We start from the raw sequence: 89,728 nt of genomic DNA on the forward strand, positions 1-89,728 counted from the left end.
AGCCCCGCTCAATTTTTCACTGTCCTGACATTCTCTTAACGCCCTTTGGCCACGTTGTACATTAGGTTACACGCCGATACCAATCACTCACGGAAAGCCAACACGCCATCCCTTATAGTCTTCTCACCGGCCCCGCAGTGGGCTGACATATGAACTAAACACTTGAGGGTTTTGCGATGAAAAAATTATTTGCTCTGGTTGTAGCCGCTGCAATGGGTATCTCTTCAGTTGCTTTCGCTGCTGAAACCACCGCCGCGCCGGCCACCACCACTCCGGCTGCTGCCACTACCGCTGCTCCGGCCGCTGCTCCAGCGAAAGCAGCCGTTAAGCACCATAAAGCCCACAAGAAAACCGCGGTACAGAAAGCCCAGGCCGCTAAAAAGCATCACAAAGCCAAGAAAGTCGCCGCACAGAAAGCGCAGGCTGCTAAGAAGCACCACAAAGCCGCGGCTAAACCAGCGCAGAAAGCGCAGGCTGCTAAAAAACACCACAAAGCGGTAAAACCTGCTCAGAAAGCGCAGGCGGCTAAGAAGCACCACAAAGCCGCGGCTAAGCCAGCACAGAAAGCCCAGGCCGCTAAAAAACACCACAAAGCAGTAAAACCTGCTCAGAAAGCGCAGGCGGCTAAGAAGCACCACAAAGCCGCGGCTAAACCAGCTCAGAAAGCCCAGGCTGCTAAAAAACACCACAAAGCGAAAAAATCTGCTCCAAAAGCGTAAGTCTGACTGAGGGGTGAATCGCTCACCCCGGCTGAATGTCTCACTCAAACACCCGGATTTTCCGGGTGTTTTTTTAAGGAGTTTCGAATGATGGGCCGACGCTACTTGTTCGAAATTATTCTGGGGTTGATGATCCTGTGCGGAATTATTGCTGCCAGCTTCTACCTGTAATCCCCGTAGCACGCTGATATATCAAAATAATCTCCCCTTTTTAACGCGTTGCGTCTATAGTTATTACACCCGCGTTATCACTTGTTGAATCCCTTCCAGCCTGAGAACAATATGCGCCTGACCGCTGTGCTATTAATGGGTTGCTTCGCTGTTTCATTTACCACCCATGCCGATGACGATGCCCGCAGTAACAATGAAACCAAAACGCTGTTTTTTGGCCATGACGATCGTCAGGAAGTGAGCAATCCGGGCGCTGCGCCCTGGGATGCGATTGGCCAGCTGGAGACCGAAAGCGGCAACCTGTGCAGCGCGACGCTGATCGCCCCGCACCTGGCGCTGACCGCCGGCCACTGTCTGCTGGCCCCGCCGGGCAAGCCCGATCCCGCCGTGGCGCTGCGCTTTATCACCGGCGGCAAGCGCGGCTGGCGCTATGAGATCCACGATATCGAAGGCCGCGTCGATCCGGCGCTGGGCAAAAAGCTGAAGGCCGACGGTGACGGGTGGATCGTGCCGGCCTCCGCCGCGCCCTACGATTTCGGCCTGATCGTGCTGCGCAATCCCCCTTCCGGCATTACGCCGGTGCCGCTGTTTAGCGGCACGCGCAGCGAGTTAACCGCCGCGCTTAAGGCCAGCAGCCGTAAAGTCACCCAGGCGGGCTACCCGGAAGATCATCTGGACAACCTCTATTCGCACAGCGACTGCCTGGTCACCGGCTGGGCGCAGAAAAACGTGCTGTCGCACCAGTGCGACACCCTGCCCGGCGACAGCGGATCGCCGCTGCTGTTAAAGGTTAACGGTGAATGGCAGCTGATCGCGGTACAGAGTTCGGCCCCGGCGGCGAAAGACCGCTACCTGGCGGATAACCGCGCGATTGCGGTGACGGCGTTTCGGGATAGTCTGGAGGCGCTGGCGCAGCAGTGAATTCTGCATGCCCGGCCCGACAGGGCCCTCTTCCAGCATGCATCCCGCCTGACATTATGTTGCACCCAGCCGTAAAAAACTTACCCGCAGGCCATAATAAAAAAGGCTCTCCGTTTTATCGGAGAGCCTTCAAAAAGCGCTTGTGGTGCCTGACTCCATCAGAGCCCTGAAAAGGCGGGTTTCCCCGCCTCCAGGTTGCTACTTACCGGATTTGCAGGCCATTGACGCTGCCACCTCCCTGATCCCGTCCTTGTAGCGTACCTCGCATAGCGATTTTCGCGTCAGACCGGTGAATATCAATAGTGTTACGCACACAATTAACAGGCACCAGATCAAGGTACTGCGTGGCAGTTTCATGGCCGTCTTCTCCTTGCCTTGCGGCTGGTAAGAGGCTATCCTGATGTTGTTCATGCATACAGGGGCCTCGGGGTTAATGAAAATTAACTTCGGGGCTTTTCTGCTTTCTGCCTCACAACAAATCAGCACTGCTACCAACGGCTATGAGGCAAAAGCCTCAAGCGCCGCAACTATTATACCTCGTTCAGTTCTGCGCTTAATGAAGTGGCGGTTAGTAAAAAATCCAAAAATCGAATGACATCATTTAGCCACCAGTCAGATTAATCAGCCTTTACTGCCCGGCAAAACCAGGTTGCCGGACGATATTTTTCGACGTATAAACTGGCTAAAAAATGGCCCAGCACAGATGCAGAGCCGATTCGGGGCCGTTGCGCGTTATGCTTCTACCTGCTCCATCGCCTGCAGAATACGCTTCTCCGAAATCGGGTACGGCGTGCCCAGCTGCTGGGCGAAGAAGCTGACGCGCAGCTCTTCAATCATCCAGCGGATCTCCTGCACGTCAGCATCGTCGCGGCGCTGCTGCGGCAGCTTGTTAAACCACTGGCTCCACGCTTTCTGTACAGAATCGACCTTGAGCATGCGCGCGCGGTCGCTGTGCGGGTCGACCGCCAGCTTCTCCATCCGGCGTTCAATGGCCTGCAGATAGCGCAGCGTATCCGGCAGGCGCTTCCAGCCGTTGCCGGTGACAAAACCGCGATAGACCAGCCCGGACATCTGCGCTTTGATGTCGGAGAGCGCCAGCGCCATCGACATATCCACCCGCCCCTTCAGCCGCTTGTTGATGTTGAACACCGCAGTGAGGATCTGCTCAACCAGTTTAGCGATGTCGACCACGGTGTCGTTCAGTTCGGCGCGCACCTTGTCGTGCAGCCGCGTGTGGCCCGCTTCCTGCCAGCTCGGGCCGCCGTTTTCAGCGATCAGCTTGTCGACGCCGCAGGCAATGCAGTCGTCGATCAGGTCCAGCACCTTGCCGTATGGGTTAAAGTAGAGGCCGAGCTTGGCCTTGTTCGGCAGTTTCTCGTGCAGATATTTGATCGGCGACGGGATGTTGAGCAGCAGCAGTCGCCGCTGGCCGCGCCACATTGCCTTCTGCTGTTCGTGCTGCGAGTCAAACAGGCGGATCGCCACGCTGTCATTTTCGTCCACCAGCGCCGGCCACGCCTTCACGCTGTAGCTGCCGCGCTTCTGCTCAAAGTGATCCGGCAGATTGCCAAAGCTCCAGATATGCAGCCCGCTCTGCTCCAGCCCGTCGTCGGCAACCTTCGACAGCGTCTCCTGTACTTTGCCCTTCAGGCTGGCCTTCAGCGCCGGCAGATCTTTGCCTTCCGCCAGCTTGCGGTTGTTTTCGTCCACCACGCGGAAGGTGATTTTCAGGTGATCGGGCACCTGATCCCACTGCCAGGCCTCGCGGTCGAGGGTGACGCCGGACATGCGGCGGAACTCGCGCTCCAGCGACTCCAGCAGCGGCAGCGCCAGCGGCGTGGCGCGGCCGAGGAAGGCGTCGGCGTAGTTAGGGGCCGGCACAAAGTTACGGCGTAACGGCTTCGGCAGCGATTTAATCAGCGCAATCACCAGCTCGCGGCGGATGCCGGGGATCTGCCACTCAAAGCCCTTTTCCTCCACCTGGTTGAGCAGCGGCAGCGGCACGTGCACGGTGACGCCGTCGGCGTCGGCCCCCGGTTCAAACTGGTAGCTGAGGCGCAGCTTAAGATTGCCCTGCTGCCAGAAGTTCGGGTAATCGAGCTTGCTGACGTTTTCCGCACCGTCGCGGATCAGCATCTCGCGGGCAAAGCTCAGCTGTTCCGGGTCCTCACGGCCGGCGATTTTCCACCACTGGTCAAAGTGGCGGGCGGAGACCACCTCATGGCCGATGCGCTGGTCGTAAAAGCCAAACAGCGTCTCATCGTCGACGAGGATATCGCGGCGGCGCGACTTGTGCTCCAGCTCTTCCACCTCCTCGCGCAGCTTAAGGTTGGCCTTAAAGAAGGCGTGGCGGGTCTGCCAGTCGCCCTCCACCAGCGCGTGGCGGATAAACAGCTCGCGTGACAACACCGGGTCAATCTGACCGTAGTTGACCTTACGCGCCGCGACGATCGGCAGGCCGTACAGCGTTACCTTCTCTGTCGCCATCACCGCGCCCTGCGCTTTTTCCCAGTGCGGTTCGCTGTAGCTGCGCTTGATCAGGTGCTGTGCCAGCGGCTCAATCCACTCCGGCTCGATGCGTGCGGCAATGCGCCCCCACAGGCGGCTGGTCTCCACCAGTTCGGCGACCATCGTCCACTTCGGCGGCTTTTTAAACAGGCCGGAGCCGGGGAACAGCGCAAAACGGGCGTTGCGCGCGCCGGTAAACTCCTGCTTCTCCGCGTCCTTCTGGCCGATATGCGACAGCAGGCCGGTCAGCAGCGCGCAGTGTACCTCGCGGAACGGCGCCGGTTCGCTGTTGACCGGCATCCCCAGCTCCCGCACCACCTGGCGCAGCTGGGTGTAGATATCCTGCCATTCGCGCACGCGCAGGTAGTTGAGGAAGTCCAGCTTGCACTGGCGGCGGAACTGGCTTGAAGAGAGTTCGGCCTGCTGCTCCTTAAGGTAGTTCCACAGGTTAACGTAAGCGGTAAAGTCCGAGTCTTTATCGGCAAAGCGGCGGTGCTTCTCGTCCGAGGCCTGCTGGCGGTCGGACGGGCGTTCGCGCGGGTCCTGAATTGACAGCGCGGCGGTAATAATCATCACCTCGCGCACGCAGCCAAAGCGCTGCGCTTCCAGCACCATTTTTGCCAGCCGCGGATCCACCGGCAGTTGCGCCAGCGAACGCCCGGAGGCGGTCAGCTTATAGTGACCGACGTCGTTGACGGTCAGCGCCCCCAGCTCTTCGAGCAGCCGCACGCCGTCCTGGATATTGCGTTTATCCGGCGCTTCGACAAACGGAAACGCGGCGATGTCACCGAGGCCAAGCGCGGTCATCTGCAGGATCACCGACGCAAGGTTGGTGCGCAGGATCTCCGGGTCGGTAAACGCCGGGCGGCTGAGGAAGTCGTCCTCGGCGTAGAGACGAATACAGATCCCTTCCGACACGCGGCCGCAGCGGCCCTTACGCTGGTTGGCCGAGGCCTGCGACACCGGCTCGATCGGCAGGCGCTGCACCTTGGTGCGGAAGCTGTAGCGGCTGATGCGCGCGGTGCCGGGGTCGATGACGTACTTAATGCCCGGCACGGTCAGCGAGGTTTCCGCCACGTTGGTCGCCAGCACGATGCGCCGCCCGCTGTGCGACTGGAACACGCGGTTCTGTTCGGCGTTAGAGAGGCGCGCGTAGAGCGGCAGGATCTCGGTATTGCGCAGGTTGCGTTTGGTCAGCGCGTCGGCGGTGTCGCGGATTTCCCGTTCGCCGCTCATAAAGATCAGAATATCGCCGGGGCTCTCGTCGCCCAGCTCATCCACCGCGTCGAAGATCGCCTGCAGCTGGTCGCGCTCGCTGTCGTCGGCGTCATCCACCACCGGGCGGTAGCGTACTTCCACCGGATAGGTGCGTCCGGAGACTTCAATCACCGGCGCGTTATTAAAGTGGCGCGAGAAGCGCTGCGGATCGATGGTCGCCGAGGTGATAATCACCTTCAGATCCGGACGGCGCGGCAGCAGTTCACGCAGGTAGCCGAGCAGGAAGTCGATGTTCAGGCTGCGTTCGTGCGCCTCATCGATAATGATGGTGTCGTACTGCATCAGCAGGCGATCCTGCTGGATCTCCGCCAGCAGGATGCCGTCGGTCATCAGCTTGACCTGGCTGGTCTCGCCGACCTGATCGTTAAAACGCACCTTATAGCCAACGCAGCCGCCGAGACTGGTTTCCAGCTCGCTGGCAATACGGTCGGCGACGGTGCGCGCCGCCAGCCGGCGCGGCTGGGTGTGACCGATCAGGCCGCGCAGGCCGCGGCCCAGTTCGAGGCAGATTTTCGGCAGCTGGGTGGTTTTACCCGAGCCGGTTTCACCGGCGACGATCACCACCTGGTGGTCGCGGATCGCTTCGGCAATCGCCTGCTTCTTCTGGCTGACCGGCAGGTTTTCGGGATAGCGGATGGTCGGGGTGGCGGCGCGGCGCGTGGCGATACGCTGCTCGGCGCTGGCGATCTCACCCTCCAGTTCGCCCAGCAGCGCCTGCAGCGCGGCCGGATTGCTGATTTTTTTCGCACCGTGCAGGCGCTTTTGCAGCCGCTGGCCGTCGCGCAGCATCAGCGCCGGCAGGCGGTCAAACAGCGGGGTCAGAACAGATTGTGGTTTCTCAGACATAGGGTTTCTAACTCACGCGGTGCCGCCGGGCGGCAGCCGGATTGATCCTGGCAATAAAAAATTTTTCGTATGGTAGCACAGACAACCACTTAGCGCAGAAGCGGCGCTGATACTCTTATTCAGATTTTTCGAATATAGACATCGAAAACTCGCACTTACACATTTCGCCAACAGGCAGTAAAGTGTCTGACATTCGGCGGCAGGCAGTCGCTTCTAATAACAGGAAAACAGTCCCATGAGCAAAGTACTCGTTCTGAAATCAAGCATCCTCGCCGGTTACTCTCAGTCTGGCCAGCTGGCCGACCATCTGGTTTCAGAGTGGCAGTCTGCTCATCCGGGCGACGACGTAACCGTGCGTGACCTGGCCGCGAACCCGATCCCGGTGCTGGACGGTGAACTGGTCGGCGCGCTGCGTCCGTCCGACGTGGCCCTGACCCCGCGTCAGCAGGAAGCGCTGGCGCTCTCTGACGCGCTGATCGAAGAGCTGCAGGCGCACGACACCATCGTGATCGCCGCGCCAATGTACAACTTCAACATCCCTACCCAGCTGAAAAACTATTTCGATCTGGTTGCCCGTGCGGGTGTCACCTTCCGTTACACCGAAAACGGTCCGGAAGGCCTGGTGAAAAATAAGAAAGTGGTGGTGCTGACCAGCCGTGGCGGTATTCATAAAGATACCCCTAACGACCTGCTGACCCCGTACCTGACCATCTTCCTCGGCTTCCTCGGCATGACCGACGTGCAGTTCGTGTTTGCTGAAGGCATCGGTTACGGCCCGGAAGTCGCTGCTAAAGCCGCCAGCGATGCGAAAGACGCGATCTCCCAGCTGGTGACCGCGTAACGACTCCCTCGCCTGACCTGCTCAGGCGAATCACGGCGGTGCTGACAAGTGCCGCCGTCTGCCTGTTCTGCCCGATCTCACTTTTGCAGCCACTGACCGTTAATTCCACGCACGTACTCACCGGCCTTAGCCCGTGATACCAGCTTCTGCCCGGCGATACTCGCCACGTCCCGCGTGGTCAGATTATTCTGCTCTGCCAGCCGCGCATACTCGCGCTGCCGTCCGTCGTTTATCCGCGCCACCAGCGCCTGGGTCTCCGCATCGTTTGCTATCGCCGCCAGATAGCCGCCCAGCGTTTCACCGACTAAACCCTGCGACCGCGCCTGGTCGAGGGTTAAGGCGGCCAGCGCCGGAGCCGCGGCCAGCAGCAGCGCCGCCAGCAGTACGCTTTTCACGCCACATCGCGCCGCCATCAGAACAGCCCGCTCTGATTTTTCAGCAGCGCCTCCACGTCTTTATCCACGCGAATGTGGATCTCATGTTCGATCTTCACGTTCATATTGATGGTGATCGGTTCTTTCGGCGCCGCCACCTCAATGCGCGGCACGCAGCCGCTTAGCAGCAGCCCGGCGCAGGCCAGCAGCAGGTTAGTTTGCATTGTCATTACGTTTTTCCTTCTGCGTCGGCAGCGTGGCGTTGTCTTCCACCCAGGACTGCAGATTATCGCCAAAGCGCAGACTGCGCCAGAGCTGGAACAGGTTTTCCTGCTGAGTGTAGTTCAGCGCAACCCGCTGATCTTTATCACTGAAGCGGCTGGTGCCATCAACCTTAGCGGTCAGCGTCATCAGGCCAAGGTTATCGATATCGAGCGTGGCCCACGAGCGGGTCACCTGCATATAGCGCAGCCAGTCAATCGCCGCCCCGGCGGCCATATTGTTGCTGCTGATGGCATCCGCGATCTGTTTATCCATGCGCACGGTGATTTCGCCGCTGTTGGCCACCCAGCCCTCCTTCACCAGCCACCGCGAGTTATTCAGCCACAGCGGCAGCGCGGCGTTGATCCGACCGGAAAGCGCAATCTGCTTCAGCTTAATGGCGCTGACCAGCTCGGAAAGGCTGAGCTGGCGCAGCCGGACCGTGGCGGCTTCGGTTTGCGGCAGTTGCAGCCTGGCGAGGCTGAGCTGGCCGCCGAGCAGATCGAGGCTGACGTTACTCAGGCGCAGCGGGCGCGCCGTGCTCCACGGATACCAGCCCTGCAGGTCGGCGGTGACGTTTTCCAGCATAAACTGGTTGGCAATCTGCTTAATGCGCAGCGCCACCGGGCCATGGGTGCCAAAGTACCAGCGGTGCGACGCCAGGCGGAACGGCAGCGAGAAATCGACGCCGTGAAATTCATTGTCCGGCAGGCGCAGTTCGCCGTTGCCCACCAGCAGATGACCACCGGCCTCCAGCCCCTGATCGGCGGCGGCCGAAAAGGCCACCTGCGCCTTGAGCGTGCCGCTCTGGATCGCCAGCTTGAGGTCCGGTGCCAGCAGCGGCTGGAACACCCGCAGCGACTGCTCCGGCCACCACATCTGGCCGCGCAGGCGCGCGCCGTCCCAGCGGCCACGTACCTGCAGTGGGCCGATCTGCTGTGCCTGCAGCGCTCCCTGATAAAGGAAATCAGCCGGATCGCGCCCCTTCACCGTCAGGGTTAACGTTGACGGCGGCAGGAAGCCGCCGGCGCTGAAGCGTGTCTCACCCGATTTGAGGCTCAGCGCGCCGCCAAACGCCGCGCGGTGTTCGTCGCGTTGCCAGAGGATCGGTTGCGTGAGGGTCAGGCGCGGCGCAGCCATGCTGACGCTGCCGTAGCTCAGCCGGTCAAAACCGGTGGAGAGCGAATCAAGCGCGATCAGGGTATCCTGCCAGCGCCCGCGTCCGCTGACGTCCCATTTCGCCGCCAGCGGCGTCAGCCGCCCTTCGCCCCAGTAGCCCCAGCCCCATTCGCCCTTATCCGGCCAGAAGTCTCGGGCGCGGCCGTCCAGATGCAGCCGGAAGCGCCCCAGCTCGCCGTTGTGCGCGCTGAGGATCGCCTGCAGGCGGCCGCTGATGCCGCTGGCGGCAAGGGTCACCCCGGCTAACGGCCAGCGCGCTTCGTCCACCTCCAGCGTATCCAGCAGCCGCCCTTTCATGCGCAGCAGCGCCCCCGGCTGCAGTTGCAGAACCGGATTGAGGAGCGGACCGCGCAGCTCGCCCGGCAGGCGGGCAAAGAACTGCAGCTGCGCCAGTTTACTGTCGCCGGTCAGCCGCAGCGGCAGCCGGCTGTCGGTGACGTCAAGACGGCCCGGGCCGACGTTGAGCACCACGTTGCCCTTACCGCCGCGCCCGGCGGTCAGCAGGTTGAGCCGCCCGGCAATCTGCGTGGCGGCCAGCCCCTGTTGCCAGCCGTCAGCGGTCAGCGTGATGCCGCCGGAGAGCGGCTGAGCGGCGTACGGCCACTGCCACTGCCCCTGCTTCAGCGTAAGGGTTTGCGGTGAAATCTGCCACGGCAGCGTCAGCAGCGGCGCAGGCTGATTTTCCGCCACCACCCGCAACGTGCCCTGCTGCTGCTGCCAGTTCAGCTCGAGCCGCAGCGGGTCGGGGATGGCGTCGAGCCGCAGCGCTCCGTGCAACGCGCCGGCCTGTGGCAGGTCGCCCGGCAGGCGCGGCAGCGTCAGCTCGCCGCTTACCGCCACCGGCCGGGCAACGCCGGGTGCCTGCAGGCTCAGGCTGCGCAGCGTCAGCTGCTGCTGGTTCAGCTCGGCCTCTAGCGCGATATTTTTTCCCTGGTAGTGCAGACGCTGGCGTTGCGGGTCGAGATCCAGCGCCAGCTCACCGGCCCAGTCGGCCCACGGCAGCAGGGTTAAGCGGCCAAGGGTGACGCGGGCGGCGGGCAGCATCTGCTGCCATTCGGCCAGCGTGCGCGGGGCATCTGACGCGGGGCCGGACTCAAGGCGCGAGGCGCAGGCGCTGTCAATCTGCAGCCGGTCCGCAGACGCCTGCCAGCGGCCCGCTGCGTAACGCAGGGCGACGTTGCTGACCACCGCCAGCTCACAGTCGCCGGCGTAATAGTGCACGCCGGGCAACACCAGCGCGCCGTGATGCAGGCGCGGGTTGCCGTCAAGGGCGATAGCGGTATCGGCGGGCAGCCAGACGCCGGCCAGCCGCGGCAGCCACTGGGTGACGCTGAGCAGCAGGCCGACGATCAGCAGAACGACGGCCATTAGCGCGGCCAGCGCTCTTTTCCATCGGCGGGTCATGGCAAAAAACATCCTGTTAATCCCTGAAATAATGCTAAATGATGGCACGGAAAAGCGCCCAGGGTGAAATTATTCCCGGCAGAAATGCCGCAGCAGATCCTTTTTACCGGCTCCGGCGTCACGCCGCTCTCGCTGTCAGCGCATTAATTGTTACACTGAAGCCATTCACTTCGCGCAGTCAGGGAAAGAAAAAATGAAACTTGCGGTATACAGCACCAAGCAATATGACCGGAAATACCTGGAGCAGGTCAACGCCGGTTACGGTTTTGAACTGGAGTTTTTCGACTTCCTGCTCAGCGAACGCACGGCGAAAAACGCCGCCGGCTGCACGGCGGTCTGTATTTTTGTTAACGACGACGGCAGCCGTAAGGTGCTGGAGGAGCTGGCCGCGCTGGGGGTGAAGTTTATCGCCCTGCGCTGCGCCGGTTTCAACAACGTCGACCTGGACGCCGCCCGCGAGCTCGGCCTGCAGGTGGTGCGCGTGCCGGCCTACTCGCCGGAGGCGGTGGCGGAACACGCGGTGGGGCTGATGATGACCCTGAACCGCCGCATTCATCGCGCCTACCAGCGCACCCGCGACGCCAACTTCTCGCTGGACGGGCTGATCGGCTTTAACATGCACGGCCGCACCGCCGGGGTGATCGGCACCGGCAAGATCGGCATTGCCACCCTGCGCATCCTGAAAGGTTTTGGCATGCGCCTGCTGGTCAGCGACCCGTATCCGAGCCCGCAGGCGCTGGACCTGGGCGCGGAGTACGTTGATATCAACACCCTGCTGACCGAGTCCGACGTGGTCAGCCTGCACTGCCCGCTGACGCCGGAAAACTACCACCTGCTCAACGCCGAAGCCTTCGCGCGGATGAAGGACGGCGTGATGGTGATCAACACCAGCCGCGGTGGCTTAATCGACTCGCAGGCGGCGATTGACGCGCTGAAACAGGGCAAGATTGGCGCGCTGGGGATGGACGTGTATGAGAATGAACGCGATCTGTTCTTTGAAGATAAGTCGAACGACGTGATTCAGGATGATATCTTCCGCCGCCTGTCCGCCTGCCACAACGTGCTGTTTACCGGCCATCAGGCGTTTCTTACCGCCGAAGCGCTGACCAGCATCTCACAGACCACGCTACAGAATCTGAGCCAGCTGGATCAAGGCGAGACCTGCGCCAATCAGCTCTGAAAGGGGGAACATCACTGACGGCTTAACGCCGTCTCTGAATCAACCTGCGCTCACTGCGACCTGCCGTACTTAAACGGTCCAGGTTCGCAGGTTGCGCCGGTCAACGTTGAATCAAAGAGAGCATCTGAGACGGCCCGCACGCGTCCGTGGAACTAAGCGTGCGCAGGAGCCGTCAGTGAAACTCAACGCACAGGTGCCGTGAGGGGAGCTTAGCGTGCGCAGGTGCCGTTAAGCAGCGCGCTTTCACCGCAGCGGCGGCCGTTGGTCAGCTGACACATGCCCACCGAACTGCCGTCGAGCTGGCGTGACAGCGCCAGGGTGCCGCCGGCGTTCTCGCAGTTACTGGCGGCCAGATCGGCCATCGCCACCCGAGCCGGAACGTGAGCTGCCGTGGCCTGCTGCGGCGGTTCGTTATCGCTGCTGCTGCAGGCGGACAACAGCAGGACGGCCGTTGTCAGAAGAAGTTTCGCGGCTTTCATGGTCGATCTCCGGTTCGGAAGGCGGTAAGGGCTCAACGAGAATAGGCTACCTTCCGCAGCAGGTCGATAGCTGTCACGTTTTTTTACAAAATCAAAAGTGGGCAATTGGCAATAGGCAGCGCTCTCAATTTCAGAGGCGTTGGACAACGACGTCAGCGGGTCGGATTAAAAACGGCAAATTTCGTAAAAATACGATAGCCTGAAATGCTTGTGGCGCTGCCAGGCTGCTGTGCCAGACTGGCTGGCGAAAAAACGCGGCGATGGTCAGCCCATCGCTTATCTGAAGAGAAAAGGAACCGTTATGACCGATAAGCAGGTATTAATTATTGCCACCCTGACTGCCAAAGCTGGTAAAGGTGACGAACTGGCGAAAGTGCTGCAGGCCTGCGTAGGGCCAAGCCACGCCGAGGCAGGCAACGTGCATTACGATCTCTACCGCAGCGAAGCCAACCCGGACGCGTTCCTGTTCCATGAGACCTGGAAGAGCGCGGCGGCCGTGGCCGAACACGAGCAGCAGCCGCACTACCTGGCGCTGCAGCAGGGCGCGGCACCGCTGCTGGCGGCAGCACCGGTGGTCAGCAAGATTTCTGTTTAAGCATCTGGTTGATCCCAATATTACCGCACGCTGTTAACGCGGGCGGTAATATTTCGGGTCAAATGGCGAACGCTGATGCCAGCGTCAGGCTCCCTGCCCGACCGCCGGCTTACTTCATCAGCATCGCGCGGCAGGATTTGCCTTTGATCTTCACCTGCTGCAGCTGTTTCATCACCTGGCGGGCCAGCGACTGGCGCACCGCCACATAGGCGTGATTCGGCGCAATCTCGATTTTACCCACCTGATCGCCCTTCAGCCCGCCGTCGCCGGTCAGCGCCCCGAGAATATCGCCAGGGCGGATCTTGGCCTTACGGCCGCCGTCGATGCACAGGGTAACCATTTCCGCCGGCAGCGCCACCGTCGCCACCGACTTCAGCTCGCTGACGCTGCGCCACTGCAGTTTTTGCTGCAGCAGATCTTCCAGCGCGTGGGCGCGGGCCATCTCGTCCGGCGCCACCAGGCTGGCGGCAAAGCCCTCCTGCCCGGCGCGGGCGGTACGGCCGATGCGGTGCACGTGAACTTCGGGATCGAAGGAGAGCTGGTAGTTAACCACCATCTCCAGCGATTTGATATCGAGGCCGCGCGCGGCGACGTCGGTAGCCACCAGCACCCGGCAGCTGGCATTGGAGAAGCGTACCAGCACGCGATCGCGGTCGCGCTGTTCGAGGTCGCCGTGCAGCGCCAGCGCGCTGATCTGCGCTTTTTCCAGCGCGGCGGCGATGTCGTCGCACTCGCGGCGGGTGTTACAGAACACCACGCAGGAGGCCGGCTTACGCTCGCTCAGCAGGCCGGTCAGCGCCTGCAGTTTCTCGCGCGAGCCGGCCTCATAGAATACCTGCTCGATGGCCGGCAGATCGGAGACGTCGCCGGTTTCCACGGTCAGCGGGTCGCGCTGGATGCGCTGGCTGATCTGCGCGATATCCTGCGGCCAGGTGGCGGAGAACAGCAGCGTCTGCCGCTGCGGCGGGCAGTAGCTGACGATCTCGTTGATATCGTCCCGGAAGCCCATCTCCAGCATGCGGTCGGCTTCATCCAGCACCAGCGTTTTGACGCCGTCGAGCCTGAGGGTTTCGCGCTTCAGGTGATCGAGGATGCGCCCCGGCGTGCCGACCACGATATGCGGCGCGTGCACCAGCGAGTCGCGCTGCGCGCTGACCGGCTGGCCGCCGCACAGCGTCAGGATCTTGATATTGGCGGTGAAACGCGCCAGCCGGCGCAGCTCTTTGCTGACCTGATCGGCCAGTTCACGCGTCGGGCACAGCACCAGCGCCTGGGTGACGTACTGGCTGGCGTCAATCACGTGCATCACGCCGAGGCCGAAGGCGGCGGTTTTGCCGCTGCCGGTTTTGGCCTGGGCACGCACGTCACGCCCGGCGAGGATCGCCGGCAGCGCTTCGGCCTGCACCGGGGTCATCACGGTGTAGCCCAGCTCGTTAAGGTTGTCGATCTGGCTGGCGGGCAGTTGGGTCAGGGTGGAAAAAGCAGTCACGGGATGATTCTCAAAACAGCAAAGGAAGATGGCGCGGATTGTAGCAGATAACCCGTCCGCAGGGCGACTTTCCGCGCGGTGGCCCCGCCCGGCTGCCCGCTGCGGGTGCGCATCCTGCCCGGCCGCCGCTCGGGTGCGGTTAATGCACCACAAATCGTGCTGGAATTCCCCCGCGGAATCCGTACCATACACGCCATCAGGGCTTACCCACCGTTACCGTGGAATAAACCCGCCACTAATTCCGAGTTGAGAACGTCAGAAAATGCTATCGAATCCAGAGACCGCCAAAAAAGATCAATACAATCTGAACAAGCTGCAGAAGCGCCTGCGCCGTAACGTCGGCCAGGCGATTGCCGACTTCAATATGATCGAAGAGGGTGACCGTATCATGGTCTGCCTGTCAGGCGGTAAAGACAGCTACACCATGCTGGAGATCCTGCGCAGCCTGCAGCAGAGCGCGCCGATTTCGTTCTCGCTGGTGGCGGTCAATCTCGATCAGAAGCAGCCGGGCTTCCCGGGCCATATTCTGCCGGAGTATCTGGAGCAGCAGGGCGTGGAGTATAAGATTGTTGAAGAGAACACCTACGCCATCGTGAAAGAGAAGATCCCGGAAGGCAAAACCACCTGTTCACTCTGCTCGCGCCTGCGCCGCGGCATTCTCTATCGCACCGCTACCGAGCTGGGCTGTACTAAGATCGCCCTTGGCCACCACCGCGACGATATCCTGCAGACGCTGTTCCTGAATATGTTCTACGGCGGCAAGATGAAAGGCATGCCGCCGAAGCTGATGAGCGACGACGGTAAGCATATCGTGATCCGCCCGCTGGCCTACTGCCGCGAGAAGGATATCGAACGCTTCGCCATCGCCCGCGAATACCCGATTATCCCGTGCAACCTTTGCGGTTCGCAGCCCAACCTGCAGCGTCAGGTGGTAGGCGAGATGCTGCGCGACTGGGATAAGCGCTATCCTGGGCGCATTGAAACCATGTTCAGCGCCATGCAGAACGTGGTGCCGTCCCACCTTGCCGACCACCAGCTGTTCGACTTCAAGGGCATTCAGCACGGCAGCGAGGTGGTTGACGGCGGCGATCTGGCCTTTGACCGCGAAACGCTGCCGGTGCAGCCTGCCGGCTGGCAGCCGGAAGAGCAGGATGACGCGCCGGTGCGTCTCGACGTGCTGGAAATTCGCTAAGCCAATCCTGCCCTGCCTGCACGCTGTCTTAACGGTGCGCCGGCGGGTCAATAATCGGGTGTGGATCGATCGGCGGCGGATCGGGCAGTGACGGGTCCGGCGGCGGCGTCGGCTGCGGTCCGGGGATCGGCAGCGGGTCGCTGAGCGGTTCTGAGCTGCGAATATGCGGGTGGATGGCTGAAAACATGGCGTCCTCCTCGGTAAGGTCGAACCTTAAGCGTAGAAGATCTGGCCCGGCTGGCAAACCGGCAAAAAAAAACCGGCCAGCGGCCGGCGTCGTGCGAATTAAATGCGCTGAGCATTAATTCTGAAAGGAAGTCAGACAATATGGAGCGTAACGCCCATCGCTTGACGTTACATTCACCTGCGAAATGAAGTTTGCCGCGAAGCCGTCGCGGCGTTATTGATTTCGATCAGGTTCCGCACGCTTTCCGCGATTTTATCTGCTGCCTTTGTTTTTTTTCACAGCCATTTACGTCGCCGTAACCACCATGCAACGCCCGAAACCAGCACCGCTAACAGCAGGCAGAACAGGCCAAAGCCAAAGCGCCACTCGCCCCCCGGAATGCCGCCGAGGTTAACGCCGAACAGGCCGGTGAGGAAGGTGGTCGGCAGGAAGATCATCGCCATCAGCGACATGGTGTAGGTCCGGCGGTTCATCGCCTCGGCCATTACCGTGCTGATCTCATCGGACAGCACGCCGGTCCGCGCCACGCTGGCGTCCAGGTCGTCCAGCCCGCGTCCCAGCCGGTCGGCGATATCCTGCATGCGGCGGCGGTCGTCGTCGCTCATCCACGGCAGGCGCTCGCTGGCCAGCCGCGAAAACACGTCGCGCTGCGGCGCCATATACCGGCGCATAATAATCAGCTGCTTGCGAATTAAAGCCAGCTCGCCGCGCGGCGGCACGCGCTGGTCGACCACCGCGTCCTCCAGCTCGATGATTTTGTCGTGCAGGTCCTCGATAAACTCGCTGGTGTGGTCGGTCAGCGCATCACAGACGTCCACCAGCCAGCTGCCGCCGTCGGTAGGTCCGTTGCCGTTGTTCAGGTCGGTCAGCACTTCATCAATAGCGAACACCTTGCGGCGGCGCGTCGAGACGATCAGCTTTTCGTTGATAAACACCCGGATCACCACCAGCTGGTCGGGGCGCGACTCGCTGTTGAGGTTCACGCTACGCAGGGTGATCATCGTGCCGTCGCCCAGCCGGCTGACCCGCGGCCGCATGCTGTCGCCGCCCAGCGCATCCCTGACCGCATCCGGCAGCAGCGGCGTCGACATCAGCCAGTCAGCGCTGGCGCGGTGGGTGTAGTTCAGATGCAGCCAGCACGGACGGTCGCAATGGACCACTTCGCTGTTCTCAATCGGGATCAGCCCGCCCTTCCCGTCCAGCTGGCAGGAGATAATGGCGTCTGATACCTGTAACGCATTGCCTGAAATTGACTCCATTGTGTCTCCGGATTCAGCATAATCAATGCGATACAGTTTAGCCTGTCCGCCCAGGCTTGCATAATCGCACGCGCGGCAACAGCGGTGAGAAAGCGTATCAAACTGCTACCAAAAGCGGATCGCGGTCACGAAAATCAGTTTTGATCTGCCACACCTCTTGCTAATTATCCGCCGCTGGGGAACTATCGCTGCACTAAAAACAGGATTGCTACTGAGCTTCAGGCAAAACCTAAATCGCTTTTCTTGCGCCCGTCGGGCCCTGCAGAGGCGATTTAGGTTTTTTTTTGGCCTGAATTCGGTAACGGCCGCATGACAAGATGTCTGAACCAGGAGCGTACAATGAAGTATCAGGGGTTATCAGAAGAGATTCTGCAGGGCGTTGGCGGGAAAGAGAACATCACCTCGGTGATGCACTGTGCCACCCGCCTGCGTTTCAAACTTAAAGACAGCAAAAAAGCCGACACCGCCGGGCTGAAAGACAACGCCGGGGTAATCATGGTGGTAGAGAGCGGCGGCCAGTATCAGGTGGTGATTGGCAACCACGTCAGTGACGTCTATCAGGCGCTGCTGAAGATCGCAGGCCTGGGAGACGGTGCCGACAGCAGCGACGACGGCCAGCAGAAAGGGTCGCTGTTTGCCCGCTTTATCGATATCGTCTCCGGCATCTTTACCCCGTTTGTCGGCGTAATGGCGGCGGCCGGTATTCTGAAAGGCCTGCTGGCGCTGGCGCTGGCCTTTAGCCTGACCACCGAAGCCTCCGGCACCTATATCACTCTGTTCGCCGCCAGCGACGCGGTGTTCTACTTCCTGCCGGTGATCCTCGGCTACAGCGCCGGTAAAAAGTTTGGCGGCAACCCGTTTATCACCATGATTATCGGCGCTGCGCTGATCCATCCGTCGATGATGGCCGCCTTTTCCGCCGCTCAGGCCGGCAGCGCCCCGCTGCACTTCTTCGGCGTGCCGATGATCCTGATTAACTACAGTTCGTCGGTGATCCCGATTATCTTCGCCGCGTGGTTCTCCTGCGTGATCGAGCGCCTGATCCATCAGCGCCTGCCGTCGGCGATCCGTAACTTTACCACCCCGCTGATCTGCCTGGCTGTCGTGGTGCCGGTGACCTTCCTGGTGATCGGCCCGGCCGCCACCTGGGTTAGCGAGCTGCTGGCGGCGGGCTATCTGCACGCCTACACCTTCAGCCCAACCTTTGCCGGCGCGTTTATGGGTGCCTTCTGGCAGGTGTGCGTGATCTTCGGTCTGCACTGGGGCCTGGTGCCGATTATGCTTAACAACCTGGCGGTACACGGTGCCGATACCCTGCTGCCGCTGCTGATGCCGGCGGTGCTCGGCCAGGCCGGTGCCACGCTGGGCGTACTGCTGCGTACCCGTGACCTGAAGCTGAAAGGGATTGCCGCCTCGGCGTTCAGCGCCAGCCTGTTCGGTATTACCGAACCGGCGGTGTACGGCGTCACTTTACCGAAGCGTCGTCCGTTTATCTTTGGCTGCATCGGCGGTGCGATGGGTGCCGCGGTGCTCGGCTTCTGGCACACCACCAGCTACTCCTTTGGCCTGCCGTCGGTGTTTACCTTCAGTCAGGTGGTGCCAAAAACCGGTTTTGACGCCAGCGTGATGGCGGCGATTGCCGGCGCGCTGATCGCCTTTGGCTTTGCCGCAGTAACCACCGCGCTGTTTGGTTTACCGAATGAGGCCGTTGCGGCTGCACAGACCGCGGCGCCTGCTGCTGCCGAATCCGCCCCGGTTAACCCGGATCTGCTGAATAAGGCGTCGCTGGCCAGCCCAATGACCGGCGCGGTGGTTGCTCTGGAACAGGTGGCCGACGAAACCTTTGCCAGCGGCCTGCTGGGCAAAGGCATCGCTATCAAACCCACCGAAGGCCGGGTTTATTCGCCGGTGAACGGCACGGTCGCTTCGCTGTTCCGCACCCGCCATGCGATTGGCCTGGAAGCGGAAAACGGCGCGGAGGTGCTGATCCACGTCGGCATCGATACGGTGAAGCTGGATGGTCAGCACTTTATTGCCCACGTTAAGCAGGACGACAGCGTGCGCGTCGGCGACCTGCTGATCGAATTCGATATCCCGGCGATTACCGCCGCAGGCTATGACCTGACCACCCCGGTGCTGGTCAGCAACAGCGATGACTATATTGACGTGCTGGCCGCCAGCCCGCAGCCCGACGTGGCCGCCGGTGAGCCGCTGCTGACGCTGATTAAATAAATTTTCATAAGGAGAATCATCATGACTCAACGTTTCCCACAACACTTCCTCTGGGGCGGTGCGGTTGCCGCTAACCAGGTTGAAGGCGCATGGCAGGCCGATGGCAAGGGCATCTCCACCTCCGATCTGCAGCCGCACGGCATTTTCGGTGAACGCGTGGAGCGTCAGGCTGGCGATTTCGGTATTAAAGACGAGGCGATCGACTTCTACCACCGCTACACGGAGGACATCAGGCTGTTCGCCGAGATGGGCTTCACCGTGCTGCGCACCTCCATCGCCTGGACGCGCATCTTCCCGGAAGGTGACGAAGCGCAGCCGAACGAGGCGGGCCTGGCCTTCTACGATCGCCTGTTCGATGAGATGGCGAAGTACAACATCAAGCCGCTGGTGACCCTCTCCCACTACGAGATGCCGTACGGGCTGATTAAAAAGTACGGCGGCTGGGGCAGCCGTACCACCATCGACTGTTTCGTGAATTATGCAGAGACCGTGTTTACGCGTTACAAAGACAAGGTGAAGCACTGGCTGACCTTTAACGAGATCAACATGTCGCTGCACGCGCCGTTCACCGGCGTCGGTCTGCCGGAAGAGAGCAATAAGCAGGCGGTGTATCAGGCGATTCACCACCAGCTGGTGGCCAGCGCCCGCGCGGTGAAAGCCTGTCATACCCTGATCCCGGACGCTAAAATCGGCAATATGCTGCTGGGTGCGATGCTCTATCCGCTGACCTGCAAACCGGCCGACGTGCTGGAAACGCTGGCGCAGAACCGCGACTGGCTGTTCTTCGGCGACGTGCAGACGCGCGGCTACTACCCGTCCTACATGAACCGCTACTTTAGAGAGCAGGGTATCACCCTGGAAATCAGCGAGCAGGACAAGGCCGACCTGCGCGAGCCGATCGATTTTATCTCTTTCAGCTACTATATGACCGGCTGCGTAACCACCGACGAAGAGCACAACCAGAAAGCGCGCGCCAATATCCTGAATATGGTGCCGAATCCGCACCTGGCCAGTTCAGAGTGGGGCTGGCAGATTGACCCGGAAGGGCTGCGCTATCTGATGAACGTGCTGTATGACCGCTACCAGAAGCCGCTGTTTATCGTCGAAAACGGCCTGGGCGCGCGCGATACGGTGGAACCCGACGGCTCGATCAACGATGACTACCGCATCGCTTACCTGAACGATCACTTGGTGCAGGTGCGTGAAGCGATTGAAGACGGTGTTGAAGTGCTGGGCTACACCTGCTGGGGGCCGATCGACCTGGTCAGCGCCTCGAAAGCGGAGTTCTCCAAGCGTTACGGCTTTATCTACGTCGATCGCGACGACCAGGGCAACGGCACCCTCGCCCGCAGCCGCAAGAAAAGCTTCTTCTGGTATCAGGACGTGATTAAAACCCACGGTGAATCACTGAAGTAAAAAACATAAGGGCAGCGATTCGCTGCCCTGTTTGTTTGCGTGCCCGGTTAATGACGTTGCCTGTACCAGCCCTCTGCGGCCTCCCTGCCGCCACCATCATGCGCTAGCGTTACGCTTCGTCCGCACTCTCATCCAGCGCCAGCGTCTCCTTACGCACCCGTTCAATATGGATGGTGAGGAACATGCGTTCTTCGCTGCCCAGCGCGTAGTCATAGTTTTTCATCACGTGGCGGTCGATCTTCTCCACGCACTTATAGGCGGCGGGATAACGCTCACGTACCACGTCGTGCAGTGAATCATCGTCGCTGTAGACGCCGCGTTTGCCAAGCATGCGCTGCGAAAAGAACTTCAGGTGGGTGACAAAGCGGTTATAGCTCAGCGAGTCGGTCTGATAGTCCAGCTGCAGCTGGTACTTTACGATATGCAGGATCTCCTGCATAAATCTGGTGATATGCATCACCGCCGGCATTTCGCTGCCCAGCTGGGCGTTAACCAGGTGCAGGGCAATAAAACCGGCTTCGTCGTCCGGCAGCCTGACCTTCAGCCGTTTTTCGATGATATCCAGCGCCGCCAGACCAATGCCATACTCTTTCGGATAGAGGCTGCGGATTTCCCACTGCAACACGTTGCGGATCGGCAGGTTTTGCTGGTGGCGCGTCAGGGCAAAGTTAACGTGATCGGTCAGCGCTATCGCCAGGCTGTCGTGCAGCGCGCCGCTGAGCTGCTCGCGCGCCAGCGCGATAATACATTCCGAGGCGATAACCACCTCCAGCGGGATCTCACAGAGCAGCTCGGTTAAGCGCCCGGTCAGTTCATGGCTTTTCAGGGCGAAGGTTTTTTCCACCAGCTGCGGGTCCAGCTCGTCGCCCGCGCGTTTTTTAAACGCCAGACCGCGCCCCATTACCACCTGTTCCTGGCCCTGCTGGTCATGCACGATGACCACATTATTATTAAGTACTTTCGCTATTATCATTTTTTTGGCCTGAAAACAAAAAAACCCGACCGCCGGTGGAGTCCGGAGATCAGGTTTTGCCTGCGTAAATGCAGTAACAATCCAGTAGTGGTAACACGATAATCCTTTATACGACCGTCTCAAGCGGTCAGAGGCTGAAATGTGATTCAGCTCGCGATCTGTTTTCAGCCAGGCTGCGTACACTTTGCCTGGGTTAACGCCTGCAGCTGTTTTTCCCGCTTATCGGCCTGGCTTTGCGCCCGCGCCTTAGCGATACCGTTACCCACCCCAAAGTCCAGCAGCACGCCGACCATCGTCAGACCGTCGAATTCGCCTTTCTTATCAATCTGCTGCTGGACCTGCTGCTGTTCAGCCGTCAGCTTCTGCGCGCCCTGGCAGTCCAGCTGGGTTTGCTGCACGTTGCTCAACGGCGGCGAGTCGGGATAGCTTTTCACTGCGCAGCCGCTGAGCAGCAGGCTGACGGTCAGCAGGCCGGTTATTGTTTTCATGATGAGACCCTGATGGTGTAAGAGTGGCTGATTATGGCAGCGCGGCCCGCGGGCAATAGGTCGAACAGCAGCGTTAAGGGGGGGTATTTCCTGGCGATAAAAAGATGAGTTTTCTTAGCAGTTGGTAAAAAACTTCGGATAAACCTGACCATTCATATCCTGCCAAATAAATAACAGCTAAAAACCATCGGGTTAATAAAAAAAGCGCTCTCCGCATCTGTGAAGAGCGCTTGATAAAAGCGCCTGGGTGCAAAACTCCATCAGTCCTGATAAGGCGGGCTTACCCCCGCCTTAAAACAGACTACTTACCGTCAGATCCGCAAGCCAGTCTGGCTGCCACCTCCCTTTCTCCATCCTTCAGCCTTAACTCACACAGCGAGCGCCGCGTCAGGAGCGTGAATATCAGTAATGTTATACACAGTATCAATACGCACCCGATCAGGGGGTTGTTCGGCAGTTTCATGACCGTCTTCTCCTTGCCTTGAGGCAGGTAAGAGGCTATCCTGATGTTGTGAAGCATAGGGTAGGCCTCGGGGTTAATGAAAATTAACTTCGGGGCTTTTCTACTTTATGCCACAGACAAATCAGCATTTCTGCACGTCGCCCGGGCAAAAAGCCGCAAGCGCCGCGGTTATTATATCGTCAGAGAGCAACATGTTTCCAGGAGCAGTAAGCGCGTAATTAAAAGGCCAGCAGTTTAATATGTCGCATTAATCGCCCGTATTTACCGAGGCAACTCAATAGCATTAACAACAGTTTAACGCCTTCACTCCGCCGCCCCGATCTGCCATTAAAAAAAGGCCAGCGGTTTCTCCGCTGGCCTTTACTTTAATTACCGCTAACCGTTAAATATCCCGTTATCAGTGCTGCACAATATACAGCTGACGGCTGTAAGCCACGTCTTCCGGGTTATTAATTGGATAACCTTTCACGTAAGGCTTAATTAACCGTCCGTTGGTGTACTGATAGATCGGTGCAATCGGCGCCTGGTCGGCAATTAACTGTTCGGCACGGTTGTAGGCGGCGTTGCGCGCCTGCGCATCGGTCAGCTGGCTGGCTTGGGCGAGAATAGCGTCGTACTCTTTGCTGTTAAAGCGCGAGATATTGCCGCTGTGGGTTGAACCCAGCAGGCTGAGGAAGGTGGACGGCTCGTTGTAATCACCGACCCAGGAGGCGCGGATCACGTCAAAGTTACCGCTGCTGCGGCTGTCGATGTAGGTTTTCCACTCCTGGTTCTGCAGCTTAACGTTAACCCCGAGGTTCTTCTTCCACATTGAGGCCACGGCGATGGCGATCTTCTGGTTATTCTCAGAGGAGTTATACAGCAGGGTCAGATCGAGCGGCTTCGACGGCCCGTAGCCCGCCGCCGCCAGCAGCGCCTTAGCCTGCAGATTCAGTTCCGCCTGGCTGTGCTGCTGAATAAAGCTGGCCTTCGGGCTGAAGCCGGCGGTAACGTCCGGGGTAAAGTGCCAGGCGGGCTTTTCACCGCTGCCGACCACTTTGCCGGCGATAATCTGCCGGTCGATGCTCCAGGAGAGCGCCTGGCGCACGCGGGCGTCGGCGGTGGGCCCTTTCCGGGTGTTAAACGCGTAGTAGTAGGTGCCCAGCTGGTCCGGGGTGTAGACCTGGCCCGGCAGCTGCTTTTTCAGCATGGCAAACTGCTCTTTCGGGAAGGATTCGGTGATGTCGATCTCGCCGGCCCGGTAGCGTTTCGCCGCACTGGACTCGGAGCTGAGCGGCAGGAAGGTCACTTTAGTCAGCACCGAGTGGGCGTCATCCCAGTAATGGCTATTGCGCACCAGCACCAGCTTCTCATTCACCACCCGGCTTTCCAGCTGATAGGCTCCGTTACCCACCAGGTTGCCCGGCCGCGTCCACTGCTCGCCGAACCCGGCAATCACCTTCTGCGGCACCGGGAACAGGCTGAAGTTGCTGGTCAGGCTGGCGAACCACGGCAGCGGCTTGTCCAGCGTCACCTTAAGGTGGGTGGCATCCACCGCGCTGACGCCGAGTTTATCCGCGCTCATTTCGCCTTTGACGATCGCCGCCGCATTTTCTATCCCCGCCAGCGCGGCGAACCACGCGAAGGTGGAGCTGGTTTTCGGGTCGACCAGCCGCTGCCAGCTGTAAACAAAGTCGGCAGCGGTGACAGGGTCACCGTTTGACCAGCGTGCGTCTTTGCGCAGGGTGAAAATCCAGGTTTTGTTATCGCTGGTCTGCCAGCTGGTCGCGACGCCGGGTACGGTTTTACCGCTGGCGTCCTGGCTGGTCAGCCCCTCAAACAGATCGCGGATCACCGGGATCTCCGGCAGACCGACCGCTTTGGCCGGATCGAGCGAGGCGGGCTCATCTTTAATATGACGGATAACCTCCTGACTGGCGGCCAGCGGGGTGCCCGCCGGCACCTCGGCGGCCAGCGAAGCAAAACTCAGGCACGCCGCCAGCGCGCCCAGCGTAAATCGGGTTTTCTGCATCCTGAACTTCTCCATGCCTGTGCCGGCGGCGGGCGCACTACCGTAGCCGCGCCGCGGGGTAACTGAGGAAAACGACTGCTGGCACTGTAGCGTAAAATGTTGTCAGACCGACAGACTTTTCAACGGGATGTGTTTCGCGCCGCAAATTTATGCCACAGTGAAGGGCCAACATTGAGGAGCCGACTATGTTAAACCACCAGCCGCGCCCGCTGCGCGGGCCACTCGACCTTGCGGTGCAGCAGTACGGTACCTCGGTGCTCGGCGCACCGTTACTGTGGTTTCCGGCGCTGCAGGCAGACGCCGACAGCGGGCTGATCCTTGCCGGCACCCACGGTGACGAAGCCGCCAGTATCGTCACCCTCTCCTGTGCCCTGCGCACGCTGCCGGAGGCGCTGCGCCGCCACCACGTGGTGCTGGCGGTGAACCCGGACGGCTGCCAGCTGGGGCTGCGCGCCAACGCGCGCGGGGTGGACCTGAACCGCAACTTTCCGGCGGCCAACTGGCAGCCGGGTGAGACGGTATATCGCTGGAACAGCGCGGCAGATGAACGTGACGTGCGGCTGTCCAGCGGCGGGCAGGCCGGTTCGGAGCCGGAGACCCAGGCGTTGTGCCAGCTGATCCATCAGCTGCAACCGCGCTGGGTGGTCACCTTCCACGAGCCGCTGGCCTGTATTGAAGATCCGCAGGCCAGCCCGCTCGGCCACTGGCTGGCAGAGCAGACCGCGCTGCCGCTGGTCAGCAGCGTCGGCTACGCCACACCCGGCTCGTTTGGCAGCTGGTGCGCCGACCTCAGCCTGCCGGTGATCACCGCCGAGCTGCCGGCCATCTCGACCGATGAGGCCAGCGAACGCTATCTGGCGGCGATGACCGCACTGCTGCGCTGGCAGGCTTAGAGCTGGATGCGCCCACCGTGAAAATCCAGCGCCGGATCGGCGTCTACCGCCAGCCAGGTGGGGCCGTCAAGATCGGCAAAGCGCACCCTTGGTGCCAGCGGCAGCGCGGCGCGGATCGCCCTTGAGGTGCAGAGCATGCACCCCAGCATCAGCGAAAATCCCTGCGCCTGCGCGGCATCGGCCAGCGCCAGCGCTTCGGTCAGCCCGCCGGTTTTGTCCAGCTTGATATTGACCATCTCATAGCGACCGCGCAGCGCCGGCAGGCTGTCACGGGTGTGGCAGCTCTCATCGGCGCAGATCGGCAGCGGGTGGATAAAGGTCTCTAAGGCAGCGTCTTCGCCGGCGGGCAGCGGCTGTTCGAGCATGGCGATACCGAGATCGGCCAGCAGCTGGCAGCGTTCAGCCAGTCCCTCGCCGTGCCAGGATTCGTTAGCATCAACGATCAGCGTCGCTTCCGGCACCGCCGCCCGGATCGCCACCAGCCGCTCGGCGATCAGGTGGTTGTCGAGCTTAATTTTCAGCAGGCGCGCGCCGTTCTCCCACAGCGCCAGCGCGCTGCTGGCCATCATCTGCGGCAGGTCGATGGTGACGGTTTGCGCGGTCTCCACCCGCGCCGGGGCGCTGGCTGCCGTCAGTTGCCACAGGCTGCGGCCGCTCAGTTGTGACTCCAGCTGCCACAGCGCACTGTCAATGGCGTTGCGGGCAGCCCCGGCCGGCAGCGCCTGTTGCAGTTCTGCGCGGCTCATACCCTGCTGCAGCGCGGCGATCAGCGGGGCAATCTGCGCCAGTACTGAACCTTCGGTTTCGCCGTAGCGCCCGTATGGCGTGGACTCGCCCTGCACCCTGATGCCCTGTTCTTCCAGCTCGACCACCACCACCGCTGCCTCGCTGCGGCTGCCGCGGGCAATGACAAATGGCGTGTGCAGGGGCCAGCTTTCCGGGTAAACCTTGACCGTTCTCATCGTCACCTTCCTGTTCAGGTTTGATACCCGTGATACTTCAGTCCATACACGCATAACGCCGGGCGAACCCTCACTGCTATGCGCCTGTTTTTTTACTGTTTCCCCGCCGCGGCATGACATACACTGGGGGCGCTTAAACACCATTAACATACAAAGGATAGTTTATGTCTCAGACCGTACATTTTCAGGGCAACCCGGTTGCCGTCGATGGCCTGCTGCCGGCCCCGGGCCAGGTCGCTAAACCTTTCACCCTGGTAGCCAAAGACCTTTCCGATGTGGCGCTGTCCAGCTTCGCCGGCAAGCGCAAGGTACTGAATATCTTCCCAAGCATTGATACCGGCGTGTGTGCCGCCTCGGTGCGTAAATTTAACCAGCTGGCCGGCGACGCGGAAAACACCGTGGTGCTGTGCATCTCCGCCGACCTGCCGTTTGCGCAGTCACGCTTCTGCGGCGCGGAAGGCCTGAACAACGTGGTAACCCTCTCCACCCTGCGCGGCGCGAGCTTCATCCAGGACTACGGCGTGGCGATCGCAGCTGGCCCGCTGAGCGGCCTGGCGGCACGTGCGGTAGTGGTGCTGGACGAGCAGGATAACGTGATTTACAGCGAGCTGGTGAATGAAATCACCACCGAGCCGGACTACGATGCGGCCCTGGCGGCGCTGAAGTAATCTCTGCGGGCCGCCCCTCCGGGCGGCCCGTTGTTTTCCCAGCCGGATCGCCGGTTTCCGCGTTACTCCCCGTCGCTTTTCTTCTGGCTCAGGCCATACTCACGCAGCTTATTGGCGATCGCCGTATGCGAGACGCCCAGCCGTTTGGCCAGTTTGCGGGTGCTCGGATAGGAGAGATAGAGCCGGGTCAGCACCGAACGTTCAAAGCGGCTGGTAATGTCATCCAGCGATCCTTCGATCGCCTCATCACCCAGCGGCATCTCCAGCGCATACTCAGGCAACACGATATCCTGCGGCCGCAGTTCGTAGCCTTCCAGCTGGGTGAGCGCCCGGTACAGCGTATTTTTCAGCTGGCGCACGTTGCCCGGCCAGGTGTAACGGGTCAGAAATGCGTTCAGCTGTGGCGACAGCTTTGGCCGCGCCATGCCCTGCTCATCGGCAAAGCGGGCGACGAACAGGTCGGTGAGCGGCAGAATATCCTGCGGACGATCGCGCAGCGGCGGCAGGTTCAGCGTCAGCACGTTCAGCCGATAGAACAGGTCTTCACGGAACTCGCCGCGCTGCACCAGCTCCAGCAGATTTTTCTGCGTGGCGCAGATCACCCGCACGTTGACGTGTACCTCGTGCTCTTCACCCACCCGGCGGAAGGTGCCGTCGTTGAGGAAGCGCAGCAGCTTGGTCTGCATGCGCGGGGACATCTCGCCGATCTCATCCAGCAGCACCGAACCGCCGCTGGCCTGCTCAAAGAAACCCTTTTTACCTTCCAGCGCGTTCGGGTAAGCCCCGGCGGCGTGACCAAACAGCTCGCTTTCTGCCACGTCGTCCGGCAGCGAGGCACAGTTAAGCGCCAGGAACGGGTTTTTACCGCGCGCGCTGCGCAGATGGCAGGCGCGCGCCAGCATATCCTTGCCGGTACCGGTGTCGCCGACGATCAGCAGCGGCGCGTCGAGCATCGCCAGCTTGCGCGCCTGATCGACCACCTGCCGCATCTTACCGCTGACGGCGACGATATGCTGGAATTCGCTGTCGTCGTTGACCGCCAGGTTCTGCAGCTGCTGCCCCATGCGCGCGGTGGACTTGAGCATCACCACCCCGCCGACCGGCATCACCGTTTGCTGCTCATCATCACGGCCGTAAATTGGGGTAATCTCCAGCAGGAAATCGCGCCCCTGCAGCACCACGTGATGCGCCTGAGCGGTAATCTGCTCGCTCTCCAGCCAGCGGGTGAAGTTGAACCCGCCGATCAGCGCGCCTGCGCTGTGGCTGCGGATTTTCTCTTCGTTGAGATCGAACAACGACTGCGCCGCCGGGTTAGCCAGCTCCACTTTGCCTTTCATATCGATAGAGAACACCGGCTCCGGCAGCGCCACCAGCAGCGCGCTCAGCGCCCGGTGCTCGCGCTCTGAGGGCAGAAACGCCACGGTGCGCACGTCGGTTACGCCGGGGATGCGGCGGATTTCCGCCATCAGCTGGCTGAACTGCTCGAAGCCGATGGTGGAGAAGTTGAGGTAGATGCGGCCGATGGCGGCAATTTCGATGCCGCGCAGGTCGATAGCGCGCTCCACCAGCAGGTCCAGCAGTTCGCGGGTCAGACCAATCCGGTCCTTACAAAAGACTTCAAGACGCATATGTTTTAACCTTCGTGAACGGCAGCAGGGTCATTAACGCCAATCATACGCTATCCCCTGTTTGTCCAGAAGTGGTGTGTCAGCATAAGTTGACACGCAACCCCTGCTTTTGTGTTACTTCGCGTTTTTATCGCGCGCCAGCGTCTCTTTTAACTGCCCCAGCAGCTCGCGCCGGAAATCGCCGAGGCGGGGTTTATCCTCCTCAAGCCACGGCAGCGGGCGGCACAGCTCCATCGCTTTAATGCCTAACCGGGCGGTCAGCAGGCCGGCACCAATGCCCTGCGCGGCGCGGGCGGAGAGGCGCGCCGCCAGATCCTGCGACATCCAGTCCATGCCCACTTCGCGCACCAGTTCAGAGGCGCCGGCAAAAGCGATATTGATTAATACCAGGCGAAACAGACGGATACGGCTGAAGTAGCCCAGCTCAATGCCGTACAACGCCGCAATCCGGTTCACCAGACGCAGGTTGCGCCAGGCGATAAACGCCATGTCTACCAGCGCCAGCGGGCTGACGGCGATCATCAGGGTCGACTCGGCGGCACAGCGGCTGATTTCGCGGCGCGCCTGGCGATCCAGCTGCGGCTGCACCAGCCGGGCATAGAGCATCACCACTTCACGATCGTTATGGGTTTCGTGCAGCGCAGCCTGCCAGCGCTGTAACGCCGGGTTGCCAGCGTCCAGCCCGGCCTGGCGCGCCAGCCGTTCACAGAACGCCCGCCCTTCACCGGGGGCCTGGCTGTTGAGCAGCCCGCGCGCCACGTCACGCTCCTCCGCCCGCTCGCGCAGGCGATACAGACGCCGCCACTCGGCGATCAGCGATCCGGCACCGGCGACGACGATCAGTCCCCCGGCCACGCCGCCGGCCAGCGCGATCCACTGCTGCTCAAGCCACGCCTGATGCAGCCACTGTCCGCCCTGCGCCAGAACGCTGACGCCAGACAGCGCCAGCCCGGCCAGCGCAATGCGGCGCCACAGGCTGCGCTTCGGACGCAGCGCCGCTTCAACCGCCTGCTCGCCCGCGCCTTCGGCGGCCAGCACCTCGTCATCCGGCTCAGCCGCTACGACAAAATCCGGCTCCCCGGCGTTAAACGCCTGCGACGGCCGCAGCTGCGGCTCGGGCTTATCCTGCAGCGGGCTGGCAAAATCAACCCGCGGTTTGATCGGTGTGCTCATCGCAGCTTATCTCCCAGTAAAAATTCCAGCGCGGCATCCATGCGGATATGCGGTAGCGGCCGGTCAATGTCCAGCGGCTGCGGCCGGAACTGTTCAAAATGAAACCCCTGCTGCTGCCAGAACGCCTGGCCGGGCAGGCGCGGCGGCACGTCGCCCGGGTAGACGGTCAGCGGCGCGTTATCGTCCAGCCGGTGGCCGCGCAGCGCCGGAACCCGCTCGCCGTTATGCTCAACGTGGCCGCTTTGCGTCGCCTGCACCGCGGCCAGGCCAAGGCACTCCATGCTGATGCCTTCGAACGCGGCATTCTGCCAGGCGTCCTGCACCAGCTGCTGTAGCAGCGACACCAGGTTGGCGTGTTGATCGACGGTAACGTGGTCAGATTTGGTGGCGGCGAACAGCAGCCGGTCGATAACCGGTGAGAACAGGCGGCGGAACAGCGTGCGCTGGCCGTAAGAGAAGCTTTGCATCAGCTGGGTCAGCGCCAGCCGCATATCGTTAAACGCCTGTGGCCCGCTGTTAAGCGGCTGCAGGCAGTCAACCAGCACCACCTGCCGGTCAAAGCGCAGGAAGTGATTTTTATAGAAGCCTTTCACCACGTGCTGACAGTAGTAGTGGTAACGGGCGCGCAGCATGCCGATATTGCTGCCGGCGTCGGCCTGCATCAGCTGGCTTTCGCTGCCCTCACCGATCTGCGGCCACGGGAAGAACTGCAGCGCTGGCGCACCGGCCATCTCCCCCGGCAGCACAAAGCGCCCCGGCTGGATAAAGTGCAGCCCTTCCCGCTTGCAGTGCTGCAGGTATTCGGTCCAGGCGGCGGCGATCTCCGCCAGGCGGTTTTCATCGGCGGGGGCGAATGGATCCAGCCCGGCCACCAGCTGCTGCCAGCGCTGCGCCCACGCCGCGCGGTCGCCGTGCAGCAGGCCGGTCATCTGCCGCGACCAGCTCAGGTAGTCCTGCGCCAGCATCGGCAGGTCGAGCAGCCACTCGCCGGGGTAGTCAACGATCTCAAGGTAGAGCGTCGAGGTATCTTTGAAATGGCGCAACAGCGAGTCACGCGAACGGAAGCGCAGCGCCAGCCGCGTTTCGCTGACGCCACGGGTTGGCACCGGCCAGGCGGGCGGATCGCCGTACAGCTGCGCCAGCCCCTCATCGTAGCTGAAACGGGGGATCCCGAGATCGCGCTGCGGCACGCGCTTAACCCCCAACAGCCGCCCTTCGCGCACGGCGCTGAACATCGGCAGCCGCGCGCCGTTGTTGACCTGCAAAAGTTGATTGACCAGTGAGGTAATAAAAGCGGTTTTGCCGCTGCGGCTTAAACCGGTAACGGCCAGCCGTAAATGGCGATCCACGCCGCGGTTGACCAGAGACAGTAGTTCAGTTTGCAGTCGTTTCATCTGTGCCCGGGCACCTCCGTTTAAATTTTCCTTATTTTAACACAGTGTCCGCCGGGGCGTTTTTTAGCCAGCGGCCGGCAATGCCGCGCATCGCCCGGCGCAGCAGCGGTTCCAGCGCCCAGGCAAGCAGGATCCTGAGCGGCCGGCGGGCCACCGACTTCACCGCCCAGCCGCTGATGCCGGCCGGGCCGGCAGTAATGGCGGTGAGCAGGATAAATTTTCCGGCCTTCTTCATTGCCGGCGCGGCCTGCTGCCGCGCAACCTGTTGCCACTGACGCATAGATTTCTCCCGTTGCTGGCGGAGCCGTGGCTCCGCGATGCGATTACAGCTGGCTGAACCGGCTGCGCACGCTGAAGGTCTCGGAGGTGACGTAGCGCTCAACGTCCCGCAGACGCTGCTCACCCCGCTGCAGCTCGTTGCCGAGCTGGTTTAACAGTTGCCCGGCGTTCAGCTGCGCCGCCTGCTGCTCCTGCGGCATCTCGTCCAGCACCCACGCCAGCACGAAGTAGGCGATCAGGGTGAACATAAACAGTCCGAAGATCATCGACAGCACCACGATCACCCGCACCAGCCGCACCGGAATATCCAGGTACTGCGCGATACCGGCGCAGACGCCTTTGATTTTACCCTGCGCCGGAATGCGCCAGAGCTTTTTCCCGTTGCTCATGGCTGCCTCCAGTTCGGGTGTTCGGCGTCAAGAATGGCTTCCAGCGCCTGGATGCGGTCGGTCATCTTTTTCGCCTCCAGGTTCAACTGCTGCAGACGCTGCAGATCGCCCTGCGACAGGGCGGCCCCGCTGCTCTGCCGGTTGCTGTAGTGCAGCCACAGCCAGATCGGCGCGACGAACAGTACAAATATCGTCAGGGGGATGGCTAAAAATAACGCGCTCATTCACTCTCCTTATGCACAGGGGTGCGGATTACTGGCCCGGGTTCATTCTGGCCTTCAGCGCGGCCAGCTGCTGGCTGATTTCATCGTCGGCCTGCAGATCGGCAAACTGCTGATCGAGACTTTTCTTTTTACCAAAGCTGTGGCTTTCCGCTTCGGCTTCCATATGGTCGATGCGGCGCTCAAAGGACTCGAAGCGGGCCATTGCCTGGTCCAGCTTACCGCTGTCCAGCTGACGACGCACGTCGCGGGATGACGAAGCCGCCTGGTGGCGCAGGGTCAGCGCCTGCTGGCGCGCGCGGGTCTCACCGAGTTTACTTTCCAGCTCGCCGATCTCGCCTTTCATCCGCGTCAGGCTCTCTTCCACCTGGTCGGCTTCCTGCTGCAGCAGCGCGATCAGCTCGGTCAGCTTCTGCTTTTCGATCAGCGCGGCGCGGGCCAGATCGTCTTTCTCTTTACGCAGCGCCAGTTCGGCTTTTTCCTGCCATTCGCTCTGCTGGAGTTCCGCCTGCTCAATGCGGCGCAGCAGCTGTTTCTTCTCGGCCAGCGCGCGGGCGGAGGTGGAGCGCACTTCCACCAGCGTGTCTTCCATTTCCTGAATCATCAGTCGCACCAGCTTCTGCGGATCTTCTGCTTTTTCCAGCAGCGAGTTGATGTTGGCGTTAACGATGTCAGCAAAGCGTGAAAAAATTCCCATAAGTCAGTTCCTCTTTAACAACGGTATCAGGCAGAATGCCGTCCGGTCTGCATAACACCATTCAAAATCCGTGCCAGTTTTTATGTTATTGATTTTAAATAAACATTACGCTTTACAGATTTCCACCGCCCGACTAGATTAGTGATTATCACTAACAGATGGCGAAATTCATCATGTCTGAACGCGCAGAGACCCTGCTGGGTGAGTCGAATAACTTTCTTGAGGTGCTGGAGCAGGTTTCCCGGCTGGCTCCGCTGAATAAACCGGTGCTGGTGGTCGGTGAGCGCGGTACCGGCAAGGAGCTGATTGCCAGCCGCCTGCACTACCTCTCCGACCGCTGGCAGGGGCCGTTTGTCTCGCTCAACTGCGCGGCGCTGAACGAAAACCTGCTCGACTCCGAGCTGTTTGGCCATGAGGCCGGGGCGTTTACCGGCGCGCAAAAGCGCCATCTGGGCCGTTTTGAGCGCGCAGACGGCGGCACCCTGTTCCTGGATGAGCTGGCTACCGCGCCGATGCTGGTGCAGGAAAAACTGCTGCGGGTGATCGAGTACGGTCACCTGGAGCGGGTTGGTGGCAGCCAGCCGCTACAGGTCAGCGTGCGGCTGGTGTGCGCCACCAATGACGATCTGCCGCTGCTGGCCAGCCAGGGAAAGTTCCGCGCCGACCTGCTCGACCGGCTGGCCTTTGACGTGGTGCAGCTGCCGCCGCTGCGCCAGCGGCGTGGCGATATTCTGGTGATGGCGCAGCACTTTGCAATACAGATGTGCCGCGAACTCGGGCTGCCGCTGTTTGCCGGTTTTACCCCGGCGGCGGAGCAGACGCTGCTGGCGTATCGCTGGCCGGGCAACGTGCGCGAGCTGAAAAACGTTGTGGAACGCTCGGTGTACCGCCACGCCAGCGCCGAGCAGCCGCTCGACCATATTATTCTCAATCCGTTTGCCGCCAACAGTTCCGTAGCGGCGCAGGATCGGGCCGCGCAGACAGAGCCGGCGGCAGACCTTGCAGCCGGGGCTACAGCGGCAGGGTTACCCCAGCTGCCGCTGGATCTGCGCCAGTGGCAGCATCAGCAGGAGCAGGCGCTGGTGACCGCCAGTCTGCAACAGTCTCGCTTTAACCAGAAGCGCGCCGCGGAGCTGCTTGGCGTAACCTATCATCAGTTCCGCGCGATGCTGAAAAAACACGATATTCAGGTGACTGAAGAGTAACAGGCGAAAAAAAACCCGCACAAGGCGGGCTGAAAAAATACTGGAAGCAATGTGAGCAATGTCGTGCCCCTCCCCGGTAGAGCCACCGGTGAAGCGCAGATGAATAATAATCATTCTCACTCCGATCTGTAAAGCCATTTATTGAGAATCTTTCTCATCTCCACAGCAATTATGGGCGTATTTCATCCAGCACGTCGCGTAACCGGAGAGTATTCTGACGGCTTGCGGTGGATTTTAACGCAGTTACCCCGGTGGGCTTTGGGTACGCACGCAGAGTGCTGTACACTGTGTTTATTGTCTGAAATATCAGAAGAGTTATGCGCCCACTATTCATCACCCTGCTTCTCTGCCTGAGCGTGCTTAGCGCCCCGGCACGATCCGCAACGCCCGGCGATATTCGTCAGAGCGGCTTTGTCTATTGCGTTAACGGCATGATAAATACCTTTAACCCGCAGATGGCCAACAGTGGCCTGGTGGTGGATACGCTCGCCGCGCAGCTTTACGACCGCCTGCTGGACGTTGACCCCTATACCTACCGGCTGGTGCCGGAACTGGCGGCAAGCTGGGAAGTGCTGGACAACGGTGCCACCTACCGTTTTCACCTGCGGCAGAACGTGCCCTTCCAGAAAACCCGCTGGTTCACCCCCAGCCGGAAGATGAACGCCGACGACGTGGTGTTCAGCTTTGGGCGCATGTTTAACCGCCAGCACCCGTGGCATAACGTCAACGGCGGCAGCTACCCCTATTTCGACAGCCTGCAGTTCGCCGACGCGGTGCAGAGTGTGAAAAAAATCGATAAGTATACGGTTGAGTTTCGCCTGAACAGCCCGGATGCCTCGTTCCTCTGGCACCTTGCGACCCACTATGCGCCGGTGCTGTCGGCTGAGTACGCCGCGCGTCTGGACCAGACCGACCGCCAGGAGACGCTGGACCGCCAGCCGGTGGGCACCGGGCCGTTTATGCTTGAGGAGTATCGCGCCGGGCAGTATATCCGCCTGCAGCGTAATCCGGCTTACTGGAAAGGCGTGCCGCGTATGCAGCAGGTGGTGGTCGACCTCGGTGCCGGCGGCACCGGGCGCCTGTCCAAACTGCTGACCGGCGAGTGTGACGTGCTGGCCTATCCGGCGGCCAGCCAGCTGTCGATCCTGCGCGACGATCCGCGCCTGCGGCTGACGCTGCGCCCGGGTATGAGCATCGCTTATCTGGCGTTTAACACCCGTAAAGCTCCGCTGGACCGGCCGGAGGTGCGCCAGGCGCTGGCGCTGGCGATCAATAATGAACGGTTGATGGAGTCAATTTATTACGGCACCGCCGAGACCGCCGCGACGATCCTGCCGCGCGCCTCCTGGGCCTACGATAACGACGCCCGCGTCACGCCGTATAATCCACAGGCCTCGCGCGAGGCGCTGAAGTCACTGGGGGTGGAGGATCTGCACCTGACGCTGTGGGTCCCTTCCGCTTCGCAGGCGTGGAACCCCAGCCCGATGAAAACCGCCGAACTGCTGCAGGCCGATCTGGCGCAGGTGGGCGTTAAGGTCACCATCGTACAGGTCGAGGGGCGTTTTCAGGAAGCCCGGCTGATGGAGATGAATCACGACCTGACGCTGACCGGCTGGGCCACCGACAGTAACGACCCGGACAGCTTCTTCCGCCCGCTGCTCAGCTGCGCGGCGATCGCCTCGCAGACCAACTACGCCCACTGGTGCAACTCCGGCTTCGACGAGCTGCTGCACAAGGCGCTGCTCTCACAACAGCTGGCGAACCGCATTGAATATTACGACCAGGCGCAGACGCTGCTCTCCCGCGAGCTGCCGGTGCTGCCGCTGGCCTACTCGCTGCGCCTGCAGGCCTATCGCTACGATATCAAAGGACTGGTACTGAGCCCGTTCGGCAACGCCTCGTTTGCCGGCGTGTACCGTGAAGCCGACGGCGCAGAGGAGCACCCACGATGATTATCTACACCCTGCGCCGGCTGGTGCTGTTCATGGTCACGCTGTTTATGCTGACGCTGGTCGGCTTCAGCCTCAGCTATTTTACCCCGCACGCCCCACTGCAGGGCGCGTCGCTGTTTGACGCCTGGCTGTTCTGGTTTAAAGGCATCGTGCAGCTCGATTTTGGCGTCTCCAGCATTAACGGCCAGTCAATCAACCAGCAGCTGCGTGAGGTGTTTCCGGCCACCCTGGAGCTGTGCTTTATGGCCTTTGCGCTGGCGATGCTGGTCGGCATCCCGCTGGGGATGGTCGCCGGGGTGATGCGCAACAAGTGGCAGGATAAGGCGATCAGCGCCGTGGCGCTGCTCGGTTTCTCGGTGCCGGTGTTCTGGCTGGCGCTGCTGCTGACGCTGTTCTTCTCACTGAACCTGGGCTGGCTGCCGGTCTCCGGCCGTTTCGATCTGCTCTACCCGGTGCAGAACGTCACCGGCTTTGCGCTGATTGACGCCTGGCTGAGTGATTCGCCGTGGCGGCATGAGATGATCCTCAGCGCGCTGACCCATATGGTGCTGCCGGTCACCGCGCTGGCGGTGGCCCCGACCACCGAAGTGATCCGCCTGCTGCGCATCAGCACCCGGGAAGTGATGGAGAAGAACTATGTCAAAGCCGCCGCCACTCGCGGTTTGTCCCTGTTCACCATTATCCGCCGCCACGTGCTGCATAACGCGGTGCCACCGGTGATCCCGCGCCTCGGGCTGCAGTTCTCCACCATGCTGACGCTGGCGATGATCACCGAGATGGTGTTCAGCTGGCCCGGCCTTGGCCGCTGGCTGATCGGCGCCATCCGTCAGCAGGATTACGCCGCCATCTCCGCCGGCGTGATGGTGGTCGGTGCGCTGGTGATCGCGGTCAACGTGCTGGCCGATATTCTCGGTGCCATGCTGACGCCATTGAAGCATAAGGAGTGGTATGCCCAGCGATAACGTCTACTCTGAACAGCGTCAGCCCAGCCCGCTTCGTTACACCTGGGGGCTGTTCTACCGCGATACCACGGCGATGGTGGGCTTTTATGCCTTTATCGCGCTGCTGCTGCTGTGCCTGGCCGGCGGCCTGCTGGCCCCTTATGATATAGACCAGCAGTTTTTAGGCTTCCAGCTGCTGCCGCCGTCGTGGTCACACTACGGCGACGTGTCGTTTTTCCTCGGCACCGACGATCTCGGCCGCGACCTGCTGAGCCGGCTGTTAAGCGGCGCGGCACCCACCGTCGGTTCGGCGATACTGGTGACGCTGGCGGCGGCGTTCTGTGCCATGCTGCTGGGGGTGCTGGCCGGGCTGACCCGAGGTTTACGCTCGGCGGTGCTCAACCATATCCTCGATACGCTGCTGTCGATCCCGTCGCTGCTGCTGGCAATTATCGTGGTGGCGTTTCTGGGTCCGCGTCTGGAGCATGCGCTGCTGGCGGTGTTCCTCGCGCTGCTGCCTCGGCTGGTGCGCGCCATTTACAGTGCGGTACACGACGAGCTGGAGAAAGAGTACGTGGTGGCGGCCCGGCTGGACGGTGCCAGCAGCCTCGATATACTCTGGCACGCTATCCTGCCGAATATTCTGGCACTGTTGATCACCGAATTTACCCGCGCGCTGTCGATGGCAATCCTCGACATTGCGGCCCTGGGCTTCCTCGATCTCGGCGCGCAGCTGCCCTCGCCGGAGTGGGGAGCAATGCTCGGCGATTCGCTGGAGCTGATCTACGTGGCCCCGTGGACGGTGATGCTGCCGGGCGCGGCGATTATGCTGAGCGTGCTGATCGTTAATCTGCTGGGTGACGGCATCCGCCGCGCCATCGTTGCGGGGGTGGAGTAATGCCGCTACTGGACATTCGTAATCTGACCATTGAGTTTATGACCGCTGACGGCCCGGTGAAGGCGGTGGACCGCGTCAGCATCACCCTGACGGAAGGCGAGATCCGCGGCCTGGTCGGCGAGTCAGGTTCAGGGAAAAGCCTGATTGCCAAGGCGATCTGCGGCGTGACCAAAGACAACTGGCGGGTAACGGCGGACCGCATGCGCTTTGACGATATCGACCTGCTGCACCTGTCGCCGCGCGAGCGGCGTAAGATCATTGGTCACAATATTTCGATGATTTTTCAGGAACCACAGTCGTGCCTCGATCCGTCAGAACGCGTCGGCACCCAGATTAAGCAGGCCATTCCCGGCTGGACCTGGAAAGGCCGCTGGTATCAGCGCTTCCGCTGGCGTCACCGCCGCGCCATCGAGCTGCTGCACCGGGTGGGCATTAAAGATCATAAAGACATCATGCGCAGCTACCCTTATGAGATCACCGAGGGGGAGTGCCAGAAGGTGATGATCGCCATTGCGCTGGCCAACCAGCCGCGCCTGCTGATCGCCGACGAGCCCACTAACGCCATGGAGCCGACCACTCAGGCGCAGATTTTCCGCCTGCTGACGCGGCTTAATCAGAATAACAACACCACCATTTTGCTGATCAGCCACGACCTGCAGATGCTCAGCCAGTGGGCCGACCGCATCAACGTGATGTACTGCGGGCAGACGGTGGAGTCGGCGGCCAGCGACGCGCTGATCGCCGCGCCGCATCACCCTTATACCCAGGCGCTGATCCGTGCCATGCCTGACTTTGGCCGCGCGCTGCCGCACAAAAGCCGCCTGAATACCCTGCCGGGCGCGATCCCGTCGCTGGAACACCTGCCGATCGGCTGCCGGCTGGGGCCGCGCTGCCCCTATGCGCAGAAAACCTGCATCGCCACGCCGCGGCTCAGCGGGCCGAAGGCCCACCTGTTTGCCTGCCACTTCCCGCTGAATATGGAGAGCCAGCCATGAGTGAAACGCTGCTGGAAGTGCGCGGGCTGAGTAAAACCTGGCGCTACCGCACCGGCCTGTTCCATCGTCAGCACGTTGAGGCGGTGAAGGCGGTCAGCTTTACGCTGCGCGAGCGGCAAACGCTGGCGATTATCGGCGAAAACGGCTCCGGTAAGTCGACGCTGGCGAAGATGCTCAGCGGCATGGTCGCCCCGAGCACCGGACAGATCCTGATCGACGGGCACCCGCTGGAGTTCGGCGACTATGGCTATCGCAGCCAGCGCATCCGCATGATTTTTCAGGACCCGTCCACCTCGCTGAACCCGCGTCAGCGCATCAGTCAGATCCTTGACTTACCCCTGCGGCTGAACACCGAGCTGGACGCCGACGCGCGGGAGAAACGCATTATCGCCACCCTGCGCCAGGTCGGGCTGCTGCGCGACCACGCCGCCTATTATCCGCATATGCTGGCACCGGGTCAGCAGCAACGCGTTGGCCTGGCGCGTGCGCTGATCCTGCAGCCGCAGGTGATCGTGGCCGATGAGGCGCTGGCGTCGCTGGATATGTCGATGCGCTCACAGCTGATTAACCTGATGCTTGAGCTGCAGCAGAAACACGGCATCGCCTATATCTACGTTACCCAGCATCTGGGGATGATGAAGCATATCAGCGACCAGCTGCTGGTGATGCATCAGGGGGAGGTGGTGGAGCGCGGCAGCACCGCCGATGTGCTGGCCTGCCCGATGCACGAACAAACCAAACGCCTGATCTCCAGCCACTTTGGTGAAGCGTTAACCGCTGACGCCTGGCGTAAAGACCGCTGATCTGACGGGCGGTCGCCGCTGGCTGCCCGACTTACTGTACCGCCTGTGCCTCGCCTTCCCCACTTTCCGTCCTTCTGTCTGCCTGCATGCGTCTGCCTTATAGCTATCCGCTATTTGTTAGCACCGATCATTATTTCGTTCGCCAGCCGGCTTAGGTCAGGATACTGAAGCCATTCAGACCCGCCGCCGCGTCGTGCCCTTCACCACCACGGCAGCGGGTCAGTTAACTCAACAAGGACTGATCATGGAACAACGCCGCCTTCCCGGCAACAGCCAGTGGTATCATGAAACCCAGACCAGCCTGCCCACACAGCGCGCGCCGCTGGTGCCTGAAGCTGCCAACGTTGAAGACCGTTTTCTGCTTGGTCTTGGGCAGCAGGCGAACGGCGAACTGCATACCCTTCTGCAACGGGCAGAACCGGTGATGCACGCCTCACGGGATCTTTACCCGCTGCTGTTCCCCGACCAGCTGAACACCAGCCTGACCCATACGCTCACCCTCTATGACCGGTTATGTACCGCGCTGACCGTGGCGCAGGTTGCCGGTGTGCAGCGTTTGTGCAACCACTATGCGGCGCGGCTGAACCCACTGCCGGGCCCGGACTCCTCACGCGAAAGCAACCGCCGTCTGACACAGATCACCGAGTATGCCCGCCAGCTGGCCGGGCAGCCGACGCTGATCGATGTCGCCGCGCTGCAGCGGCTGGACGACGCGGGGCTGACCGCGCCGGATATCGTTACCTTCAACCAGATTATCGGCTTTGTCTGCTGGCAGGCGCGGGTGGTGGCTGGCATTCATGCATTCATGGCGCTGCCGGTGCGCTGGATCCCGGGCGTTGCCGTGCCGCCAGATGCCGATGCGTCCTGCCTGCAACCCGGCGACTGGCAGCCTGCCCTGCCGCCGCTGGAGCCACGCTATGCGGCGGCGGATCAGCTGGTGGCCATTAACAGCAGCGTGCCGCTGGGGCTGCCGGAGGCCGCCTGCTGGCTGTTTGCACATGACGGCAGGGTGCTTTCCGGCTGGAGCGCGCTGCTGGCGGCGCTGGCGGCGTCACAGCAAACGGCAGAAACACGGTTGGCGGCAGCCGTGGCCTCACGCATCAACGGCAGCGCCGGCTGCTTTTACCGCTACCCTGAAGGCGCGTTGCGCGATGCGCTGGCCGAAGGCGTGGATCGGGCGCTGCACTTAGCCACACCGGTTGAACAGGCGGTGATTAACCTGGCCGCCCAGCTAACACGTTCCCCGGAGCGCTTCAGCGCTGCACATTTGCAGCCGCTGCGCGACGCCGGATTAAGCGATGATCTGGTGTTAGCGGCGGTATTAAGCGCGGCGGCAGCCAGCTGGGGCAACCGGCTGATGCAGGGGTTAGGGGCGCTGACTTCGCATTAACAACTTTCAGCGGGTCGGAGAATAAGCCGCCCGCACCACCAGCACCAGCACCAGCACCAGCACCAGCACCAGCACCAGCACCAGAGGTTCCTGCCTGCTGAGGGCTGCGCGCCAGCCCTTACCGCGGTGTATCAACAGATTCGTTCAATTCATTCCCTTCGAACGCCACAGATCTTACGGCCAGCGCGCGTAGCGCAGGAAGATCGGCCTCTTCAGGCGTGATATTTTCAGATCAAAGACAGCACCCATCTCTCCGGGATTTTATATAATATCGCAAATAATAAATCTGCGAGTTTTAATTTCAAAATGAAGATACTTTATTCATTTAACATCGCAAAAAACACAAATAAAACAGTTAACTTCAAAAACCGTTCATCTATTCCGTCCCTGTCAGACTTTCGTTAAAATACGCTATCCCAGTACGATATGTTCAGATGGTCAAAAAAACAAAGCTGAAGCCCCTTTAACGACTGAAAAGTGGAAAATCCCAATGCATTACCGAGCATACAAAAAATCTAAATTTCTTTTTAGTGTTTTTATACTGGGCATGCTGTTAGCCAGCTATACTGCTAACAGCACAGATTTGACATCAGAATACAATGTAAGTTTACAAATAACAGCGAACAGTGACGACACCTACAACATAAAAATAACTTCCGCTACAAATCCCAGGCAAATGCCCATAAGGAACTGTTACGGTGGCTGTTACATCAACCTCCGGGAGGACACTTTAGGCGTTATTGGTAAAGAGAAGATAAAGGGTACATTCCTGAATTCGTTATTCCCCTACGAAATAGCTAAAAAATAACCGGAAAAACGTTTAGTAAAATAAACTTCAAAGGCGAATCCAGATATAATCTTCACGTCGAGTTCTTATCAGACGAAGATACTGACATCCTGAAAAACGCCACGGGCCTTCTTCCTCCCCTGACCGCCAGATGCACACTGGATCAAGGCAGCTATCTGCTTCAGCATAATCAACTGGTCGCCAATGCGCTCAATGGCAACGTCAGTTCACTGCCGGTTAACATCAGCTGTAACCGGCCTTCAACGGTTAAGGTGACCGCCCTTAATGGCCTGGGTACCAGCAGTGATATTTCACTCGACCAGGGATTGATATCCTCACTTAAGATTGATGGCAGCGATGGTAAAACGGGTGTCACCATAAATAATCAAAAGAAAATAAGTTTCAACCTCTCCTCCACTTTGAAAAGTCAGGGTCTGGTTAAAACAGGAGACTATCAGGGTTCCGGTATTCTGAAAATAGATTTTCAGTAAAGCGTTATTGATACCAGGGGTATCCCGATTGCGGACTGCCGCGATATCGGCGACACGATGAGTATTAAATCGGATTAAGCTGCCACCCGCACCGCATCAAAAAAGTGCTGCGCCAGCGGCGTAGCGCGTCCGGGTTCAGCAATAACAATGGCGGCCTGCCGTGACATCGGCGGTACGTTTATAACCCGGCGCTGCAGTTCTCCGGTCATACCTGGCAGCAATTGCCCCACCGGAGAGAGCAGGCAGCCCAACCCGACCTGGGTTGCCTGCAACAGCTGAAACACCGAGGTGGTTTCCAGTACCACCCTTGGCGTTACACCGGCCTCGCGGAAGTGTCCATCAAGATAGCGGCGGAAATAGCGCGTAGGTTCGGCCAGGCACAGCGGTACACCAGCCAGTTCACCCAGCGTCAGCGGCTCGTTCCCCATCAGCTGTGGAAACTGCTGTGGGTGGTACAGCAACTCTACGCCCTTATCCGCCACCCGCTCCGCCTGAAAATGCAGTTCACGTAACGTCGCCAGCTCGAAGAAACCGATGCCTGCATCTACGGTGTGGCTGTTCAGCGCCTCAAGCAGCTGATCGGCGCTGAGCACCGCCACGCGATAATCCAGCTGCGGGTAGCGGCCGCTGACCGCCTTCAGCAGTTCCGGCAGCGAAATGCTGCACTGCGGCACCACGCCAATGCGCAGCGTGCCGCTGACGCCGTGCTTCAGTGATTCCACCTCCAGCTTCAGCCCCTGATAGACGGAAACCATCTCACGCGCCCAGGCCAGCACCCGCTCCCCCTCCGGCGTAAATCCGTCAAAGTTGTTGCTGCGGTTAATCAGCGACAGCCCCAGCTCGCGCTCCAGATTTTTCAGGCGCATGGAGAGCGTAGGCTGGCTGACAAAGCTGGCCTCGGCGGCGCGGCCAAAGTGGCGCTCGCGCTCAAGATTGACAAGGTAGGTTAATTGCTTGATGTCCAATGCGTCGGGCTTCCTGAATAATTCATCGGGCTTACGGACTTTAAAGGCTGGTGGGCGAAGTTATCGCCAGCTGACGACAATTTTGCGGGACGGATAAATACGTTGCTATAGTTAACCAACATTTTATCGGTTTTTTAAGGAGAGAGACATGTTTAAAGCGGGTGATTTCGTTCAAGGCAAAACCGGCGGCCCGAAAATGGTGGTGCTGGCCGTTCACGGCGACACGCTTAGCTGCGCGCGCGCCGGCGACGCAGAAAAAAAACCGTTCGATGTCGCGGTGGATAGCGTTAATCTTTACCACGAAGACGGCGATTTCGGCGTTTGCTGATCGCCAGACCAGTCGGCGCAGGCCCCACAGACCGGCGCACTCAGTGAACTGTCTGTGAGTCGCGTTCGATAACCGTCGATAGCCGATAGCGTAAAGACCTCTACCGACAGGCGGTGTAATGGATCAGCCGATCCCCAGCGCCGCCTTCACCTCCGCCGCAATTTTCTCCACCTGTGGGCCATAAATCACCTGCACATCGTGCTCACTGACATGCCTGACGCCGTTGGCCCCGGTTGTCATCAGCGTTTCATCAGCCACCTGCTGCATATCGTTTACCCTAACCCGTAGCCGGGTGAAGCAGCAGTCCACGTCACTAATGTTCTCCGCACCGCCCAGCCCGCTGATAATGGTTTTAATCCGCTCGTCGGCTGACACCGTTGCCGCCGGCTCCTGATCCGCTGACTCTCGCCCCGGTGTCTCTACCCGCATACGCCTGATGATAAAGGTAAAGCTGTAGTAATAGACCGGCAGGTAGACCAGCCCCAGAACAATGCTCCACCACCAGGCGGTCTTACTGCCACCGAGAATACCGAACACCACCAGGTCGATCGCCCCGCCCTGTATGTTGCCGATCATCAGGTGCATCAGCGACATCAGCATAAACGACAGGCCACTCAGCACGGCATGCAGGATGTAGAGCACCGGCGAAACGAAGATAAAACAGAACTCCAGCGGTTCGGTAATGCCGGTGGTGAAAGAGGTCAGCGCCCCGGCCAGCATGAGTGCCTTGACCCGCTGCTTTTCTGCAGGACGTGCGCAGCGGTAAATCGCCAGTGCGGCGGCGGGCAGGCCAAACATCATCACCGGAATTTTTCCCTGCGCCAGAAAACGTGTGGCCTCACGCACCGTGTCATCCGGCACGCTGCCCGGGTGGGTCAGCGAGGCATTGAAGATATTCAGTGCGCCGACCAGCGTTTGTCCGTCTACCGTGGCCACACCACCAATAGGGGTAAAGCGCACGGTTTCATTGAGGATATGATGCAGGCCGGTGGGGATCAGCAGCCGCTCGCTGCTGCCATAAAGAAAGGCACCATACTGGCCGCTTTTGCCAATCAGTTCGCCGACCCAGGCAATGCCGTTGCCGATGGTCGGCCAGATCAGCGCCAGCAGAACGCCGGCCAGCGGCAGCACCAGCACGGTAACGATCGGTACAAAGCGACGCCCGCCGAAGAAGGCGATCGCCGTTGGCAACTGCACGGTGTAGCAATGGTTGTGAATGGCCACGGTCAGCAAGCCAGCTATCACCCCACCCAGCACACTCATGTTATAGGTAAAGATACCAAGCATCTGGATATATTCCGCCGCCTGCATCATTGCGGCAGTTTGCTCCATCCCCTGCTGCTGCTGCAGCGCCGCCGGGGTGGTGGTGGCTGCGGTCAGCCCCTGTGCTGCCAGAGTGGCGCTTACGCCGACGTGCATAACGATAAAACCAATCGCCGCAGCAAAAGCGGCGGTGGGCTTTTCCGCCTTTGCCAGACCAATGGCACTGGCCACGGCGAAGAACAGTGGCAGATTGGCAAACAGTGCGCCAGCCACCTTGCGAATAAAGCCAATAATCAGCTGCGGCAGCGGCAGGCCAGCAAAGGCTTCGCCGGTAATGGCCGGGTTTTGTAGCGCGGCGGCCACACCAAGAAAGATACCGGCGGCGGCGATCACCGAAATCGGCATCATAAGTGCTTTTCCAAAGGCATGAACGTTACTGGCGAACTGTTTCATCTGGCCCCCTGCGCTGACGTTGAGCGTTAAGTATTAGCCCGGGTGGCGCTTCTGGCGCGTTTCCGGCGGCTAAACGGCAGCCATTTTTTGAGGAGCATCACATTTTTAGCCTATGACGATAAACATCAGCTATCGCTTCATCGCCCTAATCAATTAGACAAGCCGGTTACCGGCTCGCAAAATTCATGCAAACAAACCATAACTTCATAACAACTATTCAACAAAAGCCTGCCATCATGAAATTTAAAGAAGCGATTAAACCCTATCAGGCCGCAGCCGGCGGCTGGGGTTCACTGGAAGCCACCACCCGTTTTGTCTTTGACAGTAAGCAGGTGATCAAGAACATGCGTAACCTGATGCGCATGAACAAAGCCAAAGGTTTTGACTGCCCGGGCTGTGCCTGGGGCGATGACAATAAAAGCACCTTCAGCTTCTGCGAAAACGGCGCCAAGGCGGTGACCTGGGAAGCAACCCGCCGCCATATCGGTGCAGAGTTCTTCGCCCGTTACAGCGTCAGCCAGCTCTCTCAGCAGAGTGACTATTTTCTTGAGTACCAGGGGCGTCTGACCGAACCGCTGCGCTACAACCGTGAAACCGACCATTACGAGCCCATCAGTTGGGATAACGCCTTCGCGCTGATCGCCCGCCATGTCCACGCGATGGATAATCCCCATCAGATGGAGCTGTACACTTCCGGCCGCGCCAGTAACGAAGCCTCCTGGCTCTATCAGCTGTTTGGTCGCCTGAACGGCAGCAATAACTTCCCCGACTGTTCGAACATGTGCCATGAGGCCAGCGGCACCGGTCTGAAGCGCAGCATCGGCGTCGGTAAGGGCACCATTCGTCTGGATGATTTTGACCACGCCAGTGCGATCTTCGTTTTCGGACAGAACCCGGGCACCAACCACCCGCGTATGCTGCACAGCCTGCGCCACGCCGCCGACAACGGCGCGAGCATCGTCACCTTCAATACCCTGCGCGAACGCGGCCTTGAGCGCTTTGCCGACCCGCAGAAGCCGCTGGAAGTGGTCACCAGCATGGCCGGCCAGATCAGCTCCAGCTACTATCAGCCCAACCTCGGCGGTGATATGGCCGCGGTGCGCGGCATGGTCAAGGTGCTGGCAGAGACCCATCGCGCCCGCCTCGCCGCAGGGGAAAGCGGCCTGTTTGACCAGGCCTTTATCAGCGCCAATACCGAGGGCGTGGAGGCATACCTGGCCACCGTTGATGCCACTCCGTGGTCGCATATTGTGAGCCAGTCCGGCCTGAGCGAGCAGCAGATCCGCGAAGCGGCCACCCTCTACCAGAACGCCGAACGGGTGATCTGTACCTGGGCGATGGGCATCACCCAGCATAAGCATTCGGTAGATACGGTCCGCGAAATCGTTAACCTGCAGCTGCTGTTTGGTCAGCTGGGCAAAAAAGGTGCCGGCCTGTGCCCGGTGCGCGGCCACAGCAACGTGCAGGGCAACCGTACCATGGGCATCGATGAGAAGCCCTCAAAGGCATTCCTTGACAGCCTCGGCAGCCATTTTGACTTTGAGCCGCCGCGCGAACCCGGCCACAACACCGTTGAAGCGCTGGAAGCGATGCTGCGCGATGAGATTAAGGTGCTGATCGCCCTCGGCGGCAATCTGGCGGCAGCCGCGCCGGACAGTCCGCGTACCGAGCAGGCGCTGAAGCGCTGCGGTTTAACGGTGCAGATCAGTACCAAGCTGAACCGCAGCCACCTGTGCCCCGGCGCGGTGGACGCGCTGATCCTGCCGACCCTTGGCCGTACCGAGCAGGATCTGCAGGCCAGCGGCCCGCAGTTTATTACCGTCGAGGACTCGTTCAGCATGGTGCACGCCTCGGAAGGGGTGGGTAAACCGATCGCCGACACCCAGCGCTCGGAAACCTGGATCGTCGCTGGTATCGCCAACGCGGTGCTGGGCAGTGCGAAGGTCGACTGGCAGGGGCTGGCCGATGATTATGGCAGGATCCGTGAACATATTGCGGCGACCATTCCCGGCTTCAGCGACTTTAACGCCAAATGCGATCTGAAGGGCGGCTTCTACCTTGGCAACGCCGCCGCCGAACTGCGCTTTAATACCCTGCATGAGAAGGCGCAGTTTAGCGCCGCCGCCCTGCCCGACTCGCTGTTCCCGCCGCTGGCCGAGGCGGTGCCTTATACGCTGCAGACGTTACGCTCCCACGATCAGTACAATACCACTATCTATGGACTTGATGACCGTTACCGCGGCGTGTATGGCCAGCGCGAGGTGCTGTTTATCAACGCGGAAGATATGCAGCGCCAGGGGCTGGCCGCAGGCGACCTGGTGGATATTGAAACGCTGTGGAATGACGGCATTACCCGTAAAGTCAGCGGCTTTAAGCTGGTGCCTTACGCCATCCCGCGCGGCAACCTCGCCGCCTATTATCCGGAAACCAATCCGCTGGTGCCGCTCTCAAGCTTTGGCGACGGTAGCGGTACGCCAACCTCTAAGTCGGTGCCGGTGAAAATCAGCTTGTCGCCGCAGGTGCCGGGGCTGCGCATCGCCTGACGTAAAGCCGGGATTTCCCGGCTTTTTACTTGCCGCTGCGCGGTTAATCGCGTAAAACTGTCTGCCGCACTTAGGCCACGAAAACTGTTGAGATTATGTTCCAGGATAACCCGCTGCTCGCGCAGCTCAAAGAGAAACTCCACTCCCAGACGCCGCGTGTTGAGGGTGTGGTAAAAGGCACTGAGAAAGGCTTTGGCTTCCTGGAAGTCGACGCACAGAAAAGCTACTTTATTCCGCCGCCGTTTATGAAAAAAGTCATGCACGGTGACCGCGTCTCCGCGGTGCTGCAGACCGATAAGGATCGTGAAGTTGCCGATCCGGAAACGCTGATTGAGCCGTTCCTGACGCGCTTTGTTGGCCGGGTGCAGAAGAAAGATGACCGCCTGTCGATCGTTCCCGATCATCCGCTGCTGAAAGATGCCATCCAGTGCCGCGCCGAGCGTGACGTGAAGCATGACTTCCAGACCGGTGACTGGGCGGTGGCCGAGATGCGCCGCCATCCGCTGAAGGGCGACCGCACCTTCTACGCTGAACTGACCGAATTTATCACCACCGGTGACGATCACCTGGCACCGTGGTGGGTGACACTGTCACGCCATACGCTGGAGCGTGAAGCTCCGGACGTCGCTACCCCGGAAGAGATGCTTGACGAGGGCCTGCCGCGCGAAGACCTTACCGGCCTGGACTTCGTAACCATCGACAGCGCCAGCACCGAAGATATGGACGATGCGCTGTATGTGGAAGAAACGGCAGAAGGCAACCTGCTGCTGACCATCGCCATTGCCGACCCGACCGCCTATGTGCCGGTGGGCAGCAAGCTGGATGCGATCGCCGCCGGACGCGCCTTTACCAACTATCTGCCGGGCTTCAATATCCCGATGCTGCCGCGCCAGCTGTCTGACGACATCTGCTCGCTGCGCCCGAACGTGCGCCGCCCGGTGCTGGCCTGCCGCGTGACGCTGGCCGCCGACGGTACGCCGCAGGGTGAACCACACTTCTTCGCCGCCTGGATCGAATCGAAAGCCAAACTGGCCTATGACAACGTCTCAGACTGGCTGGAGAACAGCGGCGACTGGCAGCCGGAATCAGAAGCCATCGCGCAGCAGATCCGCCTGCTGCATAAGGTGTGCCTGGCACGCTGCGAATGGCGCCAGACCCACGCGCTGGTGTTCAAGGACCGCCCTGACTTCCGCTTCCTGCTGGGCGAAAAAGGCGAAGTGCTGGACATCATTGCCGAGCACCGCCGCATCGCCAACCGCATCGTGGAAGAGTCGATGATCCTTGCCAACGTCTGCGCCGCCAGCGTGCTGCGCGACAAGCTGGGCTTCGGCATCTACAACGTTCACCTCGGCTTTGACGCGCTGAACGCCGAACAGGCCGCCGCCGTGCTGGCCAACCACGGCGTCACCGCTGACCCGCAGGCGATCGCCACGCTGGAAGGCTTCCGCGTACTGCGCCGCGAGCTGGACACCCATCCGACCCAGTTCCTCGACAGCCGCATCCGTCGTTTCCAGTCGTTTGCCGAAGTCAGCACCACGCCGGGTCCGCACTTTGGCCTTGGTCTGGACGCGTACGCCACCTGGACCTCACCGATCCGTAAGTATGGCGATATGGTCAACCATCGTCTGTTGAAAGCCATAATCAAAGGCGAGCCGGCGGAAAAACCTGCCGACGAGCTGACGGTGAAGATGGCTGAGCGCCGCCGCCAGAACCGCATGGCCGAGCGTGACGTGGGCGACTGGCTCTACTCGCGCTTCCTGCAGAATGCGGCCGGCAGCGACCAGCGTTTCAGCGCCGAAGTGATCGACGTTTCACGCGGTGGCATGCGCGTGCGCCTGCAGGATAACGGCGCGGTGGCCTTTATCCCGGCGCCGTTCATTCACGCGGTGCGTGATGAGCTGGTGTGCAGCAACGAAAACGGTACGGTGATGGTGAAAGGTGAAGTCGCCTACCGCGTTACCGACCTGATTGAGGTCACCATCGCCGAAGTGCGTATGGAGACCCGCAGCATCGTGGCCCGCCCGGCTGCCTGATGACGTTTAGCAGCGGGCCGGCTCTGGCTGGCCCGCTGCCTTTCATGCCGTGATGTTGTCATCCACTTCTGCTGCCGTGTCATCCTGCTCTGCTCTCCCGGATTCATTCCCTCCTTCTTAGTACGCGGCCCGAACCTGCGACCCTGACCGATGCACCTTTAGCCATTGTCGGTTGCGCGCAGCGCGAGAAAAATTGCAGATAACTGTCATAAACTATTAAGCTATTCCGATGTTAACAGTGCTGTTATCGGACCAGCACCACGCTGGCCGCTGGCGTCCGGCCACCCCGACATAAAATAATTGCTGTTCCCTGCCCCCTCGACAGAAAGCCTGGAGTGAATAAGGCTAATAGGTTCTGATGAGTCGGGCCAGCGGCATGCTGATGAAATATTCTTGTTAACCTATTGAATAAAAAGAACACTAACGGTATTTTCAGTTAACTGAATTCAGACACACCCCGTGGCGACCTTCCTTAATGATTGATCCGGTGCCTTATCCGCGCGATCTCCCTCCCGATCGTTGTCGCGATCGGAAAGTTTTATTTCAGTATAAAATTGAGTATGGCGGCAACGGACGCAGCCGCTTTCGGCAGAATAATGTCGTTAAACCAGTATGATATCCGTTGCTACCTAGCACGAAGGAGAATCTGAATGACCGATGAACAGGGGCAGTCGCTGATGTATGCCTGGTTTGGCACCCACAGCCCTCATTGGCGTTTAACTTCTGACAGCGATGCCCTGCAGTTTGCCAAAGATGAAGGCGGCGTCACCAGTATCGCCGTGGCGCTGAGCCCCGGTCAGGCCAGCATGCTGCGCGCGATGACGGTGATCACCTCCAGCGTTAACCTCAGCCTGGCGATCTACGGCAACGACCTGTCGCTGCACCTGGTTGGCCGCAAGGTCAGCCAGTCGGCGTGGGCCGGTTCGGCGTCTGCCTGGGGCGATACCTCATCGGTCGCGCGTGACCTGGTGCACGGCCTCTCCTTTGCCGAGCAGGTGGTATCCGAAGCCAACTCGGTGATCGTCATCCTCGATCAGCACGGGCATATCCAGCGTTTTAACCGTCTGAGCGAAGAGTACACCGGTCTGAAGGAGCAGGAGGTGATCGGGCGCAACGTGTTCAAACTGTTTATGACCCGCGAAGAAGCGATCGCCTCGCGCCGCAACGTGGCGCACTTTTTTCGTGAAGGCAGCTCGTATGAGGTAGAGCGCTGGGTCAAAACCAAAAAAGGCCAGCGCCTGTTCCTGTTCCGCAATAAATTTGTCCACAGCGGCAGCGGCAAAAACGAAATCTTCCTGATCTGCTCCGGCACCGATATTACCGAAGAGCGCCGTGCTCAGGAACGGCTGCGGGTGATGGCCAATACGGACACGGTGACCGGCCTGCCGAACCGCAACTCGATCAACCAGGATATCAGCGCCGCGCTGGAAAAACGTGTTAATGGCCAGGTCGGGGTGGTGTATCTCGATCTCGACAACTTCAAGAAGGTGAACGACGCCTACGGCCATATGTTTGGCGACCGGCTGCTGCAGGCGGTGTCGCTGGCGATCCTTAGTTGTCTTGAAGAACAGCAGACCCTCGCCCGCCTCGGCGGCGATGAGTTTATTATCCTGGCGGAGCAGACCAGCCAGCTGGCGCTGGAGGCGCTGGCGTCACGCATTCTCGACCGCCTGAAGCAGCCGTTCCGCATTGGCCTGATCGAGGTCTACTCCGGCTGCTCGATCGGCATCGCCTTCGCCCCGCAGCACGGTGAGGATCGCGACAGCCTGATCCGCAATGCCGATACCGCGATGTATACCGCCAAAGAGGGCGGACGCGGCCGCTTCAGCATGTTCTGCTCCGAGATGAACCAGCGGGTGTTTGAGTATATCTGGCTGGACACCAACCTGCGCAAAGCGCTGGAGCTGAGCCAGCTGGTGATCCACTATCAGCCGAAGCTCAACGCCGACAACAGCGTGACCAGCGTTGAGGCGCTGGTGCGCTGGATGTCGCCGGAACGTGGACTGGTGCGACCGGACAGCTTTATCTCCTACGCCGAGGAGTCCGGGCTGATCGTGCCGCTTGGCCGCTGGGTAATGCTGTCGGTGCTGGAGCAGATTAAACGCTGGCGTGCGATGGGGATTGACCTACGGGTGGCGGTGAACGTGTCGCCGCGTCAGCTGATCGACCAGAGCATCTATTCCGATTTGAAGCATGCGCTCAACGAGGCGGGGATTGTCGGCTGCCCGATTGATATCGAGCTGACCGAGAGCTGCCTGATTGAGAATGAGCAACAGGCGCTGGACCTGATGCAGCAGTTCCAGAAACTGGGGGCGGCGGTGCATCTGGATGATTTTGGCACCGGCTATTCGTCGCTGTCGCAGCTGGCACGGGTGCCGATTGACGCGATTAAGCTCGACCAGAGCTTTATCCGCGGGGTGGATTCGCAAAAAGTCTCGCAGTCGCTGGTGCGGGCGATTGTAGCGGTGGCGCGCGCGCTGGATCTGCAGGTGATTGCCGAAGGGGTGGAAACCCCGGAGGAGGAGGCGTTTGCCATCGCCAGCGGCGTTGACCTGCGCCAGGGGTATCTGTATGCAAAGCCAATGCCCGCCGGGGAGCTCGAGCACTGGCTTAAACAACGTGCCGCTAAGGATTAACTAGCGCACGGCGACTCAGCCAGCGTGGCGTAACGCCTGCTGGCTGTGTCGATTCTGCAACGTCACCAGCCGTTCCATATAGGCGATATCCTTCGGCTCCAGCTGAAATGCCGCATCCACCCAGTCTTCCGTAATATCCATCAGCTCACCCCGGCTCAGCTGTAGCACCCGCTGACGCGCGCGCAGCATGGCGCGCACGCCGTTCAGCTTCGGCCGCAGCGTATCGATAAAGGTGCGCGTGCAGCGATAGCCGTCACCCGGCTGGAACAGACGATCCACCAGCCCGCGGGTTTCAAACCACTCCGCGGTGTGCGACTCCCCTTCACAGATCAGCTCTTCGGCCAGCTTCATGCCGGAACGCCGTGCCACCAGTGAATAGCCGCCCATGCCCGGGAACAGGTTAAAGGCGATCTCCGGGAAGCCCATGCGGGCGGTGTTCTGCGCGAGGATAAAGTGGTGCGCCAGCGCGGCTTCAAAGCCGCCGCCCAGCGCGCTGCCCTCAATCATCGCAATGCTCACCGCCCCGCAGTCGAAACCGCGCGCAGCGGCGTGGATGCAGTCCACACAGGCGCGGGCATAGGCACGCAGGGCTTCCCGCCGGCCATTTTTGATCGACTCGACAAAGAAGCGCAGGTCGCCGCCCGCGTTAAACATGGTCGGTACCAGCGAGCCGGTAACCCAGAAATCAATCTCCAGCCCGCTGCGCTGGGCGGCATAGCTGAGGTTCATGATCTCTTCAATCAGCTGATGATTGAAGCTCGGGCGCGGCTGGGCACGCAATAACATCCACAGGGTGCGCCGCTCTTCTTCATAGTAAGCCGACAGCTGGGTGGTAGAGCCGACTTCATTGAACAGACGGCAGGTAGCCTGATTAATAACGGTCATAGTTTCATCCTCTGTTAGTTGGCGCGATAATCGCTTAACCAGCCTAATAGAGAGTGAGTAAAGCCAGAACAGGTGCCTGATATAACGGATAAAAATTTTTATCGTCAGACTATTTTTGCCCGTAATATGCCTGGGCGCCGTGCTTACGCAACCAGTGTTTGTCCAGCAGCGCCTGATCCAGCGGCGGCAGCTCCGGGGTTAGCTGACGGCTGAAAATGCCCATATAGGCTACCTCTTCCAGCACGACGGCGCTGTGCACTGCTTCTTCCGCGCTGCGCCCCCAGGCGAACGGCCCGTGCGAATTGACCAGTACCGCCGGTACCGCCAGCGGATCGATCTCGCGCTGCTGCAGCGTTTCAATAATCACCTGGCCGGTGTGCCATTCGTAGCGGTCGCTAATTTCGTCGGCGTGCATCGCGCGCGTGCAGGGGATCGCGCCGTAAAAGTCATCGGCGTGGGTGGTGCCCCAGGCGGGGAGATCGCAGCCGGCCTGGGCCCAGATGGTGGCATGGCGTGAGTGGGTGTGGACAATTCCCCCTATCTGCGGCCAGGCAAGATAGAGCGCGCGATGGGTGTCGGTGTCGGACGACGGCCGTTTGCTGCCTTCGACCACCTCGCCACTGCTGAGGCTGACCACCACCATATCGTCGGCCTGCATCTCTTCGTAGCTTACCCCGGACGGTTTAATCACCACCAGCCCCTGCTCACGATCGATGGCGCTGACGTTGCCCCAGGTAAAGGTCACCAGGCCATAGCGCGGCAGCGCCAGGTTGGCCGCCAGTACCTGCTGTTTCAGTTGTTCCAGCATAATCTCGTCTCCCGATGCATGTCGGAATATTGTCATGCCAGCACGGCCGCGACGGTATGGAAGCATTGGCTGAATAGCGGGCAGTTTCTGACTGAGGCAGGAGAAGTGTGTACAGAGATGTCTAAAAATTAGGAATTTTCACCTGAGCGTATAATCAGTAAACCCTTCTATACTTAGAGGGTATCCAGACAATTAACGCTATCTGGTCGACGAAAATCAGGAGAATAATGATGTCAACTACTGCAAAACGCGTTACCGCCGCCGTATTGGCTGCAACTTTAGTTCTTTCACTCAGCGCCTGTTCAAACATGTCGAAACGCGATCGTAACACCGCCATTGGTGCCGGCGCCGGTGCTATCGGCGGCTCAATTCTGACCAACGGCAGCGGCCTTGGCACCCTCGGCGGCGCGGCCGTCGGCGGTATAATCGGCCACCAGGTCGATTAAGCTGACGACGGTATAGCCCGGCAGGCTGCCTGCAGCAGCGCTTAGCAAAAAGGCCACGATCGCTCGTGGCCTTTCCCTTATCCGCCGGCCAGTTTGACCCTGTGCCCTTTGGCCTCCAGCAGCGTTTTCAGCAGGTCGCGCTGGTCGCCCTGAATCTCAATCACGCCATCCTTGAGCGCGCCACCGCAGCCGCACTTCTTTTTCAGCTCGGCGGTCAGCTTGCTCAGCTCGGCGTCGTCCGCGTCGATACCGCTAATCAGGCACACGCCCTTGCCCTTTCGCCCGCTGGTCTGGCGCGCAATACGTACAATACCATCGCCCTTCGGGCGCACCGCTACCGCTTTCGGCTCGTCAATGCGTCCGCCGGCCGTCGAGTAGACCAGGCGGCTGTTGTTATCGGCCATTACGCCTCCTGCAGTGAGCTGAGGATTGCGGCAAGCGTAGCGGCCGGATCGGCAGACTGGGTAATCGGACGCCCGATCACCATATAGTCAACGCCGGCCTGCTGCGCCTGCTCAGGCGTCATGATGCGGCGCTGATCGCCGGCATCGCTGCCCGCCGGGCGGATACCCGGCGTTACCAGCCTGAAGTCCTGGCCAATGTGCTGTTTAAAACGCACCGCTTCGTGTGCGGAACAGACCACACCGTCGAGGCCACACTGGCGGGTCAGCCGCGCCAGCCGTTCCGCCTGCTCTGCCGGGGTCAGGGTAATGCCCAGCCCGCGCAGGTCTTCAGCGTCCATGCTGGTGAGTACCGTCACGGCGATCAGCAACGGCGCATCGTTGCCAAACGGCACCAGCGCTTCGCGCGCCGCGCTCATCATCCGCGCCCCACCGCTGGCGTGAACGTTGACCATCCATACGCCGAGATCGGCCGCTGCCGCCACCGCGTGGGCGGTGGTGTTGGGAATATCGTGGAATTTCAGATCGAGAAACACCTCGAAGCCGCGCTGCTGCAGGTCACGGACGATCTGCGGCCCGAACAGCGTGAACATCTCTTTGCCCACCTTCAGACGGCAGCTGCCGGGTTCAATCTGGTCGACAAACGCCAGCGCGCGATCGCGATCGGCGTAATCTAAAGCGACCACAATCGGTGAACCGCTAACCTGAGTGTCATGCATGGAAGTCTCCTCGTGGGTGGCAAACGGCTGGCATTCTACCTGTGTCGGGAGGAAATTCACAGGCAAGGTATTGAGAAAATGGCCCGGGCTGTAAAAAACTCCCTCGCCCTGCATGACCGCCCTGCACCGGCGTTACTGCAACCATGTTGGGAGAGGGATAAAAAGTATGTTGTAACTAATTGACGATACCGGTTTAATCGCCCCCGGTTACTGACCGTCGAGGCCACGGATCGGTTTAACCGAAGACCAGGTGCGGCATGACGGGCAGTGCCAGTAGAGCGCATGGGCGGTGAAACCACACTTGTGGCAGCGGTAACGCGGCTTGGTGCGGATCTGCTCGCCAACCATATCGCGCAGCACCATCAGGCTCTCTTTCGCGCGGCCCGCTTCGGCCTCCTGCAGGTTAAAGTCCATCAGGCGATGGAACACGCGCATGGTAGGATGACGCTGCAGCTGGCGGGTAATATAGGTTTGCGCCACCTCAGCCCCTTCATCGCGATCGAGGATCGCCGCCAGGTGCAGCTCCGCCGCCGCGCCGGTGTTCTCTTCCACGCAGCGCTGCAGATAGTCGCGCCACGCCTGCGGCTGGTTGAGGTGCTGATAGCAGGTTTCCAGCATATCGAGTGTTTCACTGACCAGCTCGTGATCCTGTTCGATCACCCGCTGCAGATGGCTGACCGCGCGGGCATACTCCCCTTTCGCCAGCTGAATGCGCCCCATCATAATCGATACGCGGGCGCTGTTGCGGTCCGCGGACTCACCCCGTTTCAGCAGGCTCATTGCCCGGTCGAGATCGTCGCTGCCCATCGCCTGCAGCGCCAGCTCGCAGTAGAAGTGGGCGATCTCCATCTTCTGCCGCTCTTTGCCCAGCTTAACCAGCCGCTCCGCCACCTCAATGGCGTTGGTCCAGTCGCTGGTCGCCTGGTGGATCAGCAGCAGCTGCTGCAGCGCGCTGACGCGGAAGTCGGTTTCATCCACCAGCTGACCAAACATCTGCTCGGCGCGATCGTAGAAGCCGGCGGCCATATAGTCGCGCCCCAGCTGCTGGATCGCCAGCAGGCGCTGGTCGTAGGTCAGCGACGCGCTCTCCATCAGCGCCTGGTGAATGCGGATCGCGCGGTCGACTTCGCCGCGCGAACGGAACAGGTTGCCCAGCGTCAGGTGCGCTTCCACGGCCCCGCTGTCCTCTTTCAGCATCTCAAGGAACAGGTCAACCGCTTTGTCCTGTTGATTGGAAAGCAGGAAGTTAACCCCGGCCACGTAATCCCGTGACAGGCGGCTGGCCTCCTGTTGCTTATCCTGTTGCGCGCTGCGCCGGCCCATATACCAACCGTAGGCGGCAGCGACGGGCAGCAACAGAAACAGCAGTTCCAACATAAAGTATTATTCCCTGACTGCCGCAGGCTGGGCGCTGGCCGCAGTGGTATCGCTCTGCCCCAGCTGCTGCTGCAGACGTTTCAGCTTACGCTGGCTGTTGGCCAGCGACAGGCGCAGCCGTAGCCAGAACAGCCCGCAGATAGCCCAGCCAAGTATAAATCCGCTGGCGAACAGGGTTGCCAGCAGCGTTGAAATGCGGAACTCGCCCTGCGCCAGCAGGTAGTTAAAGGTCACCACCTGGTCGTTGTGCGCGCCGAGGGTGACAGAAACGACGAATATCGCCAGCACAACCAAAAAAATCAGCAAATATTTCACAGTGCATCCCGTTATCTGGAGTTAACCAGATGAATTATGCCAAAAAAATCGCCCCGATGCTTGCTTAGATGCAGCGAACGCGGCCGCCCCGGCCGCTGCAGGCGGTACCCTTGCGAAGGAGCCGCGCGTCCCGCATCCGCTAAGAAATGGGGGCGGCTCGTCAGTTTACAATCATTAAGGCTCATTTTCCCGTTCGGCTATCTCCTGCTGCTCCTGCAGCGGCACGCCGAGCGGGCCGCAGAAGCGCACCGCCAGCCAGGTGGCCAGGGTAACGAACAGCCAGCTGAACAGGGTGGCAACGATCAAATCGCGCGGCCAGTGCATGCCGAGCGCCAGCCGGCTGCCCATCACCAGCGACGCCCACACCAGCAGCACGATGATGGTCACGTAGCGCCGGCGCGGCCACAGCAGACCAACGCCGAGCAGCGCCCAGCTGGCCGCAAACATTGTATGTCCTGACGGGAAGGCAAAACCGGTTTCAAACGCCCAGTGGCGCTTCAGCCAGCCGGGGAGCTGCTTATCTTCCGCTACCGCCTCGCTGACCAGCTGGCTGCGCTGCTTACGGTGCTGCTGATAAAAGGTCTCCGGGTTAACGCCGCGCTGCTGCTCCAGCCACAGCACGTAGGGGCGCGGTTCTCTCACCTGCTCTTTAATCACCCCTTTGGTGTACTGCCCAAGCAGGATCGCCCCAACGATAATCGCCAGCAGAAACACCGCCGGTTTCAGGCGAAATCGCAGGCACCAGAGAAACCACCCGCAGAGGATAGCGCTGGTCAGCGTACCCCACGGCCGGGTCACCGTTTCGGTAAACCAGAACAGAATCTGATGCCCCAGCCCCATCTCCACCGGCTGCCAGCGCCAGCCCGATACCATTACCGCCAACGGCAACAGCAGCAACAGCAGCGCCCCCAGCGTGGTACGTTTCAGAATATCCTTCATCTACTCTCCCTGGTCCGTTCAAATCACGTCAGTCACTAACAATAGGATAAAAAATAATAACCTGGAGCCTGGCGATGCGCTTATTGTACGGTATCGCAGCAATCGCTCTAAGCTGTTAACCCTCGCGAGACGGGTTGTGGCAAAATAGCGGGTATTGTACCGGTCAGCAAGCTGACCCTGCCGCTTTCGCCGCGCGAAAGCGGCAGTATCTGACGTTTACGGAGAACGCATGCAGCTTAAACGAGTGGCGGAAGCCAATCTGCCCACCCCCTGGGGTGATTTCCTGATGGTGGGGTTTGAAGAGGTGGCCACCGGGCACGACCACGTGGCGCTGGTGTATGGCGACGTCTCGGACCATGAGCCGGTCCTGTCCCGCATCCACTCTGAGTGCCTGACCGGCGACGCGCTGTTCAGCCTGCGCTGCGACTGCGGCTTTCAGCTGGAAGCGGCGCTGAGCCAGATCGCGGAACAGGGGCGCGGGATTTTGCTCTATCACCGCCAGGAGGGGCGTAATATTGGCCTGCTGAATAAAATCCGCGCCTATGCGCTGCAGGATCAGGGCTACGACACCGTAGAAGCCAACCACCAGCTGGGTTTTGCCGCCGACGAACGTGATTTTACGCTGTGCGCCGATATGTATAAGCTGCTGGGCGTCAACGAAGTTCGCCTGCTGACCAATAATCCGCGTAAGGTCGAAATCCTCAGCGAGGCCGGCATCAATATCGTTGAACGGGTACCGCTGATCGTCGGCCGCAACCCGAGCAATACCCATTACCTGGATACTAAAGCCGCCAAAATGGGCCACCTGTTGTCTAAAGGCTAACCGCCGCAGCGGGCAAGGGATCTCCCTTGCCCGATCCCTGCTCTGCCCCTCAGTCGTTCAGCATATTGCGGATCACGTAGTGCAGAATGCCGTCATTCTGGTAGTAGGTCAGTTCGTTGCCGGTATCGATGCGGCAGCGGGTCTCCAGCACCTGCTTACTGCCATCGTTGCGCGTTAACGTCACCCTCACCGTTCCCCCCGGCCGCAGCTGGTCCAGGTTGCTGATGTCGATCTGCTCGTCACCGGTCAGTCCCAGGGTTTTGCGCGTTTCACCCTGCGGGAACTCCAGCGGCAGAATGCCCATACCGATCAGGTTTGAACGGTGGATGCGTTCGAAGGACTCGGCAATCACCACCCTTACCCCCTGCAGACGTGGCCCTTTTGCCGCCCAGTCGCGGCTGGAGCCGGAGCCGTACTCTTTACCGGCAATCACCGCCAGCGGCACCCCTGCCTGCTGGTAGCGCATCGCCGCGTCATAAATCGCCATCTGCTCATTGCCCGGTACGTAACGGGTGATGCCACCCTCTACCCCCGGCACCATTTCGTTGCGGATGCGGATGTTGGCGAAGGTGCCGCGCATCATCACCTCGTGGTTGCCGCGACGCGAGCCGTAGGAGTTAAAGTCGGTTCGCTCCACGCCGCGCTCCAGCAGATAGCGCCCGGCCGGGCTGTCGGCCTTGATACTGCCGGCGGGCGAAATATGGTCAGTGGTGACCGAGTCGCCAAGCATCGCCAGAATGCGCGCGCCGTGGATATCGCTGACCGGTTCCGGTTCGCGCTGCATGGTGTCGAAGAAAGGCGACAGGCGGATGTAGGTGGAGTCCTGATCCCAGCCGTAGGTGGCAGCCTCGCTGACGTCAATCTGCTGCCACTCCGGCGTGCCGGCAAACACCGCCGCATACTCTTTGTGGAACATATCGGTGGAGACCTGCTGCACCGCTGCGGCGATCTCCTCCGGCGACGGCCAGATATCACGCAGATATACCGGCCCGCTGGCGTTAAAGCCGAGCGGTTCGGTCTGCAGGTTAAGCGTCATGTTGCCGGCCAGCGCATAGGCCACCACCAGCGGCGGCGAGGCCAGCCAGTTAGTTTTGATTAACGGATGGATGCGCCCCTCAAAGTTACGATTGCCGGAGAGCACCGCGCCGACGGTCAGGTCGCCCTGCTTAATCGCCGTTTCAATGGCGTCCGGCAGCGGCCCGGAGTTGCCGATGCAGGTGGTACAGCCGTAACCCACCAGGTTAAAGCCCAGCGCGTCAAGGCTGGCGGTCAGCCCGGCTTTATCCAGATAGTCAGAGACCACTTTGGAACCCGGCGCCAGCGACGCTTTCACCCAGGGTTTCGGCCGCAGGCCGGCCGCTACGGCTTTTTGCGCCAGCAGGCCGGCGGCCATCAGCACGCTGGGGTTAGAGGTATTGGTACAGGAGGTGATCGCCGCGATGACCACCGCGCCGTCATCAAGCGCGGTCTGCTGACCGCTCTTCTCGTCCAGGTAGCTGACCGCCCGCCCGTCTTTCTGCGCGTGGTTGACCTCCAGCTCGTGACTGGCCTTAAACGCCGCCGGTACGTCGCCCAGCGCCACGCGATCCTGCGGGCGTTTCGGCCCGGCGAGGCTTGATTCCACCTCCGACATGTCCAGCGCCAGGGTGCTGGTGAACACCGGCTCATCGCCGGGTTCGCGCCACAGGCCCTGAGCCTTAGCGTAGGCTTCCACCAGCGCCACCTGCTGCGCGCTGCGCCCGGTAAGGGTCATATAGCCCAGCATCACCGCATCAATCGGGAAGAATCCGCAGGTGGCGCCATATTCCGGGGCCATATTGGCGATGGTGGCGCGGTCAGCCAACGGCAGGTCGTTGAGGCCGTCGCCGTAGAACTCAACAAATTTGCCGACCACGCCGTGCTTACGCAGCATCTGGGTGACGGTCAGCACCAGGTCGGTGGCGGTGATTCCCGGTTTCAGCTTGCCGCTGAGCTTAAAGCCGACGACGTCGGGGATCAGCATCGATACCGGCTGTCCAAGCATCGCCGCTTCCGCCTCAATCCCGCCCACGCCCCAGCCGAGCACCCCCAGCGCGTTGATCATGGTGGTGTGGGAGTCGGTGCCAACCAGCGTATCGGGGTATGCCACCTCTTCGCCCTGCTGCTCTTCGTGCCACACCGCCTGCCCGAGGTACTCCAGGTTCACCTGATGGCAGATGCCGGTGCCGGGCGGCACCACGCTGAACCGGTTAAAAGCCTTCTGCCCCCAGCGCAGGAAGACATAGCGCTCATGGTTGCGCTCCATCTCCAGCCGTACGTTCTCATCAAAAGCCGCGTCGCTGCCGAAGCGGTCTACCGTTACCGAATGGTCGATCACCAGATCGACCGGCGACAGCGGGTTAACCTTCGCCACGTCGCCGCCGAGGCGTTTCACCGCCTCACGCATTGCGGCCAGGTCGACCACCGCCGGCACGCCGGTAAAGTCCTGCATAAGCACCCGCGCCGGGCGGTAAGCGATTTCACGATCGGCGTGGGCCGTCTGCAGCCAGCCGGCCAGCGCGCGGATATCTTCATCGGTGACCGAGTCGTCATCCTGCCAGCGCAGCAGGTTTTCCAGCAGCACCTTCATCGATTTCGGCAGGCGGGAAATATCCCCCAGTTCAGCCGCCACACGGGCCAGGCTGAAAAAACGATAGTGCTGTTGCTGTACTGCCAGCGTGTCCTGGCTTATTTCTCGTAGGGTTTGCGACATGGCTCCTCCGTTTTGACGCATGCAGTTCATACCCTGACAAACTACAGGGCTGATATAAACATAGTACAGAATGGAGGTAAGATTTTGATAACATGAGGTGTGAGCACAGGCGGATACAAAAACGCCCCGTCGGCTGTCGACAGGGCGTGATGAGAATAAGGTAAGAAAAAATAGATTATGGTGTGTTTACAGTGACATACCCAGCCACACCACGCCGCTCCAGAACAAAGTGCAGAAGGTCAGCACCCCTAACCACGTCAATTGCGTAATATTCACAGAAACCCTCGCTAACAAAACAGGTATTAATCGCAGCTGCCCTTGTAAAGCATTCTGACCGCTGCGCGATTATCGGGTTTCAGACACACTGATTGAGATCAGTCCCGGTATAAATATCAGTAACGAAAAATAAGGCTTTTTTTATAATAATAACCGTTGTGGCGTTATTAATCTGACCCGCCTGCCCGGCTCAATCCATTTCCAGCATTGACTCAATAAAACGATGCTGAGACTCGTTAAACATCCAACCTTCCAGTATCGCCTGCTCAGTCTTGGTATCGGCAGCCATTGTCGATTCTTTAACCTTTTTTTCCGTTTCTTTTCGCAGCTGACCGGCAAGCTCTGGTGTGCAACGGTTCAACTCATCAACCGCCATACCACCAGCGCAACCATCAGCCAGAACAGCGATGAACCGGCAAACACCGCCAGCCAGGCCTTACGTTTAAGATCGCTCGATCCTTCGGCGTCAGCGGCATCCTCTGCAAACTCTGCATGTACAGACAGTCTTGTAGCCATAATGCGACTCCTGGTTTGATTGGTGCTGGTGATGTTATCCACCACTATTAGGATTAATCCTAAGGCATTCCGGGGGATAAAATCCAGCAATATTTATGCGAGAAAACGATTAATTCATTTTATCAACTAAGCCAAATTAATATTTAGATAGTCATCTTGTTTGCATCAACAAATTAATCGCCAGAGGAAACAGTTGCTAGCGATTGTCGGCTGCCGGTTCGAGGTTGCACAGGCGCTGCCGCCGCCCTTTACTGTCTAAACTTTCCACTAATTATGGAAATCTTCATATTGGTGATCAAAGTTATCGGCGTAAAAGTGTGTTCAGATTCTCATTTAATAAATGAATTAGCTTTAAGCTGTGACGCAGGTGTCATTTAATGAAATTTATTTCAGGCAGGGGGCTATTGCAGAAACAGGCGGTGCCGATAATGCAGATTCAGGGCAGGCGGTGCTGCCCTGAGGCGTTCAGTCTGCGTATTGGTTAGCGGGCGGGCAGTTTGATGTCTTTAAACATCGCTTCAATATCGTCGTTCGAGCGCAGGCCAACGGCGGTGTCTACCACGTCGCGCGTCAGGTGTGGCGCGAAACGCTGAATGAAATCATACATATAACTGCGCAGGAAGGTGCTGCGGCGGAAACCGATCTTGGTGGTGCTGTAGGTAAACACGTCCGTCGCTTCAATTCTCACCAGGTCCGGGTCAGAAACCGGGTCCACCGCCATGCTGGCAATCACCCCGACGCCGAGCCCCAGACGCACGTAGGTTTTTATCACGTCGGCATCGGTGGCGGTAAAAACGATGCGCGGGGTCAGACCGGCGCGGTTGAAGGCGGTGTCCAGCTCAGAGCGTCCGGTAAAGCCGAAGGTGTAGGTGACCAGCGGGTACTCCGCCAGTTCCTCAATCGATACCTTGCTTTTGCCGGCCAGCGGGTGATCCGGGGTTACCACAATCGCCCGGTTCCAGTGGTAGCAAGGCAGCATGATCAGATCGTCATACAGGTGCAGCGCTTCGGTAGCGATAGCAAAGTCGGCATTGCCCTTCGACACCGCTTCGGCGATCTGCGTCGGCGATCCCTGGTGCATGTGGAGCGACACGCGCGGATAACGTTCAATAAAACCTTTGATCACCCCCGGCAACGCGTAGCGCGCCTGGGTATGGGTGGTGGCCACGAACAGGGAGCCTTTATCCGGCCAGGTGTGCTCACCGGCCACCGACTTAATCGCGTCAACCTTGGACAGCACCTCGCGGGCGATGCGGATAATCTCCTGCCCGGCGGGGGTGACCTGAGTCAGATGTTTGCCGCTGCGGGCAAAAATCTGGATGCCCAGCTCATCTTCCAGCATGCGCACCTGCTTACTGATGCCGGGCTGAGAGGTGTAGAGCCCTTCGGCCGTAGAGGAGACGTTAAGATTGTGGTTTACCACTTCCACGATGTAGCGCAGCTGCTGCAATTTCATTTTTCATTCCATCCTGGGTTTGAAGCACGACGCCAGAGACCAGACTAAGACGTCCGCCAGGAAAATGACCGGATGCAGACTGCGGGTCTAATGCGATTTGATAATAAGAGAAGCCATTTCTATAACAACTATATCAAAAATGTGGGATATGTATAGCATCGGTTTGGGAACAATCTTAGGGGTTTCTGGCGGGATCGGGCAACAGCGGGGGCTCAAAAAAAGCGGGGAGATCGGGCGATCTCCCCCTCATGGGCAGTTACTTCTTGGTCACCTGCCACTCGCCGTCAACGAAGAAGGCTGTCCAGCCGGTGGCTTTACCCTCTTTGTCGGTGCTGACGTACTGCTGTTTGGTTTTACGGCTGAAGCGAACCACCGCCTTGTTGCCTTCGTCATCCGCCGCTGGCGCATCGGCCAGGTAGCGCAGTTTCTCCGGCAGACGGTCGCGGAAACGCTGCAGCTCCTCCACCTGCGGCGCGCGGGTTTCGCGCGATTTCGGGAAGGTGTTGGCGGCGAGGAACACGCCGGCCGCACCGTCACGCAGCACGAAGTAGGCGTCTGACTTCTCGCACGGCAGTTCCGGCAGCGGCACCGGATCTTCCTTCGGCGGCGCGACTTCACCGTTACGCAGGATCTTTCGGGTGTTCTTGCAGTCGTCGTTAGTGCAGGACATGTACTTACCGAAACGGCCCATTTTCAGGTGCATCTCAGAACCACACTTCTCACACTCAACGATCGGGCCGTCATAACCCTTGATGCGGAACTCACCCTGTTCGATTTCGTAGCCGTCACACTCCGGGTTGTTACCGCAGACGTGCAGCTTGCGCTGGTTGTCGATCAGGTAGCTGTCCATCGCCGTGCCGCACTTCTGGCAGCGGCGACGGGCGCGCAGGGCGTTGGTTTCCGCATCATCCCCTTCCAGAACGTTCAGCACTTCATTTTCCGGAATCAGGTTGATGGTCTGCTTACAGCGCTCTTTCGGCGGCAGCGCATAGCCGGAACAGCCGAGGAACACCCCGGTGCTGGCGGTGCGGATGCCCATCTGGCGGTTACAGGTCGGGCAGTCAATCGAGGTAATCACCATCTGATTGGGCTGCATACCGCCCTCTTCCGGATCTTTCTCGGCCTGCTGCAGCTGCTGGGTGAAATCACCGAAGAAGGCATCCAGCACCCCTTTCCACTGCGCCTGGTTGTTGGCTACCTTGTCGAGGTTGTCTTCCATATGCGCGGTGAAGTCATAGTTCATCAGCTCGCGGAAGTTCTGCTCCAGACGATCGGTGACGATTTCACCCATCTTCTCGGCGTAGAAACGGCGGCTCTCGACCTTAACGTAGCCGCGATCCTGAATGGTCGAAATGATCGATGCATAGGTGGACGGGCGGCCGATGCCGCGTTTTTCCAGCTCGCGCACCAGCGAGGCTTCGCTGAAGCGCGCCGGCGGCTTGGTGAAGTGCTGGCTCGGCAGCAGTTCCTGCAGCGACAGTTCGCTGCCGACGTCCACCGGCGGCAGGGTACGATCTTCATCGCCCTTGCGCAACGCGGGCATCACCCGCGTCCAGCCGTCAAAGCGCAGCGTACGCCCTTTGGCTTTCAGCTTAAAGCCGGCCGCTTCGACGGTCAGCGTGGTTGAGTCATACTGCGCCGGCATCATCTGGCAGGCCACGAACTGACGCCAGATCAGCTGATAGAGCTTCTGCGCGTCGTTTTCCATATCCTTCAGCTGCTCAGACTGGATCTTCACGTCGGAAGGACGGATCGCCTCGTGCGCTTCCTGCGAGTTTTCTTTGCTGCTGTAGGTGTTGGCATCCTTCGGCAGATACTTTTTACCGAATTCATCTTCGATGTAGCCGCGCACCATGCTCACCGCATCCTGACTCAGGTTGGTGGAGTCAGTACGCATATAGGTGATATGACCCGCTTCGTACAGCCGCTGCGCCATCATCATGGTTTTCTTGACGCCAAACCCAAGCCGGGTGCTGGCCGCCTGCTGCAGCGTGGAGGTAATAAAAGGTGCACCCGGCTTGCTGCTGGTCGGTTTATCTTCCCGCTCAGAGACGAGATAGCGCGCCTTTTCCAGCAGGCTGACGGCCGCCTCGGTCTGCTCACGGTTAACCGGACGGAACGGCTTATCGCCCTGATGGGTGACCTGCACCGGCAGCGCAACCCCTTTTGGCGTCTGCAGATCGGCCGCCAGCTCCCAGTACTCTTCCGGGACGAAGGCTTTGATCTCGCGCTCACGCTCCACCACCAGCCGCACGGCAACCGACTGTACGCGCCCTGCGGAGAGGCCACGGGCCACTTTCTTCCACAGCAGCGGCGACACCATATAGCCCACCACGCGGTCCATAAAGCGGCGCGCCTGCTGGGCGTTAACGCGGTCGATATTCAGTTCGCCCGGCTTGTCAAACGCCTGACGAATCGCATTCTTAGTAATTTCGTTAAACACCACGCGGCTGTAGCGTGACTCATCGCCACCGATCACTTCCCGCAGGTGCCAGGCAATGGCTTCCCCTTCGCGGTCAAGGTCGGTTGCGAGATAGATATGGTCAGCTTTTTCTGCCAGCGCCTTCAGCTCCGCCACCACTTTCTCTTTACCGGGCAGGATCTGATAGTTCGCCTCCCAGTCGTGGTACGGGTCGATGCCCATGCGGCTGACCAGCGCCGCTTTCTCATCTTTCTTAACTTTTTTGGTTGTTTTACTGGTTGTAGAGTCAGCGCTCTTTTTAACCGTTGATCCGCTGGTCGGCAAATCGCGGATATGGCCCACGCTGGATTTCACCACGTAGTCATTGCCGAGATATTTATTGATCGTTTTGGCTTTTGCCGGGGATTCAACTATTACGAGAGCTTTTCCCATAGTTACCTTTACCTGATTAAAACATCCGAGAGTAAGTCGTTCCGTTAGGCGATCGCTGCGAGTGACGCCGATGGCTCTACCGACGTGGGGAATGCTGGAGCAAACACACCGTACAACATCCCTAATGCAGCTGATAACACCCTGATTAACGGGACTTTTTACCACCTGTTAAACGCATCGCTAACAAAGCGTAAAGTCTGTTTTACGCCCGGAACCCGAAACGCCCACACTGTACCTGATAAAATTCGTTACGCAACTTAATTAGCATTTAGCAAGACATTTCGCCAGAAAAGGCAGCAAAAAGAGGCTGTTTTTTCAATCGCCTGGCCAGTGCGTCACCTCAACGCAGCACTGCCGGGGGCAAAAAAGGACCACCGACATAAAAACAGACGCCCGCAAGCGGCGGGCGTCATCAGAGCAGAACGGCAGCGGCACCGGAGACGTTGCCCCGGTAAGGCCGAGGATTACACCAGTGGTTTAGTCCCGCGCTGCCACAGGCGCAGCAGCACGCCCTCCGCGCTGCGCGCGGCGCTGTGGGTAAAGCGGTCCATCAGGCGTTTGCGTCGCGCGTAGCGCACGCCGATCACCTGATGATTTTTCAACTGACCGATAATCAGATCGTCGCTGGTACTGATAGCGTCGATCAAACCTTTCTCCTGTGCCTGACTGCCGTACCAGTACTCACCGGTCGCCACGCTGTCGATGTCCAGCGCGGGACGCATCTGATGCACGTACTGTTTGAACAGCAGGTGGGTCTCATTAAGGTGTTCACGGAACTTCTCCCGCCCCTGCTCGGTGTTCTCGCCAAACAGGGTCAGGGTCCGCTTGTACTCGCCGGCGGTGTGCAACTCCACGTCAATCTCATTGCGCTTCAGCAGGCGGTTGAAATTAGGGATCTGCGCGACCACGCCAATCGAACCGATAATGGCAAACGGCGCGGCGACGATGCGGTCCGCCACGCAGGCCATCATATAGCCGCCGCTGGCGGCGACTTTATCCACCGCCACGGTCAGCGGAATGCCGCCGTCGCGCAGGCGCTGCAGTTGCGAAGAGGCCAGGCCGTAACCGTGAACCACCCCGCCCGGGCTCTCCAGACGCAGCAGCACTTCATCGCCAGGCGTCGCCACCGCCAGCACGGCGGAGACCTCTTCGCGCAGCGAACTGACCTCACCCGCGTCCATGCTGCCTTTAAAGTCGAGCACGTAGAGGGTGCTCTGCGCTGCCGGCTGCGGCAGACCGCTTTTCGCCTGCTGTTTCGCCTGCTTCGCTTCCAGCTTGCTCTTCTTCTTATGCTCCTTCTGCCACAGCTTCTGCTGCAGCGGCTTCAGCTTCGCCAGCCGCATCTGATCCTGCAGCTCGGTATAGCGTTCACCCAGGTCACTGAGCTTCAGTTCACCGCCGGCCGCACGCTTGCGCAGGGCCAGCGCGGTGATGGCGACGGCAATCGCCACGATCGCTACCACGACGGTAACGGTTTTAGCCAGGAAAAGTCCGTAATATGTCAGGAAATCCACTCATTCCGCCTTATTTAACATTATGTTAGAGATAAACCTAGTGTAGCCGACTCGCGCCGTCCCGTCGCCTGAAAGCGGGTAACATAAGATGAATTGCTGCAGGCCGGGATTGAACTGTGGGCGGTTTTCAGGCATAAACCCTTTTATTCAATCCAGGCAAAGGGTTAGCCACGACTGCCTGACCGGAAGCCGCCATCGCCCTGCTGCACTGAGGAAGTTCGTATGCATTATCAACCGAAAAGTGACCTGCTGGTCAACCGCATTATCGCCGTCACCGGTGCCAGCGACGGCATTGGCCGTGAAGCCGCCCTGACCTACGCCCGCTATGGTGCGCGGGTGGTGTTGCTCGGGCGCAATGCCGAAAAACTGCAGCAGGTGTGTGACCAGATCAACCTGACCAGCCGTGCCCCGGCGCAGTGGCTGCTGATTGACCTTGAAACCGCAACACCGGAGAGCTGTCAGCAGCTGGCCAGCACGCTGGCAGAACAGGTGCCGCACCTTGACGGGCTGCTGCACAACGCCGGGCTGCTCGGCGAAGTGCTGCCGATGGCCGAGCAGTCGCCCGCCGTCTGGCAGCAGGTGATGCGGGTGAATATCGATGGCACCTTCCTGCTGACCCAGGCGCTGCTGCCGCTGCTGCTGCGGGCCGGCGCTGCCTCGCTGGTGTTCACCTCCTCCAGCGTTGGCCGCCAGGGCCGCGCCGGCTGGGGGGCTTACTCGGTCTCCAAGTTCGCCACCGAAGGCATGATGCAGGTACTGGCCGACGAGTACGACAGCCGCCAGCTGCGGGTCAACTGCATTAACCCCGGCGGCACCCGTACCGCGATGCGCGCCAGCGCCTTCCCCCAGGAGGATGCCGCTAAGCTGAAAACCCCCGCCGATATCATGCCGCTCTACCTGTGGCTGATGGGCGATGACAGCCAGCGTAAATCCGGCCAGACCTTTGACGCGCAGCCGGGGCGCAAACCGGGAGCCGCTGAATAATGGCCGATAACGAACGTCATCAGCAGCGCCAGCAGCGGCTGAAGGAGCAGGTCGATGCGCGCGTCGCCGCGGCCACTGAGGTGCGCGGCATTCTGATGGTCTTTACCGGCAACGGTAAGGGCAAAACCACCGCCGCCTTCGGCACCGCCACCCGTGCGGTGGGCCACGGCAGGCGCGTCGGGGTGATCCAGTTTATCAAGGGCGAGTGGCCCAACGGCGAGCGCAACCTGCTGGAGCCGCACGGTGTGGAATTTCAGGTGATGGCCACCGGTTTTACCTGGGACACGCAGAACCGTGACACCGATACCGCCGCCTGCCTCGGCGTCTGGCAGCATGCCCGGCGCATGCTGCAGGATCCGGCGCTGGACCTGGTGGTGCTGGATGAGCTGACCTACATGGTCAGCCTGGGCTATCTGCCGCTGGAAGAGGTGCTGCAGGCGCTGCGGCAGCGGCCTGCGCAGCAGAGCGTGATTATCACCGGGCGCGGCTGCCACCGTGAGTTGCTGGAGCTGGCCGATACGGTCAGTGAGATGCGGCCGGTTAAGCACGCCTTTGACGCCGGCATTCAGGCGCAGCAGGGCATTGACTGGTAGACCGTTAACATAATAAAGAGGCCACACGGGTCCCTGTTATGGCTCATCCGCTTTAATACCATGGGTTGTCCTGCAGGATCCGGCGGATTTTACGTGCCAGTAAAAAGGGGCGACGATAGCCCCTGTTACGGGTCATCCGCTTTACAAAGATGGGTTGTTCTGCAGGTTCCGGCGGATATTACGTACTAATAAAAAAGGGGACCCTATGGCCCCCTCTTAATACTCAACGCTTGCAGGATTTGCAGCGGCGTCAGATAACGCCCGCCCGCCGTAGCATATTACCCCTGCTGGCGGCGCGATGAGCGACGGTTGCCGCCCGGCCTGGCCGTTTTGCTGGTGGTGGTGTGGCGCTTAACGGCACGACGGATCTGGCTGGCCTTGGTGCGACGGCGATCCTTCTCTACCGCCACCTTGCTGACGGTTTCCGGCTGCAGGCCCACCAGCTCACGCAGGTAGTTGGTGGGTGCCAGTTCCAGCTCGGTCCAGCCGCCGCGCGGCAGGCCTTTCGGCAGGTCGATATCACCGTAACGCACGCGGATCAGGCGGCTCACCTGCACGCCCACCGCTTCCCACAGGCGACGCACTTCGCGGTTGCGCCCTTCGGTCAGGGTGACGTTGTACCACTGGTTGATGCCTTCACCGCCGGAGAACTTCAGCGTTTTAAAAGCGGCCGGGCCGTCTTCCAGCTGCACGCCACGGCTCAGCTGTTTGATCTTCTCATCATCGACCTGACCAAACACGCGCACGGCGTATTCGCGCTCAACTTCACGGCTCGGGTGCATCAGGCGGTTGGCCAGCTCACCGTCGGTAGTGAACAGCATCAGCCCGCAGGTGTTGACGTCAAGACGGCCAACGGCGATCCAGCGCGCGCCGCGCAGTTTAGGTAAACGGTCAAACACCGTTGGACGCCCTTCCGGGTCGTTACGGGTACACAGCTCGCCTTCCGGCTTGTAATAGGCCAGAACGCGGCACACTTCGGTAATGGATTCGCTGACCGGCACCACGTGACCGTCGATACGGATCTTCAGTGATGCGCTGGGCACCACGCGATCGCCCAGCGTCGCCAGCTTGCCGTCAACGCTGACGCGCCCGGCAGAGATCATGGTTTCGATTTCACGACGGGAACCGTGCCCGGCGCGTGCTAAAACTTTTTGTAACTTCTCGCTCATGGAGCACCCTCTTTGTCGCCTTCCCAGGCGTCATGAAGAAAATAAAAAATTCTTTTATTTTCAATAACTTAAATAGAAACTCGCGGGCTATTATACAGGGTTTTACCGGTGCTGTAACCCGTTTTATAGCGCGTATAAGCATAGTTCAGATTGAGTCAGGCTGGCAGCCCCTGTTTGCTCCTCTGTGCCAGCGTGACGCCTCCCCGTTGATCTTAACCGCACTCCCCCATCACAGCCCTTTGGCAAATGATTTATCTGACTGAGGGTCGCTGACTTAGCGGACTGCCTCAACCAATCATCAACGGGTCCTGAACAGGCTCCGGAGCCGGGAACTTATCACTTTTCATACGAACAATTTTTATTATCATCCTGGGACGCATTATTATTTACAGTGAATAAGAGGAAAATCTCATGGAAATTAGTAAATTATCCATTTTATGTAGCCCGGCACTGACCGGTGTGCTGTGCATTTCCGCCCCCGTGCAGGCCGCCGACGATACGCTGGTGGTCTCCGCCAGCGGCTATGAGCAGAAGCTGACCGACGCCCCGGCGTCCGTTTCGGTAATCAGCCAGCAGAAGCTGCAGGAGACGAATTACCAGGATCTCGGCGAGGCGCTCAGCGGCATTGAAGGCGTCAACGTGCGCGGCGGCACCGGCAAAACCGGCGGGCTGGATATCAGCATCCGCGGCATGGCCAGCAGCTATACGCTGATTCTGGTCGACGGCGTGCGCCAGTCGGCCAGCGCGGACCTGACCCCCAACGGCTTCGGCACGCTGAACACCGCGGTGCTGCCGCCGATGTCCGCCATCGACCATATCGAGGTGATCCGCGGACCGATGTCGACGCTGTACGGCTCCGACGCGATGGGCGGGGTGATCAATATCATCACCAAAAAAGAGGGCAAGGCGTGGCACGGCGCGCTGGATATCGGCCACGGCTTTCAGCAACACAGCAAGTGGGGCGACAGCAGCAAGTATGACCTGTACGCCAGTGGCCCGCTCGGCGGCGGCGTCGACCTGACGCTGCGCGGCAGCTTCCTGCACCGCCAGGGCTCCGCCATCACCTCGCTCAGCCCGACCGGCGACAGCCGCGTGCCCTTCCCGACCGCAAGCGATAACTACGACCTCGGCAGCAAAATCAGCTGGGCGACCAGCGATAAGAATACCTTGTGGATCGATGGCGAAGCGTCGCGCCAGTGGTACAACAACAGCGATGGCCAGCTCGGCCCGGTTGGCGTAGCCGGCGGTGGCTACCGCGACTCGCTAGGCTTTGAAAAGAATAAGGTGATGGCCGGCCATAATACCGACCTGAGCTTCGGCCGCTGGAGCTCGACGCTGACCTTCGACAGCACCGAAAACAGAGGCCGCGTGCTGACCGCCAAAACCCTCAGCCCCGCCAACGCTGGCCGCGTCGGCGACGATCGCCAGCTGAAGAACACCAACGCCATTTTTGACACCTCGCTGGTGGCGCCGATCGGCGACGACCACCTGCTGACCGTCGGCGGCCAGTACTGGCAGGCGAAGCTGAAGGACGGCATCGTGCTGGCCAACAGCGGCGACACTTTTGAACAGAAAACCTGGTCACTGTACAGCGAAGACGACTGGCAGATCATCGATCCGCTGAGCCTCACCTGGGGGGCGCGCTACGAAAAGCACGACAGCTTCGGCGGCCACGTCAGCCCGCGCGCCTACCTGGTGTGGAACGCGCTGGATAACTGGACGGTTAAAGGCGGCGTCAGCACCGGTTACAAAGCGCCGTCGCTGGCACAGCTGCATAACGGCGTCAGCGGCGTGGGGGGCAACGGCACCACCAGCACCCTCGGCAACCCGAACCTGAAGCCGGAGACCAGCACCAATATCGAAACCGGCGTCTACTACGATAACGGCGACGGTACGAACTTTAACGTCACCGGCTTTATTAACCATTTCCGCAATGCGATTCAGTCGGTGGATCTGACCAGCACTACCTCCAGCTACGTTAACGTCGGTAAAGCCCGCACCCAGGGCGTCGAAATCGCCGGCGGCGTGCCGCTGGGCCTGCCGGAGCTGACCCTCAACGCCAACTATACCTATACCGATACCGCGCAGATCGGCGGCAAAAATCCGGGCGCACCGCTGACCAGTACGCCGCACCAGGCCGCTAACGCGCGCCTGAACTGGCGTGCTACCCCGGCGCTGAATACCTGGCTGGCGGTGGAGTATCACGGCAGGACGCCGCGCTTTACCAACAACTATGCCAACCTTACCCCGGTGCAAAAAACGCTCTATAACGATAAAGGTGGTGATCTGAAGGCCTGGACGGTGGTCAACCTGGGAGCCACCTACCAGCTGACCAAAGCGCTGAAGGTGAACGGATCGGTGAATAACCTGCTGGATAAGGATTTCTCCGAGGTGAACACCTATAAGGTGGGCAAAAGCTCGCTGTACGGCGGTGATTACTTTAATACCTCCGCTTCCACCAGCGGCTACGTGATGCCAGGCCGTAACTACTGGGTGTCGCTGAACTACAGCTTCTGACGGCCAGACCTGCCCGGCTGAGCTGCGCATCCTGCTACAGTCGCACCAGCGGGCCGGTCAGCCCCTCACTGTTCTTCTGATGGCATTCGTACGGTATGGATTAGCCGAAAGAGGAATACCGTGGGAGAACAGCGTGGAGAAAAAACAGCATATCCGGCCCGGTAAATAACCGTTAACCCAAATTAACATCCGCAGTGTGACCTTCGCGTTTAACAGGAAGGGTTACTTACTGAGTTTATTATTATAAATCGCGCCGTACGGATTATTTCCCTCGTGAACCTGGAGAGGTAAGCATTAGTTGTATTGATACTATTGCTGTTTTAGTGTTCATCATTAGCAGGTGACGCCAGCTTTGCAGGTCAGCTCAGCGGTTAACGCCAGCCCGAAACCTTATCGCAGCACCAATATCCAACTTAAATCAAATTCATCATCATAAAGTTAATGCAATATCAAATGACCAGGCTATTCGGACAGTGGTTTGCTTAGTGGCAGATTATTAACGCTTTTTCTCTGTTCGGGCCAATAAGCTGTTTTAACCACCGTTAAGGTTGTGTAAACTTCGCACGGCGTACAGATAACGATCGACGCACTGTTAAATATAAATAATAAGTCGCATCCCGACGACTACAAATAATTTACAACATTGTTTCTTTAAATAAACAGAGGTCACGGGGAGGAAGTGTGTCTCCCGAACAAGCGCTGAGTGACTCTCAGCACCCATTTTGCACGCAGAACTCCTCACCAGGGAAACTTCATTGCGTGACAGGACAAAACGAAAATGATGAAATTTAACGCGATTGCGGCACTGGCCGCGCTGACGCTGACCGGCTGTTCCGTCGGCAAATATAATTACAGCAGCACAGCGATGGAACGCGTCGATATGAGTTTTACCGGCATCCCGACGGTGCTCGGCATCGGCTCATTAGGTACCAGCATTCCCCTTACCCCCGAGTACAGTCTGACCGCCGCCCACGTGGCGCGTTTTGCGGTGCAGCGCGTCAAGGCGTACCACCCTTATTGCGACCTGGCGATCATCTACCACAAAAATGACCTGAAGACCCTGCCAAAATTCCGCAGCAGTGAGGTTGGCGAACCGGTGAAGATGTACGGTTACAGCTTTGTCTCAGCGATGCCGGTGGAGTCGTCAGGCGTCAACCTGGCGCTGACCGGCATCCGCAACGGTTTTAACAAAAAACCCTGCGTGGCGATGGCTTCTAACGCCGGCGTGGTGCAGGGGATGTCCGGCGGCGCGGTGTATAACGCGGATGATACCATCAGCGGGGTGATCGTCGGCTATACCAGCAAGGTACGCCAGAGGCTGAAGCCCAACGAGCCGCTGAAGGACGTCTCGCTGTATATCCCTTATCAGGGCTTTAAAGAGTGGCTGGSGGCGTCAACCTCCTGACGCCTGAATAAGAGACGGGCCGCATCACGCGGCCCGTTTGCGTTGGACAGATCAACGAGCTCAGCGCGCCGCATCAGGCCACTGAACGGGATCAGAGGAACGGCGCGGTGTCACCCACCCCTTCACGTACCACCTGCGGGCTGTCATCGGTCAGATCGATTACCGTGGTCGGCTGCTGGCCGAGATAGCCACCGTGGATAATCAGATCCACCAGCTTGCCGATCTCATCCTGGATCGCTTCCGGATCGGATTCGGTAAAATCGTTGCCCGGCAGCATCAGTGAGGTGGACATCATCGGCTCATCCAGCGCTTCCAGCAGCGCCAGCGCGATCGGGTTTGACGGCACGCGCAGGCCGATGGTTTTACGCTTGTCGTTCATCAGCCGGCGCGGTACTTCTTTGGTGGCCTTCAGAATAAAGGTGTAGTTGCCCGGCGTGTTATTTTTGATTAAGCGGAACGCGCTGTTGCCAACCTGCGCATAGGTCGACAGCTCCGACAAATCGCGGCACATCAGCGTAAAGTTGTGGTTGCCGTCAAGCTGGCGGATGCGGCAGATGCGCTCCATCGCGCCTTTATCTTCCAGCTTACAGCCCAGCGCATAGCCGGAATCGGTCGGATAGACCACCACGCTGCCCTTGTTCAGCAGCTCAATCGCCTGCTTAATGAGCCGCGGCTGCGGATTCTCGGGGTGAATATAGAAAAACTGACTCATAAAAACCTCTCGTTTACCCGGTGCGGGTGAACTTATTGCAGGATGTCAGGAAAACGTTGCCACACGGCCTCAACGCCGCCGGGCAGCCATAATTTTTTGCCCAGTTCGATCCACGGGCAGGGCTGATGAAAATCAGATCCCTGGGAGGCGGCCAGCCCGTAGTCACGGGCGTACTGCGCCAGCTGTGTGCGCTCGTTCGGTGCCTGCTGGCACTGCGCCACCTCCATAGCTTCGCCGCCCTGTTCGGCAAAATGGGCCAGCAGCCGCTTCAGCCACTTGGCCGACAGCCCGTAGCGGGCCGGGTGCGCCAGCACCGCACGGCCGCCGGATTGCTGAATCACATCAACGGCTTGTTTAATTGTACACCACTGTGGCGGCGCGTAGCCGGTTTTGCCCCGCGCCAGGTAATTTTTGAACACCTGTTGCATGTTGCTGGCCTTGCCCTGGGCGATCAGGAAACGGGCAAAATGGCCGCGCCCAACCGCACCGCCGGCGGCCAGCGCCAGCGCGCCCTCCAGCGCACCGGGGATCAGCGCCTTCTCCAGCCGCTCCGCCATCAGCCGCGCCCGCGCCAGCCGCCGTTCCGCCTGCTCAGCCAGAAACGCGGTCAGCGCCGGATGGTCAATATCCACGCCGAGGCCGACGATATGGATCTCATGATTTTCCCACAGCGAGGAGATCTCCACCCCGGCAATCAGCTGCAGCGGCAGCTGGTGCCGGGCGATCGCCTCACGCGCCGGGCGTACGCCGTCGGTGCTGTCGTGATCGGTGATGGCCAGCACGGTAACGCGCTGCTCCACCGCGCGCAGCACCAGGGCTTCCGGGCTGAGCAGGCCGTCGGAGGCCTGGCTGTGGCTGTGCAGGTCAAACAGGGAATAGACTGAGGTTGAAGGGCTGTCTGCGGTCAAAACGACTCCGGCGCTACATTAAAATTGGCTGCATAATACCGCCATTCCGTGCTAAGAGAAAAAGAGTATTGACTTTTTTCCTGCGAACCAGTTAACTAGTACACAAGTTCACAAACACAGGGGTCACGATCATGTTCAACCTTATTCGCGTTAATACCGGTTGGTGGCACACTTCTCCCTGAACGGGCGGAGTTGTTCTGCACAGATGAGTCGTGCAAACCCCAGGCCCGCTGAATGCGGGCTTTTTTTTGAGCAAAATATCGGGAACCTCTTATGCAAAACGCCAGACCTGGAGTGAAGTTAATCACCGGCAGCGCCCCTTACCGTGAAGATCCGGCGGCGGTGTTTCATCAGCTGTGCGGCGCTCGCAGCGAAACGCTGCTGCTGGAGTCGGCAGACGTCGACAGCAAGCGCAACCTGAAGAGCCTGCTGATCGTCGACAGCGCGCTGCGCATTACCGCGCTGGATAAGACGGTGACCATTCAGGCGCTGTCGGAAAACGGCCGTGCGCTGCTGCCGCTGCTGGACGCCGCCCTGCCCGCTTCGGTGCAGAACAGCGTGCGCCCGGACGGCCGTGAGCTGCTGTTCCCGGTCAATACGGCGGTGCAGGATGAGGACGCTAATCTGAAGGCGCTGTCGGTGTTTGACGCGCTGCGCCTGCTGCCAACCCTGGTCAGCGCCCCGGAGGAAGAGCGCGAAGCGATGCTGCTCGGCGGCCTGTTTGCCTACGACCTGGTGGCCGGCTTTGAGACGCTGCCCGAGCTGCACAACCAGCAGCGCTGCCCCGATTACTGCTTCTACCTGGCCGAAACGCTGCTGGTGATTGACCATCAGACCCGCAGCGCCCGCCTGCAGGCCAGCCTGTTTACCCACTCGCCGGCCGAGTTCCTGCGTCTGCAGAGCCGCATTGAGCAGCTGCACAGCCAGATGATGCAGCCGGCACCTGCGCTGCCGGTGCAGCCGGTGGCGCAGATGACGCTGACGGTCAGCCAGAGCGATGAGGATTACTGCCGGGTGGTGCGCGAGATGCAGCAGGCGATCCGCGTCGGCGAAATTTTCCAGGTGGTGCCGTCGCGCCGCTTCTCGCTGCCGTGCCCGTCACCGCTGGCCGCCTATGAGACGCTGAAAAACAGCAATCCCAGCCCGTATATGTTCTTTATGCAGGATCGCGATTTCAGCCTGTTTGGTGCCTCGCCGGAGAGCTCGCTGAAGTATGACGCCAGCAGCCGCCAGATTGAGATCTACCCGATTGCCGGCACCCGCCCGCGCGGCCGCCACGCCGACGGTTCGCTGGATCGCGACCTCGACAGCCGCATTGAGCTGGAGATGCGCACCGACCATAAAGAGCTGGCCGAGCACCTGATGCTGGTCGACCTGGCGCGCAACGACCTGGCGCGCATCTGCGAGGCGGGCAGCCGCTACGTCGCCGACCTGACCAAAGTCGACCGTTACACCTTTGTGATGCACCTGGTTTCCCGCGTGGTCGGCCAGCTGCGCGGCGATATCGACGTGCTGCACGCCTACCGCGCCTGCATGAATATGGGCACCCTGAGCGGCGCGCCGAAGGTACGGGCGATGCAGCTGATCGCCCGCGCAGAGGGCACCCGCCGCGGCAGCTACGGCGGCGCGGTGGGCTACTTCACCGCCAGCGGCGACCTCGATACCTGCATAGTCATCCGCTCGGCTTACGTGGAAGACGGCGTGGCCACCGTACAGGCCGGTGCCGGCGTGGTGCTTGACTCTGACCCGCAGGCCGAAGCCGACGAAAGCCGTAATAAAGCGCGCGCCGTGCTGCGCGCCATCGCCACCGCCCACCACTGCCAGGAGATTTTCTGATGGCCGATATTCTGCTGCTCGATAACGTCGACTCCTTTACCTATAACCTCGTCGACCAGTTACGCACCTTTGGCCATAACGTGGTGATTTACCGTAACAGCGTCCCGGCGGACACCCTGATCGCCCGCCTGCAGGAGATGGAAAACCCGGTGCTGATGCTCTCCCCCGGCCCCGGCGCACCCTCTGAGGCGGGCTGCATGCCGGAGCTGCTGCAGCGCCTGCGCGGCCAGCTGCCGATTATCGGCATCTGCCTCGGCCATCAGGCGATCGTCGAGGCCTGGGGCGGCCACGTCGGCCAGGCGGGCGAGATCCTGCACGGCAAAGCTTCGGCGATTCAGCACGACGGCGAAGGCATGTTTGCCGGCCTGAGCAACCCGCTGCCGGTAGCCCGCTACCACTCGCTGGTCGGCAGCAACCTGCCGGAAGGCCTGACGGTCAACGCCACCTATAACGGCATGGTGATGGCGGTGCGCGACGACGCACGCCGGGTGTGCGGCTTCCAGTTCCACCCCGAATCCATTCTCACCTCCCAGGGGGCACGTCTGCTGGAACAAACTCTCGCCTGGGCGCTGGCGTAATTATGGAGATATCAATGAATAGCATTCTTGAACGACTTTACCAGGGTGAGACACTGACGCAGGCCGATAGCCACCAGCTGTTTGCCGCAATTATCACCGGCCAGCTGGAACCCACCCAGCTGGCGGGCGCACTCATTGCCATGAAGCTGCGCGGTGAGAAGCCGGCGGAGATTGCGGGTGCGGCTAGCGCGCTGCTGGCGGATGCCAAACCTTTCCCGCGCCCGGACTACGCGTTTGCCGATATCGTTGGCACCGGCGGCGACGGTAGCAACAGCATTAATATCTCCACCGCCAGTGCCTTTGTGGCGGCGGCCTGCGGGCTGAAGGTGGCCAAACACGGCAACCGCAGCGTCTCCAGCAAGTCCGGCTCGTCCGATCTGCTGGCGGCCTTCGGCATCAGCCTTGACCTGCCCGCCGACCAGGCGCGCCAGGCGCTGGACGATCTGAACGTCTGCTTCCTGTTTGCGCCGCAGTACCACAGCGGTTTCCGCCACGCGATGCCGGTGCGCCAGCAGCTGAAAACCCGCACCATCTTTAACGTGCTCGGGCCGCTGATTAACCCGGCGCGGCCGCCGCTCGCGGTAATCGGCGTCTACAGCGCGGATCTGGTGCAGCCGATTGCCGAAACGCTGAGGGTGCTGGGCTACAAGCGCGCGGCGGTGGTGCACGGCGGCGGCATGGACGAAGTGGCGCTGCACAGCGTCACCCATGTGGCCGAGTTGCGCGAAGGCGAGATCACCCGCTACCAGCTGACGCCGGACGATTTTGGCCTGAACAGCCACCCGCAGGAGGCGCTGGCCGGCGGCACGCCGGAAGAAAACCGTGACATTCTGACGCGTTTACTCCAGGGTAATGGCGAGCTGGCGCACGAAGAAGCCGTAGCGGCTAACGTCGCGCTGTTACTGAAGATTTTTGGCCACGAAGATCTGCGGCAGAACGCGCAGCAGGCGCTGGAAGTGATCCGCAGCGGCCGCGCTTATCAACACGTGACCGCACTGGCGGCGAGAGGATAATGATGCAGCAGGAAACCGTACTGAATAATATCGTCCGCGATAAAGCTGACTGGCTGGCAGAGCGCCAGCAGCAGCAGCCGCTGGCGTCATTTAAGGATCAGATCGTCCCCGCCACGCGCAGTTTTTACGACGCGCTGCAGGGTGCCCGCACGGTGTTTATCCTCGAGTGCAAGAAAGCTTCGCCCTCGAAAGGATTAATCCGCAACGACTTCGACCCGGTGGCGATCGCCGGCGTCTATAAACATTACGCCTCGGCGATTTCGGTACTGACCGACGAAAAATATTTCCAGGGGAGCTTTGATTTTCTGCCGCTGGTCAGCGCCGCGGTCACCCAGCCGGTGCTGTGCAAAGACTTTATTATCGATCCCTATCAGATCTACCTGGCACGCCACTACCAGGCGGACGCCATCCTGCTGATGCTGTCGGTGCTGAACGATGAGCAGTACCGCCAGCTGGCCGAGGTGGCGCACGGCCTGAATATGGGCGTGCTGACCGAAGTGATCAGCGATGACGAGCTGGAGCGCGCCACCGCGCTGGGCGCGAAGGTGGTCGGCATCAACAACCGCGACCTGCGTGACCTGTCGATCGACCTCGACCGCACCCGCCGCCTGGCACCGAAAGTGGCGCACGGCGTGACGGTGATCAGCGAGTCCGGCATCAGCAGCTATGCGCAGGTGCGCCAGCTCAGCCACTACGCCAACGGTTTCCTGATCGGCTCCGCACTGATGGGCGAGGACGATCTCAACGCCGCCGTGCGCCGGGTGATCCTCGGGGCCAATAAGGTCTGCGGCCTGACCCGGGCGGAAGACGCCCGCAGCGCGCGGGAGAGCGGCGCAATTTATGGCGGGCTGATCTTCGCTGACGGCTCACCGCGCAAGGTGGACGTGGCGCAGGCGCAGCAGGTGATGGCCGGTGCAGCGTTGAAATACGTTGGCGTATTCCGCAACAACCCATTAAGTGACGTTGTCACTACCGCGCGGCAGCTAAGCCTGGCAGCGGTACAGCTGCACGGCGATGAAGACCGCGAATTTGTCAGCCAGCTGCGTGCCCAGCTGCCTGAAGAGGTGCAAATCTGGAAGGCGTTCAGCATCAGCGATCGCCTTCCCGCCCGCGACTGGCCGTTTGTCGATCGCTACGTGTTTGATAACGGTAACGGCGGCAGCGGCAAGACCTTTGACTGGTCGCTGCTGCAGGGGCAGAACCTCGACAACGTGCTGCTGGCCGGTGGCCTGAGTGCGGACAACTGTGTTGAGGCCGCCCGCCTCGCCAGCAGCGGCCTCGACTTCAACTCCGGCGTGGAAAGCGCCCCGGGCATTAAAGACCCGGCAAAAGTCGCCGCCGTATTTGCCACGCTGAAAGCTTACTGATTGCAGGCCGGGTGCTGCACCCGGCCCACCTATTGAAGAGAGACGGTCATGACTAAGTTAAATCCCTATTTTGGTGAGTTCGGCGGCATGTACGTGCCGCAGATCCTGATGCCCGCGCTGCTGCAGCTGGAAGAGGCGTTTATCAGCGCCCAGAGCGACCCGGCCTTCCAGGCAGAGTTTACCGACCTGCTGAAAAACTACGCCGGCCGCCCGACCGCGCTGACCCTGTGTAACAACCTGACCCGCGGTACCAAAACCCGCCTGTACCTGAAGCGTGAAGACCTGCTGCACGGCGGCGCACACAAAACCAACCAGGTGCTGGGCCAGGCGCTGCTGGCGAAGCGGATGGGTAAAAAAGAGATTATTGCCGAGACCGGTGCCGGTCAGCACGGCGTGGCGTCGGCGCTGGCCAGCGCCCTGCTCGGCCTCAAGTGCCGCATCTATATGGGTGCCAAGGATATTGAACGCCAGTCGCCGAACGTGTTCCGCATGAAGCTGATGGGCGCCGAGGTGATCCCGGTGCACAGCGGTTCGTCGACGCTGAAAGACGCCTGTAACGAGGCGCTGCGCGACTGGTCCGGCAGCTACGACACCGCGCACTATATGCTTGGCACCGCCGCCGGCCCGCACCCGTTCCCGACCATCGTGCGCGAGTTCCAGCGGATGATCGGCGAAGAGACCAAAGCGCAGATCCTCGAAAAAGAGGGCCGACTGCCGGATGCGGTGATCGCCTGCGTCGGCGGCGGTTCGAACGCCATCGGCATGTTTGCCGACTTTATTGATAACGAAAGCGTCGGGCTGATCGGCGTCGAGCCGGCCGGCCACGGCATCGAGTCCGGCGAGCACGGCGCGCCGCTGAAGCACGGCCGCGTCGGCATCTACTTCGGCATGAAAGCGCCGATGATGCAGACCGAAGACGGCCAGATCGAAGAGTCTTACTCGATCTCTGCCGGGCTGGACTTCCCGTCGGTCGGGCCGCAGCACGCCCACCTGAACAGCATCGGCCGCGCCGAGTATGTGTCGATTACCGATGACGAGGCGCTGGAGGCGTTTAAAACCCTGTGCCGCAGCGAGGGGATTATCCCGGCGCTGGAGTCCTCCCACGCGCTGGCCCACGCGCTGAAAATGGCGCGTGAGAACCCGGAAAAAGAGCAGCTGCTGGTGGTCAACCTCTCCGGCCGCGGCGATAAAGATATTTTCACCGTGCACGACATTTTCACCGCAAAGGGAGAGCTGTGATGGAACGTTACGAACGCTGTTTTAAACGTCTGGCAGACCGCAACGAAGGTGCCTTTGTGCCCTTCGTCACCCTCGGCGACCCGACGCCCGAGCTGTCGCTGAAAATTATCGACGCGCTGGTGGCCGGCGGCGCCGACGCGCTGGAGCTGGGCATCCCCTTCTCCGATCCGCTGGCCGACGGCCCGACCATCCAGAACGCCGCGCTGCGCGCCTTCGCCGCAGGCACCACCCCGGCGGTCTGCTTTGAGATGCTGTCGGCCATCCGTCAGAAGTATCCGGAGATGCCGATCGGCCTGCTGATGTACGCCAACCTGGTGTTCTCCAACGGCATCGACAACTTTTACGCCCGCTGCCAGCAGGCCGGCGTGGATTCGGTGCTGATCGCCGACGTGCCGGTGGAAGAGTCGGCCCCGTTCCGCCAGGCGGCGCTGCGCCACAACGTGGCACCGATCTTTATCTGCCCGCCGAACGCCGATGACGATCTGCTGCGCGAGATCGCCTCACACGGGCGCGGGTACACTTATCTGCTCTCCCGCGCCGGGGTAACCGGTTCAGAGACCCGCGCCAGCCTGCCGCTGAAGCACCTGGTGGATAAGCTGGCCGAGTATCACGCCGCGCCGCCGCTGCAGGGCTTTGGTATCTCGGAAGCGTCGCAGGTGGCGGAAGCCATCGCCGCCGGCGCGGCCGGGGCGATCTCCGGTTCGGCGATTGTGAAAATCATCGAGCAGCATCACCAGACGCCGGACGTGATGCTCAGCGAGCTGACGGCGTTTGTCAGTAAACTGAAGGCCGGCACCCGCCATTAACCGTGGGCCGGGCGCGAAAACAGAAAGAGGACGCTGGTGACAGCGTCCTCTTTTTTTATCTGCTTAACTGATGCGTTTCGTGCCACAAAGCCAGGGTGAACCTTGCTCGCGGGGACGCACTGGCAGGTACACCGCGGCAGGTCAGGCTGGTCGGTCAGGCCGGACTGCGCATGCCGCTCACTTTCATTTGGCTTAACCGGCTAAATCCAGTCTGGCCATCTGCGCCGGGGTGGCGTCCAGCGGCGGCAAAATCTGCTCACAGTAGCCGCGCAGGTGCCCGAACAGCACCGGCCAGGTCGGTTTATCGATATTGTCGGCCATAAAGCCGGCGTCCAGGCGCGCCGCTTCAAACATGCCGTCCTGCAGGGCCTTGAGGGTGGTGTGCCCTGCCCCGAGGTTGCCCAGCCACAGCTTGCAGTAGCCGGAGAGATCGCGCAGCAGCGGGTTATCGAGACCGTCGTGCAGGTTGGGGAAATCTTCGGAGATCACCAGACGCATAAAGTCCGGTAACGGCTTTCCATTGCTGACAATTTGCACCGCATCGCGGTAAGTAACAGGAAAAGTACTAAGCATATCCACGGGTTCCATGCTGTCATTCATTATGGTTATTGTTTTTATGCGGGGTCTTTATCGCCCCTGGCGAACAGATTTGTGATCAACTTAACGCACAGACGATTTTGCCGGGTTACCCGGCAGTTATCTTTAGATTTTGCCTATTGAAATTTTGCGATCAATCGTTGAAAACTGGAAAAAATCCACGTTAAAATTAAGCCTTATATTACAGTCAATTATCTGTAGTGACGTCGCGCAATGTTTAACACCAGCCGGTGGTTTTTGCATACACCGGTACTGCGATACCGCGCGTTGATCTCAGCCGAGATGCTCCACGTTGCTCTGCTGTAGCGGGCATAAGGAACTATTTCACCGGTCTTCTGATCTCTGACGGTGAAGCGCTCTTCGAATCCTGTTGGTAGCTTTAGCGGAGGTATTCGCAGATCCGCTTTGCCCATCTTCTGCCAGTTCGCTGACTTGAACAGGATGTTCTGCGGATCGGCAATTTAATATTCCCGCCGCTCAGTTTGATGTAGCCACCGCATCCGTGGGGTTCCATTATTTCTTTCTATCATTCGCATTCCCTGCCTTATGCCACTGGATTTTCCTGCCGCATGCCCGCTGTCAGGTAAATCTACACGTCGCCCAGATAGCGCCAGTCGACGTGCTGTTCCTGCTGATAGTGTTTGTCGCGGAACGGCCAGGGACGCGGGCGATAAAATTCCACGACGTCGGCGGGCATAATGTCACCCTGTTTGAGCGTCAGAATCGCATTCTGACTAATGCCTTCTCGCGGCAGCCAGGCAATCTGCCAGTAGCCACTTTTCGGGCAGGGCTCTCCGGTTTTACACAGCAGAACCCTGGCACTTTTATCAAAGTCCGGTGACGCTGGCAGCGGCCTGCCGGTCTCCGGGTTGAGCCGTTTGTCTTTTGCCAGTTTTTCAATCAGCGCTTCGCTGGGTTTGGCCGGCTGCACATTCGCTTCGCGGGCTTCCAGCCATTTAAGTTTACCGTCCCAGGCTGGCAGCGGCGCAGGGGGTAGCGGGACGATATCGTTGATTTCGGGGACGGTAGGATGCGCGTAAGAATAATTACTCAATACTTTAGCAATTATTTTATAACGACTGGCTCGCTCGGCGTCTTTCTGTTGTCCCAGATAGTAGAGTTGATCTGTGGGAGCAGGACCATTAAATCCATTTGCTAAAAATCTTGCTGAACTTGAGTCTCCAGCAGCTACCCCCATCTGGAATGCTTCTGCCGCTCTTTGGTATTGTTTTTTAACAGCAAGTGTGTTTCCCAAAGCGTTAGCTGCTTCAGCACTCCCCTGCTCGGCAGCACAACGAAACATCTGCACAGCAACCTCGGGAGCCATGTTTACCGGTGAGAGTTTATCGGCAATATAATTTTGAGCTAAAGAATTGCCTTCATCAGCGGCTTTACGGTAATAACGCAATGCCAGCTCCTGGTCTTCTTTTACGCCGGCAACTCCATGCTGAAGGTAGATGGCGGTTAAGTAATAGCCAGTTGCAATTTTTGCATCAATTAGCTGCTGGCTAAAACGCAGACGTTCATTTGCGGTGAGGGAGTATTGCCCACGCATTGAGCCATTTTGCAAGTTAATATTTGCTTTATAATGATTGTTCTCAGCGGCAATACGATACAAACGCTCAATTTCCGAATCAATGGTTTTATCTTGTTTCAAGATGTTATTTTTTTGCAACCAGCGAGCATATTTAAACAGCACATCCACCTCTGAAAAAGACTCAGGAATAATTTCATATTTACAAGTAAAATCTAGTTTTATTTTGATATTGGCAAGCAGATCCATAGAGATACCCTTATTTTCTAAAAGAGGAGGACTTTTCTGATCACAGGCAACCAGTAGAAAAAAAATAAAAATAATCAGGTTGCGCATCAGTCTTGGTCCTTCAGAGTTGGCTGGTCATAAAGAAATGCAATTAGTGAGGCAATTGGCTTATCCTTTCCCGTATTCTGCCGTTTATTATTCCTGCTGAGAACATCCTCCCAGGCATCAAACGCCTCCCCAGGGTCATCCTGATCCCCCTGCCCATTTGTATGCAACTTCCATAAACGCTGACGCATCGCCTTCGTCACGCTCGCCCATTCGTGGGCGATATTCATTTCGCTGTCGGCTTCCATACGCCAGCATCTTCTGCCGGGCTGGCGATATCGATACCGATAGCCATCGGAGCTGATGCAACAATCCCGGCCACATTTGATTTTTCCAGCGACTCGTTTAAGACTTTTTGGCTGTCAATATCCCCCGACGTTGCTTTTGCATTCTGCGTCGCTTTTTCCAGGCTTCTCGCCAGCGTTAGCGCCTGCTCCTACCCGGAGATGGCTCCGTCCATTTCGAGCGTTTTACCGAACTCATACGCGCTATGCTTGTCAGAAAAATTCACCAATTCTGTTTGCGTATGTGGCTGCAGCGTGAAGAAATTAAATTTACAACATCTACTTTCATTTCCCAGCCAGCTGTTTTTTCTCTAACGCTGATTTAATCTCTTTTGCTCGCGCTATTGGATAGAAGGTTGCACCTTCTACAAAAAGATTTTTATTATAGGTAAATGCCACGGCGACATTTTGCTGAGGGGGGAGCAAAGTATAAAACTCTGTTATTCCAACATAAATAGTCATAACTGTTTTAGCATCGACGTAAATCATTGGCAACCCAAAATGTTCACGAACAAACTTCTGAGTCATTACTGGCTCTAAACCAAACGGCATTTCATGAGGAAACAGCCAGTCGGTTTTCCCTTCATCTTCTAACTTAATAGTTATTTCTTTAAGTTTTTTATCCAGATCATTCGTAAAAACCAAAAATACCCCATCGCGTTTCATATCCAGTACACATTCATCATCATCTATAGCGCCATAGGGTTCTTTTTTATATGGGATTACTCCATCATTATAAATCCCCTGATAATTGCAACCTAGGTGTTTCACTAGTTCTTCAATATCAACTTTCATTTCAGTATAACTCCAACTGTCGATTTAATTCATGTAATTTAGCTCTAACTTCTTCGAGCCTTTGATCACTTACACCATACTCATTCTTCAGGCATTCAGCATTCGCATCCCAGTTAGCATTAACTGCAGCTTCCAGGTCATGGGCATCAAACTCTTTTTGTCTGATGCTATCTCCGCCCTCAGTTTCCAACTGACGATTATTCCGTCCGCCATAGGTTTCACTGCATTTATTATGAACATCTTTCGGAATTGCAACAGAGGCAACTCTATCAACCATCTTATCTAAATGTTCACGCCTCAAATCAGGGTATTTACTCTTTAAATACAGCCTGACGGCTGCCTTTGACGGAATATGATCCACCTCATACTCCCCTTGCCTTGATCGCCCTTTGAAATTGTCATAATAGTCAACCTCAAGGTTCTCTACAGGGGCTTTTTGAAAAAAAACATAAATGGCCGGAACATTGCCGATAGGGTCAACGATGATAAAGTCATCAAAATTCCGATCCTCAATCGGCAGCGTTTCTATGTAAGGGCGCTGTTGATCGGGTATGGGCGTTCCCGCTATCGGTGGCAGGGGTTCGGGAGCAGGATTGGGTAAGCCCCAGACACCTGCAGGCTCCGGTATCGGCGTTGGCGGCGAGGTATAGCCACCCGATATGCCTTCGTGAACCGTTGTTTCGTTCGTGGCTGACGGATTCATCCTAACGGGCAGGGTGTTCCCGTCCTTTACAAATCTGCCCTGCCCGGTCTCCGTTGACCAGATTAATTTACCTTTAAAGGAGGGGTCTTCAAAGCTCCAGGTTTTATCATCAATCCGTTTTGCAAACCGGACCCGGACACGATCCAGCCCGCTCCCCTCACCCACCTGATAGCTTCTGGTGATCTTTTCACCCGTCTGAGCATCCAGCTCAACACGTAAACGAACCCGAGTCCGCACTGACCCCTTTTGCCCGGCAATCTGTCTGAGTTCTTCTTCGGGCACGTAGTCATGTTGTGCTACCGTCTCCGTTCCCCGGGTGAATGCCCCGACCATGATCTGGCCATTGATCAGGTTTTGATACAGCTGGTCGGGAGGCAGATCGGAGTTTCCCAGGCTGGGCGTATAAAATAATCCCATGATCAAGACAGTGAAGGGATTAAGTGTTAATCCTTCACCCATGGTCGCCGCCGCCGTGCTGGCACGCGCGGCGATGGCACTACCCAACGCGGTATCTGCCGCCCCCATGGCAACAGCACCCGCCACAGAAGTGGACAATGACGCAGAGGCAAAGAATACTTTTGCCGGCAAACGTTCAACGATCGGCTCTTTTGGCACCGCTGATGTGCGAGCCGACGACGTTCCCAATATTTGAGACATTACAGCGTTCTCCTGTCCATGAGTTACAGCAGCTCGACTTTTATTGATTCAGGTGTTCCGGTATAAACGCTGACTGTTTTTCCTTTGGCATCAGCTCTTCCTTCAAATACCTCACCCTTTTCTGTCGTTATCCGGTAGCGGGCATAAGGAACTATTTCACCGGTCTTCTGATCTCTGACGGTGAAGCGCTCTTCGAATCCTGTTGGTAGCTTCAGCGGAGGTATTCGCAGATCCGCTTTGCCCATCTTCTGCCAGTTCGCTGACTTAAACAGGATGTTCTGCGGATCGGCGATTTCGATGTTTCCGCCGCTCAGTTTGATGTAACCGCCGCCGCAGGCCAGTATCAGCTCGTTTGCCGCCGTTATGGTGACGGTTGTCTCTGTGCTGGTGATTTCAATGTCGTTTTTCGCCAGCATCGACAGCTCACCGCCCTGCGCCTGGATATCGACCTTACCTTTGCCCGCGTACAGTTTCATACCCTGCGACTGAGCAAACAGGCTTACCGCCTCTCCCGCCGCCGCCGTGACGTTTTCCCCGGCGCTGATATCGGTATTGCCCCCCGACATCAGGCCCACGCTTTCGCTTCCCGATGCCACGCGGACCGCCGCCGGGCTGACGATGCCGATACCCGCCGGCGCGCTGGCGATCATCCCGGCCCTCTTAAGGTACTTCAGCGACCGGTTTAAGGCTTTCTGGCTGTCGGTATCCCCCGGGGTTGCTTTTGCATTCTGCGCCGCTTTTGCCAGGCTTCTCGCCAGCGTTAGCGCCTGCTCCAGCTCGGCGATGGCCTCGTCCATTTCGAGCATTTTACCGCCGACGTCAGGCTGAGCATCCGCGGTCAGCAAAATTCCTTTACCGCCGCGAATGCTCACCCAGTCATCCGTTCGCAGTTCTGCACCTTCCCCCCGTTGCAGCCTGTCATTGTCAACGTTGTGCCCCAGATTAAGCTGGGTCTTACCCCCGTACTCGGTACTCAGCTTGATATGCTCTTCCCCGCGCCGGTCTTCCATGCGCAGCTTGTTCAGTCCGGCGGTGCGGATCACGTTGCGGGTGCCGTTCTTTTCCGTCACGTGGTCAGTGTGGCGGGAGTCGTGCAGCGCATGGGCGATATACGGGCGATCGGGGTCGCCTTCGTGGAAGGCAATCGCCACTTCCGTGCCCTGAATCAGCGGGAAGTGGATGCCG

Annotated in this window: 79 protein-coding genes, 3 pseudogenes and 1 other annotated feature; of the genes and pseudogenes, 34 read left to right on the forward strand and 48 right to left on the reverse strand. The window is 59.6% G+C overall.

Going from position 1 to position 89,728, the window contains the following annotated elements; translation table 11 throughout:
- Window positions 1–176 precede the first annotated feature (176 nt).
- Complete coding sequence (gene asr / locus ASF13_RS23680; RefSeq protein WP_072166398.1) at window positions 177–719, forward strand: acid resistance repetitive basic protein Asr; 543 nt, start codon at window positions 177–179, stop codon at window positions 717–719.
- Between the two features lie 282 nt (window positions 720–1,001).
- On the forward strand, window positions 1,002–1,811 hold the full coding sequence (locus ASF13_RS15860) for a serine protease (RefSeq protein ID WP_056238170.1): 810 nt from the start codon (window positions 1,002–1,004) through the stop codon (window positions 1,809–1,811).
- 198 nt (window positions 1,812–2,009) lie between these two features.
- Here the strand turns inward: ASF13_RS15860 and ASF13_RS15865 are convergent, their stop codons facing one another.
- Together ASF13_RS15865 and ASF13_RS25000 are read right to left on the reverse strand one after the other, a co-directional pair.
- A complete protein-coding gene (locus tag ASF13_RS15865; protein ID WP_304437885.1) occupies window positions 2,010–2,135 on the reverse strand; it encodes a type I toxin-antitoxin system Hok family toxin in 126 nt (41 codons plus the stop codon).
- Window positions 2,077–2,226: pseudogene (locus ASF13_RS25000) on the reverse strand (DUF5431 family protein); the annotation flags it as partial. The gene ASF13_RS15865 and the pseudogene ASF13_RS25000, both read right to left, overlap by 59 nt.
- Before the next feature lie 18 nt (window positions 2,227–2,244).
- On the opposite strand from ASF13_RS25000, the gene ASF13_RS24415 reads away from it, so the two are divergent.
- Window positions 2,245–2,406: a hypothetical protein gene (locus ASF13_RS24415; protein WP_156365605.1), complete on the forward strand. Its 162-nt coding sequence runs from the start codon at window positions 2,245–2,247 to the stop codon at window positions 2,404–2,406.
- 137 nt (window positions 2,407–2,543) lie between these two features.
- Here ASF13_RS24415 and hrpA read toward each other — a convergent pair whose 3' ends face one another.
- On the reverse strand, window positions 2,544–6,443 hold the full coding sequence (gene hrpA, locus ASF13_RS15870) for an ATP-dependent RNA helicase HrpA (RefSeq protein ID WP_056238173.1): 3,900 nt from the start codon (window positions 6,441–6,443) through the stop codon (window positions 2,544–2,546).
- Between the two features lie 235 nt (window positions 6,444–6,678).
- On the opposite strand from hrpA, the gene ASF13_RS15875 reads away from it, so the two are divergent.
- Window positions 6,679–7,284 (forward strand): FMN-dependent NADH-azoreductase, encoded by a 606-nt coding sequence (locus ASF13_RS15875; RefSeq protein WP_056238176.1) that lies wholly within the window; start codon window positions 6,679–6,681, stop codon window positions 7,282–7,284.
- Window positions 7,285–7,361: 77 nt separating this feature from the next.
- On the opposite strand, the gene ASF13_RS15880 is transcribed toward ASF13_RS15875, so the two are convergent.
- From ASF13_RS15880 to ASF13_RS15890, 3 genes are read right to left on the reverse strand one after another with little or no spacing between them, the layout of a single operon-like run.
- A complete protein-coding gene (locus tag ASF13_RS15880; protein WP_056238183.1) occupies window positions 7,362–7,697 on the reverse strand; it encodes a YdbL family protein in 336 nt (111 codons plus the stop codon).
- Entirely contained in the window at window positions 7,697–7,888 is a 192-nt protein-coding gene (locus ASF13_RS15885; RefSeq protein ID WP_056238186.1) for a YnbE family lipoprotein, read from the reverse strand. The genes ASF13_RS15880 and ASF13_RS15885 overlap by 1 nt, the downstream gene beginning before the upstream one ends.
- Window positions 7,872–10,502: a YdbH family protein gene (locus tag ASF13_RS15890; protein ID WP_056238494.1), complete on the reverse strand. Its 2,631-nt coding sequence runs from the start codon at window positions 10,500–10,502 to the stop codon at window positions 7,872–7,874. Before ASF13_RS15890 ends, ASF13_RS15885 begins: the two co-directional genes overlap by 17 nt.
- A gap of 193 nt (window positions 10,503–10,695) precedes the next feature.
- On the opposite strand from ASF13_RS15890, the gene ASF13_RS15895 reads away from it, so the two are divergent.
- Complete coding sequence (locus ASF13_RS15895) at window positions 10,696–11,682, forward strand: 2-hydroxyacid dehydrogenase (protein WP_056238190.1); 987 nt, start codon at window positions 10,696–10,698, stop codon at window positions 11,680–11,682.
- Between the two features lie 209 nt (window positions 11,683–11,891).
- Here the strand turns inward: ASF13_RS15895 and ASF13_RS15900 are convergent, their stop codons facing one another.
- Complete coding sequence (locus tag ASF13_RS15900) at window positions 11,892–12,161, reverse strand: DUF333 domain-containing protein (protein WP_056238191.1); 270 nt, start codon at window positions 12,159–12,161, stop codon at window positions 11,892–11,894.
- 301 nt (window positions 12,162–12,462) lie between these two features.
- Between ASF13_RS15900 and ASF13_RS15905 the strand changes: the two genes are divergently transcribed.
- Window positions 12,463–12,756, forward strand: a complete 294-nt coding sequence (locus ASF13_RS15905; protein WP_056238196.1) for a putative quinol monooxygenase — start codon at window positions 12,463–12,465, stop codon at window positions 12,754–12,756.
- 109 nt (window positions 12,757–12,865) lie between these two features.
- Here ASF13_RS15905 and dbpA read toward each other — a convergent pair whose 3' ends face one another.
- Complete coding sequence (gene dbpA, locus ASF13_RS15910) at window positions 12,866–14,245, reverse strand: ATP-dependent RNA helicase DbpA (RefSeq protein WP_056238198.1); 1,380 nt, start codon at window positions 14,243–14,245, stop codon at window positions 12,866–12,868.
- Between the two features lie 262 nt (window positions 14,246–14,507).
- Here dbpA and ttcA point away from each other — a divergent pair, with 262 nt between their 5' ends.
- A complete protein-coding gene (gene ttcA / locus ASF13_RS15915; protein WP_056238200.1) occupies window positions 14,508–15,437 on the forward strand; it encodes a tRNA 2-thiocytidine(32) synthetase TtcA in 930 nt (309 codons plus the stop codon).
- A gap of 28 nt (window positions 15,438–15,465) precedes the next feature.
- Here the strand turns inward: ttcA and ASF13_RS24790 are convergent, their stop codons facing one another.
- Together ASF13_RS24790 and zntB are read right to left on the reverse strand one after the other, a co-directional pair.
- Complete coding sequence (locus tag ASF13_RS24790) at window positions 15,466–15,624, reverse strand: hypothetical protein (RefSeq protein WP_200929787.1); 159 nt, start codon at window positions 15,622–15,624, stop codon at window positions 15,466–15,468.
- A 275-nt stretch (window positions 15,625–15,899) separates the two neighbouring features.
- Window positions 15,900–16,883, reverse strand: coding sequence for a zinc transporter ZntB (gene zntB, locus ASF13_RS15920; protein ID WP_056238202.1), 984 nt, complete (start codon window positions 16,881–16,883; stop codon window positions 15,900–15,902).
- A 339-nt stretch (window positions 16,884–17,222) separates the two neighbouring features.
- Between zntB and bglF the strand changes: the two genes are divergently transcribed.
- Complete coding sequence (gene bglF, locus ASF13_RS15925; protein ID WP_056238205.1) at window positions 17,223–19,115, forward strand: PTS beta-glucoside transporter subunit IIABC; 1,893 nt, start codon at window positions 17,223–17,225, stop codon at window positions 19,113–19,115.
- Between the two features lie 21 nt (window positions 19,116–19,136).
- Entirely contained in the window at window positions 19,137–20,531 is a 1,395-nt protein-coding gene (locus ASF13_RS15930; RefSeq protein ID WP_056238208.1) for a glycoside hydrolase family 1 protein, read from the forward strand.
- Between the two features lie 109 nt (window positions 20,532–20,640).
- Here ASF13_RS15930 and licT read toward each other — a convergent pair whose 3' ends face one another.
- The 4 genes from licT to ASF13_RS15950 form a co-directional block, all read right to left on the reverse strand.
- A complete protein-coding gene (licT, locus tag ASF13_RS15935) occupies window positions 20,641–21,504 on the reverse strand; it encodes a BglG family transcription antiterminator LicT (protein ID WP_056238212.1) in 864 nt (287 codons plus the stop codon).
- A 164-nt stretch (window positions 21,505–21,668) separates the two neighbouring features.
- Window positions 21,669–21,992 (reverse strand): hypothetical protein, encoded by a 324-nt coding sequence (locus tag ASF13_RS15940; RefSeq protein ID WP_056238214.1) that lies wholly within the window; start codon window positions 21,990–21,992, stop codon window positions 21,669–21,671.
- A gap of 301 nt (window positions 21,993–22,293) precedes the next feature.
- Complete coding sequence (locus ASF13_RS25005) at window positions 22,294–22,419, reverse strand: Hok/Gef family protein (protein ID WP_233208971.1); 126 nt, start codon at window positions 22,417–22,419, stop codon at window positions 22,294–22,296.
- Window positions 22,420–22,852: 433 nt separating this feature from the next.
- Window positions 22,853–24,466 (reverse strand): ABC transporter substrate-binding protein, encoded by a 1,614-nt coding sequence (locus ASF13_RS15950; RefSeq protein ID WP_056238218.1) that lies wholly within the window; start codon window positions 24,464–24,466, stop codon window positions 22,853–22,855.
- 185 nt (window positions 24,467–24,651) lie between these two features.
- On the opposite strand from ASF13_RS15950, the gene mpaA reads away from it, so the two are divergent.
- On the forward strand, window positions 24,652–25,359 hold the full coding sequence (mpaA, locus tag ASF13_RS15955; RefSeq protein WP_056238222.1) for a murein tripeptide amidase MpaA: 708 nt from the start codon (window positions 24,652–24,654) through the stop codon (window positions 25,357–25,359).
- Here mpaA and ycjG read toward each other — a convergent pair.
- The gene (gene ycjG, locus ASF13_RS15960) at window positions 25,356–26,321 is read right to left on the reverse strand and encodes an L-Ala-D/L-Glu epimerase (RefSeq protein ID WP_056238227.1); all 966 of its coding nucleotides are present in this window, start codon (window positions 26,319–26,321) and stop codon (window positions 25,356–25,358) included. The two genes, mpaA and ycjG, sit on opposite strands and share 4 nt — an antisense overlap.
- A gap of 164 nt (window positions 26,322–26,485) precedes the next feature.
- Between ycjG and tpx the strand changes: the two genes are divergently transcribed.
- The gene (tpx, locus tag ASF13_RS15965) at window positions 26,486–26,989 is read left to right on the forward strand and encodes a thiol peroxidase (RefSeq protein ID WP_056238230.1); all 504 of its coding nucleotides are present in this window, start codon (window positions 26,486–26,488) and stop codon (window positions 26,987–26,989) included.
- Window positions 26,990–27,051: 62 nt separating this feature from the next.
- Here tpx and tyrR read toward each other — a convergent pair whose 3' ends face one another.
- The 7 genes from tyrR to pspA form a co-directional block, all read right to left on the reverse strand.
- A complete protein-coding gene (gene tyrR / locus ASF13_RS15970; protein WP_056238233.1) occupies window positions 27,052–28,617 on the reverse strand; it encodes a transcriptional regulator TyrR in 1,566 nt (521 codons plus the stop codon).
- A gap of 114 nt (window positions 28,618–28,731) precedes the next feature.
- Entirely contained in the window at window positions 28,732–29,790 is a 1,059-nt protein-coding gene (locus ASF13_RS15975; protein ID WP_056238235.1) for a TIGR01620 family protein, read from the reverse strand.
- On the reverse strand, window positions 29,787–31,184 hold the full coding sequence (locus ASF13_RS15980) for a YcjX family protein (RefSeq protein ID WP_056238237.1): 1,398 nt from the start codon (window positions 31,182–31,184) through the stop codon (window positions 29,787–29,789). The genes ASF13_RS15975 and ASF13_RS15980 overlap by 4 nt, the downstream gene beginning before the upstream one ends.
- 31 nt (window positions 31,185–31,215) lie before the next feature.
- A complete protein-coding gene (pspD, locus tag ASF13_RS15985; protein WP_056238240.1) occupies window positions 31,216–31,464 on the reverse strand; it encodes a phage shock protein PspD in 249 nt (82 codons plus the stop codon).
- Between the two features lie 43 nt (window positions 31,465–31,507).
- Window positions 31,508–31,852: an envelope stress response membrane protein PspC gene (pspC, locus tag ASF13_RS15990; protein ID WP_056238243.1), complete on the reverse strand. Its 345-nt coding sequence runs from the start codon at window positions 31,850–31,852 to the stop codon at window positions 31,508–31,510.
- Window positions 31,849–32,076, reverse strand: a complete 228-nt coding sequence (gene pspB, locus ASF13_RS15995; RefSeq protein WP_056238247.1) for an envelope stress response membrane protein PspB — start codon at window positions 32,074–32,076, stop codon at window positions 31,849–31,851. The genes pspC and pspB overlap by 4 nt, the downstream gene beginning before the upstream one ends.
- Before the next feature lie 28 nt (window positions 32,077–32,104).
- Entirely contained in the window at window positions 32,105–32,770 is a 666-nt protein-coding gene (gene pspA / locus ASF13_RS16000; RefSeq protein WP_056238250.1) for a phage shock protein PspA, read from the reverse strand.
- A gap of 173 nt (window positions 32,771–32,943) precedes the next feature.
- On the opposite strand from pspA, the gene pspF reads away from it, so the two are divergent.
- The 7 genes from pspF to ASF13_RS16035 all read left to right on the forward strand — a co-directional run bounded on the left by pspF (window position 32,944) and on the right by ASF13_RS16035 (window position 40,954).
- Window positions 32,944–33,975 (forward strand): phage shock protein operon transcriptional activator, encoded by a 1,032-nt coding sequence (gene pspF, locus ASF13_RS16005; RefSeq protein WP_200929788.1) that lies wholly within the window; start codon window positions 32,944–32,946, stop codon window positions 33,973–33,975.
- A 317-nt stretch (window positions 33,976–34,292) separates the two neighbouring features.
- A complete protein-coding gene (gene sapA, locus ASF13_RS16010; RefSeq protein WP_056238251.1) occupies window positions 34,293–35,927 on the forward strand; it encodes an ABC transporter substrate-binding protein SapA in 1,635 nt (544 codons plus the stop codon).
- Entirely contained in the window at window positions 35,924–36,889 is a 966-nt protein-coding gene (sapB, locus tag ASF13_RS16015; RefSeq protein ID WP_056238254.1) for a putrescine export ABC transporter permease SapB, read from the forward strand. Before sapA ends, sapB begins: the two co-directional genes overlap by 4 nt.
- The gene (sapC, locus tag ASF13_RS16020) at window positions 36,876–37,766 is read left to right on the forward strand and encodes a putrescine export ABC transporter permease SapC (RefSeq protein ID WP_056238256.1); all 891 of its coding nucleotides are present in this window, start codon (window positions 36,876–36,878) and stop codon (window positions 37,764–37,766) included. The genes sapB and sapC overlap by 14 nt, the downstream gene beginning before the upstream one ends.
- Window positions 37,766–38,761: a putrescine export ABC transporter ATP-binding protein SapD gene (gene sapD / locus ASF13_RS16025; RefSeq protein WP_056238259.1), complete on the forward strand. Its 996-nt coding sequence runs from the start codon at window positions 37,766–37,768 to the stop codon at window positions 38,759–38,761. The genes sapC and sapD overlap by 1 nt, the downstream gene beginning before the upstream one ends.
- A complete protein-coding gene (gene sapF / locus ASF13_RS16030; protein ID WP_056238263.1) occupies window positions 38,758–39,564 on the forward strand; it encodes a putrescine export ABC transporter ATP-binding protein SapF in 807 nt (268 codons plus the stop codon). Before sapD ends, sapF begins: the two co-directional genes overlap by 4 nt.
- Window positions 39,565–39,808: 244 nt before the next feature.
- Entirely contained in the window at window positions 39,809–40,954 is a 1,146-nt protein-coding gene (locus ASF13_RS16035; RefSeq protein WP_056238264.1) for a hypothetical protein, read from the forward strand.
- A 6-nt stretch (window positions 40,955–40,960) separates the two neighbouring features.
- On the opposite strand, the gene ASF13_RS25200 is transcribed toward ASF13_RS16035, so the two are convergent.
- Window positions 40,961–41,089 carry a hypothetical protein gene (locus ASF13_RS25200; RefSeq protein WP_255354459.1) on the reverse strand — a complete coding sequence of 43 codons (129 nt, stop codon included), beginning with the start codon at window positions 41,087–41,089 and terminating at the stop codon, window positions 40,961–40,963.
- A gap of 924 nt (window positions 41,090–42,013) precedes the next feature.
- On the opposite strand from ASF13_RS25200, the gene ASF13_RS25015 reads away from it, so the two are divergent.
- Window positions 42,014–42,232, forward strand: coding sequence for a hypothetical protein (locus ASF13_RS25015; protein WP_146005478.1), 219 nt, complete (start codon window positions 42,014–42,016; stop codon window positions 42,230–42,232).
- Between the two features lie 74 nt (window positions 42,233–42,306).
- Here ASF13_RS25015 and ASF13_RS16045 read toward each other — a convergent pair whose 3' ends face one another.
- Window positions 42,307–43,197 (reverse strand): LysR family transcriptional regulator, encoded by an 891-nt coding sequence (locus ASF13_RS16045; RefSeq protein ID WP_056238271.1) that lies wholly within the window; start codon window positions 43,195–43,197, stop codon window positions 42,307–42,309.
- Window positions 43,198–43,345: 148 nt separating this feature from the next.
- Here ASF13_RS16045 and ASF13_RS16050 point away from each other — a divergent pair, with 148 nt between their 5' ends.
- Complete coding sequence (locus ASF13_RS16050) at window positions 43,346–43,525, forward strand: hypothetical protein (RefSeq protein ID WP_056238274.1); 180 nt, start codon at window positions 43,346–43,348, stop codon at window positions 43,523–43,525.
- A gap of 123 nt (window positions 43,526–43,648) precedes the next feature.
- Here ASF13_RS16050 and ASF13_RS16055 read toward each other — a convergent pair whose 3' ends face one another.
- Entirely contained in the window at window positions 43,649–45,241 is a 1,593-nt protein-coding gene (locus ASF13_RS16055) for a PTS transporter subunit EIIC (protein ID WP_056238278.1), read from the reverse strand.
- Window positions 45,242–45,477: 236 nt separating this feature from the next.
- Between ASF13_RS16055 and ASF13_RS16060 the strand changes: the two genes are divergently transcribed.
- The 3 genes from ASF13_RS16060 (at window position 45,478) to pdeR (ending at window position 52,453) form a co-directional block, all read left to right on the forward strand.
- Window positions 45,478–47,784: an FdhF/YdeP family oxidoreductase gene (locus tag ASF13_RS16060; protein WP_056238281.1), complete on the forward strand. Its 2,307-nt coding sequence runs from the start codon at window positions 45,478–45,480 to the stop codon at window positions 47,782–47,784.
- A 95-nt stretch (window positions 47,785–47,879) separates the two neighbouring features.
- Window positions 47,880–49,817, forward strand: a complete 1,938-nt coding sequence (locus ASF13_RS16065; RefSeq protein WP_056238284.1) for an exoribonuclease II — start codon at window positions 47,880–47,882, stop codon at window positions 49,815–49,817.
- A 650-nt stretch (window positions 49,818–50,467) separates the two neighbouring features.
- Window positions 50,468–52,453 (forward strand): cyclic di-GMP phosphodiesterase, encoded by a 1,986-nt coding sequence (pdeR, locus tag ASF13_RS16070; protein ID WP_056238286.1) that lies wholly within the window; start codon window positions 50,468–50,470, stop codon window positions 52,451–52,453.
- Between the two features lie 15 nt (window positions 52,454–52,468).
- On the opposite strand, the gene ASF13_RS16075 is transcribed toward pdeR, so the two are convergent.
- Window positions 52,469–53,338 carry a crotonase/enoyl-CoA hydratase family protein gene (locus ASF13_RS16075; RefSeq protein ID WP_056238289.1) on the reverse strand — a complete coding sequence of 290 codons (870 nt, stop codon included), beginning with the start codon at window positions 53,336–53,338 and terminating at the stop codon, window positions 52,469–52,471.
- Between the two features lie 109 nt (window positions 53,339–53,447).
- Complete coding sequence (araD, locus tag ASF13_RS16080; RefSeq protein WP_056238293.1) at window positions 53,448–54,146, reverse strand: L-ribulose-5-phosphate 4-epimerase; 699 nt, start codon at window positions 54,144–54,146, stop codon at window positions 53,448–53,450.
- A gap of 230 nt (window positions 54,147–54,376) precedes the next feature.
- On the opposite strand from araD, the gene osmB reads away from it, so the two are divergent.
- On the forward strand, window positions 54,377–54,592 hold the full coding sequence (gene osmB / locus ASF13_RS16085; protein WP_056238294.1) for an osmotically-inducible lipoprotein OsmB: 216 nt from the start codon (window positions 54,377–54,379) through the stop codon (window positions 54,590–54,592).
- A gap of 77 nt (window positions 54,593–54,669) precedes the next feature.
- On the opposite strand, the gene yciH is transcribed toward osmB, so the two are convergent.
- The 5 genes from yciH to pgpB all read right to left on the reverse strand — a co-directional run bounded on the left by yciH (window position 54,670) and on the right by pgpB (window position 58,343).
- Window positions 54,670–54,996 carry a stress response translation initiation inhibitor YciH gene (gene yciH / locus ASF13_RS16090; protein ID WP_056238297.1) on the reverse strand — a complete coding sequence of 109 codons (327 nt, stop codon included), beginning with the start codon at window positions 54,994–54,996 and terminating at the stop codon, window positions 54,670–54,672.
- The gene (pyrF, locus tag ASF13_RS16095; RefSeq protein ID WP_056238302.1) at window positions 54,996–55,712 is read right to left on the reverse strand and encodes an orotidine-5'-phosphate decarboxylase; all 717 of its coding nucleotides are present in this window, start codon (window positions 55,710–55,712) and stop codon (window positions 54,996–54,998) included. Before pyrF ends, yciH begins: the two co-directional genes overlap by 1 nt.
- A 207-nt stretch (window positions 55,713–55,919) precedes the next feature.
- Window positions 55,920–57,089, reverse strand: a complete 1,170-nt coding sequence (lapB, locus tag ASF13_RS16100) for a lipopolysaccharide assembly protein LapB (protein ID WP_056238306.1) — start codon at window positions 57,087–57,089, stop codon at window positions 55,920–55,922.
- A gap of 6 nt (window positions 57,090–57,095) precedes the next feature.
- The gene (locus ASF13_RS16105; protein ID WP_056238308.1) at window positions 57,096–57,404 is read right to left on the reverse strand and encodes a LapA family protein; all 309 of its coding nucleotides are present in this window, start codon (window positions 57,402–57,404) and stop codon (window positions 57,096–57,098) included.
- Between the two features lie 174 nt (window positions 57,405–57,578).
- Window positions 57,579–58,343 carry a phosphatidylglycerophosphatase B gene (gene pgpB, locus ASF13_RS16110; RefSeq protein WP_056238311.1) on the reverse strand — a complete coding sequence of 255 codons (765 nt, stop codon included), beginning with the start codon at window positions 58,341–58,343 and terminating at the stop codon, window positions 57,579–57,581.
- 229 nt (window positions 58,344–58,572) lie between these two features.
- On the opposite strand from pgpB, the gene ribA reads away from it, so the two are divergent.
- Window positions 58,573–59,166, forward strand: coding sequence for a GTP cyclohydrolase II (gene ribA, locus ASF13_RS16115; protein ID WP_056238315.1), 594 nt, complete (start codon window positions 58,573–58,575; stop codon window positions 59,164–59,166).
- A 49-nt stretch (window positions 59,167–59,215) separates the two neighbouring features.
- On the opposite strand, the gene acnA is transcribed toward ribA, so the two are convergent.
- The 6 genes from acnA to sohB form a co-directional block, all read right to left on the reverse strand.
- On the reverse strand, window positions 59,216–61,897 hold the full coding sequence (gene acnA / locus ASF13_RS16120; protein WP_056238318.1) for an aconitate hydratase AcnA: 2,682 nt from the start codon (window positions 61,895–61,897) through the stop codon (window positions 59,216–59,218).
- 466 nt (window positions 61,898–62,363) lie between these two features.
- On the reverse strand, window positions 62,364–62,549 hold the full coding sequence (locus tag ASF13_RS24425) for a hypothetical protein (protein ID WP_146005477.1): 186 nt from the start codon (window positions 62,547–62,549) through the stop codon (window positions 62,364–62,366).
- The gene (locus ASF13_RS23685) at window positions 62,531–62,689 is read right to left on the reverse strand and encodes a YmiA family putative membrane protein (RefSeq protein WP_072166401.1); all 159 of its coding nucleotides are present in this window, start codon (window positions 62,687–62,689) and stop codon (window positions 62,531–62,533) included. The genes ASF13_RS24425 and ASF13_RS23685 overlap by 19 nt, the downstream gene beginning before the upstream one ends.
- Window positions 62,690–63,170: 481 nt before the next feature.
- Window positions 63,171–64,145, reverse strand: a complete 975-nt coding sequence (cysB, locus tag ASF13_RS16125; protein WP_056238322.1) for an HTH-type transcriptional regulator CysB — start codon at window positions 64,143–64,145, stop codon at window positions 63,171–63,173.
- 256 nt (window positions 64,146–64,401) lie between these two features.
- Entirely contained in the window at window positions 64,402–66,999 is a 2,598-nt protein-coding gene (gene topA, locus ASF13_RS16130; protein WP_056238324.1) for a type I DNA topoisomerase, read from the reverse strand.
- A 464-nt stretch (window positions 67,000–67,463) separates the two neighbouring features.
- A complete protein-coding gene (sohB, locus tag ASF13_RS16135) occupies window positions 67,464–68,513 on the reverse strand; it encodes a protease SohB (protein WP_056238328.1) in 1,050 nt (349 codons plus the stop codon).
- A gap of 222 nt (window positions 68,514–68,735) precedes the next feature.
- Between sohB and ASF13_RS16140 the strand changes: the two genes are divergently transcribed.
- The gene (locus tag ASF13_RS16140) at window positions 68,736–69,497 is read left to right on the forward strand and encodes a YciK family oxidoreductase (RefSeq protein WP_056238331.1); all 762 of its coding nucleotides are present in this window, start codon (window positions 68,736–68,738) and stop codon (window positions 69,495–69,497) included.
- The gene (cobO, locus tag ASF13_RS16145) at window positions 69,497–70,090 is read left to right on the forward strand and encodes a cob(I)yrinic acid a,c-diamide adenosyltransferase (protein ID WP_056238335.1); all 594 of its coding nucleotides are present in this window, start codon (window positions 69,497–69,499) and stop codon (window positions 70,088–70,090) included. Before ASF13_RS16140 ends, cobO begins: the two co-directional genes overlap by 1 nt.
- Window positions 70,091–70,368: 278 nt before the next feature.
- Here the strand turns inward: cobO and rluB are convergent, their stop codons facing one another.
- Window positions 70,369–71,259, reverse strand: coding sequence for a 23S rRNA pseudouridine(2605) synthase RluB (gene rluB / locus ASF13_RS16150; RefSeq protein ID WP_056238337.1), 891 nt, complete (start codon window positions 71,257–71,259; stop codon window positions 70,369–70,371).
- 411 nt (window positions 71,260–71,670) lie between these two features.
- On the opposite strand from rluB, the gene ASF13_RS16155 reads away from it, so the two are divergent.
- Window positions 71,671–73,776: a TonB-dependent receptor gene (locus tag ASF13_RS16155; protein ID WP_056238340.1), complete on the forward strand. Its 2,106-nt coding sequence runs from the start codon at window positions 71,671–71,673 to the stop codon at window positions 73,774–73,776.
- A 778-nt stretch (window positions 73,777–74,554) separates the two neighbouring features.
- Window positions 74,555–75,181, forward strand: coding sequence for a serine protease (locus tag ASF13_RS16160; protein WP_369814385.1), 627 nt, complete (start codon window positions 74,555–74,557; stop codon window positions 75,179–75,181).
- A gap of 91 nt (window positions 75,182–75,272) precedes the next feature.
- Here ASF13_RS16160 and ASF13_RS16165 read toward each other — a convergent pair whose 3' ends face one another.
- Window positions 75,273–75,893, reverse strand: a complete 621-nt coding sequence (locus ASF13_RS16165) for an L-threonylcarbamoyladenylate synthase (protein ID WP_056238343.1) — start codon at window positions 75,891–75,893, stop codon at window positions 75,273–75,275.
- A 32-nt stretch (window positions 75,894–75,925) separates the two neighbouring features.
- The gene (locus ASF13_RS16170) at window positions 75,926–76,801 is read right to left on the reverse strand and encodes a PHP domain-containing protein (RefSeq protein ID WP_056238347.1); all 876 of its coding nucleotides are present in this window, start codon (window positions 76,799–76,801) and stop codon (window positions 75,926–75,928) included.
- Between the two features lie 155 nt (window positions 76,802–76,956).
- Window positions 76,957–77,051, forward strand: a sequence feature (Trp leader region).
- 23 nt (window positions 77,052–77,074) lie between these two features.
- On the opposite strand from ASF13_RS16170, the gene ASF13_RS16175 reads away from it, so the two are divergent.
- The 5 genes and pseudogenes from ASF13_RS16175 (at window position 77,075) to trpA (ending at window position 83,640) form a co-directional block, all read left to right on the forward strand.
- Complete coding sequence (locus tag ASF13_RS16175; RefSeq protein WP_056238349.1) at window positions 77,075–78,637, forward strand: anthranilate synthase component 1; 1,563 nt, start codon at window positions 77,075–77,077, stop codon at window positions 78,635–78,637.
- A pseudogene (gene trpD, locus ASF13_RS25020) lies at window positions 78,637–80,228 on the forward strand (bifunctional anthranilate synthase glutamate amidotransferase component TrpG/anthranilate phosphoribosyltransferase TrpD). The gene ASF13_RS16175 and the pseudogene trpD overlap by 1 nt, the downstream one beginning before the upstream one ends.
- A 2-nt stretch (window positions 80,229–80,230) precedes the next feature.
- Window positions 80,231–81,595, forward strand: a complete 1,365-nt coding sequence (gene trpCF, locus ASF13_RS16190; protein WP_369814390.1) for a bifunctional indole-3-glycerol-phosphate synthase TrpC/phosphoribosylanthranilate isomerase TrpF — start codon at window positions 80,231–80,233, stop codon at window positions 81,593–81,595.
- 48 nt (window positions 81,596–81,643) lie between these two features.
- On the forward strand, window positions 81,644–82,834 hold the full coding sequence (gene trpB, locus ASF13_RS16195) for a tryptophan synthase subunit beta (protein ID WP_056238360.1): 1,191 nt from the start codon (window positions 81,644–81,646) through the stop codon (window positions 82,832–82,834).
- Window positions 82,834–83,640, forward strand: a complete 807-nt coding sequence (trpA, locus tag ASF13_RS16200; protein ID WP_056238363.1) for a tryptophan synthase subunit alpha — start codon at window positions 82,834–82,836, stop codon at window positions 83,638–83,640. The genes trpB and trpA overlap by 1 nt, the downstream gene beginning before the upstream one ends.
- 192 nt (window positions 83,641–83,832) lie before the next feature.
- On the opposite strand, the gene ASF13_RS16205 is transcribed toward trpA, so the two are convergent.
- From ASF13_RS16205 to ASF13_RS16230, 7 genes and pseudogenes are all read right to left on the reverse strand, one after another.
- Complete coding sequence (locus ASF13_RS16205) at window positions 83,833–84,213, reverse strand: hypothetical protein (RefSeq protein WP_146005476.1); 381 nt, start codon at window positions 84,211–84,213, stop codon at window positions 83,833–83,835.
- Window positions 84,214–84,527: 314 nt separating this feature from the next.
- Window positions 84,528–84,733: pseudogene (locus tag ASF13_RS25380) on the reverse strand (type VI secretion system tip protein VgrG); the annotation flags it as partial.
- Between the two features lie 93 nt (window positions 84,734–84,826).
- On the reverse strand, window positions 84,827–86,107 hold the full coding sequence (locus tag ASF13_RS16210) for a sel1 repeat family protein (protein ID WP_056238370.1): 1,281 nt from the start codon (window positions 86,105–86,107) through the stop codon (window positions 84,827–84,829).
- Window positions 86,107–86,352: a hypothetical protein gene (locus ASF13_RS16215; protein ID WP_056238372.1), complete on the reverse strand. Its 246-nt coding sequence runs from the start codon at window positions 86,350–86,352 to the stop codon at window positions 86,107–86,109. The genes ASF13_RS16210 and ASF13_RS16215 overlap by 1 nt, the downstream gene beginning before the upstream one ends.
- A 321-nt stretch (window positions 86,353–86,673) precedes the next feature.
- Window positions 86,674–87,183, reverse strand: a complete 510-nt coding sequence (locus tag ASF13_RS16220; protein WP_056238375.1) for a DUF6392 family protein — start codon at window positions 87,181–87,183, stop codon at window positions 86,674–86,676.
- Between the two features lies 1 nt (window position 87,184).
- Window positions 87,185–88,543, reverse strand: a complete 1,359-nt coding sequence (locus ASF13_RS16225; protein WP_056238378.1) for an S-type pyocin domain-containing protein — start codon at window positions 88,541–88,543, stop codon at window positions 87,185–87,187.
- 23 nt (window positions 88,544–88,566) lie between these two features.
- On the reverse strand, window positions 88,567–89,728 hold a 1,162-nt coding region (locus ASF13_RS16230), incomplete at its 5' end, for a type VI secretion system Vgr family protein (RefSeq protein WP_156365606.1).

Origin of the sequence: Erwinia sp. Leaf53 (assembly GCF_001422605.1) — a bacterium.
Classification (GTDB): Bacteria; Pseudomonadota; Gammaproteobacteria; order Enterobacterales; family Enterobacteriaceae; genus Erwinia.

Bases quoted from the DNA above. Each gene is read 5' to 3' on its own strand.
- ASF13_RS16210 (WP_056238370.1), bottom strand. From the start codon at position 86,107: ATGCGCAACCTGATTATTTTTATTTTTTTTCTACTGGTTGCCTGTGAT.
- ttcA (WP_056238200.1), top strand. From the start codon at position 14,508: ATGCTATCGAATCCAGAGACCGCCAAAAAAGATCAATACAATCTGAAC.
- tyrR (WP_056238233.1), bottom strand. From the start codon at position 28,617: ATGCGTCTTGAAGTCTTTTGTAAGGACCGGATTGGTCTGACCCGCGAA.
- ASF13_RS15885 (WP_056238186.1), bottom strand. From the start codon at position 7,888: ATGACAATGCAAACTAACCTGCTGCTGGCCTGCGCCGGGCTGCTGCTA.
- pspA (WP_056238250.1), bottom strand. From the start codon at position 32,770: ATGGGAATTTTTTCACGCTTTGCTGACATCGTTAACGCCAACATCAAC.
- hrpA (WP_056238173.1), bottom strand. From the start codon at position 6,443: ATGTCTGAGAAACCACAATCTGTTCTGACCCCGCTGTTTGACCGCCTG.
- ASF13_RS16050 (WP_056238274.1), top strand. From the start codon at position 43,346: ATGTTTAAAGCGGGTGATTTCGTTCAAGGCAAAACCGGCGGCCCGAAA.
- araD (WP_056238293.1), bottom strand. From the start codon at position 54,146: ATGCTGGAACAACTGAAACAGCAGGTACTGGCGGCCAACCTGGCGCTG.
- ASF13_RS16165 (WP_056238343.1), bottom strand. From the start codon at position 75,893: ATGAGTCAGTTTTTCTATATTCACCCCGAGAATCCGCAGCCGCGGCTC.
- zntB (WP_056238202.1), bottom strand. From the start codon at position 16,883: ATGGAGTCAATTTCAGGCAATGCGTTACAGGTATCAGACGCCATTATC.
- pyrF (WP_056238302.1), bottom strand. From the start codon at position 55,712: ATGCATGACACTCAGGTTAGCGGTTCACCGATTGTGGTCGCTTTAGAT.
- pspB (WP_056238247.1), bottom strand. From the start codon at position 32,076: ATGAGCGCGTTATTTTTAGCCATCCCCCTGACGATATTTGTACTGTTC.
- sapC (WP_056238256.1), top strand. From the start codon at position 36,876: ATGCCCAGCGATAACGTCTACTCTGAACAGCGTCAGCCCAGCCCGCTT.
- tpx (WP_056238230.1), top strand. From the start codon at position 26,486: ATGTCTCAGACCGTACATTTTCAGGGCAACCCGGTTGCCGTCGATGGC.
- ASF13_RS16215 (WP_056238372.1), bottom strand. From the start codon at position 86,352: ATGGAAGCCGACAGCGAAATGAATATCGCCCACGAATGGGCGAGCGTG.
- ASF13_RS16065 (WP_056238284.1), top strand. From the start codon at position 47,880: ATGTTCCAGGATAACCCGCTGCTCGCGCAGCTCAAAGAGAAACTCCAC.
- sapB (WP_056238254.1), top strand. From the start codon at position 35,924: ATGATTATCTACACCCTGCGCCGGCTGGTGCTGTTCATGGTCACGCTG.
- pgpB (WP_056238311.1), bottom strand. From the start codon at position 58,343: ATGAAGGATATTCTGAAACGTACCACGCTGGGGGCGCTGCTGTTGCTG.
- ASF13_RS16075 (WP_056238289.1), bottom strand. From the start codon at position 53,338: ATGACCGTTATTAATCAGGCTACCTGCCGTCTGTTCAATGAAGTCGGC.
- ASF13_RS16220 (WP_056238375.1), bottom strand. From the start codon at position 87,183: ATGAAAGTTGATATTGAAGAACTAGTGAAACACCTAGGTTGCAATTAT.
- ASF13_RS16155 (WP_056238340.1), top strand. From the start codon at position 71,671: ATGGAAATTAGTAAATTATCCATTTTATGTAGCCCGGCACTGACCGGT.
- sapF (WP_056238263.1), top strand. From the start codon at position 38,758: ATGAGTGAAACGCTGCTGGAAGTGCGCGGGCTGAGTAAAACCTGGCGC.
- sapD (WP_056238259.1), top strand. From the start codon at position 37,766: ATGCCGCTACTGGACATTCGTAATCTGACCATTGAGTTTATGACCGCT.
- licT (WP_056238212.1), bottom strand. From the start codon at position 21,504: ATGATAATAGCGAAAGTACTTAATAATAATGTGGTCATCGTGCATGAC.
- ASF13_RS16055 (WP_056238278.1), bottom strand. From the start codon at position 45,241: ATGAAACAGTTCGCCAGTAACGTTCATGCCTTTGGAAAAGCACTTATG.
- ASF13_RS15980 (WP_056238237.1), bottom strand. From the start codon at position 31,184: ATGAAACGACTGCAAACTGAACTACTGTCTCTGGTCAACCGCGGCGTG.
- ASF13_RS15975 (WP_056238235.1), bottom strand. From the start codon at position 29,790: ATGAGCACACCGATCAAACCGCGGGTTGATTTTGCCAGCCCGCTGCAG.
- ASF13_RS23685 (WP_072166401.1), bottom strand. From the start codon at position 62,689: ATGGCTACAAGACTGTCTGTACATGCAGAGTTTGCAGAGGATGCCGCT.
- mpaA (WP_056238222.1), top strand. From the start codon at position 24,652: ATGTTAAACCACCAGCCGCGCCCGCTGCGCGGGCCACTCGACCTTGCG.
- osmB (WP_056238294.1), top strand. From the start codon at position 54,377: ATGTCAACTACTGCAAAACGCGTTACCGCCGCCGTATTGGCTGCAACT.
- acnA (WP_056238318.1), bottom strand. From the start codon at position 61,897: ATGTCGCAAACCCTACGAGAAATAAGCCAGGACACGCTGGCAGTACAG.
- trpA (WP_056238363.1), top strand. From the start codon at position 82,834: ATGGAACGTTACGAACGCTGTTTTAAACGTCTGGCAGACCGCAACGAA.
- ASF13_RS16140 (WP_056238331.1), top strand. From the start codon at position 68,736: ATGCATTATCAACCGAAAAGTGACCTGCTGGTCAACCGCATTATCGCC.
- rluB (WP_056238337.1), bottom strand. From the start codon at position 71,259: ATGAGCGAGAAGTTACAAAAAGTTTTAGCACGCGCCGGGCACGGTTCC.
- ASF13_RS15880 (WP_056238183.1), bottom strand. From the start codon at position 7,697: ATGGCGGCGCGATGTGGCGTGAAAAGCGTACTGCTGGCGGCGCTGCTG.
- ASF13_RS16205 (WP_146005476.1), bottom strand. From the start codon at position 84,213: ATGCTTAGTACTTTTCCTGTTACTTACCGCGATGCGGTGCAAATTGTC.
- ribA (WP_056238315.1), top strand. From the start codon at position 58,573: ATGCAGCTTAAACGAGTGGCGGAAGCCAATCTGCCCACCCCCTGGGGT.
- yciH (WP_056238297.1), bottom strand. From the start codon at position 54,996: ATGGCCGATAACAACAGCCGCCTGGTCTACTCGACGGCCGGCGGACGC.
- pspF (WP_200929788.1), top strand. From the start codon at position 32,944: ATGTCTGAACGCGCAGAGACCCTGCTGGGTGAGTCGAATAACTTTCTT.
- cobO (WP_056238335.1), top strand. From the start codon at position 69,497: ATGGCCGATAACGAACGTCATCAGCAGCGCCAGCAGCGGCTGAAGGAG.
- cysB (WP_056238322.1), bottom strand. From the start codon at position 64,145: ATGAAATTGCAGCAGCTGCGCTACATCGTGGAAGTGGTAAACCACAAT.
- pdeR (WP_056238286.1), top strand. From the start codon at position 50,468: ATGACCGATGAACAGGGGCAGTCGCTGATGTATGCCTGGTTTGGCACC.
- lapB (WP_056238306.1), bottom strand. From the start codon at position 57,089: ATGTTGGAACTGCTGTTTCTGTTGCTGCCCGTCGCTGCCGCCTACGGT.
- asr (WP_072166398.1), top strand. From the start codon at position 177: ATGAAAAAATTATTTGCTCTGGTTGTAGCCGCTGCAATGGGTATCTCT.
- ASF13_RS24790 (WP_200929787.1), bottom strand. From the start codon at position 15,624: ATGTTTTCAGCCATCCACCCGCATATTCGCAGCTCAGAACCGCTCAGC.
- ASF13_RS16060 (WP_056238281.1), top strand. From the start codon at position 45,478: ATGAAATTTAAAGAAGCGATTAAACCCTATCAGGCCGCAGCCGGCGGC.
- trpCF (WP_369814390.1), top strand. From the start codon at position 80,231: ATGCAGCAGGAAACCGTACTGAATAATATCGTCCGCGATAAAGCTGAC.
- ASF13_RS15930 (WP_056238208.1), top strand. From the start codon at position 19,137: ATGACTCAACGTTTCCCACAACACTTCCTCTGGGGCGGTGCGGTTGCC.
- pspD (WP_056238240.1), bottom strand. From the start codon at position 31,464: ATGCGTCAGTGGCAACAGGTTGCGCGGCAGCAGGCCGCGCCGGCAATG.
- ASF13_RS15895 (WP_056238190.1), top strand. From the start codon at position 10,696: ATGAAACTTGCGGTATACAGCACCAAGCAATATGACCGGAAATACCTG.
- ASF13_RS24415 (WP_156365605.1), top strand. From the start codon at position 2,245: ATGAAAATTAACTTCGGGGCTTTTCTGCTTTCTGCCTCACAACAAATC.
- ASF13_RS15905 (WP_056238196.1), top strand. From the start codon at position 12,463: ATGACCGATAAGCAGGTATTAATTATTGCCACCCTGACTGCCAAAGCT.
- ASF13_RS15900 (WP_056238191.1), bottom strand. From the start codon at position 12,161: ATGAAAGCCGCGAAACTTCTTCTGACAACGGCCGTCCTGCTGTTGTCC.
- topA (WP_056238324.1), bottom strand. From the start codon at position 66,999: ATGGGAAAAGCTCTCGTAATAGTTGAATCCCCGGCAAAAGCCAAAACG.
- ASF13_RS16225 (WP_056238378.1), bottom strand. From the start codon at position 88,543: ATGTCTCAAATATTGGGAACGTCGTCGGCTCGCACATCAGCGGTGCCA.
- ycjG (WP_056238227.1), bottom strand. From the start codon at position 26,321: ATGAGAACGGTCAAGGTTTACCCGGAAAGCTGGCCCCTGCACACGCCA.
- sapA (WP_056238251.1), top strand. From the start codon at position 34,293: ATGCGCCCACTATTCATCACCCTGCTTCTCTGCCTGAGCGTGCTTAGC.
- bglF (WP_056238205.1), top strand. From the start codon at position 17,223: ATGAAGTATCAGGGGTTATCAGAAGAGATTCTGCAGGGCGTTGGCGGG.
- ASF13_RS16175 (WP_056238349.1), top strand. From the start codon at position 77,075: ATGCAAAACGCCAGACCTGGAGTGAAGTTAATCACCGGCAGCGCCCCT.
- ASF13_RS24425 (WP_146005477.1), bottom strand. From the start codon at position 62,549: ATGGCGGTTGATGAGTTGAACCGTTGCACACCAGAGCTTGCCGGTCAG.
- ASF13_RS15890 (WP_056238494.1), bottom strand. From the start codon at position 10,502: ATGACCCGCCGATGGAAAAGAGCGCTGGCCGCGCTAATGGCCGTCGTT.
- ASF13_RS15950 (WP_056238218.1), bottom strand. From the start codon at position 24,466: ATGCAGAAAACCCGATTTACGCTGGGCGCGCTGGCGGCGTGCCTGAGT.
- ASF13_RS15875 (WP_056238176.1), top strand. From the start codon at position 6,679: ATGAGCAAAGTACTCGTTCTGAAATCAAGCATCCTCGCCGGTTACTCT.
- ASF13_RS15940 (WP_056238214.1), bottom strand. From the start codon at position 21,992: ATGAAAACAATAACCGGCCTGCTGACCGTCAGCCTGCTGCTCAGCGGC.
- trpB (WP_056238360.1), top strand. From the start codon at position 81,644: ATGACTAAGTTAAATCCCTATTTTGGTGAGTTCGGCGGCATGTACGTG.
- ASF13_RS15860 (WP_056238170.1), top strand. From the start codon at position 1,002: ATGCGCCTGACCGCTGTGCTATTAATGGGTTGCTTCGCTGTTTCATTT.
- pspC (WP_056238243.1), bottom strand. From the start codon at position 31,852: ATGAGCAACGGGAAAAAGCTCTGGCGCATTCCGGCGCAGGGTAAAATC.
- ASF13_RS16035 (WP_056238264.1), top strand. From the start codon at position 39,809: ATGGAACAACGCCGCCTTCCCGGCAACAGCCAGTGGTATCATGAAACC.